This is a genomic window from Bradyrhizobium sp. USDA 3311 (assembly GCF_054062495.1).
The window spans coordinates 1,592,387-1,702,999 of record NZ_JBSSFI010000001.1 but is presented as its reverse complement, the minus strand read 5'-3'; the positions used below and the strand labels follow the sequence as shown (position 1 = coordinate 1,702,999).

General features: G+C 65.7%; 112 protein-coding genes and 2 tRNA genes (2 of these 114 only partly in view). 62 read left to right on the top strand and 52 right to left on the bottom strand.

The window, feature by feature from the left end; genetic code table 11:
* Positions 1-1,448 carry the 5' portion of an aconitate hydratase AcnA gene (gene acnA, locus ACVWW6_RS08095; RefSeq protein WP_011083297.1) on the bottom strand. The gene continues 1,273 nt to the left of window position 1, outside the view, so 1,448 of the gene's 2,721 nt are visible here — the first part of the coding sequence; the start codon lies at positions 1,446-1,448; its stop codon lies beyond the left edge, outside the window.
* 242 nt (positions 1,449-1,690) lie between these two features.
* Between acnA and ccmA the strand changes: the two genes are divergently transcribed.
* The 5 genes from ccmA to ACVWW6_RS08070 all read left to right on the top strand — a co-directional run bounded on the left by ccmA (position 1,691) and on the right by ACVWW6_RS08070 (position 4,918).
* Positions 1,691-2,293 carry a heme ABC exporter ATP-binding protein CcmA gene (gene ccmA / locus ACVWW6_RS08090; RefSeq protein WP_028174874.1) on the top strand — a complete coding sequence of 201 codons (603 nt, stop codon included), beginning with the start codon at positions 1,691-1,693 and terminating at the stop codon, positions 2,291-2,293.
* Between the two features lie 310 nt (positions 2,294-2,603).
* Positions 2,604-3,272 carry a heme exporter protein CcmB gene (gene ccmB, locus ACVWW6_RS08085; RefSeq protein ID WP_456680486.1) on the top strand — a complete coding sequence of 223 codons (669 nt, stop codon included), beginning with the start codon at positions 2,604-2,606 and terminating at the stop codon, positions 3,270-3,272.
* 91 nt (positions 3,273-3,363) lie between these two features.
* Positions 3,364-4,155, top strand: coding sequence for a heme ABC transporter permease (locus ACVWW6_RS08080; protein WP_011083300.1), 792 nt, complete (start codon positions 3,364-3,366; stop codon positions 4,153-4,155).
* Positions 4,152-4,337: a heme exporter protein CcmD gene (gene ccmD, locus ACVWW6_RS08075; protein WP_304549637.1), complete on the top strand. Its 186-nt coding sequence runs from the start codon at positions 4,152-4,154 to the stop codon at positions 4,335-4,337. Before ACVWW6_RS08080 ends, ccmD begins: the two co-directional genes overlap by 4 nt.
* Entirely contained in the window at positions 4,334-4,918 is a 585-nt protein-coding gene (locus ACVWW6_RS08070; protein ID WP_011083302.1) for a DsbE family thiol:disulfide interchange protein, read from the top strand. Before ccmD ends, ACVWW6_RS08070 begins: the two co-directional genes overlap by 4 nt.
* A 113-nt stretch (positions 4,919-5,031) precedes the next feature.
* On the opposite strand, the gene ACVWW6_RS08065 is transcribed toward ACVWW6_RS08070, so the two are convergent.
* The gene (locus tag ACVWW6_RS08065; protein WP_011083303.1) at positions 5,032-5,634 is read right to left on the bottom strand and encodes a septation protein A; all 603 of its coding nucleotides are present in this window, start codon (positions 5,632-5,634) and stop codon (positions 5,032-5,034) included.
* Positions 5,635-5,761: 127 nt separating this feature from the next.
* Entirely contained in the window at positions 5,762-6,709 is a 948-nt protein-coding gene (gene ftsY, locus ACVWW6_RS08060) for a signal recognition particle-docking protein FtsY (protein WP_011083304.1), read from the bottom strand.
* Positions 6,710-6,931: 222 nt separating this feature from the next.
* On the opposite strand from ftsY, the gene ACVWW6_RS08055 reads away from it, so the two are divergent.
* Both ACVWW6_RS08055 and ACVWW6_RS08050 read left to right on the top strand, forming a co-directional pair.
* Complete coding sequence (locus ACVWW6_RS08055) at positions 6,932-7,633, top strand: RluA family pseudouridine synthase (protein ID WP_028174878.1); 702 nt, start codon at positions 6,932-6,934, stop codon at positions 7,631-7,633.
* Between the two features lie 163 nt (positions 7,634-7,796).
* Complete coding sequence (locus ACVWW6_RS08050) at positions 7,797-8,906, top strand: DUF2336 domain-containing protein (RefSeq protein WP_161532729.1); 1,110 nt, start codon at positions 7,797-7,799, stop codon at positions 8,904-8,906.
* A 172-nt stretch (positions 8,907-9,078) separates the two neighbouring features.
* On the opposite strand, the gene mtaB is transcribed toward ACVWW6_RS08050, so the two are convergent.
* Complete coding sequence (mtaB, locus tag ACVWW6_RS08045; RefSeq protein ID WP_456680485.1) at positions 9,079-10,332, bottom strand: tRNA (N(6)-L-threonylcarbamoyladenosine(37)-C(2))-methylthiotransferase MtaB; 1,254 nt, start codon at positions 10,330-10,332, stop codon at positions 9,079-9,081.
* Entirely contained in the window at positions 10,332-11,207 is an 876-nt protein-coding gene (dapF, locus tag ACVWW6_RS08040; RefSeq protein WP_060909701.1) for a diaminopimelate epimerase, read from the bottom strand. The genes mtaB and dapF overlap by 1 nt, the downstream gene beginning before the upstream one ends.
* A 235-nt stretch (positions 11,208-11,442) precedes the next feature.
* Between dapF and ACVWW6_RS08035 the strand changes: the two genes are divergently transcribed.
* Positions 11,443-12,198, top strand: coding sequence for a GyrI-like domain-containing protein (locus tag ACVWW6_RS08035; protein ID WP_161532731.1), 756 nt, complete (start codon positions 11,443-11,445; stop codon positions 12,196-12,198).
* 5 nt (positions 12,199-12,203) lie between these two features.
* Positions 12,204-12,905 (top strand): SIMPL domain-containing protein, encoded by a 702-nt coding sequence (locus ACVWW6_RS08030; RefSeq protein WP_038965070.1) that lies wholly within the window; start codon positions 12,204-12,206, stop codon positions 12,903-12,905.
* 223 nt (positions 12,906-13,128) lie between these two features.
* Here the strand turns inward: ACVWW6_RS08030 and ACVWW6_RS08025 are convergent, their stop codons facing one another.
* The gene (locus ACVWW6_RS08025) at positions 13,129-14,193 is read right to left on the bottom strand and encodes an MBL fold metallo-hydrolase (RefSeq protein WP_456683133.1); all 1,065 of its coding nucleotides are present in this window, start codon (positions 14,191-14,193) and stop codon (positions 13,129-13,131) included.
* Positions 14,194-14,581: 388 nt separating this feature from the next.
* Here ACVWW6_RS08025 and ffh point away from each other — a divergent pair, with 388 nt between their 5' ends.
* From ffh to rimM, 3 genes are all read left to right on the top strand, one after another.
* The gene (gene ffh / locus ACVWW6_RS08020; protein WP_028174885.1) at positions 14,582-16,129 is read left to right on the top strand and encodes a signal recognition particle protein; all 1,548 of its coding nucleotides are present in this window, start codon (positions 14,582-14,584) and stop codon (positions 16,127-16,129) included.
* A gap of 85 nt (positions 16,130-16,214) precedes the next feature.
* Positions 16,215-16,547, top strand: coding sequence for a 30S ribosomal protein S16 (gene rpsP, locus ACVWW6_RS08015; protein ID WP_011083313.1), 333 nt, complete (start codon positions 16,215-16,217; stop codon positions 16,545-16,547).
* A 9-nt stretch (positions 16,548-16,556) separates the two neighbouring features.
* Positions 16,557-17,078: a ribosome maturation factor RimM gene (gene rimM, locus ACVWW6_RS08010; RefSeq protein WP_404524928.1), complete on the top strand. Its 522-nt coding sequence runs from the start codon at positions 16,557-16,559 to the stop codon at positions 17,076-17,078.
* Between the two features lie 6 nt (positions 17,079-17,084).
* Here the strand turns inward: rimM and ACVWW6_RS08005 are convergent, their stop codons facing one another.
* Entirely contained in the window at positions 17,085-17,996 is a 912-nt protein-coding gene (locus tag ACVWW6_RS08005; protein ID WP_456683132.1) for a LysR substrate-binding domain-containing protein, read from the bottom strand.
* Positions 17,997-18,124: 128 nt separating this feature from the next.
* On the opposite strand from ACVWW6_RS08005, the gene ACVWW6_RS08000 reads away from it, so the two are divergent.
* The 5 genes from ACVWW6_RS08000 (at position 18,125) to ACVWW6_RS07980 (ending at position 22,693) form a co-directional block, all read left to right on the top strand.
* Positions 18,125-19,348, top strand: a complete 1,224-nt coding sequence (locus ACVWW6_RS08000) for an MFS transporter (protein WP_456680484.1) — start codon at positions 18,125-18,127, stop codon at positions 19,346-19,348.
* Between the two features lie 48 nt (positions 19,349-19,396).
* The gene (trmD, locus tag ACVWW6_RS07995; RefSeq protein WP_011083317.1) at positions 19,397-20,164 is read left to right on the top strand and encodes a tRNA (guanosine(37)-N1)-methyltransferase TrmD; all 768 of its coding nucleotides are present in this window, start codon (positions 19,397-19,399) and stop codon (positions 20,162-20,164) included.
* 110 nt (positions 20,165-20,274) lie between these two features.
* Positions 20,275-20,655 carry a 50S ribosomal protein L19 gene (rplS, locus tag ACVWW6_RS07990; RefSeq protein WP_011083318.1) on the top strand — a complete coding sequence of 127 codons (381 nt, stop codon included), beginning with the start codon at positions 20,275-20,277 and terminating at the stop codon, positions 20,653-20,655.
* 327 nt (positions 20,656-20,982) lie between these two features.
* A complete protein-coding gene (gene leuC / locus ACVWW6_RS07985; RefSeq protein ID WP_011083319.1) occupies positions 20,983-22,389 on the top strand; it encodes a 3-isopropylmalate dehydratase large subunit in 1,407 nt (468 codons plus the stop codon).
* Between the two features lie 94 nt (positions 22,390-22,483).
* The gene (locus ACVWW6_RS07980) at positions 22,484-22,693 is read left to right on the top strand and encodes a hypothetical protein (RefSeq protein WP_028174890.1); all 210 of its coding nucleotides are present in this window, start codon (positions 22,484-22,486) and stop codon (positions 22,691-22,693) included.
* Between the two features lie 128 nt (positions 22,694-22,821).
* Here ACVWW6_RS07980 and ACVWW6_RS07975 read toward each other — a convergent pair whose 3' ends face one another.
* Positions 22,822-23,355, bottom strand: a complete 534-nt coding sequence (locus tag ACVWW6_RS07975) for a hypothetical protein (RefSeq protein ID WP_456680483.1) — start codon at positions 23,353-23,355, stop codon at positions 22,822-22,824.
* Between the two features lie 186 nt (positions 23,356-23,541).
* Here ACVWW6_RS07975 and ACVWW6_RS07970 point away from each other — a divergent pair, with 186 nt between their 5' ends.
* Positions 23,542-23,841, top strand: a complete 300-nt coding sequence (locus tag ACVWW6_RS07970) for a DUF1330 domain-containing protein (protein ID WP_038965080.1) — start codon at positions 23,542-23,544, stop codon at positions 23,839-23,841.
* A gap of 4 nt (positions 23,842-23,845) precedes the next feature.
* On the opposite strand, the gene ACVWW6_RS07965 is transcribed toward ACVWW6_RS07970, so the two are convergent.
* Positions 23,846-24,106: a hypothetical protein gene (locus ACVWW6_RS07965; RefSeq protein WP_456680482.1), complete on the bottom strand. Its 261-nt coding sequence runs from the start codon at positions 24,104-24,106 to the stop codon at positions 23,846-23,848.
* 249 nt (positions 24,107-24,355) lie between these two features.
* On the opposite strand from ACVWW6_RS07965, the gene ACVWW6_RS07960 reads away from it, so the two are divergent.
* Positions 24,356-24,565 (top strand): hypothetical protein, encoded by a 210-nt coding sequence (locus ACVWW6_RS07960; protein WP_456680481.1) that lies wholly within the window; start codon positions 24,356-24,358, stop codon positions 24,563-24,565.
* A gap of 8 nt (positions 24,566-24,573) precedes the next feature.
* Here the strand turns inward: ACVWW6_RS07960 and ACVWW6_RS07955 are convergent, their stop codons facing one another.
* A complete protein-coding gene (locus ACVWW6_RS07955; RefSeq protein WP_404526076.1) occupies positions 24,574-24,864 on the bottom strand; it encodes a hypothetical protein in 291 nt (96 codons plus the stop codon).
* Positions 24,865-25,026: 162 nt separating this feature from the next.
* On the opposite strand from ACVWW6_RS07955, the gene ACVWW6_RS07950 reads away from it, so the two are divergent.
* The 4 genes from ACVWW6_RS07950 (at position 25,027) to ACVWW6_RS07935 (ending at position 27,641) form a co-directional block, all read left to right on the top strand.
* Positions 25,027-25,425 (top strand): metallopeptidase family protein, encoded by a 399-nt coding sequence (locus ACVWW6_RS07950; RefSeq protein ID WP_456680480.1) that lies wholly within the window; start codon positions 25,027-25,029, stop codon positions 25,423-25,425.
* Between the two features lie 81 nt (positions 25,426-25,506).
* On the top strand, positions 25,507-26,112 hold the full coding sequence (gene leuD / locus ACVWW6_RS07945) for a 3-isopropylmalate dehydratase small subunit (protein ID WP_011083326.1): 606 nt from the start codon (positions 25,507-25,509) through the stop codon (positions 26,110-26,112).
* Between the two features lie 81 nt (positions 26,113-26,193).
* The gene (locus ACVWW6_RS07940) at positions 26,194-26,979 is read left to right on the top strand and encodes a hypothetical protein (RefSeq protein WP_456680479.1); all 786 of its coding nucleotides are present in this window, start codon (positions 26,194-26,196) and stop codon (positions 26,977-26,979) included.
* A gap of 242 nt (positions 26,980-27,221) precedes the next feature.
* Complete coding sequence (locus ACVWW6_RS07935; RefSeq protein ID WP_028174902.1) at positions 27,222-27,641, top strand: hypothetical protein; 420 nt, start codon at positions 27,222-27,224, stop codon at positions 27,639-27,641.
* A 49-nt stretch (positions 27,642-27,690) separates the two neighbouring features.
* Here ACVWW6_RS07935 and ACVWW6_RS07930 read toward each other — a convergent pair whose 3' ends face one another.
* The gene (locus tag ACVWW6_RS07930) at positions 27,691-29,406 is read right to left on the bottom strand and encodes a caspase family protein (RefSeq protein WP_456680478.1); all 1,716 of its coding nucleotides are present in this window, start codon (positions 29,404-29,406) and stop codon (positions 27,691-27,693) included.
* Positions 29,407-29,477: 71 nt separating this feature from the next.
* The gene (locus ACVWW6_RS07925; protein ID WP_028174903.1) at positions 29,478-30,359 is read right to left on the bottom strand and encodes an HpcH/HpaI aldolase/citrate lyase family protein; all 882 of its coding nucleotides are present in this window, start codon (positions 30,357-30,359) and stop codon (positions 29,478-29,480) included.
* Positions 30,360-30,470: 111 nt separating this feature from the next.
* Between ACVWW6_RS07925 and ACVWW6_RS07920 the strand changes: the two genes are divergently transcribed.
* Positions 30,471-31,115, top strand: a complete 645-nt coding sequence (locus tag ACVWW6_RS07920) for a carbonic anhydrase (protein WP_060909692.1) — start codon at positions 30,471-30,473, stop codon at positions 31,113-31,115.
* A gap of 239 nt (positions 31,116-31,354) precedes the next feature.
* On the opposite strand, the gene ACVWW6_RS07915 is transcribed toward ACVWW6_RS07920, so the two are convergent.
* Positions 31,355-32,389 (bottom strand): aspartate-semialdehyde dehydrogenase, encoded by a 1,035-nt coding sequence (locus ACVWW6_RS07915; protein WP_011083332.1) that lies wholly within the window; start codon positions 32,387-32,389, stop codon positions 31,355-31,357.
* Positions 32,390-32,505: 116 nt separating this feature from the next.
* Between ACVWW6_RS07915 and ACVWW6_RS07910 the strand changes: the two genes are divergently transcribed.
* Both ACVWW6_RS07910 and ACVWW6_RS07905 read left to right on the top strand, forming a co-directional pair.
* Entirely contained in the window at positions 32,506-33,285 is a 780-nt protein-coding gene (locus tag ACVWW6_RS07910) for a hypothetical protein (protein ID WP_456680477.1), read from the top strand.
* Positions 33,286-33,441: 156 nt separating this feature from the next.
* Positions 33,442-33,828, top strand: a complete 387-nt coding sequence (locus tag ACVWW6_RS07905; protein WP_028174905.1) for a hypothetical protein — start codon at positions 33,442-33,444, stop codon at positions 33,826-33,828.
* Positions 33,829-33,945: 117 nt separating this feature from the next.
* Here ACVWW6_RS07905 and leuB read toward each other — a convergent pair whose 3' ends face one another.
* Complete coding sequence (gene leuB, locus ACVWW6_RS07900) at positions 33,946-35,058, bottom strand: 3-isopropylmalate dehydrogenase (protein ID WP_011083334.1); 1,113 nt, start codon at positions 35,056-35,058, stop codon at positions 33,946-33,948.
* A 241-nt stretch (positions 35,059-35,299) separates the two neighbouring features.
* Here leuB and ACVWW6_RS07895 point away from each other — a divergent pair, with 241 nt between their 5' ends.
* Positions 35,300-36,541: an MFS transporter gene (locus tag ACVWW6_RS07895; RefSeq protein ID WP_456680476.1), complete on the top strand. Its 1,242-nt coding sequence runs from the start codon at positions 35,300-35,302 to the stop codon at positions 36,539-36,541.
* An 85-nt stretch (positions 36,542-36,626) separates the two neighbouring features.
* On the opposite strand, the gene ACVWW6_RS07890 is transcribed toward ACVWW6_RS07895, so the two are convergent.
* From ACVWW6_RS07890 to ACVWW6_RS07875, 4 genes are all read right to left on the bottom strand, one after another.
* Positions 36,627-37,409 (bottom strand): molybdopterin-binding protein, encoded by a 783-nt coding sequence (locus tag ACVWW6_RS07890; protein WP_028174907.1) that lies wholly within the window; start codon positions 37,407-37,409, stop codon positions 36,627-36,629.
* 12 nt (positions 37,410-37,421) lie between these two features.
* Complete coding sequence (locus ACVWW6_RS07885) at positions 37,422-38,051, bottom strand: cytochrome b/b6 domain-containing protein (protein WP_028174908.1); 630 nt, start codon at positions 38,049-38,051, stop codon at positions 37,422-37,424.
* A 182-nt stretch (positions 38,052-38,233) separates the two neighbouring features.
* Positions 38,234-38,788, bottom strand: coding sequence for a fasciclin domain-containing protein (locus ACVWW6_RS07880; protein WP_011083338.1), 555 nt, complete (start codon positions 38,786-38,788; stop codon positions 38,234-38,236).
* Between the two features lie 316 nt (positions 38,789-39,104).
* Positions 39,105-39,866 carry an SDR family oxidoreductase gene (locus ACVWW6_RS07875; protein WP_456680475.1) on the bottom strand — a complete coding sequence of 254 codons (762 nt, stop codon included), beginning with the start codon at positions 39,864-39,866 and terminating at the stop codon, positions 39,105-39,107.
* A 100-nt stretch (positions 39,867-39,966) separates the two neighbouring features.
* On the opposite strand from ACVWW6_RS07875, the gene ACVWW6_RS07870 reads away from it, so the two are divergent.
* Complete coding sequence (locus ACVWW6_RS07870; RefSeq protein WP_456680474.1) at positions 39,967-41,496, top strand: malonate--CoA ligase; 1,530 nt, start codon at positions 39,967-39,969, stop codon at positions 41,494-41,496.
* A gap of 291 nt (positions 41,497-41,787) precedes the next feature.
* Here the strand turns inward: ACVWW6_RS07870 and ACVWW6_RS07865 are convergent, their stop codons facing one another.
* Positions 41,788-42,648, bottom strand: a complete 861-nt coding sequence (locus ACVWW6_RS07865; protein ID WP_456683131.1) for a sulfite exporter TauE/SafE family protein — start codon at positions 42,646-42,648, stop codon at positions 41,788-41,790.
* A 102-nt stretch (positions 42,649-42,750) separates the two neighbouring features.
* Between ACVWW6_RS07865 and ACVWW6_RS07860 the strand changes: the two genes are divergently transcribed.
* The 11 genes from ACVWW6_RS07860 (at position 42,751) to ACVWW6_RS07810 (ending at position 56,157) form a co-directional block, all read left to right on the top strand.
* Positions 42,751-43,656, top strand: a complete 906-nt coding sequence (locus ACVWW6_RS07860) for a LysR family transcriptional regulator (RefSeq protein ID WP_161532743.1) — start codon at positions 42,751-42,753, stop codon at positions 43,654-43,656.
* 417 nt (positions 43,657-44,073) lie between these two features.
* The gene (gene sdhC / locus ACVWW6_RS07855; RefSeq protein ID WP_011083343.1) at positions 44,074-44,472 is read left to right on the top strand and encodes a succinate dehydrogenase, cytochrome b556 subunit; all 399 of its coding nucleotides are present in this window, start codon (positions 44,074-44,076) and stop codon (positions 44,470-44,472) included.
* Positions 44,469-44,873, top strand: coding sequence for a succinate dehydrogenase, hydrophobic membrane anchor protein (sdhD, locus tag ACVWW6_RS07850; RefSeq protein ID WP_404524911.1), 405 nt, complete (start codon positions 44,469-44,471; stop codon positions 44,871-44,873). Before sdhC ends, sdhD begins: the two co-directional genes overlap by 4 nt.
* A 3-nt stretch (positions 44,874-44,876) precedes the next feature.
* Positions 44,877-46,712 (top strand): succinate dehydrogenase flavoprotein subunit, encoded by a 1,836-nt coding sequence (gene sdhA, locus ACVWW6_RS07845; protein ID WP_011083345.1) that lies wholly within the window; start codon positions 44,877-44,879, stop codon positions 46,710-46,712.
* A gap of 107 nt (positions 46,713-46,819) precedes the next feature.
* On the top strand, positions 46,820-47,602 hold the full coding sequence (locus tag ACVWW6_RS07840) for a succinate dehydrogenase iron-sulfur subunit (protein ID WP_011083346.1): 783 nt from the start codon (positions 46,820-46,822) through the stop codon (positions 47,600-47,602).
* A gap of 191 nt (positions 47,603-47,793) precedes the next feature.
* Positions 47,794-49,947, top strand: coding sequence for a hybrid sensor histidine kinase/response regulator (locus tag ACVWW6_RS07835; protein ID WP_304549667.1), 2,154 nt, complete (start codon positions 47,794-47,796; stop codon positions 49,945-49,947).
* A 52-nt stretch (positions 49,948-49,999) separates the two neighbouring features.
* Positions 50,000-51,958, top strand: coding sequence for an ABC transporter ATP-binding protein/permease (locus tag ACVWW6_RS07830; RefSeq protein WP_028174915.1), 1,959 nt, complete (start codon positions 50,000-50,002; stop codon positions 51,956-51,958).
* Positions 51,959-52,198: 240 nt separating this feature from the next.
* Positions 52,199-53,023, top strand: coding sequence for an FkbM family methyltransferase (locus tag ACVWW6_RS07825; RefSeq protein ID WP_038965090.1), 825 nt, complete (start codon positions 52,199-52,201; stop codon positions 53,021-53,023).
* Positions 53,024-53,047: 24 nt separating this feature from the next.
* Positions 53,048-53,434 carry a VOC family protein gene (locus tag ACVWW6_RS07820; protein ID WP_011083350.1) on the top strand — a complete coding sequence of 129 codons (387 nt, stop codon included), beginning with the start codon at positions 53,048-53,050 and terminating at the stop codon, positions 53,432-53,434.
* A gap of 83 nt (positions 53,435-53,517) precedes the next feature.
* Positions 53,518-53,760, top strand: coding sequence for a hypothetical protein (locus ACVWW6_RS07815; protein ID WP_162494189.1), 243 nt, complete (start codon positions 53,518-53,520; stop codon positions 53,758-53,760).
* Positions 53,761-53,946: 186 nt separating this feature from the next.
* A complete protein-coding gene (locus tag ACVWW6_RS07810; protein ID WP_456680473.1) occupies positions 53,947-56,157 on the top strand; it encodes an OmpA family protein in 2,211 nt (736 codons plus the stop codon).
* 191 nt (positions 56,158-56,348) lie between these two features.
* Here the strand turns inward: ACVWW6_RS07810 and argG are convergent, their stop codons facing one another.
* The 6 genes from argG to ACVWW6_RS07780 all read right to left on the bottom strand — a co-directional run bounded on the left by argG (position 56,349) and on the right by ACVWW6_RS07780 (position 62,361).
* On the bottom strand, positions 56,349-57,686 hold the full coding sequence (gene argG / locus ACVWW6_RS07805) for an argininosuccinate synthase (RefSeq protein WP_028174919.1): 1,338 nt from the start codon (positions 57,684-57,686) through the stop codon (positions 56,349-56,351).
* 94 nt (positions 57,687-57,780) lie between these two features.
* A complete protein-coding gene (locus ACVWW6_RS07800) occupies positions 57,781-58,557 on the bottom strand; it encodes a phosphatase PAP2 family protein (protein ID WP_404524905.1) in 777 nt (258 codons plus the stop codon).
* A gap of 156 nt (positions 58,558-58,713) precedes the next feature.
* A complete protein-coding gene (locus tag ACVWW6_RS07795; RefSeq protein ID WP_161532749.1) occupies positions 58,714-59,208 on the bottom strand; it encodes a hypothetical protein in 495 nt (164 codons plus the stop codon).
* Between the two features lie 166 nt (positions 59,209-59,374).
* Positions 59,375-60,577, bottom strand: a complete 1,203-nt coding sequence (gene rlmN / locus ACVWW6_RS07790; protein ID WP_456680472.1) for a 23S rRNA (adenine(2503)-C(2))-methyltransferase RlmN — start codon at positions 60,575-60,577, stop codon at positions 59,375-59,377.
* A gap of 165 nt (positions 60,578-60,742) precedes the next feature.
* Entirely contained in the window at positions 60,743-61,405 is a 663-nt protein-coding gene (locus ACVWW6_RS07785) for an invasion associated locus B family protein (protein ID WP_011083357.1), read from the bottom strand.
* A 116-nt stretch (positions 61,406-61,521) separates the two neighbouring features.
* Positions 61,522-62,361, bottom strand: a complete 840-nt coding sequence (locus ACVWW6_RS07780) for an SDR family oxidoreductase (RefSeq protein WP_456680471.1) — start codon at positions 62,359-62,361, stop codon at positions 61,522-61,524.
* 241 nt (positions 62,362-62,602) lie between these two features.
* Between ACVWW6_RS07780 and ACVWW6_RS07775 the strand changes: the two genes are divergently transcribed.
* The 3 genes from ACVWW6_RS07775 (at position 62,603) to ACVWW6_RS07765 (ending at position 66,109) form a co-directional block, all read left to right on the top strand.
* Positions 62,603-63,577: an NADPH:quinone oxidoreductase family protein gene (locus ACVWW6_RS07775; protein ID WP_028174923.1), complete on the top strand. Its 975-nt coding sequence runs from the start codon at positions 62,603-62,605 to the stop codon at positions 63,575-63,577.
* A 630-nt stretch (positions 63,578-64,207) separates the two neighbouring features.
* Complete coding sequence (locus ACVWW6_RS07770) at positions 64,208-64,930, top strand: hypothetical protein (RefSeq protein WP_456680470.1); 723 nt, start codon at positions 64,208-64,210, stop codon at positions 64,928-64,930.
* A gap of 18 nt (positions 64,931-64,948) precedes the next feature.
* Positions 64,949-66,109 carry a TAXI family TRAP transporter solute-binding subunit gene (locus ACVWW6_RS07765; protein ID WP_011083361.1) on the top strand — a complete coding sequence of 387 codons (1,161 nt, stop codon included), beginning with the start codon at positions 64,949-64,951 and terminating at the stop codon, positions 66,107-66,109.
* A 69-nt stretch (positions 66,110-66,178) separates the two neighbouring features.
* Here the strand turns inward: ACVWW6_RS07765 and ACVWW6_RS07760 are convergent, their stop codons facing one another.
* Complete coding sequence (locus ACVWW6_RS07760) at positions 66,179-66,562, bottom strand: YkvA family protein (protein ID WP_456680469.1); 384 nt, start codon at positions 66,560-66,562, stop codon at positions 66,179-66,181.
* 96 nt (positions 66,563-66,658) lie between these two features.
* Positions 66,659-66,961: a 4a-hydroxytetrahydrobiopterin dehydratase gene (locus tag ACVWW6_RS07755; RefSeq protein ID WP_456680468.1), complete on the bottom strand. Its 303-nt coding sequence runs from the start codon at positions 66,959-66,961 to the stop codon at positions 66,659-66,661.
* 151 nt (positions 66,962-67,112) lie between these two features.
* Between ACVWW6_RS07755 and ACVWW6_RS07750 the strand changes: the two genes are divergently transcribed.
* Both ACVWW6_RS07750 and ACVWW6_RS07745 read left to right on the top strand, forming a co-directional pair.
* On the top strand, positions 67,113-68,558 hold the full coding sequence (locus tag ACVWW6_RS07750; protein WP_060909678.1) for a TAXI family TRAP transporter solute-binding subunit: 1,446 nt from the start codon (positions 67,113-67,115) through the stop codon (positions 68,556-68,558).
* A gap of 166 nt (positions 68,559-68,724) precedes the next feature.
* On the top strand, positions 68,725-70,266 hold the full coding sequence (locus ACVWW6_RS07745) for an alkaline phosphatase D family protein (RefSeq protein WP_456680467.1): 1,542 nt from the start codon (positions 68,725-68,727) through the stop codon (positions 70,264-70,266).
* 23 nt (positions 70,267-70,289) lie between these two features.
* Here ACVWW6_RS07745 and ACVWW6_RS07740 read toward each other — a convergent pair whose 3' ends face one another.
* Entirely contained in the window at positions 70,290-70,673 is a 384-nt protein-coding gene (locus tag ACVWW6_RS07740) for a response regulator (RefSeq protein ID WP_171901168.1), read from the bottom strand.
* A 186-nt stretch (positions 70,674-70,859) separates the two neighbouring features.
* Here ACVWW6_RS07740 and ACVWW6_RS07735 point away from each other — a divergent pair, with 186 nt between their 5' ends.
* The 7 genes from ACVWW6_RS07735 (at position 70,860) to ACVWW6_RS07705 (ending at position 78,229) form a co-directional block, all read left to right on the top strand.
* Entirely contained in the window at positions 70,860-71,627 is a 768-nt protein-coding gene (locus ACVWW6_RS07735; protein WP_051000234.1) for a Crp/Fnr family transcriptional regulator, read from the top strand.
* Positions 71,628-71,996: 369 nt separating this feature from the next.
* The gene (locus ACVWW6_RS07730) at positions 71,997-72,713 is read left to right on the top strand and encodes a prolipoprotein diacylglyceryl transferase (protein WP_060912813.1); all 717 of its coding nucleotides are present in this window, start codon (positions 71,997-71,999) and stop codon (positions 72,711-72,713) included.
* The gene (locus ACVWW6_RS07725; protein WP_060909676.1) at positions 72,694-74,139 is read left to right on the top strand and encodes a radical SAM protein; all 1,446 of its coding nucleotides are present in this window, start codon (positions 72,694-72,696) and stop codon (positions 74,137-74,139) included. Before ACVWW6_RS07730 ends, ACVWW6_RS07725 begins: the two co-directional genes overlap by 20 nt.
* Positions 74,136-74,381: a hypothetical protein gene (locus ACVWW6_RS07720; protein WP_162603458.1), complete on the top strand. Its 246-nt coding sequence runs from the start codon at positions 74,136-74,138 to the stop codon at positions 74,379-74,381. Before ACVWW6_RS07725 ends, ACVWW6_RS07720 begins: the two co-directional genes overlap by 4 nt.
* An 18-nt stretch (positions 74,382-74,399) precedes the next feature.
* Entirely contained in the window at positions 74,400-74,681 is a 282-nt protein-coding gene (locus tag ACVWW6_RS07715; RefSeq protein ID WP_011083370.1) for a hypothetical protein, read from the top strand.
* A gap of 237 nt (positions 74,682-74,918) precedes the next feature.
* Complete coding sequence (gene typA, locus ACVWW6_RS07710) at positions 74,919-76,745, top strand: translational GTPase TypA (RefSeq protein ID WP_028174933.1); 1,827 nt, start codon at positions 74,919-74,921, stop codon at positions 76,743-76,745.
* 236 nt (positions 76,746-76,981) lie between these two features.
* A complete protein-coding gene (locus ACVWW6_RS07705) occupies positions 76,982-78,229 on the top strand; it encodes a flavin monoamine oxidase family protein (RefSeq protein WP_304549700.1) in 1,248 nt (415 codons plus the stop codon).
* Between the two features lie 42 nt (positions 78,230-78,271).
* On the opposite strand, the gene ACVWW6_RS07700 is transcribed toward ACVWW6_RS07705, so the two are convergent.
* The 4 genes from ACVWW6_RS07700 to ACVWW6_RS07685 are packed head-to-tail and all read right to left on the bottom strand — an operon-like array spanning position 78,272 to position 81,348.
* A complete protein-coding gene (locus ACVWW6_RS07700; RefSeq protein ID WP_304549702.1) occupies positions 78,272-78,679 on the bottom strand; it encodes a thiol-disulfide oxidoreductase DCC family protein in 408 nt (135 codons plus the stop codon).
* Complete coding sequence (locus ACVWW6_RS07695) at positions 78,679-79,998, bottom strand: SDR family oxidoreductase (protein WP_304549704.1); 1,320 nt, start codon at positions 79,996-79,998, stop codon at positions 78,679-78,681. The genes ACVWW6_RS07700 and ACVWW6_RS07695 overlap by 1 nt, the downstream gene beginning before the upstream one ends.
* 7 nt (positions 79,999-80,005) lie before the next feature.
* Positions 80,006-80,473, bottom strand: coding sequence for a DUF2269 family protein (locus ACVWW6_RS07690; RefSeq protein WP_304549706.1), 468 nt, complete (start codon positions 80,471-80,473; stop codon positions 80,006-80,008).
* A complete protein-coding gene (locus ACVWW6_RS07685; protein WP_304549708.1) occupies positions 80,470-81,348 on the bottom strand; it encodes an alpha/beta hydrolase family protein in 879 nt (292 codons plus the stop codon). Before ACVWW6_RS07685 ends, ACVWW6_RS07690 begins: the two co-directional genes overlap by 4 nt.
* A 266-nt stretch (positions 81,349-81,614) precedes the next feature.
* Here ACVWW6_RS07685 and ACVWW6_RS07680 point away from each other — a divergent pair, with 266 nt between their 5' ends.
* Positions 81,615-82,124 (top strand): GNAT family N-acetyltransferase, encoded by a 510-nt coding sequence (locus ACVWW6_RS07680; RefSeq protein WP_008136728.1) that lies wholly within the window; start codon positions 81,615-81,617, stop codon positions 82,122-82,124.
* Between the two features lie 179 nt (positions 82,125-82,303).
* Positions 82,304-82,840 carry an inorganic diphosphatase gene (gene ppa / locus ACVWW6_RS07675; protein ID WP_011083378.1) on the top strand — a complete coding sequence of 179 codons (537 nt, stop codon included), beginning with the start codon at positions 82,304-82,306 and terminating at the stop codon, positions 82,838-82,840.
* A 133-nt stretch (positions 82,841-82,973) separates the two neighbouring features.
* Here the strand turns inward: ppa and ACVWW6_RS07670 are convergent, their stop codons facing one another.
* From ACVWW6_RS07670 to ACVWW6_RS07660, 3 genes are read right to left on the bottom strand one after another with little or no spacing between them, the layout of a single operon-like run.
* A complete protein-coding gene (locus ACVWW6_RS07670; RefSeq protein ID WP_011083379.1) occupies positions 82,974-83,858 on the bottom strand; it encodes a bifunctional methylenetetrahydrofolate dehydrogenase/methenyltetrahydrofolate cyclohydrolase in 885 nt (294 codons plus the stop codon).
* Between the two features lies 1 nt (position 83,859).
* Positions 83,860-84,213 (bottom strand): DUF167 domain-containing protein, encoded by a 354-nt coding sequence (locus ACVWW6_RS07665; RefSeq protein WP_060909667.1) that lies wholly within the window; start codon positions 84,211-84,213, stop codon positions 83,860-83,862.
* Between the two features lie 15 nt (positions 84,214-84,228).
* Positions 84,229-84,519, bottom strand: a complete 291-nt coding sequence (locus ACVWW6_RS07660; protein WP_007598721.1) for a YggT family protein — start codon at positions 84,517-84,519, stop codon at positions 84,229-84,231.
* Positions 84,520-84,725: 206 nt separating this feature from the next.
* On the opposite strand from ACVWW6_RS07660, the gene ACVWW6_RS07655 reads away from it, so the two are divergent.
* Positions 84,726-84,801: transfer RNA gene (locus ACVWW6_RS07655), tRNA-Ala, on the top strand.
* 108 nt (positions 84,802-84,909) lie between these two features.
* Here ACVWW6_RS07655 and ACVWW6_RS07650 read toward each other — a convergent pair.
* The 7 genes from ACVWW6_RS07650 to ACVWW6_RS07620 form a co-directional block, all read right to left on the bottom strand.
* Positions 84,910-85,722, bottom strand: a complete 813-nt coding sequence (locus ACVWW6_RS07650) for an enoyl-CoA hydratase (RefSeq protein WP_456680466.1) — start codon at positions 85,720-85,722, stop codon at positions 84,910-84,912.
* A 99-nt stretch (positions 85,723-85,821) separates the two neighbouring features.
* A complete protein-coding gene (locus ACVWW6_RS07645) occupies positions 85,822-86,625 on the bottom strand; it encodes a glutamine amidotransferase (protein WP_456680465.1) in 804 nt (267 codons plus the stop codon).
* 129 nt (positions 86,626-86,754) lie between these two features.
* Entirely contained in the window at positions 86,755-87,534 is a 780-nt protein-coding gene (locus ACVWW6_RS07640) for an SDR family NAD(P)-dependent oxidoreductase (RefSeq protein WP_011083383.1), read from the bottom strand.
* A 227-nt stretch (positions 87,535-87,761) separates the two neighbouring features.
* Complete coding sequence (locus ACVWW6_RS07635; protein ID WP_011083384.1) at positions 87,762-88,250, bottom strand: tellurite resistance TerB family protein; 489 nt, start codon at positions 88,248-88,250, stop codon at positions 87,762-87,764.
* A 224-nt stretch (positions 88,251-88,474) separates the two neighbouring features.
* Positions 88,475-89,884, bottom strand: coding sequence for an adenylate/guanylate cyclase domain-containing protein (locus tag ACVWW6_RS07630; protein WP_161532766.1), 1,410 nt, complete (start codon positions 89,882-89,884; stop codon positions 88,475-88,477).
* Between the two features lie 50 nt (positions 89,885-89,934).
* Entirely contained in the window at positions 89,935-91,302 is a 1,368-nt protein-coding gene (locus ACVWW6_RS07625; RefSeq protein ID WP_456680464.1) for a cytochrome P450, read from the bottom strand.
* Positions 91,303-91,336: 34 nt separating this feature from the next.
* Complete coding sequence (locus ACVWW6_RS07620) at positions 91,337-92,707, bottom strand: hydrolase (RefSeq protein WP_456680463.1); 1,371 nt, start codon at positions 92,705-92,707, stop codon at positions 91,337-91,339.
* A 137-nt stretch (positions 92,708-92,844) separates the two neighbouring features.
* Here ACVWW6_RS07620 and ACVWW6_RS07615 point away from each other — a divergent pair, with 137 nt between their 5' ends.
* The gene (locus ACVWW6_RS07615; protein ID WP_456680462.1) at positions 92,845-94,533 is read left to right on the top strand and encodes an MFS transporter; all 1,689 of its coding nucleotides are present in this window, start codon (positions 92,845-92,847) and stop codon (positions 94,531-94,533) included.
* A gap of 155 nt (positions 94,534-94,688) precedes the next feature.
* Here ACVWW6_RS07615 and ACVWW6_RS07610 read toward each other — a convergent pair whose 3' ends face one another.
* Both ACVWW6_RS07610 and ACVWW6_RS07605 read right to left on the bottom strand, forming a co-directional pair.
* A complete protein-coding gene (locus ACVWW6_RS07610; protein WP_011083389.1) occupies positions 94,689-94,904 on the bottom strand; it encodes a hypothetical protein in 216 nt (71 codons plus the stop codon).
* A gap of 165 nt (positions 94,905-95,069) precedes the next feature.
* The gene (locus ACVWW6_RS07605) at positions 95,070-95,393 is read right to left on the bottom strand and encodes a hypothetical protein (protein WP_456680461.1); all 324 of its coding nucleotides are present in this window, start codon (positions 95,391-95,393) and stop codon (positions 95,070-95,072) included.
* A 254-nt stretch (positions 95,394-95,647) separates the two neighbouring features.
* Between ACVWW6_RS07605 and ACVWW6_RS07600 the strand changes: the two genes are divergently transcribed.
* Entirely contained in the window at positions 95,648-96,703 is a 1,056-nt protein-coding gene (locus tag ACVWW6_RS07600; RefSeq protein WP_456680460.1) for a polysaccharide deacetylase family protein, read from the top strand.
* Positions 96,704-96,868: 165 nt separating this feature from the next.
* Here the strand turns inward: ACVWW6_RS07600 and ACVWW6_RS07595 are convergent, their stop codons facing one another.
* The 5 genes from ACVWW6_RS07595 to ACVWW6_RS07575 all read right to left on the bottom strand — a co-directional run bounded on the left by ACVWW6_RS07595 (position 96,869) and on the right by ACVWW6_RS07575 (position 101,396).
* Positions 96,869-97,237 carry a hypothetical protein gene (locus ACVWW6_RS07595; protein WP_011083392.1) on the bottom strand — a complete coding sequence of 123 codons (369 nt, stop codon included), beginning with the start codon at positions 97,235-97,237 and terminating at the stop codon, positions 96,869-96,871.
* Positions 97,238-97,406: 169 nt separating this feature from the next.
* Positions 97,407-97,482: transfer RNA gene (locus ACVWW6_RS07590), tRNA-Thr, on the bottom strand.
* A gap of 99 nt (positions 97,483-97,581) precedes the next feature.
* Positions 97,582-99,312: a heme biosynthesis HemY N-terminal domain-containing protein gene (locus ACVWW6_RS07585; protein WP_456680459.1), complete on the bottom strand. Its 1,731-nt coding sequence runs from the start codon at positions 99,310-99,312 to the stop codon at positions 97,582-97,584.
* Between the two features lie 36 nt (positions 99,313-99,348).
* Complete coding sequence (locus tag ACVWW6_RS07580; RefSeq protein WP_456680458.1) at positions 99,349-100,560, bottom strand: COG4223 family protein; 1,212 nt, start codon at positions 100,558-100,560, stop codon at positions 99,349-99,351.
* An 89-nt stretch (positions 100,561-100,649) separates the two neighbouring features.
* Complete coding sequence (locus tag ACVWW6_RS07575; protein ID WP_011083395.1) at positions 100,650-101,396, bottom strand: uroporphyrinogen-III synthase; 747 nt, start codon at positions 101,394-101,396, stop codon at positions 100,650-100,652.
* Between the two features lie 151 nt (positions 101,397-101,547).
* Here ACVWW6_RS07575 and tsaD point away from each other — a divergent pair, with 151 nt between their 5' ends.
* From tsaD to ACVWW6_RS07560, 3 genes are all read left to right on the top strand, one after another.
* Positions 101,548-102,621 carry a tRNA (adenosine(37)-N6)-threonylcarbamoyltransferase complex transferase subunit TsaD gene (tsaD, locus tag ACVWW6_RS07570; protein WP_028174948.1) on the top strand — a complete coding sequence of 358 codons (1,074 nt, stop codon included), beginning with the start codon at positions 101,548-101,550 and terminating at the stop codon, positions 102,619-102,621.
* Between the two features lie 188 nt (positions 102,622-102,809).
* Positions 102,810-103,790 (top strand): NAD(P)H-dependent glycerol-3-phosphate dehydrogenase, encoded by a 981-nt coding sequence (locus tag ACVWW6_RS07565; RefSeq protein WP_060909641.1) that lies wholly within the window; start codon positions 102,810-102,812, stop codon positions 103,788-103,790.
* A gap of 151 nt (positions 103,791-103,941) precedes the next feature.
* Positions 103,942-104,355 carry an EVE domain-containing protein gene (locus ACVWW6_RS07560; protein ID WP_028174950.1) on the top strand — a complete coding sequence of 138 codons (414 nt, stop codon included), beginning with the start codon at positions 103,942-103,944 and terminating at the stop codon, positions 104,353-104,355.
* A gap of 26 nt (positions 104,356-104,381) precedes the next feature.
* Here the strand turns inward: ACVWW6_RS07560 and ACVWW6_RS07555 are convergent, their stop codons facing one another.
* Positions 104,382-105,461 (bottom strand): adenylate/guanylate cyclase domain-containing protein, encoded by a 1,080-nt coding sequence (locus ACVWW6_RS07555; protein WP_456683130.1) that lies wholly within the window; start codon positions 105,459-105,461, stop codon positions 104,382-104,384.
* Positions 105,462-105,584: 123 nt separating this feature from the next.
* Here ACVWW6_RS07555 and ACVWW6_RS07550 point away from each other — a divergent pair, with 123 nt between their 5' ends.
* Complete coding sequence (locus ACVWW6_RS07550) at positions 105,585-106,040, top strand: SRPBCC family protein (protein WP_011083400.1); 456 nt, start codon at positions 105,585-105,587, stop codon at positions 106,038-106,040.
* Positions 106,041-106,054: 14 nt separating this feature from the next.
* Here ACVWW6_RS07550 and ACVWW6_RS07545 read toward each other — a convergent pair whose 3' ends face one another.
* Positions 106,055-107,224, bottom strand: a complete 1,170-nt coding sequence (locus ACVWW6_RS07545) for a DNA topoisomerase IB (RefSeq protein ID WP_011083401.1) — start codon at positions 107,222-107,224, stop codon at positions 106,055-106,057.
* A gap of 390 nt (positions 107,225-107,614) precedes the next feature.
* Here ACVWW6_RS07545 and acs point away from each other — a divergent pair, with 390 nt between their 5' ends.
* The gene (acs, locus tag ACVWW6_RS07540) at positions 107,615-109,561 is read left to right on the top strand and encodes an acetate--CoA ligase (RefSeq protein ID WP_060909639.1); all 1,947 of its coding nucleotides are present in this window, start codon (positions 107,615-107,617) and stop codon (positions 109,559-109,561) included.
* A gap of 433 nt (positions 109,562-109,994) precedes the next feature.
* Positions 109,995-110,510, top strand: coding sequence for a L,D-transpeptidase (locus ACVWW6_RS07535; protein WP_011083403.1), 516 nt, complete (start codon positions 109,995-109,997; stop codon positions 110,508-110,510).
* Between the two features lie 53 nt (positions 110,511-110,563).
* Here ACVWW6_RS07535 and ACVWW6_RS07530 read toward each other — a convergent pair whose 3' ends face one another.
* Positions 110,564-110,613, bottom strand: partial view of a thermonuclease family protein gene (locus ACVWW6_RS07530; protein ID WP_456680457.1) — the 3' portion only. The gene runs 529 nt beyond the window's last position; 50 of the gene's 579 nt are visible here — the last part of the coding sequence; its start codon lies off the right edge, out of view — the gene reads right to left on this strand; it ends in the stop codon at positions 110,564-110,566.

Genomic DNA, 110,613 nt, shown 5'->3' with positions numbered 1-110,613 from the left:
ACCTGGCTGCCCGGGGCAAGCGAGGTCTTCACCCACGGCTTGGCCTTGAGGCCCTTCGCCGCGGCATTGCGGGCCAGGAGCCCGGCGCCGATCAGCACGCTCGGGTTCGAGGTGTTGGTGCAGGAGGTGATCGCCGCGATCACGACGTCGCCATGGCCGATCTCGTACTTCTTGCCTTCGACGGCAAAGCGCTTCGCCGGCTCTTCGGTCTTCTTGTACTCATTGGCGAGCGCGACCGAGAAGCCTTCCGCGACCGACGGCAGCGCGATGCGGCCTTCGGGACGCTTCGGACCGGCCATCGACGGCACGACGTCGGCGAGGTCGAGCGTCAGCGTTTCCGTGAACACCGGATCGGCCGACTTGGCGGTGCGGAACAGCCCCTGCGCCTTGGCATAGGCCTGCACCAGCGCAACGCGCGGTGCGGCGCGGCCGGAGGTCTTGAGGTAGTCGATCGCCGCGGCGTCGACCGGGAAGAAGCCGCAGGTCGCGCCATATTCGGGCGCCATGTTGGCGATGGTCGCCTTGTCGGCGACGGAGAGATGATCGAGGCCGGGGCCGAAGAACTCGACGAACTTGCCGACGACGCCGAGCTTGCGCAGCATCTGCGTCACGGTCAGCACGAGGTCGGTCGCGGTGACGCCTTCCTTCATCGCGCCCTTCAGCTTGAAGCCGACGACGTTAGGCAGCAGCATCGACAGCGGCTGGCCGAGCATGCAGGCTTCCGCCTCGATGCCGCCGACGCCCCAGCCGAGCACGGCGAGACCGTTGACCATCGTGGTGTGGGAATCGGTGCCGACCAGCGAGTCGGGATAGGCGACCTCGAAGGTGCCGGTCTTCTTGCCGACCGTCATCTTCTCCTTCTTGGTCCAGACCGTCTGGGAGAGATATTCGAGATTGACCTGGTGGCAGATGCCGGTGCCGGGCGGCACGACGGAGAAGTTCGAGAACGCCGCCTGGCCCCACTTCAGGAACTCGTAGCGCTCCTGGTTCTGCTTGTATTCCTCGGTGACGTTCTTGGCGAAGGCCTTGTTGTCGCCGAAGAAGTTCACGATCACGGAATGGTCGATGACGAGATCGACCGGCACCAGCGGGTTGATCTTCTCGGCATCGCCGCCGAGCTTCTGCATCGCGTTGCGCATCGCGGCGAGATCGACCACCGCGGGCACGCCGGTGAAGTCCTGCATCAGCACGCGCGCCGGGCGGAACGCGATCTCGTGCTCCAGCGACTTCTTGCGCAGCCATTTGGACACCGCGACGATGTCCGCCTTCTTGACCGAGCGGCCGTCCTCATTGCGCAGGAGGTTCTCGAGCAGGACCTTCATCGAATAGGGGAGTTTCGAAATTCCCTTCAGACCATTCTTCTCGGCCGTGGGCAGGCTGTAATAGACATAGGTCTTGGCGCCGACCTTGAGGGTCTTTTTGCATTTGAAGCTGTCGAGCGAGGTCATGTAGGAAATCCCAATTGTTAGTTATACCCGGCAAGGGGTATTTTAACACCGTCAGCGAGTCCGGCTGGGTCGCTTGCAGGGGCAGGTTGAGTTGCTGCATCAAGTAGTTCCGGGCTTATAGAAGCTTTCTAACCGCGCCGCCACCGCCACAAACGTGCCGCAGCAATCCGCGAGCCAAAAATTCCCATGCGCTACCCCAAGTTTTCCTGAGGCCTGGTTTGAACGGGTTGATACGAGGCAAGATGCAGCTTTCCGGACGTGGGGTGATCTGTGTGCGGGGCGGCCGCGAGGTGTTTGCCGGACTCGATTTCGAGGCCGTCTCCGGCGAGGCCGTGGCGGTCGTCGGCCGCAACGGGTCGGGCAAGACATCGCTGCTGCGGCTGATCGCGGGGCTGCTCATTCCGGCTGGCGGGACGATCGCGCTCGATGGCGGCGATGCCGAGCTGACATTGCCTGAGCAATGCCACTATCTCGGCCATCGCGACGCCCTGAAGCCGGCGCTGAGCGTGGCGGAAAATCTGTCATTCTGGGCCGATTTTCTGGGCGGCGAGCGACTTGATGCCCATGAGAGCCTCGCCACGGTCGGGCTCGACCACGCCACCCACCTGCCGGCAGCTTTTCTGTCGGCCGGCCAGCGCCGCCGGCTCTCGCTGGCCCGGTTGCTGACGGTGCGCCGCCCGATCTGGCTCCTGGACGAGCCGACCACGGCGCTGGACGTCGCCGGCCAGGACATGTTCGGCGGCCTGATGCGCGACCATCTCGCCCGCGGCGGCCTGATCATCGCGGCCACCCACATGGCGCTGGGGATCGAATCACGCGAGCTGCGGATCGGGGGTGTGGCATGATTCCGACCGACCCTCAGCTTTTCGAGCGGCAAAGCTCCGCTCTACCCGTTCCCTCCCCCCCTGTGGGGGAGGGTCAGGGAGGGGGGTGCCACACAGGGACCCTCTCGATCTACCGAAGTCCTTCCCTGAACCCAAGCACACCTTTTCCGGGGCCACCCCTCTCCCATAGCCGAAGCTTCGCTTCGGCGTCTCTTAAGAGGACGGCCGCCGGAGGCGGCCTACGCCTCCCCCGCAAGGGGGGAGGGAGCGCAGATTGCCTGTGGCGCGAGTCGGGCTCTTACGATCGTCTCGAAGCCGAAAAGGCAGCCCCATGACCGCCCTGTCCGCCCTCATCCGCCGGGATATCAGGATCGCGCTCCGCGTTGGCGGCGGGGCGCTGATCGGCGTGCTGTTCTTCCTGACCGTGGTGGTGCTGATGCCGTTCGCGGTGGGGCCGGACCTGGCGCTGCTGTCGCGGCTGGGGCCAGCCATTCTCTGGCTGGGCGCGCTGCTGGCGAGCCTGCTGACGCTGGACCGGCTGTTCATGGCCGACCATGAGGACGGCTCGCTCGACCTGATCACGATGAGCCGGACGCCGCTGGAACTCGCCTGCGCGGCGAAAGCGCTGGCGCATTGGCTGGCGGCGGGCCTGCCGCTGATTGTCGCAACCCCCGTGCTCGGGCTCTTGCTCAACCTCGACTTGGTCGCGACCGGCGCGGTGGCCCTGACGCTGCTCGCGGGCACGCCGGCCCTGACCTTTACCGGCATGATCGGCGCCGCGCTGGCGGTGACGCTGCATCGCGGCGGGCTTTTGATGGCGGTTCTGGTGCTGCCGCTGTCGATCCCGGTGCTGATCTTCGGGGTCGCGGCCTCCCAGGCCGTGATCGTCGGTCCCATGTCGTTCGGCGCGCCGTTCTCGATCCTGTGCGCGCTGTCGCTGGTCAGCCTCGTGATCGGCCCCTTCGCCGCGGCGGCGAGCCTGCGGCATGGTCTCGACTGAGATGAGCTCGACTGACCTTGACCCCGATCAACTTTCGCTGCCCGCTTTTATGCTGATTGCGTGAGTGCTGACCTGTGATTATCAGAATACCATGACGCTGATCGACCTCGCCAACCCGACACGGTTCCTCGCGCTGACGGCGCGGGTGTTGCCGTGGCTTGCGGCCGCGACCGTCATCCTGCTCGCGATCGGCCTCTACCAATCCGCGCTAGCGCCCGACGACTACCAGCAGGGCGCGACCGTGAAGATCATGTTCATCCACGTGCCCAACGCCTGGCTGTCGATGTTCGTGTGGGGCGTGATGAGCATCGCCTCGTTGGGCACGCTGGTGTGGCGGCATCCGCTCGCCGACGTCGCCGCGAAGGCGGCAGCTCCCATCGGCGCCGCCTTCACCTTCCTCGCGCTGCTGACCGGCTCGCTGTGGGGCCGGCCGATGTGGGGCACCTATTGGGAATGGGACGCTCGCCTGACCTCGGTGCTGATTCTGTTCCTGATGTATCTCGGCCTGATGGCGCTGTGGCGCGCGGTCGACGATCCCTCGCGCGCGGCGCGCGCTGCCGCGGTGCTGACGCTGGTCGGCGCGATCAACCTGCCCATCATCAAGTTCTCGGTCGACTGGTGGAACACGCTGCACCAGCCGGCCTCGGTGATGCGCATGGGCGGTTCGTCGCTCGACAAATCGTTCCTGATTCCGCTGCTGGTGATGGCGATCGCGTTCACCCTGCTGTTCGTCACGCTGCACCTGGCGGCGATGCGCAACGAGATCCTGCGCCGCCGTGTCCGCTCGCTGCAGATGATGCAGGCGAGCCGCATGGCGTTTTCGAGCGAAATGGGCGCCGGTTCGCGTCAAAACAACGCGTCAAACGAAGTCGGGGCCGCATGATCATGTCGCTCGGTCCCTATGCCTCCTTCATCGTGACGTCCTATGCCGCAGCCGCGCTCGTGGTCGCGATCCTGATCGGCTGGATCGCGACCGACTATCACAGCCAGACCCGCCGCCTGCGCGACCTCGACCGCAGCGGCATCACCCGCCGCTCGGGGCGCAGCGCGATGGATCGGCCATGAGCGAGCAGTCGACTTCCGCGAACCCGCAGCGCCGCACCTTCCTGATGGTGCTGCCGCTGATCGCCTTCATCGGCCTGGCGCTGCTGTTTTGGTTCCGGCTCGGCAGCGGCGATCCTTCGCGGATTCCCTCCGCGCTGATCGGACGGCCGGCGCCGCAGACCGCCCTGCCGCCGCTCGAGGGATTGCAGGCCGACAACGTCCAGGTGCCGGGTCTCGATCCCGCCGCGTTCAAGGGCAAGGTCAGCCTTGTCAACGTCTGGGCCTCCTGGTGCGTACCCTGCCATGACGAGGCGCCGCTTCTGACCGAGCTGGGGAAAGACAAGCGCTTCCAGCTCGTCGGCATCAACTACAAGGACGCGGCCGACAACGCCCGCCGCTTCCTCGGCCGCTACGGCAACCCGTTCGGCCGCGTCGGCGTGGATGCCAACGGCCGCGCCTCGATCGAATGGGGCGTCTATGGCGTGCCGGAGACCTTCGTCGTCGGACGTGAGGGCACCATCGTCTACAAGCTGGTCGGCCCGATTACGCCGGATAATCTGCGGAGCGTGCTGCTGCCGCAGATGGAGAAGGCGCTGAAGTAGTTACTGTCATTCCGGGGCGGCTCGCAGAGCCGAACTATGGTGCGCACTTGCGCACCTGAGAATCTCGAGATTCCGGGTTCACGCTTCGCGTGCCCCGGAATGACATTAAACAGTCACCCCTTCCTCACATCCCCCGCATCCGCCTCGCTCGCTTCCAGCGAGACCGGCTCGAGGTGATAGCGCTTGGTCAGCGGCATCTGGGCGATGGCGAAGATCATCGTGATCGGCGTCACGCCGAACACCTTGAAGTTCACCCAGAAATCCGTGCTCTGGGTGCGCCAGACAATCTCGTTCAGCACCGCCATGCCGGCGAAGAACAGCGCCCAGCGCAGCGTCAGGATGCGCCAGCCCTGCGGCGTGAGGTTGAACATCTGGTCGAACATCACGGCGATGAAGGAGCGGCCGAACAGCAGGCCGCCGCCGAGGATGGCGGCGAACAGGCCGTAGATGATGGTCGGCTTGACCTTGATGAAGGTCTCGTCGTGCAGCACCAGCGTCAGCGTGCCGAACACCAGCACGATCACGCCCGTCACGATCGCCATGATCGGGATATGGCGCGTCACCACATAGGAGGCGATCATCGCCGCGACGATCGCGACCATGAAGGCGCCGGTCGCGGCGAACAGATTGAACTTCGCATTCACGAAGAAGAAGACGAGCAGCGGACCGAGTTCGGTCGCAAGCTTGAACAGCGGATGCGGCTGGGTCTTGTCCATTCCCTGACTTTCGTTGATGTCATCCCCCGCGAATGCGGGGGATCCAGTATTCCGTGGCACCTGTGATCGACAACCGGCGGCGCGGCGTACTGGATGCCCCGCCTGCGCGGGGCATGACGAAAGAAACCTATGACTCGATTCCGGCGATCGCACGGGCGAAATCGCGCGCGGTGAACGGCGCGAGATCGTCGACGCCTTCGCCGACGCCGATGAAATGCACCGGCAGTTTGAATTTCTCCGCGAGCGCCACCAGGATGCCGCCGCGCGCCGTGCCGTCGAGCTTGGTCATCACGAGGCCGGTGACGCCGGCGGTGCGATGGAAGGCCTCGACCTGCGACAGCGCGTTCTGGCCGACGGTGGCGTCGAGCACAAGCAGCACCGCATGCGGCGCAGTGTCGTCCACCTTGCGGATGACACGCACGACCTTTTCGAGCTCGTTCATCAGCTCGGCCTTGTTCTGAAGCCGCCCGGCGGTGTCGATCAGGAGCACGTCGGTTTTCTGCTCCTTCGCCGCCGTCAGCGCGTTGAAGGCGAGGCTCGCCGAGTCGGAGCCTTGCGTGCCCGCGATGACCGGTGTTTTCGTACGCTCACCCCAGACCTTGAGCTGCTCGATGGCTGCCGCGCGAAAAGTGTCGCCGGCGGCCAGCATCACCTTGCGGCCTTCGGAGGCGAATTTTTGCGAGAGCTTGCCGATGGTGGTGGTCTTGCCGGAGCCGTTGACGCCGACGACGAGGATGACGAACGGCTTCCTGGCCGCATCGATCTCGAGCGGCTTCGCCACCGGCGCCAGCACCTTCTCGACCTCGGTCGCAACGACGTCCTTGACCTCGTCGGCCGAGATCGCCTTGTCGTAGCGCCCGGTGCCGACGGCGTCCGCGATGCGCACCGCGACGGATGTGCCGAGGTCGGCGCGCAGCAGCACGTCCTCGATGTCGTCGAGCATGGCGCGGTCGAGCTTGCGCTTGGTGACGAGGTCGGCGACCGCGGTCCCGAGCGAGGACGAGGTGCGCTTCAGCCCGTTGGACAGGCGGCGCCACCAGCTCAGCTTGGGGGGATCTGACGTGGTATCGTTCATGATGCTCGTGCCGACGATTTGAAGTTCCTACTCTCTTGCCGCAAGTCCGGTTAGGAACTTCAAATCGAAGAGCGGCACGAGAAAATATTGTTGCCAGTGCGGCCCTGGATTTGGCATTCGCTTCACATTTCGCGGCAGCCGCTGAGCGAATGCCAAATCCACCGCACTGGTGTGTTAGCCGTTCCGGCTCCCAAACGAAAGTCTTGACCGAAAGTCCTGCCATTGCTCGATGTTCCCGAACTGACCGCCGACGAAATCCTGGGCCGCGTGCTCCATCGCGACGGATTGATGCTGGTCATCGACAAGCCGGCCGGTCTGCCGGTGCATCGCGGCCCCAAGGGCGGCGCCAATCTGGAGGCATCCTTCGACGCGCTCCGTTTCGGCCTGCCGCGGCCGCCGGTGCTGGCCCACCGGCTGGACAAGGACACCTCCGGTTGCCTCATCCTCGGCCGCCATCGCAAGGCGACCGCCTCGCTCGGCCTGCTGTTCAAGCACGGCAAGATCGGCAAGACCTACTGGACCGTGGTCGAAGGCGGGCCCGCCGAGGACGAAGGCACCATCGATATGCCGCTCGGCCGGCTCAATGCCGAGCGCGGCTGGTGGCAGAAGCCCGATCCCGAAGGCCAGAAGGCGATCACCAACTGGAAGGTGATGGGCCGGGGTGACGGTTTCACCTGGCTCGCCATGGAACCGGTGACGGGGCGGACCCATCAATTGCGGGTGCATTCGGCCGCGACCGGCTGGCCGATCTTCGGCGATAACATTTACGGCAACGGCCCGCGCTTCGGCGAGCCGAAGCTGCACCTGCACTCCCGCGAGATCGTAGTGCCGATCTCCCGGAACAAGGAGCCGGTCCGCGTGGTGGCCCCGGCCCCGCCGCACATGCACGAAAAACTGCGCGCCTGCGGGTGGAATGGGGAATAGGTGCCGTTCACCTCTCCCGCTTGCGGGAGAGGGAGCGCAGCGCCGCCGCGGCAGCACTTCGTTCTCCTCGGCCATGGTTTACGAAACGTTCAGGGCTCGCCTCTAATGATAGCGGTCGCTTAGAACAAGCTTCCGTCAATCCGCTCAGGACGAGCCGCGCGTCATGTCCAAGGCCGAGCTATCGATCATCGACGAGGTCGAATCCGCACTTCGGATTGGCTCGGCGGAAAAGGGCCTGGAGACGGCCCGCCGCGTCACCGACCTGTTCCTGTCCTCCGCCGGCAGTTTTGACGACGAGCAGATCGCGCTGTTCGACGAGGTGCTCGAGCGCCTGATCGGCACCATCGAGCTCCGCGCCATCGCCGACATGGGCGCACGCGTGGCGCTGGCCGAGATCAGCGCGCAGCTTGCGCCGATCGCACAGGCGCCGCCCTCCGTCATCCGCCGCCTCGCCAACAATGACGAGATCCGCATCGCCGGACCCGTGCTCCAGGAATCCGCGCGCCTCGACGACGGCGAGCTGGTGAAGATCGCATCATCCAAGGGCGAACCGCATCTGCTCGCAGTCGCCGGGCGCTGGTGGCTGAAGGAGATCGTCACCGACGCGCTGCTGGCGCGCCGCTATCCCAGTGTCAGCCGGCGGCTTGCCGCCAATCCGGGCGCACGCGTCTCCGGAAACGGATTTGCCGTCATCGTCGGACAGGCGGAGAGCGATCCGGAGCTCGCCGTCAGCGTCGGCGTCCGCGTCGATCTGCCATCGGAGCTGCGCCGCCAGTTGCTGCGCTCGGCGACGGACACGGTTCGCACCCGCCTGCTGTCGCGCGCGCCGCCGCATCTGTTCGAGGAAATCCAGAGCGCGATCGCCGCCGTTACCGCCGGCGTCACGCGCGAGATGTCCGGTGTCCGCGATTTCGAAGGCGCCAAGCGCGCCATCGCAGGTCTCAAGGCATCCGGCCAGCTCAACGAGGCGACGCTGTTCAGCTTTGCCAAGCAGCGGCGCTATGAAGAAACCGTCGCGGCGCTGGCGGTGTTGTCGCAATCCACCGTCGAGGTGATTCGCCCGTTGATGCAGAGCCTGCGCGAGGACGGCCTGCTGGTGCCGTGCAAGGCGGCGCAGCTCAGCTGGGAGACCACCGCCGCCGTGCTCGAAAGCCGCTTCGCCACCGGCGCGATGAAGCCGGCGGATCTTGCGAGAGCGCAGGGGCATTACGCACGAATGACGCCGGAGAACGCGCGGCGCACGCTGCGGTTCTGGCAGGTGCGGGCGTCGTAGCGGAGCGGGTTTGAGGCGCGCTGCGGGCCACGCCCTCCGCTGTCGTCCTGGCGAAAGCCAGGACCGATAACCACCGAATTCAATTTGGCGAAGACTGGTGGTTGGCAATCCCGTGCAGCAACTTCTCCCTGGGGTAATGGGTACTGGCTTTCGCCAGGACGACGACGGCAAATTACGTGGTCAACCGCTCACCATCGCTGCCGACGATCATCCGCGGCACGACGCTTCCCACACGCGCGCCCGCGATCGCCACCGGCAGATAGTGCTCCGTGCGGCCCTGGCTCTCACTTTCGATCAGCACATCGCGCGTTGCGCCAATTTCGGCTTGCAGCCTCTGACGCAATGCTGCCTCTCCAGCCGCACGCAGCCGCCGCGCGCGTCCCTTGATCTCAGGCCCCGCAATCTGCGGCATCCGTGCGGCGGGCGTGCCGGGGCGCGGGGAATAGGGGAAGACGTGCAGGAAGGTCAGGCCGCATTCCTCGACCAGATCGAGCGAGCGGGAAAACATCGCCTCGGTCTCGGTCGGGAAGCCCGCGATGATGTCGGCGCCGAAGGCGACGTCCGGGCGCAGGCGCCGCACCTGGTCGCAGAAGGCGATCGCATCGCCCCGCAAATGCCGCCGCTTCATGCGCTTCAAGATCATGTCGTCGCCCGACTGCAGCGACAGATGCAGATGCGGCATCAGCCGCGCATCGTCCGCGATCGCGTCGAGCAGATCGTTGTCGGCCTCGATCGAATCGATCGAGGAGATGCGCAGGCGCTTCAGCTCCGGCACATGCCGCAGGATCTGCTTCGTCAGCATGCCGAGCTTCGGCGCGCCCGGCAGGTCGGCGCCATAGCTGGTGAGATCCACCCCCGTCAGCACGATCTCGGCGTGTCCACGCTCCACGAGCGCCCGCACCTGCTCGACCACGCTGCCCATCGGCACCGAGCGCGAATTGCCGCGGCCATAGGGGATGATGCAGAAGGTGCAGCGATGGTCGCAGCCGTTCTGCACCTGCACGAACACGCGCGGCAGACCGCTTGCGAAGCCGTCGATGAGATGCGGCGCCATCTCCTTCACCGCCATGATGTCGCTGACGGCAATCTTCTCCCTGGCGCCGATGTCGAAGGCATCGCGCGCCTCGCGCCAGGCATCGCTGCGCATCTTGTCGTCATTGCCGACGACGCGATCGACCTCGGCCATATCGGCGAACATCCGGCTCTGCGTCTGTGCGGCGCAGCCGGTGACGACGATGCGCGCCCCCGGCCGCTCGCGCTTCAGCTTGCGGATCGACTGCCGCGCCTGCGCCACCGCCTCGTTGGTGACGGCGCAGCTGTTGATGACGATGGTGTCTACGAGACCTGCGCCTTCGGCTTTGCTGCGGATCACCTCGGCCTCGAAGGCGTTGAGGCGGCAGCCGAAGGTGACGATATCGACGGACATTATCCGACCGGCGCGAACAGCGCCGGATCGAAATTGCCCTCATATTCGAAGGTCGCGGTGCCCGTCATCAGCACGTGGTCGTCGCGCTCGCGCCATTCGATGCCGAGCTTGCCGCCGGGCAGCGTGATCTCGACGTTGCGATTGGCGCGCTTCAGGCGTGCTGCGGCGACGGCCGTCGCGCAGGCCGCCGACCCGCATGCCCTGGTGAGGCCGGCGCCACGCTCCCAGGTGCGGATCGTGATGTGGTCGCGGTCGACGATATGGGCGAGCGTGATGTTGGCGCGCTCGGGGAAGATCGGATGGTTTTCCAGCAGCGGACCAAAGCGCGCGAGGTCATAGGCGTTGACGTCGTCGACCCAGAAGATCGCGTGCGGGTTGCCCATGCTCACCACTGAGGGCGAATGCAGGATCGGATTGTCGATCGGCCCGATCTGCAATTCGATGTAGCGGGTGTCGCGAAACTCTTCCGCCAGCGGAATGTCCTGCCAGCCGAACTTGGGCACGCCCATGTCGACGGTATAGAGATCGGGCGCCGGGCCCTGCCAGGCATTGAGCAGGCCGGCGGCCGTCTCGAACGTCGCTGTTGCCTGCCCGGTCTTCTCGAAGATGCGCCGCACCACGCAGCGCATGCCGTTGCCGCAGGCGCCGGCTTCGGAGCCGTCATTGTTGTAGATGCTGATGAAGGCCTCGGTGCCGTCGAGCCGCGGCTTCTGAAGCACCATGAGCTGATCGTAGGGCACGCCGCCCTGCGCGGATGCCACCGCGCGGGCATCGTCCGGCGTCACCTTTGCCGTGGAATCGCGCATGTCGACAACGACGATCTCGTTGCCGATACCGTTCATCTTGGCAAATGCGTGGTTGGCCAGCGCGCTCATGAAATTTCCTGAATTTCGCCTGCCTTATATGGCGATCCTTGGCCGCTTGGCCAGTGATTTGCCGCCGGGCGCCAGGACGTTCGCCATGACGCATCTGTCATGGGACGAATTCGGCGCTCGCGTGTTAGAACGGCGCGGCTCGCGCGAACCGGGACGCGCGGCCGGGTTAGGGCCTTGGTGGGTAAGGTCTTGATGAATTAGGGCCTTGCTGGACCAAGGCCTTGGGGAGAATAAAATGAACACTTTTCGTCGCCTCGCTCTGGCCGCGCTGATCCCGGCAGCGGCCTTGTCGCTTGGGCTATCCGCCGCTCTGGCGCAGAGCCCGGCGCCGGCTGCCTCGGCGAGCCCCTCGCCGGCCCCGTCGGCCTCGCCCGCCCCGGCTGCAAGTGCCTCGCCCGCTCCCGTGGCAACGCCCTCGCCTGCGGCGAGCGCCTCACCGGCTCCCGCAGCATCGCCCGCGCCCGCAGCCAGCACCTCGCCCAGCCCGACGGCCCCGGCTGTCGCCGCCACCCCCGCCCCGGTCCAGACCGCCGATCCCTTTGGCCTCGAGACCACGCTCGAGTCCAGGAAGGTCGTGATGGTCAAGGGCACTGCCAATTGGGACTCGGCCTTCGACACGCTAGTCGACGCCTTCAAGGCGCTGAACACGCTCCTGGACAAGCAGGGCATCAAGCACGCCGGCAATTCGATGATCGTCTATACCTCGACCGACGACACCGGCTTCACCTTCCTCGCCGAGATTCCGGTCGAGCAGGATCCCAAAAACCTGCCCAAGGACATGAGCGTCGGCAAATCGCCTGAAGGCAAGGCGCTGAAATTCGTCCATCGCGGCTCCTACGACAACATGGACAACACCTACGAGGCGATCACCAATCACCTCGACGACAAGAGACTGGAAGCCAAGGACACCTTTATCGAGGAGTACCTCACCGATCCCCTGAAGACGGCGGAGGACAAGCTCGTGATCAATGTTTTCGTGCCACTGAAGTGAGACCGATGAAAAAGCCTGCCGTACTCGCCGCCGTTTTCGCTGCCACGCTGCTGGCAACGCCCGTGCTCGCCGACGATTTTCCCTCCGCGATCTCGGTGAGCGGCGAGGCCACCGTTTCCGTGGCGCCCGATCTTGCGCAGATCGACGCGGGCGTCGCCAATGACGCCAAGACGGCGAAGGAAGCCTCCGACGCCAACAACGCCGCGATGGGCAAGGTGCTTCTGGCGTTGAAGGGGGCCGGGATCGCCGAGAAGGATTACCAGACCTCACGGCTGTCGCTGCAGCCGCAATACGGCCAGAACAAATCCACCGGCGCCTCGCCCGTGGTCGGCTTCCGCGCCTCCAATCGCGTCACCGTCAAGATTCGCGATGTGACCAAGATCGCCGGCATCATCGACACGCTGGTCAGCGCCGGCGCCAACGATATCGGCAACATCTCGTTCGAGGTGACGCAGGCGTCAAAACTGCTCGACGACGCCCGCGAGCAGGCGGTGGCGGATGCCCGCCGCAAGGCCGAGATCTACGCCAAGGCCACCGGCGTCACGCTGGGTGCACCGCTCAGCGTCTCCGAAGGCGGCGCGCCGGTGCCGTTGTTCAAGGCGCGAATGGCCACGGCACCGATGGCCGCACCCGCCGCCGTCGCACCGGGCGAGGAGACGCTGTCGGTGACGGTGAATGTGAGCTGGGCGATCAAGCAGGGGCAGTAGACGTAGCGCCGTAAGAGGCACACTGCTCGCTACAAATACAACTGTCGTCCCGGCGAAGGCCGGGACCCATACCGCGTGATCTTTCGGTAGGCGCAGGTCGCCGTACCGCGGGAAGACTGAAAACGACGAGTCTTCGTCAAACGTCTTGCTGTGGGTATGGGTCCCGGGCTCGCGACTTCGTCGCGCCCCGGGACGACGAGCTGTATGGGTGGCGACAGCGGAGCTAAATCTCCACCACCTGCCCCGGCTTCATCGCGACGAACCGCTGCTGCGGAATCTGCGCGGCATCCAGCGCCTCGACCAGCGCCTTGGCCGGTGCGTCGATCGCCTCATCCGTCAGCTGGAAAGTGCCGTGATGATGCCCGAGCGCGTCCTGCGCGCCGCAATCGAGCAGCGCCTTCACGGCATCTTCCGGATTCATGTGCTGGTCGCGCATGAACCAGCGCGGCTCGTAGGCGCCGATCGGGAGGATCGCCAGGCGTAACGGCCCGTGCTTCTCCGCGACGCGGCGGAAATGTCTGCCATCGCCATAGCCGGAATCGCAGACGACGTAGATTTTCCCGGCCGGCGTCTCCAACACAAAACTCGCCCACAGCGCCTTGTTGCGATCGAACAGGCCGCGCGCCGTCCAGTGCCTCGTCGGGACCAGATGCACGGCGATGCCGCCGCCGAGCTCGACGCGGTCGTGCCAGTCGAACGCCTCGGCCTTGATCGACGAGTCGGTGCTGCGCATCGTCACGTCATTGCCGAGCGGCGTGACCACCCGCGGAGCAAAATTCTTGGCGAGCCGCGACAGCGTCGCGATGTCGAGATGATCGTAGTGCCCGTGCGAGACCAGCACGACGTCGATCTTCGGCAGCTTCTCGAAGGCGATGCCGGGATCGTTGTGCCGCTTCGGGCCGGCAAAGCCGACGGGCGACACCCGCGAGGACCAGACGGGATCAACGAGGATGTTGAGGCCACCGGCCTGGATCAGCCAGCTGGCGTGACCGACGAAGGAGAGCCGCGCCTTGCCGCCGTCGACGCGCTCCGGCGGGGTGTCGGCATGGGGGCTCGGAGCCCAATCCGGCCAGGCCGCCCGCTGCCGCTTGCCGCTGAACTGCCAGCGCAGCACCTCGCGAAGCGGTTTCGGCGGCGCGCCGTCGGGATCGAAGAAGTGCAGGCCGTTGAAATGGTCGGAGGCGGGACCGTCATAGGTCTTCATGCGGGACATCCAGAGGGAGGGGACGCCGACCAGCGCACCGGCTCCGGCAAGCAGTCCGAAAAGGCGGCGGCGGGCGACCGGCACCGGCGGGATTCTAGGGATGGACGGCAAGACATCACCGCCTATATGGGCGGGGCCCGCCAGAAAAGGAACCCATCGCCAAAAGGGTCATAATTTCAGAGCCTTGCCCTACCAGGAGCGTTACGGCGCCCTAACTTTCCTTGACTTTTGGGCGGGAGCGGCGTTTAACCCCGCCACTTTCTCGGAAAGGCTTTCTTTTCGACCCGCCGACTGGCCCTGGAGGCCAGAGGTCAACGCCCGACAGCGCTATGCGCCCTCGGGCGCAAAGGTGTTTGGAAGATCGCTTCCTGGCTTCAGGCCACGGACCGAGAACTGGTCATCCCCCGCGAAGGCGGGGCATGACAGTGGTGAATGCGGCAACCCTGCGCGAGCAGGACAAGGGACAACGGCATTGTTCGACAATCTGTCGGAACGGCTTGGCGGCATCCTCGATCGTCTGACGGGGCGCGGTGCGCTGACCGAAAAGGACGTCGACGCCGCGATGCGCGAGGTGCGCCGCGCGCTGCTGGAGGCCGACGTTGCGCTCGAAGTCGTGCGCAGCTTCACCGAACGCGTCCGCGAGCAGGCGATCGGCGCCACCGTCGTCAAGTCGGTGACCCCCGGCCAGATGGTGGTCAAGATCGTCCATGACGAGCTGATCAACACGCTCGGCGCCGAAGGCCAGACCATCGACATCAATTCCGTGCCGCCGGTGCCGATCATGATGGTCGGCCTGCAGGGCTCCGGTAAGACCACCACCACCGCGAAGCTCGCCCGCCGCATGGTCCAGCGCGACAAGCGCAAGGTGCTGATGGCCTCGCTCGACGTCTATCGCCCGGCGGCGATGGAGCAGCTGGCCGTGCTCGGCCGCGATCTCGACATTCCGACCCTGCCGATCGTGGCGGGACAGCAGCCGGCGCAGATCGCAAAGCGCGCGCTGGAAGCCGGCAAGCTCGGCGGCTACGACGTCGTGCTGCTCGACACCGCCGGCCGCACCACGCTCGACGAAGACATGATGGCGGAAGCCGCAGCCATCAAGGCTGCCGCGAATCCGCATGAAGTGCTGCTGGTCGCGGACTCGCTCACCGGCCAGGACGCCGTCAATCTTGCCCGCGCCTTCGACGAGCGCGTCGGCCTCACCGGCATCGTGCTGACCCGCGTGGACGGCGACGGCCGCGGCGGCGCCGCGCTGTCGATGCGTGCCGTCACCGGCAAGCCGATCAAGCTGATCGGCACCGGTGAAAAGACCGACGCGCTGGAGGACTTCCATCCCGACCGTATCGCCGGCCGCATCCTCGGCATGGGCGACGTGGTGTCGCTGGTCGAACGTGCCGCCGCCAACATCGACGCCGAAAAGGCCGCGCGCACCGCCGAGCGCATGCGCAAGGGTCAGTTCGACCTCAACGACATGCGCGAGCAGCTGTCGCAGATGGCCAATATGGGCGGCATCAGCGGCCTGATGGGCATGATGCCCGGCATCTCCAAGATGAAGAACCAGATCGCGGCCGCCGGGATCGACGACAAGATCTTGAAGCGCCAGGTCGCGATCATCGATTCCATGACGCGCGACGAGCGCCGTCATCCCGACCTGCTCAAGGCCAGCCGCAAGAAGCGCATCGCCGCAGGCAGCGGCCAGAGCGTCGAGCACGTCAACAAGCTGCTCAAGATGCACCGGAACATGGCCGACGTGATGAAGGCCATGGGCTCGGGCAAGCGCGGCCCGCTCGCTGGCATCGCCCAGGCGATGGGCTTTGGCGGCGGCATGAAGATGCCTTCGCCCGAAGAGATGAAGGCGATGCAGGAGAAGATGCAAAGCGGCGGCGGACAAGGCCTGCCGAATTTGCCGAAGGATTTGCCGCCCGGTCTTCGCACCGGCCTGCCGAACCTTCCTGGACTGACCGGGCTGAGCGGCAAGCCGACGCTGCCGGGCCTCGGCGGTTTCCCGGGCAAGAAGAAATGAGGAATTCGTCGCACGGGATCGCATCGGTCTCGCGCAACGCGGAATACCAATCAACCGAACAAAACGTACTTTGAAGGAGAACTGAATGTCCGTCGTTATCCGCCTCGCCCGCGCAGGCACCAAGAAGCGTCCCGTCTATCACGTCGTCGTCGCCGACTCGCGCTTTCCGCGCGATGGCCGCTTCATCGAGCGTCTCGGCTACTTCAACCCGCTGCTGCCGAAGGACAACGAGGCGCGCCTCAAGCTCGACATGGAGAAGGTGAAGGCCTGGGTCGCCAAGGGCGCGCAGCCGTCGGACCGCGTGTCGCGTTTCCTCGACGCCGCCGGCGTCAAGAAGCGCGAAGCGCGCAACAACCCGCAGAAGGCCGTGCCGCGCAAGGAGCGCAAGGCGCAGGCCGAAGCTGCCGCGAAGGGTTAAGGCCAGACCATGTCGGCGCTGGTCTGCGTCGCGCGGATCGGCGCCGCGCATGGTGTGCGCGGTGCGGTCAAATTGTGGACCTTCACCGAAGATCCCTTCGCCATCAAGCGCTACGGTCCGCTTCTGTCCAAGGACGGCAAGCGCCAGTTCGAGGTCGCGCAAGCGCGCGAGGCGAAGGATCATCTGGTCGCGACGTTCAAGGGCGTCACGACCCGCGATGAGGCCGAGCGCCTCAACGGCATCGAGCTCTACGTCGCGCGCGAAAAGCTGCCCGCGACCGACGAGGACGAATATTACCACACCGATCTGATCGGACTCGCCGCCGTCACCACGGACGGCGAGCCGCTCGGCCGCGTGCTCGCGATCCACAATTTCGGCGCCGGCGACATCATCGAGATCGCGCCGCCGAAGGGCACGTCCCTGCTGCTGCCGTTCTCCAACGCGGTGGTGCCGGAGGTCGATATAGCCGGCGGCCGCGTCGTGGTCGCCCTGCCGCAGGAGATCGCGGGCGAGGAGGCTGAAGAGCGCTAACCGCGCTCAGACTGTCTGGCGGCCCTGCTGCTCGAGCCAGTCGCAGAACACCGCGCGATGCGGATCGTCGTCGCGCCCTTCGGGAAAGTAAGCAAAATAGCTGCGGGCCGGCAGGCTGATGTTCGGAAACGGCGTCACCAGACGGCCGGCCGCGAGATCGTCGGCGATCAGTGCCGTCGGTCCCATGGCGACGCCGAGGCCGTCGAGCGCCGCCTGAAGCGTCAGATAGAAATGATCGAAGGTCAGCGACGCCGCGCCCTCCAGCGCGGACTCGCCTGCATCGGTCAGCCAGTCGCGCCACAGCCGCGGCATCGAGGTGACGTGCAGCAGCGTATGCCGGCTGAGATCCGCAACCTCGGTCAGCGGCAGCTTCGCGAGCAGAGCGGGACTGCACACCGGCAGCCGCTGCTCCGACAACAGGAAGCGCGACGCAAAGCCGTGAAAGGTGTCGGGGCCGCCGCGGATCACCAGGTCGAACAGCTCGGGCAAGGCATCCACGGGATCGTTCGACGTCGACAGCCGCACCTCGATATCGGGATGCTCGGCACGAAACCTTGTCATGCGCGGCAACAGCCAGCGCAGGCTGAATGTCGCTAGCGCGTTGACGCGCAGCACCGCGGCCGGCGCCTCGCCGCGACGCTTGCGATGCTGCTGCACGGCGGCCGAGACCCGATCGAGCGCGGGCGCGAACTCCGCGAGCAGCGCGGCGCCAGCCGGCGTCAGCACCACCCGCCGCACCGATCGCCGGAACAGCGCCGGCGGCCCGAGCCAGGTCTCGAGCAGGCGGATCTGCTGGCTGACCGCGCCATGGGTCACGCCAAGCTCGCCGGCCGCCTCCTTGAAGCTGCCAAGCCGGGCCGCCGCCTCGAAGGCACGGACAGCGTTCAGGGGCGGCAGGCTGCGGCGAGGAACGAACATGGCCATACAATAGAATTTCTAGCGCATGATCCGATTATTACTGGTTTGTGACGGATTCTTGAAGGCCGCATAGTGGAGGCCAAGGCACTTACACAGCTTCGTCTTTCGACTGCTCTTGGTTTGAGATCGTGGCAATTCTCCCCTCAGGTTTTCTATCGCAATCGCAAACGGCCCCTCCCGGCGAGGAGACGCTGAGCAAGCCGCGCCGCACCCTGGCGGCGACCGGCATCAACCACGCCCTGCACGATGGCTACACCGACCTGATCTATGTGCTGCTGCCGGTCTGGCAGGCCGAATTCGCGCTCAGCTACGGGCTACTGGCGGTGATGCGCGGGCTCTATTCCGGCGCCATGGCCGGGCTGCAAATCCCGGTCGGCCGCCTCGCCGAGCGGATCGACGGCAAGATCCTGCTCGCGCTCGGCACGCTGCTCGCCGCGCTCGGCTATGTCCTGGCCGGACTGTCCGGCGGCGTCATGGGACTGGGCCTTGCGCTCCTCATATCCGGCGCGGGTTCGAGCACGCAGCATCCGCTCGCCTCGGCCGCAGTGTCGCGCGCCTATGGCAACGCGGCGCGCGGACCGCTCGGCATCTATAATTTCAGCGGCGATCTCGGCAAGGCGGCACTCCCGGCCCTGACCGCGGTGCTGCTGGTGATCATGTCGTGGCGGCACGCGCTGCTTCTGGTCGCACTGATGGGCCTAGTCGTTGCGCTCTGCCTCGCGGTGCTGATGCCGGCTGTCGGCAAGGGGTTTGCGCACAAATCAGCGGTCACGACGCAAGGCACGCATGCCGGCCGCGGCGGCTTCTCCTGGCTGCTCGCGATCGGGATTCTCGACAGTGCGGTGCGGATGGGCTTCCTCACCTTCCTGCCGTTCCTGCTGCGCGACAAGGGCGCCTCGCTGCCGACGAGCGGCTTTGCGCTGGCGATGGTCTTCATCGGCGGCGCCGCCGGCAAATTCACCTGCGGCTGGCTCGGCGAACGCGTCGGCACGATCCGCACCGTGCTTCTCACCGAGGGCGGCACCGCCATGCTGATCCTCGCGGTGCTCGCATTGCCGCTGATCCCGGCGATCATCGTGCTGCCGCTGCTCGGCGTGATGCTCAACGGCACGTCCTCGGTTCTCTACGGCACGGTCCCCGAGCTCACATCGCCCCATCGCACCGAGCGCGCCTTCGCGCTGTTCTACACCGGCACGATCGGATCGGGCGCCATCGCGCCGGTGCTCTACGGCCTGCTCGGCGACGCCGTCGGTCCGACGCTGGCAACCGCGGCGACGGCCGTCACGGCGCTTGCGATCTGCCCGCTCGCGCTGGTGCTGGCATCGCATCTGCCGAATGACCGGCGAGCCTGAGGAATCCGAGGCCTCGACCTGTCGGCCGCAATGCCCTAACCAGCGGCGATGACGACTTCCTCACCCTGGCGCGCGACGGTGCTGACGCTGTTTCCGGAGATGTTTCCGGGACCGCTCGGCGTGAGCCTGGCCGGCCGCGCGCTGGCCTCCGGGCTCTGGCAGCTCGAGGCGCGGGACATCCGGGCCTCGGCGACCGACCGCCATCGCAGCGTCGACGACACCCCGGCCGGCGGCGGCCCGGGCATGGTGCTGCGGGCGGATGTTCTGGCGGCCGCCATCGACGCGGCGGAGATCGGCCAAGGTTCTTCAAAGGAACGCCCCCGCCTGCTGATGAGCCCGCGGGGTCGGCCATTGACCCAGGCTCGCGTCGTGGAGCTCGCACGGGGCCCCGGCCCCCTGATCGTCTGCGGGCGGTTCGAGGGGATCGACCAGCGGGTGATCGACGGGCGGGGCCTGGAGGAGGTCTCGATCGGCGATTACGTGCTCTCCGGGGGCGAAATCGCGGCCCTGGCGCTGATTGACGCCTGCGTCCGGCTGCTGCCGGGCGTGATGGGCAAGGAAGCCTCGGGAACCGAGGAAAGCTTCTCCGACGGCCTGCTCGAATACCCCCAATATACCCGCCCGCAGCTGTTCGAAGGGGTTCCGATCCCCGAGATCCTGACCTCCGGCGACCACGCCAAGGTCGCCGCCTGGCGGCGGGCCGAAGCCGAGGCCCTGACGGCGGCCCGGCGGCCCGATTTATGGGCCCAGATCCCGGTCAAGGCTCCGAATCGGGCCGGTCGCCAAAAAACGCCAAAAAACAAGACAGACGGGTGACAAACGCTCCGGCTTGCCTTATAGCAGCGGCCAAATCCGCAATGGCTGGATAGACGAATTTTGCGCAGCCCCCGTTTGAAAAGGCTGGGCGCGCCGATGGAGATTTACCCATGAACCTGATCAAGCAGCTCGAACAAGAGCAATTCGACAAGCTGTCCGCCGGCAAGGACATTCCGGAATTCGGTCCCGGCGACACCGTGATCGTCAACGTGAAGGTCGTCGAAGGCGACCGCACTCGCGTGCAGGCCTATGAAGGCGTCTGCATCGGCCGTTCCGGCGGTGGCCTCAACGAGAGCTTCACCGTGCGCAAGATTTCGTACGGCGAGGGCGTCGAGCGCGTGTTCCCGGTGATGTCGCCGATGATCGACTCGATCAAGGTCGTGCGCCGCGGCAAGGTGCGTCGTGCCAAGCTCTATTACCTCCGCAACCTTCGCGGCAAGTCGGCCCGCATCGTCGAGAAGCAGGACCGCCAGGCTGCCGTCGGCGAGTAAGCTCCGCCCACCAGGCAAGTTTCGAAGAGCGCGGGGCCGAACGCCCCGCGCTTTTTTGTTGCGTCAGCCGTGCACGTCAAAGCCCTCGCGCTTCCAAATCTCCCTGCTATATATTCTTGGAATGTTTCCAGATCTGACCAGTCTCGCCCCCGTCAAGCACATCGTCATCGACGATCGCTCGCGGCTGCCTGGCCGGTTCTTCGGACGCTTCGCGACCTCGGCAACCTCAGAGCTTACGCGCGCAGCCTAAAAGCTGCGCCGACGATTTTGTTGCCCGCGCGCCATCCGCGCATATCCGCTGACACAACATTCCCGGAGCTCAAGCTCATGTCCAAGCCGACCACCCTGTACGACAAGATCTGGAACGACCATCTGGTGCACGAGGCCGACGACGGCACCTGCCTGCTCTATATCGACCGCCATCTGGTGCACGAGGTGACCTCGCCGCAGGCGTTCGAAGGTCTGCGCGCGACCGGGCGCAAGGTCCACGCGCCCGAGAAGACGCTCGCCGTCGTCGACCACAACGTGCCGACCACCGACCGCACCAAGCCGAATCCGGATCCGGAGAGCATCGAGCAGATCAAGGCGCTGGCCGACAATGCCAGGGAATTCGGCATCGAATATTACAACGAGTTCGACAAGCGCCAGGGCATCGTCCACGTCATCGGCCCCGAGCAGGGCTTTACCCTGCCCGGCACCACCATCGTCTGCGGTGACAGCCACACCTCGACGCATGGCGCGTTCGGCGCGCTCGCGCACGGCATCGGCACCTCCGAGGTCGAGCACGTGCTGGCGACGCAGACGCTGATCCAGAAGAAGGCCAAGAACATGCGCGTCACCGTCGACGGCAAATTGCCTGACGGCGTGACCGGCAAGGACATCATCCTCGCCATCATCGGCGAGATCGGCACCGCGGGCGGCACCGGCTACGTGCTGGAATACGCCGGCGAGGCGATCCGCGCGCTCAGCATGGAAGGCCGCATGACGGTCTGCAACATGTCGATCGAAGGCGGCGCCCGCGCCGGCCTCGTCGCGCCCGACCAGAAAGCCTACGACTTCCTGCGTGACCGCCCCAAGGCGCCGAAGGGCGCGGCCTGGGACGCGGCGATGCGCTATTGGGAGAAGCTGCGCTCCGACGACGGCGCGCATTTCGACCACGAGCTGCGCCTCGACGCTGCAAAGCTGCCGCCGATCGTGACCTGGGGCACCTCGCCGGAGGACGTCATCTCGGTGACCGGTATCGTCCCCGACCCCGACAAGATCGCGGACGAGGCCAAGCGTCTCTCCAAGCACCGCGCCTTGAAGTACATGGGCCTGACGGCGGGGACGAAGATCACCGACATCAAGCTCGATCGCGTCTTCATCGGGTCCTGCACCAACGGCCGCATCGAGGATCTGCGCGCCGCCGCCAAGATCGCGGAAGGCAAGCAGGTCTCCGCCAGCGTCAACGCCATGGTGGTGCCGGGCTCCGGCATCGTGAAGGAGCAGGCCGAGGCCGAGGGTCTGGACAAGATCTTCATCAAGGCCGGCTTCGAATGGCGCGAGCCGGGCTGCTCGATGTGCCTTGCCATGAACCCGGACAAGCTGAAGCCGGAAGAGCGCTGCGCCTCGACCTCGAACCGCAATTTCGAGGGCCGCCAGGGCTTCAAGGGCCGCACGCATCTGGTGTCGCCGGCGATGGCGGCGGCAGCTGCGATCGCGGGTCACTTCGTCGACGTCAGGGAGTGGCGCTAAGCCGCTCACCGCAATTTGAGCTAAAGCGGCAAACCGCCGTTAATCGCCAGCGCCGACACTGCGTCCTCGCGACGACTTCGCGAGGACACGCCTGATGGCCAACAAGCCTGAATATGTCGATCTGATCAGCGAGGCGACCCGCCAGCACCGGCGGCGCGCGACACCCTTGCGCATCGTCGCCAAGCCGGAGGTCGAGGAGACCTCAAAGCTCAGCCGCTGGCCGCCGGCGATGTTCAAGCAGTGGAAGCTCGAGAACCTGATGCGGTGGAAAGCTTCGTCGTGGAAGCTGAAGGATTGGCTCTGAATCAAAGAGCGCCACTATCCGCAGTCATTCCGGGGCGCCCATAGGGCGAACCCGGAATCTCGAGATTCCGGGTCTGGCTCTAACGCGCCATCCCGGAATGACTGCGCTGATTTCAGGCGTAACTCACATCACCAATAGCGGTACGGATAGTGCCAGCGATGCCAATGGTGCCAGCGGCAGATGCGGCGCGGGCCGTAATAGGTCCAGATGATCCGGCAGCGGCGCGGATAGTGGTAGTAGGGATAGTAGCCGCCGTAATAATAGCGCCGGTGGAAGTGGCGATAGCCGTAGTGCGGGCGATAGATTCCGTAGCGATGATAGCCGCCATAGTGGTGGATTCCGCCGTAGCGAATGCCGCCGCCGTGAAAGGCCGGCGCGGCACGGAAGCCGCCGCCATGGAAGCCGCCAAAATGTCCTCCGCCACCGCGGAAGCCACCGCCGCCGCCGTGAAAATGTCCGCCACCACCATGTCCCCCGCCGCCGTGGCGAACCTGCGTAACGAGGTCGTCGCTTGCGGCCTTCGCTGCCGGCAACGCCGCCGGATTGATTGGAGTCATCGCCTCGGCGCGGCGCGCCGTCCCAGCCGACAGCATCAGCGTGGCAACGGCCGCCAGCCCGAGCAAGCGTATCGAGCCTGTCCCAACACCCAGAATCCTCAGCATCGAATTCTCCTGAACCTGGACAGCGGCATTGCGGCGCAGCGCCTCGCGCCACCGCTGCTCATTTGGCTGTTCATTCGCGGTCGCTCCCAAGATTAAATTAGGGACAGCGACGTGAACGCGTCATGAATGAACGATGTTGCGGGCAACGCGCCGCGGCGCAGTGCCGCGATGGGAGGAATTCTTGCAATGACTGTCTACGCGATCGCGCAATTGAAGATGACGGACCGCGCGGCCTATGACCGCTACCAGGCGCGGTTCTTCGATGTGTTCAGGAAGTACAGCGGGCGGCTTCTCGCGGCCGACGAACAGCCCCGCGTGCTCGAAGGCACTTGGCCCTATGACAAACTTGTCATGATGTCGTTTCCCGACGAAGCCGCGTTTGTTGCCTTCTCCAACTCAGCCGACTACGAGGACATCTCGCGCGATCGCAAGGCGGGCGCGCAGGCGACCGTGCTGCTGGTGAAGGGATTTGCGCCTGCCGGCTAGCGCGTCACCACCACGGTCCGAAACCGAGCACGAAGGGAGCGGGCACACCGTAGGGATAGGGACGGTAGTAGACAGGCCGCGCGTAGTAGCGCGGATCACGGGACGCAGAGTGCCGCGCAATGTCGTCATGTCGCGCGTGTCGTCGCGCATCAAAAACTGCGATCCCCGCCGAGGCATCCGGCTTCGTCATTCTCTGCACCGCGGAAGCGCGAGGCATGGCGGCGGCGAGCCCAACGATAACGGCCAATGCAATCCATCGCGTCATGACGACCTCCGCGCCCAGCATGCGGGCTTCGTTCTTGCGGTGCACGCGCTGACCAGGCGTTACGACACAAGGATTAGGGCCGGACCCTAGAGCCTTGAGACTGAATAGGCTATGGATGAACGCGCCCCGGACCTGAATGCAGAGGGCGCGCGACAAGTTCCTGAATCCCGGCGCAACATTTCAGGCGCTGCCAAAACCGGCCGTCAGCGACGAACGTATCTTCTGGTCGAGCGAATGCAGGAGATGGTCATGCCGAATTCCAGCGGATTGCGGATATCTCGCCTCGCGATCGCAGCGAGCCTTGCACTCGGCGCGAGCTCGGCGATTGCCGCACAGGGACCGGGCGTCGAGGCCGGCGCGGCAAGCCCGCTGACTCAGCTCGTGATGACGATCCTGGTCTATGGCGCGTCCGCAGCTGTCGTCGGCGCCGGCCTGATCGGCGCGCTCCGCGGGCATTGAAGGGGGCGTCAGCCTCGGCGCCAGTAGCAGCTCATATGCGGCACGATCACCGTGCCGCTGGGCCGGTATTCCTGCACATAGGTCGCGTTGCACTCGCGGACCGCATCGGGACCGGGATTGTACCGCGGATAGACGCCGTCCGGGCTGTAATAGGGCGTGACACGCAGGCGCGCCGCAGGGCGCCTGCGTGGCGGCGGCGCGTCGGGCGAGACGGCCTGGGCCAGTCGGATTTCAGGGGCGGCCGTCTGCGTCTGAGCATTGGCTCCGCCGCCGACAAAAAAAGTCGAAAACAACCCCATGCACAGTAGAACCAGAACTGCTGTTCCCGCCCGCATCGCACCACCACTGACCTGAGCCAACCCCTTGATGCGCCGTACGCTCCTCGTTTTCGCGCGCGGCGTCAACGCCCCGATCCTATAAAGCGGGATGCATCGCCGCGGAACCCACGCTAAGAGAGGTCCATGTGGACGGAATTGAAAGCGCCCTCGCTGGCCGAGATGGAAGCGATGGCCCATGACGTGTTCGAGCGCCTGCCGGCGGAGTTTCGCGGGCTGTGCGAGGGCGTGATCATCCGCGTCGACGACTTCCCCACCGAGGAGGTCCTGGACGAGATGGAATGCGAGAGCGAGTTCGACCTGCTCGGCCTGTTCCAGGGCATCGGCCTGCCCCAGCAGAGTTTTGGCGACGTGGCGCGGCTGCCCAACATGGTCTGGCTCTACCGCCGGCCGATCCTGGACTACTGGGCCGAGCACGACGAGAGCCTCGGCCATATCGTCCGCCACGTCCTGATCCACGAGATTGGCCATCATTTCGGCCTCTCGGACGACGATATGGCGGCGACCGAGGCCAAAGCAGACTAGATCTGCCGAATTCGGCCTAGGATTCGGCCCCCGATCGCGATAAATACCTGTTCCCCCAGAACCACCCGGGAAAGCGCAACCATGGACAAGTTCACCACGCTGGAAGGCGTCGCGGCGCCGCTGAAGATCATCAATGTCGACACCGACATGATCATTCCGAAGCAGTACCTCAAGACCATCAAGCGCACCGGCCTTGGCAAGGGGCTCTTCTCCGAGCAGCGCTACAAGGACGACGGCAGCGAGAACCCTGATTTCGTCCTCAACCAGCCCGCCTATCGCAACACCAAGGTGCTGGTCGCCGGCGACAATTTCGGCTGCGGCTCGAGCCGCGAGCACGCGCCGTGGGCGCTGCTCGACTTCGGCATCCGCTGCGTGATCTCGACCTCGTTCGGCGACATCTTCTACAACAACTGCTTCAAGAACGGCATTCTGCCGATCCGCGTGTCGCAGGAAGACCTCGACAAGCTGTTCGACGACGCCGAGCGCGGCGCCAACGCGACGCTGACGATCGACCTGCCGAACCAGGAGATCCGCGGCCCTGACGGCGGCAAGGTCAAGTTCGAGATCGACCCATTCCGCAAGCACTGCCTGATCAACGGCCTCGACGACATCGGTCTCACCATGGAGAAGAAGGCCTCGATCGACACCTACGAGGACAAGCTCAAGCGCGAACGCGCCTGGGCGTGATCTCGATATCCGGTTCAAGCCCCGGTGCGACAAGCGCCGGGGCTTTTTCTTTGCCCTGATTATCCCCTATAGCTTCCGCGCATGCTGCCCGACATCGTCACCTTCTGGCACGGCCCGATGGACGCCCTGCGCCAGACCTGTCTGCGCTCGCAGCTTGCGGCCGGCCACAAGGTCACGGTCTACAGTTTCGACACCATTCCCGGCCTGCCGGCAGGCATCGAGAATGCCGAGGCCGAAGCGATCCTCCCGCACGCATTCTCAGAGCGCTTGCGGCCGCCGCAACCCGACGGAAGCTGGCGCGACTGGACCACGCTTCAGTTCAGCGACTTCTTCCGCATGAAGCTGATGGCGAAGGGCCTCGGCCTCTGGCTCGACGCCGACGTGCTGCTCCTAAGGCCTGTCGAGATCGATCCGGCAAAGCCCTACTTCGCCTGGGAGCGGCCGCGCCAGCTCGGCAATTCCGTGATCTACCTGCCGCCCGGGCACGGCATCGTTGCCGCTTTCGAGGAGCTGATGGAGCAGGAGGAACTGACGCCGAACTGGCTGTCGGTGCGCCATCGCATCACCTTCATGATGCGCCGCCTGCGCGGCGGCTCGAACCGCCTCTCCGATATTCGCGTTGCGATCTTCGGGCCGGCCGCGCTGACCGCGCTGGCGCGTCGCACTGGAGAATTGCAGAACGCGCTGCCGAAGCAGTCGTTCTACGCCGTGCACGCCGAACCGAAATTGTTCTTCGATCCCTCGAGCTATCTCGGCCTCGTCACCAACCCCCAGATCATCGGCCTGCACATCTCGCCCAAGGGCCGCGGTAGCGAAAAACCGATCCCGGGCAGCCTGTATGCCTGGGCGGCGGAGCGGTTCGGCTAGCTGTCGCGCAGGAAGTGCGCTCCCTCTCCCGCTTGCGGGAGAGGGTTGGGGAGAGGGTGTCTCCGCAGGCGAGCCCCCCAAGAGGAGAAAGCCCTCACCCGGCGCTTCGCGCCGACCTCTCCCGCAAGCGGGAGAGGTTGACCACCTCGCAGCCCGCTCTTCCTGTTTGATCCAGCGCAACGCGCTCCTGCATCATTGTGCCTAATCTGGTTCCAATTTCACGACCCCAAGAGGAGCCTCGCATGAGCACCGCAAGCAGGCCTTATCCCATCGTTCAGGACCTCATCGACTCCTTTGCGAGCTGGCTGAAGCATCGCCGCGAGATGAACGAAATGCGGCAGCTCGATCGCGCCGATTTCGACCGGATCGCGAGCGATCTCAGGATCGCGCCTGATGATCTCGAAGAGCTGGTCCGCCATGGCAAGCACGCCGCCGATGAGCTGCCCAAGATGCTGGAGCAGCTCGGCATCAGTGCGGAAGGGCTCGGACGCGCGCAGCCGCTGCTGCTGCGCGACATGGAGCGGGTCTGCTCGCTCTGCGGTCACAAGGGACAGTGCGACCGCGATCTCGCCGACGGCACCGCCGCGGAGAACTACCACGGTTATTGCGGCAATGCCGCGACGCTGGAATCGCTCGAGCGCGCAGACGTGGAGACGCATTGAGCGGTCGTCCGCACCGATCGATGCCCTGGCGACGGACGCGTCGCCGGCGCTAGATCACACCGGTTCGCGCGCAAGCCTCGCGCCGGGCAAATCCCTTCACGAGCTTCCTGCAGGCGCGATAACGCTCTTCCATGCTCGCGCCGCCGACGCTCGCCGGAGCGTGCGGCTCGGCAGTGCTCTCCTTTCTGACGGGATGCGGCTGCGAGGTCTTTTCGCGCTTGGTTGAAGGCTCGACATCCTCCGGCACCGGCACAAGCTGCCAGACCGGACGAAGCTCTATGCTCGCCGTCTCGGATGGCTTCTCCTTCCTGAAGGAAGAGAGGGCCAGAACGTTCTTCTCCATCCTGACCGTAACTGGCGTCCCGGTGATCGAGAATTTGTTGTCCGTAATGTACTCTGCGAACGATTGATACCCGGCCTCGTCTTTGACCCACGATGCCTTTGTCGGCGGCCCCCAGAGATAGTACCCCTTGGCCAATCCCGTGGCGGACACCTCGGTAACGATCAGCATGGCATAGCGTCCCTTGCCATTCGTCCACCCACGCTTGTTGGACCACACGCCAACAAATTTGGAATCGGATTTGGGCTGGACGTCGTGACCGGACGAGATCGTGAAGCTCGGCAGCTTGAGCTGCTGCGCGGCCGCGATGGCAGCAACTTTCTGGTTATCCTCGGGCGCAAAAACGTTTCGGACGACGGCTTTCGTATCTGGTCCCTGGCGCCGGCTCGCATCCGATGCCGGAGAGGCGGTGAGGGACGGCACGGCCGCCACTTCGCTGGCCTTGAGATCCTTGATCCGCTGGCGAGCCTCTGCAGCATGGCCGCTGCGCGGATATCTTGCCAGAAACTCCTCAAACAGGCCCGCCACGGTCGACGTCTGGATCGCCAGCCAAAACTTCTCGTCCTCTGCGGGAGCCGCGGCCGCCGGCGGTGATGCGGCTGGCGCCTGAGCGCTCGCGGCAGGCGCCTTCAGGTAGATCTCCTCCTTCGACAGGGAGCCGTACACGAAGGGCTGCTGTTCGCGTTTGGTCGCCGCCATCACGTCGTCGCGGACCCGGCGAAACAGAAACGATATCTCGAGGCCCGGTGTTTCAATGTGGCGAAGCAACGACGCGGTAAAGGGGCTGTTCCGGCCATCGCCGTCACTCGCCGTGGTGCCGTCGCGGGCGGCGTAGGCAATCAGAACATTGTCGGAGGGCTCAGTCGGCGCGAGCCCACGAGCTACGGCCCGGGTGGCGATCGACCGCTTCATCTTCGCTGCGAACGGATTGTTGCGGCACGCGTCGAGAATGACTAGGCCCAGCTTCCGGGCCTTCGAGACCTGAAGGCTCACGGAGCGCAGGCTGATGGCCTCGCTCTCGATGTCGGTGTCGCTGCGCAGCTCTGCGCTAACCGGAATCAGCCAGTTCTCGCCGCTGACCTCCATGCCGTGCCCCGCGTAGAACACCACGGCGAGATCGGCTCCCTCAGCAGCCCGGCCGAACTCGACGACGGCCTTCCTCATCTCTTGCGCGTTGGCGTTCTTGACCTGAGTAATCTTGAAATCGAGACGCTCGAAGGCGCGGCCGATGTCGGCCGCATCGCGCGTCGGGTTCGGCAACTCAGGCACTTTCTCATAGGCGCCGTTGCCGATGACGAGCGCAACCCGGGCCTGCTGTGCAAGCGCTGGCGAGACGAAGGAGAGTGACGAGGCGAGGAGGACGGCGACCCAAAAAATGCGCATCAAATACTTGCCCGGATCAAATATCGGGCGCGAGCGTAGCATTGTCCGTCACCACCGCAACGGGAAAAGCTGCGGTCGCTTAGGGAATCACGACTTGAATGCGACCGGGTCGCTCAGCCCTTGCTCATCGCGGCGATCGCGTCCGCGATCTCGATGGTACGCTTGGCCATGTCGGCGTGCAGGCGTTCCACCATCGCCCCGTCGAGGCGGATCGCGCCGCGCGAGACGTTCTCGGGCAATTCGAACGCCGCGATGATTTTTCGCGCGCGCGCGACTTCCTCTTCCGGCGGCGTGAAGATCGCGTTGCAGGCTTCGATCTGCGAGGGGTGGATCAGCGTCTTGCCGTCGAAGCCGAGGTCGCGGCCCTGCGCACATTCGGTGGCGAAACCGTCGGAATTGTTGATGTCGCTGTAGGGGCCGTCGAGGATTTCGAGGCCGTGGGCGCGCGTCGCCAGGATGCAGTGGGTGATCATCGGGATCATCGCGGCGCGGCCGGGCAGCATCTTGATGCGCGTCTCGCGCGAGATGTCGTTCGGGCCGAACACGAAACCGGAGAGGCGGCTCGTTGGATTGCGCCCGGCGGCGGCCAGCTCCTCGGCATGGAGCACGGCGCGCGCAGTCTCGATCATGGCCCAGACCTTCACGGTCGGCGCGGCGCCGAGCTCGGCGAGGCGGCGGCCGATCGCGTCGAGATCTTCGACGCTTGAAACTTTTGGAACCAGGATGCCATCCGGCGATGCCTTGGCCGCCATCGCGACGTCATCGGCCCACCAGGGCGTATCGAGACCGTTGGTCCGGATCAGGATCTCGCGCTTGCCGAACCCCTTGGCCGCGATCGCGGCGGCGATTCCGTCGCGTGCCGCCGCCTTGGCGTCAGGGGCGACGGAATCCTCGAGATCGAGGATCAGGCCGTCGGCGGCCAGATTCCGCGCCTTCTCCAGCGCGCGGGGGTTAGAGCCGGGCATGAACAGATGGCTGCGGCGCGGGCGGGTCATGCGAATGGTCCTTCCGGTTTCCTCATATCTCTTCTGACCTGAGCCGATAGCATCTGGCATGCCTATTCGAAAGGCTTGTTCGCCCCTGCGGCATATGGTTAGGCATAGGCCATGGTCACATTCCCGAAGCATTTGCTGGAAGGCTACCAAGCCTTCGCCACCCAGCGGCTGCCGACCGAGCAGAGCCGCTACCGTGAACTGTCGGTGAAGGGGCAGTTCCCGGAAGTGATGGTGATCGGCTGCTGCGACAGCCGCGTCTCGCCCGAGGTGATCTTCGACGTCGGCCCGGGTGAATTGTTCGTCGTCCGCAACATCGCCAACCTGGTGCCGGTGTATCAGCCCGACGGCAACGCGCACGGCGTCTCGGCCGCGCTCGAATATGCCGTGACGGTGCTGAAGGTGAAGCACATCGTGGTGCTCGGGCACGCGCAATGCGGCGGCATCCGCGCCTTCGTCGACAAGATCGAGCCGCTCACCCCCGGCGACTTCATCGGCAAATGGATGCAGATGTTCATCAAGCCCGGCGAAGTGGTCGAGCAGCGCGACCACGAATCGATGGCGCAATTCGTCGAGCGCATCGAAAAGGCCGCGGTGTTCCGCAGCCTGGAAAACCTGATGACCTTCCCGTTCGTGCAGAAGGCGGTCGATGCCGGCCAGATGCAGACCCACGGCGCCTATTTCGGCGTCGCCGAGGGATCGCTGTTCGTGCTGGACAAGGTCGCGAAGGAATTCCGCAGCGTCAAGGACGCGGCGTAGCCGATCTCGTAAACTGGCGCATCAAACGAGATCGTCGTCCCGGACAAGCGGAGCTCTTGGCAACGCGCAGCGTTGTCCAGAGCGGAGCGCCGATCCGGGACCCATAGCCACAGGAAGTTGTTTGGCGAAGACTCGTTGTTGCCAGCTCGCGCAACAATGCGGGCCGGTGGTTATGGGTCCCGGATCTGCGCGCGCTTTTGGCGCGCTTGTCCGGGACGACGAGAGGCGTGGGCGAAGGCTTACGCCGCCTTCTTCTTCGCGCTGATCAGCTTTCGGTTGATCAGCACTTCGGCGATCTGGATCGCGTTGAGCGCGGCGCCCTTGCGTAAGTTGTCGGACACGCACCACAGTACGAGGCCGTTCTCCACTGTCGCGTCCTCGCGGATGCGGCTGATATAGGTGGCGTCCTCGCCGGCGGCTTCGTACGGCGTGGCGTAGCCGCCGGGTTCATGCTTGTCGATGACGAGGCAACCCGGCGCCGTGCGCAGGATGTTGCGCGCTTCGTCGGCGCTGATCGGATTCTCGAACTCGATGTTGACGGCCTCGGAGTGGCCGACGAAGACAGGCACGCGCACGCAGGTCGCGGAGAGCTTGATCTTGGGATCAAGAATCTTCTTGGTCTCCATCATCATCTTCCACTCTTCCTTGGTGTAGCCGTCCTCCATGAAGACGTCGATCTGGGGAATGATGTTGAAGGCGATGCGCGCGGGAAACTTCTTATTGACGATCTCGCTGTTGGTGTAGACGGCCTTGGTCTGCGAGAACAATTCGTCCATCGCATCCTTGCCGGCGCCCGACACCGATTGATAGGTGGAGACCACGACGCGCTTGATTGTCGCCTTGTCGTGCAGCGGCTTCAGCGCGACCACGAGCTGCGCCGTCGAGCAGTTCGGGTTGGCGATGATGTTCTTCGTCTTGAAGCCCGCGGCCGCATCCGCGTTCACCTCGGGCACGATCAGCGGCACGTCCGGGTCCATGCGCCAGGCCGAGGAATTGTCGATCACGACCGTGCCGGCGGCGCCGATCTTCGGCGACCATTCCTTCGACACCGAGCCGCCCGCCGACATCAGGCAGATGTCGACGTCGGAGAAGTCGTAATGCTCGAGCGCTTTGACCTTCAGGGTGCGGTCGCCATAGGAGACCTCGACGCCGACGCTGCGGCGTGACGCGAGGGCCACGACCTCGTCCGCGGGGAATTTGCGCTCATCGAGGATGTTGAGCATTTCCCGTCCGACATTGCCGGTCGCGCCGACGACTGCGACTTTGTAACCCATCGTTCACTCTCCGATGAAAAAGCCCGTTCCCGAAGCTGACGCTTAAACAGGAAGAGCAGCGCTTCTATGCGAGAACCGGCCTCAAGACAACGTTGGACCATGCCCGAAGGCCGTGGATGCAGTCGCCTGAGGCCAGCACGGCCGCAACTCCCACCCAGATCCATCTGGCGCTCGCCAATTTCGCCGACGAGGTCGTCGGCACGCTGGCGCGCCTGTTCGCCTATGTGGGGACGCTGGTGCTGTTTGCCATCCTGGGCCTTGCGGCCTTGGGTCAGCTCCCGAGCCTGCGCGACGACGATCCGGCGCTGAAGCCGGGCTGGAGCGTGGCCGACCACTCGCATCCGGCCTTCGCCATCAGCCGGCTCAATTCATCAGATAAAACAGCTGCTTATACCATCCTACGACATCCCGAAGGGGGCCGCCGGGACGTGATGCGCTGGACTGGCGAGGCGGACCGGTCCGTCGCCGAGCTCGATATTTACCGGGAAGGCGGCGAATTCGACGTGGCCCGCCCGGCCACGGCAGACCTGGCCGTCCAAATGGGACTTGGTGCGGCCGCCCCGCTCGAGCAGGCCGGCCTGATCGACACGAAATTCGGCCCGGTCGCCCTGTACCGGCCGACCGGCACGGCGCAGGCGTGCCTTGGCTATCTCAAGCGCAGCGAGGAGCCGGCGCTCCAGCTCTCCGGCTTCTCCTGCCAGGGCGATACGCTGCCCGCCCAGCGCGCGGCCATCGCCTGCACGCTGAACCGGCTGACGCTGCTCACCTCGGGCAACGAGCCTAAGCTGGCGGAATTGTTCGCCCGTGCCGAGCTCAAGCGCAGGGGTTGCGACCCCCAGGGCTCGCCGGACTGGCTGCTGGGCGCCGCGAACGCGCAATTGCGCGGGGCGCTTTGACCGGCATCAAGCTCAAGTGGCTGGTATTCATGCAACTTTTGCCGGCGCGCACGATTATTCCGCCCTGGTGTGACCCAATAGACCTAGTTGCGGCCACCCCGACCGGGCTAGTATGGGTCGAAATCGACTGGCGGCTTGCCGCCTGAAGGGGACGTGATGAGCTCGAAATTTTCTGCCGCGAACAAATTGGCGACGTTGCTTGCGGCGGGCGCCGCGATTGCCATGGTCTTCGCGGCACCGGCTTCGGCCGACACCAGGACCAAGCAGCGCTATGACGATCGCGGCCGGCCCGTTTACGGCCCGAGCGGCCCCAACACGGTCTATCAGCAGGGACGCACCCGCATCTATGTGAGCAAGCGCTCCTGGCTCGACGGCGGCACCGAGGTCAATCCGGGCGATCGCAAGTTCTCCGACTACGCCTTCCCGCCGGCGGTGGGCTATCCGTCCTTCGCCCGCGAGAACCTCAACCGCCCGATCGATCGCCAGCCGCTGTCCCCACCGTCCGATGTTGGCGGCTATCCGCAGAACTTCCCGCTGTACTGAGGCGGACGCAGGCACCGAATCAAATGGCCGGGCTCACGCCCGGCCATTTTTGTTTTCTCGCACCGTCATTCCGGGATGGTGCGCAAGCACCAGACCCGGAATGACGGCACTTGCCGCTTACGCGTGCAGCTTCTGCAATTCCTTCAGGATCGCTTCGCCCATCTGCGTGGTCGAGGCGGCCGTGGTGCCTTCCGACTTGATGTCGGCGGTGCGCAGGCCGCTGGCCAGCACGGCGGCGATCGCGGCATCGACCTTGTCGGCGAGCGCGCCCATGTCGAAGGAGTAGCGCAGCGCCATGCCGAACGACGAGATCATCGCGATCGGATTGGCGAGACCCTTGCCGGCGATGTCGGGCGCCGAGCCGTGCACGGGCTCGTACAGCGCCTTGCGCTTCTTGCTCTTGACGTCGACCTCGCCGAGCGAGGCCGAGGGCAGCATGCCGAGCGAGCCGGTCAGCATCGCCGCGATGTCGGACAGCATGTCGCCGAACAGGTTGTCCGTGACGATGACGTCGAACTGCTTCGGCCACTTCACCAGCATCATGCCGCCGGAATCGGCGAGCTGATGCTCGAGCGTGACGTCGGGATATTCGCGCTTGTGGACCTGGGTCACGACCTCGTTCCAGAGCACGCCCGATTTCATGACGTTGCGCTTCTCCATCGACGTCACCTTGTTCTTGCGCTTCTTGGCAAGGTCGAAGGCGACGCGGGCGATGCGCTCGATCTCATAGGTGTCGTAGACCTGGGTATCGATGGCGCGCTTCTGGCCGTTGCCGAGATCGGTGATGGTCTTGGGCTCGCCGAAATAGACGCCGCCGGTGAGCTCGCGCACGATCATGATGTCGAGGCCCTCGACCGCCTCGCGCTTCAGGCTCGAGGCATCGGCCAGCGCGGGGTAGCACACCGCGGGGCGGAGATTGGCGAACAGGCCGAGATCCTTGCGCAGGCGCAGCAGGCCGGCTTCGGGGCGCACCTCGTAGGGAACGGCATCCCACTTGGGACCACCGACCGCGCCGAAGATGATGGCGTCGGCGGCCAGCGCCTTGGCCATGTCGCCCTCGGAGATCGACACCTTGTGCGCGTCATAGGCGGAGCCGCCGACGAGGCCGGTGTCGGTCTCGAATTTGGCGATCCCGGCCGAATTGAGCCAGTCGATCAGCCGCTTCACCTCGCCCATCACCTCGGGGCCGATACCGTCGCCGGGGAGCAGCAGCAGTTTGTGGGTCGCCATGGTCGTTTCCTTCTCGATCCTCTCTCGTCATTCCGGGACGCGCCTCTTGGCGCGGGCGGGGGAATCCATAACCACCAGCCGGGATTATGGATTCCGGGCTCGCCCACTTCGCGTGCGCCCCGGAATGACGGCCGGCCGGAGTGCTAGAGCGGCGTTGCGCGCTTGGCAAGACACCATTGCCGCGCCGCGGCTGTGCAAGACCGGCAGGGCCTGCCACAGTGCGGGACGCCGGAGTACCCCCTTGCACGCGCCTGACCGCCCCCCGCCCGACGCGCACCCCGCGCGGCTGATCCTGATCCTGTCGCTGGCAGCGACCGTCGGGCTCGGCATCGGCCGCTTTGCCTATGCGCTGGTGCTGCCCGACATGCGGGAGACCCTCGGCTGGTCCTACTCGGCGGCCGGTTTCATGAACACCATCAACGCCGTCGGCTACCTCGTGGGCGCGCTGGTGGCGTCCCGGCTGATCCAGCGCGTCGGCTGGTCGGCGGCAATCCGCGGCGGAACCCTCGCCTGCGTCGCCGCGCTCGCCACCTGCGCACTGACCGGGAATTTCGTGGCGCTGAGCCTTGCACGCCTCGTGCTGGGCCTGGGTGCTGCGGCCGGCTTCGTCGCCGGCGGCGCGCTGGCCGCTTCGATCGCGCAGTCGCAGCCCGCGCGGGCGAATTTCCTGCTCAGCCTGTTCTATGCCGGCCCCGGCATCGGCATTCTCGCCTCGGGCCTGATCGCACCGTTCACGCTCCAGCATTTCGGGCCGGGCTCGTGGTGGCTGGTGTGGTGGGCGATGACGCTGCTCTCGGCCGCGATGACCGTCCCGCTGTTCCTGGTCCGCATCGAGAGCCGCGTGCGTTTCACCGAAGGCAGCCACGCCTCGTTCGCGATTCTCCCCGTTCTGATCTATCTCGCCGGCTACTTCCTGTTCGGCGCCGGCTACATCGCCTACATGACCTTCATGATCGCCTATGTGCGCGACGGCGGTGGCGGAGCCGCGGCGCAGGCGGCGTTCTGGAGCCTGATCGGCCTCAGTGCCTTCGTCACGCCGTGGGTCTGGCGCGGCGTCCTCGCGCTCGATCGCGGCGGGCTTGCCACCGCCATCATCCTCGGCACCAACGCGCTCGGCGCAGCCTTGCCGATGCTGGGGCATTCGCCGGCGTGGCTCGCGGTCTCGGCGGTCGTGTTCGGCGTCGCCTTCTTCGCGGTGGTCGGCTCGACCACGGCCTTCGTCCGCTTCAACTATCCGCCCGAGGTATGGCCGACCGCGATCGCGGCGATGACGATCTCGTTCGGCGTCGGCCAGACGCTGGGGCCGATCGTGGTCGGCGCCATCACGGATGCGCTGGGCAGCCTGAGTTACGCGCTGAACGTCTCGGCGGCGCTGCTGGCGTTGGGCGCGGTGGCGGCGCTGTGCCAGCGGAAGGTGGGGCCGGCCCGGCAATCGGTACCGCAGGGTGGGCAAAGCGAAGCGTGCCCACGATCTCTAAAATAACGGGAAGGTGGTGGGCACGGCGCGTTGCGCCTTTGCCCACCCTACGGCAGCACTCGCTTCGCGAGCCCCGGAATGACTGCCTCAATCAGCTCCCGCTGAACGAATTATACCCCTGGTCTTCCCAGTAACCGCCCTTGTAGTCGTTGGTGACTTCCATCGAGACCACGTATTTCGGGTTCTTGAAGCCGAGCTTTGTCGGCACGCGGATCTTCATCGGGAAGCCGTAGGCGCGCGGCAAAATCTCGTTGGCATATTTGAACGTCATCTGGGTCTGCGGATGCAGCGCGCTGCGCATGTCGAGCGGCGAATTGTAGCCGTCCTTGTCGGCGCACTGGAACCAGACATATTTGGCGCGCGTGTCGGCGCCGATCAGCTTGAGGAAATCGCGGAGCGGCGTGCCGGTCCAGCTGCCGATCGCGCTCCAGCCCTCGACGCAGATGTGACGCGTGATCTGCGTGACCTGCGGCAACTTGTAGAGCTCGTCCAGCGTCCAGGACTTCTTGTTGTCGACGAGGCCGCGCACTTCGAGCTTCCAGTCGGCGGCCGAAACCTCGGGCGCGTCGTCGAGATCGTAATAGGCGTTGAATGGAAACGGCTTCGTGATCGCGCTCTCGGGGAAGGTCGGCGCCAGCGCGTCGGGATTGAAGATGAAGGCCTGCACGGCGTCGTTGAACTTCGAGACCTGCGCCAGCAGCGTATCGGCCGAGGACGAGTCCACGACGTCGCAGCCGGTCAGCAGCGTCAGCGCGCCGAGGCTGGCGCCGCCCGCGATGAAGCGGCGACGGGTAAAATCCGGCATCGTCTTGATGGCGTCCTTGATGAGCAACCGCTTGTCGACGCCGGGGATCAGGAATGAACGCTTGGCCATCGCTATTCTCCCTTATCGCCCGATGATCATCGCGCGCAGGCTCTTCGGCACCAGCAGCGCGAGCAGGACGTGAATGACGAGGAAGGCGCAGATCGCGGCCATGCAGAAGAAGTGCACGTAGCGCGCGGTCGGATAGTCGCCGAACAGCATCACGAGATAATAGAGCTGCACCGGCTTCCACATTCCAAGGCCGGAGAGCACGATCAGCACGCCGACGACGATGATGCCGGCATAGAGCAGGCGCTGCACGTAATTGTAGACGGTGAGATCGTCATGGCCGAGCTTGAAGGTCAGCGCCGCCCTGACGTCGTGGAGCACGCCGGACGGGGTGATCGGCAGCAGCTTCTTGCGGAAGCGGCCGGTGGCGAAGCCGGTGACGAGATAGGCAAGGCCGTTGATCATCAACAGCCACATCGCCGCAAAATGCCAGAGCAGGCCGCCGCCGAGCCAACCACCAAGCGTGTACTCGCGCGGAAAACTGAAACCGAACAGCGGCGAGGCGTTGTAGATCTGCCAGCCCGACAGGATCATCAGGATCATGGCAAGAGCGTTGATCCAATGCATGAGGCGGACCCAGGCCGGCTGGATCACTTTGGCCGGGCTGGACCGGACCTGCTCGTCGGTGACTGTAAGGCTCGCCATGGTGGTTCCGTCCTGAACGTCGTGTGACACCGAATATACGCCGATGCGTCCGCTTTCGTTACGCCTGCGCACGACATCGAGTCGATGCCGGCAGGCTATGCTGGTCACAAAAATGCGAGCCGGGTGCCCCCGGCTCGCCGTCTCAAAGCACCCTGTCGGGGATGAAACAGGACGCCGCGGTGTTACGTCGCCGGCATCAGCACGGTGTCGACCACATGGATCACGCCGTTCGACTGGTTGACGTTGGAAATCGTCACCATCGAGGTGCCGCCCTTGGCGTCGACGATCCAGGTCTTGCCGTCCATCTTCTTCACCGTCAGCTCCTCGCCTTCGGCGGTCTTCAGCTTCTTGCCGTCGGTGAGGTCGGAGGCTTCGAGCTTGCCGGGCACGACATGGTAGGTGAGGATCTTGGTCAGCGTCGCCTTGTTCTCGGGCTTGACCAGATTGTCGACGGTGCCGGCCGGCAGCTTGCCGAAGGCCGCGTTGGTCGGCGCGAACACCGTGAACGGACCCTTGCTTTCCAGCGTCGGCACGAGACCGGCCGCCTTCACCGCCGCCACCAGCGTGGTGTGGTCCTTGGAGTTGACCGCGTTCTGGACGATGTTCTTGGACGGGAACATTGCGGCGCCGCCGACCATGACGGTCTTCTCCTCGGCGCGAGCGGGCGCGACGACGGTCGCGGTGATGGCGAGGGCGCTGAAGGCGGCGGCAGCGAGATAGGCAATACGCTTCGACATGGAGGGTCTCCCGATTGAATTGAGACCGGCAATGGCCGGTGCTTGAGTTGGGGCAACAACGGCGGCTGCGACAGTTTGGCGTGAAGCAGCAGCGCGTCGTTGGACCGAACTACGGGAGGGTTGGCGAAGTGGTTTCGAGGAAAAATTCTTTGTGATGCGTGAAACTATGTGGGGGCGTGTCCGTGTGATGCGCGAACGCGCCACACATCTCAGGAGCCGTAGGGTGGGCAAAGGCGCGCATGCGCCGTGCCCACCATCTCTCGCTCGATTGCGATAGGCATGGTGGGCACGCTTCGCTTTGCCCACCCTACAAGACTCAATCCCTGTTGTTCGGCGTCTGGATGAACCCGCGATTATGCGTCGGGCTGATCAGGAGCTCGTTGATGCAGACTCGCGCCGGCATCGATGCGATGAAGGCGATGGTGCGGCCGAGGTCTTCGGATTGCAGCATCCTGGCCTGCTCCTCCTCGCTCGGCACCACCGGGCGCAGCTTCAGGATCGGGGTCGCGACCTCACCCGGCATCAGGCAACAGGCGCGCAGGCCGTTGACGCATTCGTCCATGTTGAAGGAATGGGTCAGCGCCAGCACCGCGTGCTTGGTCGTGGTGTAGGCAGGGCCCGGCATCTTCGAAACGTGCCGGCCGGCCCAGGACGAGACGTTGATGATCGAGCCGTCCTTTTGCTTGCGCATCGTCGGCAGCACCGCGCGCATGCAATAGAGCACGCCGTTGAGGTTGACCTGGACCAGCTTGTCCCAGCCCTCCAGTTCCATGTCCTTCCAGCTTCGCTTCGGGACATTGATGCCGGCATTGTTGACCAGGAGATCGATACGGCCGTGCCTGGCGACGATCTGATCGGCCGCCTTCTGGGCCTCGGCCGCGTTGGACACGTCCAGTGCAATGGCCTCGGCCGCCCCGCCCGCCCCGGTGATCTTGGCAACTACGGTATCCAGGGCGTCCTTGCGGCGGCCCGAGACCACCACCGTCCAGCCGTCGGCAGCTAAAGCCTCGGCGCCGGCTTCCCCGATGCCGCTGCCGCCGCCCGTGACCCAGGCCACGCGTTTCCCATTTCTTGTCATGCAAACTGTCTCCGTTGCTTCATCGGGGCGGTTTTTGCTAATCCAGCCCTCGGTTTTGACCGACCTTGTCTTACAAGCCTTGCGGTCGAGGAAATCTTGCATGAACCGAGCTGCCAACGCCAACCTGTTTTCCCGCCTGTTCGACGGCCTGGACGATCCCAAACGCCTCGCGATCGAGACGCATGACGGCGCCCGTATCAGCTATGGCGATCTGATCGCGCGGGCCGGGCAAATGGCGAACGTGCTGGTCGCGCGCGGCGTGAAGCCGGGCGACCGCGTCGCGGTGCAGGTCGAGAAATCGGTCGCGAACATCGTGCTTTATCTCGCCACCGTGCGGGCCGGCGCGGTCTACCTGCCGCTCAACACGGCCTATACGCTGAACGAGCTCGATTACTTCATCGGCGACGCCGAGCCGTCGCTGGTGGTCTGCGATCCCTCCAAGGCCGAGGGCCTCGCCCCGATCGCCGCGAAGGTGAAGGCCGGGGTCGAGACGCTCGGGCCCGACGGCAAGGGCTCGCTGACGGAGGCCGCCGACAAGGCGAGCAGCGCGTTTACGACGGTGCCGCGCGAAAACGACGATCTCGCCGCGATCCTCTACACGTCGGGCACCACCGGCCGCTCCAAGGGGGCGATGCTCACCCACGACAATCTCGCGTCGAACTCGCTCTCGCTCGTCGGCTACTGGCGCTTCACCGACAAGGACGTGCTGATCCACGCGCTGCCGATCTACCATACGCACGGCCTGTTCGTGGCGACCAACGTGACGCTGTTTTCGCGGGCGTCGATGATCTTCCTGCCGAAGCTCGACCCTGACCTGATCATCAAGCTGATGGCGCGCGCCACCGTGCTGATGGGCGTGCCGACCTTCTACACCCGCCTCCTGCAAAATGCCGCGCTGTCGCGCGAGACCACCAGGCACATGCGGCTGTTCATTTCGGGCTCGGCGCCGCTGCTCGCCGAAACCCATCGCGAATGGTCGGCGCGCACCGGACATGCCGTGCTCGAGCGTTACGGCATGACCGAGACCAACATGAACACGTCGAACCCCTATGACGGCGAGCGCGTGCCCGGCGCGGTCGGCTTCCCGCTGCCCGGCGTCTCCCTGCGCGTGACCGACCCCGAGACCGGCAAGGAGCTGCCGCGCGAGGACATCGGCATGATCGAGGTCAAGGGCCCGAACGTGTTCAAGGGCTACTGGCGCATGCCGGAGAAGACCAAGGCGGAATTCCGGTCCGACGGCTTCTTCATCACCGGCGACCTCGGCAAGATCGACGGCAAGGGCTACGTCCACATCCTCGGCCGCGGCAAGGATCTCGTGATCTCCGGCGGCTTCAACGTCTATCCGAAGGAAATCGAGAGCGAGATCGACGCGATGCCCGGCGTGGTCGAGTCCGCCGTGATCGGCGTGCCGCATGCCGATTTCGGCGAGGGTGTCACCGCCGTGCTGGTCTGCAACAAGGGTGCCGAGGTCAGCGAAGCCTCGGTCCTGAAAGCGCTCGACGGCCGGCTCGCCAAATTCAAGATGCCCAAGCGCGTCTTCGTCGTCGACGAGCTGCCGCGCAACACCATGGGCAAGGTGCAGAAGAACGTGCTGCGGGATACCTACAAGGATATCTACGCGAAGAAGTAGGGAAAGACCGCACCGCACTCTCGCTGTCGTCCTGGCGAAAGCCAGGACCCATTACCCCAGGGAGAAGTTGCGGCACGAAGCTGGCAACCACGAGTCTTCGCCAAACCACTCCTTGGGGTAATGGGTCCCGGATCGGCGCTCGCTGCGCGAGCTTGTCCAAGACGACGCTGGAGTTCGCATAGCGCGCTCTCTCAACAACGTCATTGCGAGCGCAGCGAACCAATCCAGACTGCCGCCGCGGAGAGATTCTGGATTGCTTCGCTGCGCTCGCAATGACGGAGCTCGTGGCGTCTACTGCCCGCCCACCAAGCTCATCACAAACCGGCTGCCGACGATGAACAGGTAACACCCGAACGCTGTCTCCAGCGTGCGCTTCGACATCGCATGCGCGGCTCTCACGCCGAGCGGCGCGGTGACGAGGCTCATCGGCATTACCAGCACGGCACCGATCAGCGAGACATAGCCGAGCGCGAACGGGACTTGCAGCGCTGCGACGGCCGGATAGCTCGCCGCCGCCGGCCAGCCGGCATAGATGTAGCCGAGTGCGCCGGGGATCGAGATCAGCACCGCGAGCGCCGACGACGTCGCGACCGCCTGATGGATCGGCCGGCCGTAGAAGGTCATCAGCAGGTTCGAGAACAAGCCGCCGCCAATGCCCATCAGCGTCGACAGGATACCGACGCAGAAGCCGTAGATCCGCATCACCGGACCTTTCGGCAGATCGTCGCCGAGCTTCCAGGTTTCGCGCGCGAAGATCAGCCGCACGGCGGCCGACCAGGCGACGCAGACGAACACGATCTTGAACAGCCGCTCCGGCGCGTAGCGCGCGACTACGCTGCCGGCGACGACGCCGATCACGATCGGCAGCCACCAGACGCGCAGGATCGCCATGTCGACGGCGCCGCGCTTGTAATGCGCCTGGAACGAGCGGATCGAGGTCGGGATGATCACCGCAAGCGAGGTGCCGACGCAGAGCGGCATGCGCACCTCGAGCGGCACGCCGGCGATGCGGAAGCATTCGTAGAACACCGGCACGAGAATCGCGCCGCCGCCGATCCCGAACACACCGGCCAGAAATCCCGAGAGCGCACCCGTTGCGATCAGCAGCAACGCGAGCTCCACGATCTCCTTGATATCAAGTCCCGCCATCAGCACGTCCAAAGCCTGTTCTCAACGATAGGGATAGACCCTTTCGCATTGCGCTACTATCGGCGAAGCTGAATAGACTATCTTGCTGAAAACGGAAGGATGGCCATGGACCAGCTCGCGGCGATGGCGACCTTTGTCCGGGCTGTCGACAGCGGCAGCCTGTCCGCGGCGGCGCGGTCGTTGCCGAGCTCGCTGACGGCAGTGAGCCGACAGATTTCGGCGCTCGAACAGCATTTCGGCACGCGCCTGCTGGTGCGTACGACGCGGCAGCTGGCGCTCACGGACGACGGCCGCATGCTCTACGAGCGCGCCAAGTCGATCCTCGGCGAGGTCAAGGAGATCGAGGAGGCGCTGGCGGGAAGCCGCCGCGAGCCGTCGGGGCGCCTGCGCGTGAGTGCGCCGACATTGATGGGGCGCCTGCTGATCGCACCGCTGCTGGGCGACTTTCTGCGCGCCTGTCCCTCGCTGTCAGTCGATCTGCTGCTGGTCGATCGCAACGTCAACCTGATCGAGGAGGACGTCCATCTGGCGCTTCGCGTCGGGCGCGTTCCCGATTCCCAGCTCGTGACGCGGAAACTCGCGGAGGTGCAGATGATCCATTGCGCCTCGCCTGGCTACCTCGCGCGCCGCGGCGAACCGCAGAGCCCGTCCGATCTGCCGCGGCATGATTGCCTGGTGTTCTCCGATGCGCCGGGTGCAGCGACCTGGCGATTCGGCCGCGACGCGAAGGGCGGATCGCGAATCAGGATAGCGGGACGGCTCTGGGTCAACAGTCTCGACGCGCTCGCCAGCGCCGCGGAGAACGGCGCCGGCATCGTCCGCGTGCCGTCATGGCAGGTGGAAAGGCAACTTGCCGAGGGGCGCCTGCGTCGTCTGTTGCGTGAGCATGAACCTGCTCCGGCTCCGCTCCACGCGCTCTATCAGCCGTCGCGCCTGGGGTCGGCGAAGATTCGTGCATTCATCGATTTCCTGGTCGAGCGATGGCGCGGCAGCGATCCCCTCGGACGCTGATTCCTGCGGCGGGGTGGGATGCAGGCCGCGCATATCCACCCGTCAGACGAGAAATCGGTGCGCGCGGCGGAAATCGAAATTGCCTCGCCGGCGATTCGTGCCGACGTGGGCGTCATGAACTGACTGGTTCGAACTCTGGCTGGCCCGCGGCGGCTTAGAGCCGTTCCAATAGTAATTTCAATGTGCCTCGGCCGTCGCCACAAAAGATGAATATATATTCTATTCTTTGTCGGCACACCATTGCTCTGGTATACCAAGCCCCTGATTGGCCTTGTTTCATCAACGCTGTAGCGCTGAACCACGGTTCGATTTATGGCGATTTGGTGATTGCGCAGGCCAAATCGACTCCGTAAATAGAGCCGACCTTTCGCGATCCCCGCGCGCCCCCTGCTGGGCCGCTACACAACATCAAAGCCCATGACCGCACGGATCGAACGACCGCTTTCACCACACATGCAAGTCTACCGCTGGACGTTGACGATGGCGCTGTCCATCGTCCATCGCGCCACCGGAATCGCCCTCTATGCCGGAACCCTGCTGCTGGCCTGGTGGCTGATCGCGGCGGCCTCCGGCCCCGCCGCCTATTCCCACGTCCAGGCCTTCACCGGCAGCATCATCGGCCGGCTGATCGTGTTCGGCTACACCTGGGCGCTGATGCACCATATGCTGAGCGGCATCCGGCACTTCGTCTGGGACCTCGGCTACGGCTTCAAGGCCAATGAGCGCGAAGCGCTGACCTGGGGCGCGCTGATCGGCGGCATCGTGCTGACGGTGCTGATCTGGATCGTCGCCTACGCGATCGGAGGTGGACGATGAGCGCAACCGATACGCCGAAGCGCAGCATGCGCACCCCGCTCGGCCGCGTCCGCAATCTCGGCGCGGCGCATTCGGGCACGTCGGACTTCTGGCGCCAGCGCATCACCGGCGTCGCGATGGTGCTGATGATGATCCCGGTGATCGTGATCATCGTGATGCTGTTCGGCCGCAACCAGGCCTTCGTAGCGCAGACCATCGGCTCGCTGCCGATCGCCATCATCATGCTGCTCTTCATCCTCGCCAGCGCCTGGCACATGAAGATCGGCATGCAGGTGGTGATCGAGGACTACGTCCATAACGAGAAGCTGAAGCTCACGGCGATCATGCTCAACAACTTCTTCTCGATCGCCGTGGCACTCGCCTCGACCTACGCGATCCTGAAACTTTCATCCGGAGTGTAACCCATGGCCAACGAGACGAATGGCAAGGGCAACGGCGCTCCCGCCACCAACGGAAAAGCCTATCCCATCGAAGACCACACCTATGACGTCGTCGTGGTCGGCGCCGGCGGCGCGGGACTGCGCGCCGTGGTCGGCTGCAGCGAGGCGGGCCTGCGTACGGCCTGCATCACAAAGGTGTTTCCGACCCGCTCGCACACGGTCGCGGCGCAAGGCGGCATCTCCGCCTCGCTCGGCAACATGCACAAGGACGACTGGCGCTGGCACATGTACGACACCGTGAAGGGGTCGGACTGGCTGGGCGACCAGGACGCGATCGAATACATGGTGCGCAACGCGCCCGACGCGGTCTACGAGCTCGAACATTGGGGCGTGCCGTTCTCGCGCACCGAGGACGGCAAGATCTACCAGCGCCCGTTCGGCGGCATGACGTTGGACTTCGGCAAGGGTCAGGCGCAGCGCACCTGCGCCGCCGCGGACCGCACCGGCCATGCCATGCTACACACGATGTACGGCCAGTCGCTGCGTCACGCGGCCGAATTCTTCATCGAGTTCTTCGCCATCGACCTGATCATGGACGACCAGGGCACCTGCCGCGGCGTCATCGCGCTCAAGCTCGATGACGGCACGCTGCATCGCTTCCGCGCCCAGACCGTGATTCTCGCGACCGGCGGCTACGGCCGCGCCTATGCCTCCTGCACCTCGGCGCACACCTGCACCGGCGACGGCGGCGGCATGGTGCTGCGCGCCGGCCTGCCGATGCAGGACATGGAGTTTGTGCAGTTCCATCCGACCGGCATCTACGGCTCGGGCTGTCTCGTCACCGAAGGCGCGCGCGGCGAAGGCGGCTATCTCGTCAACTCCGAGGGCGAGCGCTTCATGGAGCGCTATGCGCCGTCGGCCAAGGACCTCGCATCGCGCGACGTCGTCTCGCGCGCAATGACCATCGAGATCCGTGAAGGGCGCGGCGTCGGCAAGAAGAAGGACCACATCTTCCTTCATCTCGACCATCTCGATCCCGCGGTGCTGGCCGAGCGCCTGCCGGGCATCTCCGAATCCGCGAAGATCTTCGCCAATGTCGACGTGACGCGCGAGCCGATCCCGATCGTGCCGACCGTGCACTACAACATGGGCGGCATCCCGACGAACTATCACGGCGAAGTGCTGACCAAGAAGGACGGCGACGACAACGCCGTCATCCCCGGCCTGATGGCGATCGGCGAAGCGGCCTGCGTCTCCGTGCACGGCGCCAACCGTCTCGGCTCCAACTCGCTGATCGACCTCGTGGTGTTCGGCCGCGCCGCCGCGCTGCGGCTGGCCGAGAAGCTCACGCCCAACGCCAAGCAGCCCGAGCTGCCGGCGAACTCCGCCGAGCTCGCGCTCGGCCGCCTCGATCATTACCGCTACGCCTCCGGCGGCACGCCGACCGCAAAGCTGCGCGAAGGCATGCAGCACGTGATGCAGAGCAACTGCGCCGTGTTCCGCACCGGCGAAGTCCTGAGCGAAGGCCAGAACCTGATCGAGAAGGTCCACAGCGGCATCACCGACATCGCCGTGTCCGACCGCTCGCTGGTGTGGAATTCGGACCTCGTCGAGACGCTGGAGTTCGACAATCTGATCGCGCAGGCGGTGGTGACGATGAACTCGGCCGCCAACCGCACCGAGAGCCGCGGCGCCCACGCCCGCGAGGATTTTTCCGAGCGCGACGACAAGAACTGGATGAAGCACACGCTGGCCTGGCTGGACGATGCCGGCAAGGTCAAGATCGAGTATCGCCCGGTTCACGACTACACCATGACCAACGACGTGCAGTACATCCCGCCCAAGGCGCGCGTGTACTGATCGAACAGCAGCCGTCATTCCGGGGCGATGCGCAGCATCGACCCCGGAATCTCGAGATTCCGGGTCTGGTCCTTCGGACCATCCCGGAATGACGAAAGGTTAGAGCAATGGTTGAATTCGCACTTCCGAAGAACTCCAAGATCACCGGCGGCAAGACCTGGCCGAAGCCCGCGGGCGCGACTGACGTTCGCGAATTCCGCGTCTATCGCTGGAATCCGGACGACGGCAAGAATCCGAGCGTCGACACCTACTACGTCGACACCAATGATTGCGGTCCGATGGTGCTGGACGGCCTGATCTGGATCAAGAACAACATCGACCCGTCGCTGACCTTCCGCCGCTCCTGCCGCGAAGGCGTCTGCGGCTCCTGCGCCATGAACATCGACGGCCAGAACACGCTGGCCTGCACCCGCTCGATGCACGACGTGAAGGACGGCGCGGTGAAGATCAATCCGCTGCCGCACCAGCCGGTCGTGAAGGACCTGGTTCCCGACCTCACCAATTTCTACGCGCAGTATGCCTCCGTCGAGCCGTGGCTGAAGACGACCTCGCCGACGCCGCAGAAGGAATGGCGCCAGAGCCACGAGGACCGCGAGAAGCTCGACGGCCTCTACGAGTGCATCCTCTGCGCCTGCTGCTCGACCTCATGCCCGAGCTATTGGTGGAACAGCGACCGCTATCTCGGCCCCGCCGCGCTGCTCCAGGCCAACCGCTGGGTCTCCGATTCGCGGGACGAGGCGACCGGCGAGCGGCTCGACAATCTCGAGGACCCGTTCCGGCTCTACCGCTGCCACACCATCATGAACTGCGCCAAGGCCTGCCCGAAGGGCCTCAACCCGGCGGAAGCCATCGCCGAGCTCAAGCTCAAGATGGTCGAGCGGCAGATCTAGACCTGATCCATGCTTCGATCCCCGGCCGAGATGGCCGGGGCCTGCTACGGCCAGCGTCAATTTGAGTAGATTTTTCCGCCAACCCGCGCCGCGGGCGATTATCTGGAATTGCAACCACCGGTTCCGGTCATAAGCGGCTTCCTTCCCAGCGGGAAATTCAGTTAAGCTCGGGTCCAGGGACCGGAGCGACTGTGCAGGGTGCGCAACGCAATTCGCTGAAGCTGTTGCAGTGGATGATGGCGGCATCCCTGGCATTGCCGATTGCCCTGTTCGCGATCGCCGCCACGATCTCCTACACATCGACCAAAGATATCGCCGACCGCGAGATCGAGCGCACCCTCGACGTCGCGCATGAGCACGCGCTCAAGGTGTTCGAGACCATCGACCGCAGCCTTGCCGAGCTCAACGAGGTCGTGCGCGGCCTCCCCGACGACCTCATCCGCGCGCGCGAACCGGCGCTGCACCGCCGCCTGAAGCGGCTGGCCGATTCGCTGCCGCAGCTCAAATCGGCCTGGATCTTCGATGCGAACGGAAAGGCGCTGGTCAACAGCCTCGCCTCGCCGCCGCCGGAGCTGAGCTTCGCGGACCGCGACTACTTCTACGCCCATGTCGACCAGGCCATCGGCACGTTCATCGGCATGCCCCTGACGCCGCGTCCGCCCTATCAGGGTGCGCGCTTCTTCGGGATGAGCCGCCGCCGCGACTCCGACGACGGCAGCTTCATCGGCGTGATCCAGGCCTCCGTCCTGCCGGAATATTTCGAGAGCTTCTACGCCAGGATCGGCTCCGATCCCGGCAGCTTCTTCGCGATGGGTCGCGCCGACGGCGTGGTGCTGGCGCATTTTCCGCGGCTCGACCGCGACCTCCGGCTCGATCCAGGCGGGCCGGTCGGCCGCCAGATCGCCGCGCGCCCCGCGCACGGGCTCATGACCATCGCCTGGCCGTCAGACGGGATCGAGCGCCGGCTCGGCTACAGGCGCATCGCCGAGTATCCGATCTATGTCAGCGCGGGGCTCGAGACCTCGGCGATCCGCGCGCGCTGGCTCGCCACAATGGGCCAGCATCTGGTGTTCGGCGTTCCCGCGACCGCACTGCTGTTCCTGCTGCTCGCGTTCGCCTTCCGGCGCACCCAGCATCTCCAGACCGAAGCCGCAAAGCGGCGCGAGGCCGAGGAGGCGCTCAAGCACAGCCAGCGCCTGGAGGCGCTGGGCCAGCTCACCGGCGGCGTCGCACACGACTTCAACAATCTGCTGACCGTGATCCGCGCCTCCGTCGACCTCTTGAACCGGCCGCAACTGACGGAGGAGCGGCGGCAGCGCTACATGACCGCGATCGCGGATGCGGTCGCGCGCGCCGCCAGGCTGACGTCGCAGCTCCTCGCCTTCGCGCGGCGCCAGACCCTGAAACCGGAGGTGTTCGACGTCGGCGAGCGGATGCAGTCGCTGCACGACATGCTCGCTACCCTGCTGGGACCCGCGATCGAGATCGCGACACAGCTGCCGGCCGAGCCGTGCCTCGTCAATGCCGATGCCAGCCAGTTCGAGACGGCGCTGATCAACATGGCGACCAATGCGCGCGATGCCATGCAGGGCAAGGGCCGGATCAGCTTCAAGGTCGAGGTGGCGACGACCGTTCCGGACACGCTGGCGCATCTTCCGGGCGGTCATATCCCTGACAGCAATGGCTTCGTCTGCGTCGTCGTCAGCGATACCGGAATCGGCATTCCGGCCGCGCGCCTCGGGCGCATCTTCGAGCCGTTCTTCACCACCAAGCAGGTCGGCCACGGCACGGGTCTTGGCCTTTCCCAGGTGTTTGGCTTTGCCCGGCAATCCGGCGGCGAGGTGACGGTCACGAGCGAAGTCGGCCAGGGCAGCACCTTCTCGCTCTATTTGCCGCGCGTGCCGGCGGACCTGCTGCCGCAGCAGCAGGCGCCCAACACGGCGCCGGCGCAGCCGGGCAGCGGCATGTCGGTGCTGGTGGTCGAGGACAATATCGAGCTCGCCAATTTCGCCGCCGATGGGCTGACCGAGCTCGGCTACAGCATCACCCTGGTCGACAACGCCGCCGACGCGCTCGCCGAGCTGGTCGTGGACACGGATCGTTTCGACGTCGTGTTCTCGGATGTGGTCATGCCCGGCATGACCGGGCTCGAACTGGCGCGGGCGATCCGCGATCGCGGCATCGGCGCACCGGTCGTGCTGACCACCGGCTACAGCGAGGCGCTGGCGCAGGACGGCAGCGACGGTTTCGAACTCGTGCAAAAGCCCTATTCGATCGAGGAGCTGTCGCAGATCCTCCACAGAGCCGCGCGGCTGCGGCGGGTACGCGGTGGCGCGGCCGAATAGCCCGGCCTCGGAACCGCAGGGAACCGACTGATTTCCCTTGCGTTGTCCGGCCATGCAAAAACCGGCCGGGAAGCGCGAACAGGGCAAGAAGCCGCCCATCATCGAAATCGAGGGCGAGACTGGCGAGGACGTGGCTCCGCCCCCGCCCGAGGAGCTCGAACCCGATCCCGAGCTGTCACCTGAGGAGGCCGAGCAGGCGCGCAAGGATTATCTGCTGACCCGCTTCTGGATCAGCGCGCGCGGCTTCTGGGGCCGCAACGGCGATCGCCTCGCCTGGCCGTTCTCGATCGGCCTCGGCATGCTGATCGTCCTCACCGTCGCCTTCCAGTACGGCATCAATGTCTGGAATCGCGCGATCTTCGACGCCATCGAGAAGCGCGATGCGACCAGCGTGTTTCATCTCACCGCGGTGTTCGTGCCGCTCGCGATCGGCAGCATCGTGCTCGGCGTGGCCCAGGTGTTCGCGCGGATGGGCATCCAGCGGCGCTGGCGCGCCTGGCTCACGGCGAGCGTGCTGACGCGGTGGCTCGCCAACGGGCGTTACTACCAGCTCAACCTCGTCGGCGGCGACCACAAGAATCCCGAATACCGGATCGCGGAGGATCTGCGCATCGCGACCGATTCGCCGGTCGATTTCCTCGCCGGCGTCACCTCGGCACTGCTGTCGGCGGTGACCTTCATCGTCGTGCTCTGGACCATCGGCGGCGCGCTCACGATCGCGCTGGGTGGATCGACCATCACCATTCCCGGCTTCCTCGTGATCGCCGCGATCCTCTACGCCGCGATCGCATCGAGCTCGATCGTGGTGATCGGCCGCCGCTTCGTGCAGATCTCCGAAGACAAGAACCAGGCCGAGGCCGATTTCCGCTACACCCTGACGCGGGTGCGCGAGAACGGCGAGAGCATCGCGCTGCTCGGCGGCGAGGAGGAGGAGCGCGGCGGCATCGACCGCAATTTCACCAACGTGCTGCGGCAATGGGCGCGGCTCGCCGGCCAGCACATGCGCACCACGCTGGTGTCACAGGGATCGAACCTCGTTGCACCGGTGGTGCCTCTGCTGCTCTGCGCACCCAAATTCCTCGACGGCAGCATGACGCTCGGACAGGTGATGCAGGCGGCCTCCGCCTTCACCATCGTGCAGGGCGCGTTCGGCTGGCTGGTCGACAATTATCCGCGGCTGGCCGACTGGAACGCCTGCGCGCGCCGCATCGCCTCGCTGATGATGTCGCTGGACGGCCTCGAGCGCGCCGAGCAGGGCGACGGCATCGGCCGCATCAAGCGCGGCGAGACCAGCAACGAGGCGATGCTGGAGCTGAACGACCTCTCGGTCACGCTCGACGACGGCACCGCCGTGGTCGGCGAGACCGAGGTGGTGATCGAGCCCGGCGAGCGCCTGCTGGTCGCCGGCGAATCCGGCACCGGCAAGAGCACGCTGGTGCGCGCCATTGCGGGGCTGTGGCCGTGGGGCGGCGGCAGCGTCAATTTCCATCCCGACCGGCGGCTGTTCATGCTGCCGCAGCGGCCTTACGTGCCCTCCGGATCCCTGCGCCGCGCGGTCGCCTATCCCGGGGCCGAAGACGACTGGACCGTCGACGAAATCGGAGAAGCCCTGCACAAGGTCGGCCTCGACCATCTCAAGGAGAAGATCGAGGAGGAAGGACCGTGGGATCAGACGCTGTCCGGCGGCGAGAAGCAGCGCCTCGCCTTCGCTCGGCTCCTGCTGCACAACCCCGACATCGTCGTCCTTGACGAGGCGACCTCGGCGCTCGACGAGAAGAGTCAGGACAAGATGATGAAGATGGTCACCGACGCGCTGCCGAAGGCGACCATCGTCAGCGTCGCGCACCGCGTCGAGCTGGAGGCCTTCCACAGCCGCAAGATCGTGCTGGAGCGGCGCAAGGGCGGCGCCAAGCTCGTCAGCGACATCGACCTGATCCCACGCAAGGGCCGGCGCAGGCTGCTCGGCCGCTTCCTCCGCCCGCGCAAGCCAGCGCCGACAAGGGCGGCGTGAAGCACTTCTCTCTCCCTCGTCGTCCCGGACAAGCGCAGCGAAGCGGAGCGCCGATCCGGGACCCATACCCACAGGGAGAGACTTGGCGAAGACTCGGAGTGGGAGTTTGGCGTCACGACTCCTCCCTGGGGTTACGGGTCCCGGGCTCGCTTCGCGCCCCGGGACGACACCGGTGATCGAGCGTTGGAGTCCCCGGCAAAACCGGCTATGCATGCGCCGCTTGCAACGAGGACCACCTGCTTGACGACCGACAACGCCCCTTCGTCCGCGCCGTTCGGCACGTTTGCGCCGAATGCGGCGCAGGCCGCGATCATTCGCCTCGCGACGCAATCGGGGCTGAAGCGCGGCGCGTTCCGGCCCTGGCTGTCGCGGCTGGTCAATCTGCTGCGCGGCGGTCCGGTCGACGTGCAGTATCAGGGCGCCTCGTTCCGCTTCTACCACCAGGGCAGCGCGACCGAGCGCGGCGCGCTGTTCAACCCCGACTACAATCTCGACGAGCTCGACTTCCTGCGCCAGCATACCCCGGCGGGCGGCGTGTTCGTGGACGTCGGCGCCAATGTCGGCACGTTTGCCCTGGTGATGGCGCGGCAGGTCGGGCCCGCAGGCAAGGTGATCGCGATCGAGCCGCATCCGCTGACCTTCGGACGTCTCTCCTTCAACCACGCCGCCTCGAAAGCGACGCAGGTCCGCCTGGTGCAGGCCGCAGCAGGCGACAGCGACGGCGAGCTGATGATCGAGAGCGGCGGCGGCAATCTCGGTGCCACCCACGTCGTCACCGGCACGGCCAGCGCCGATGCGATCAAGGTCCCGTCGCTGCGCTTGATGCGCATTCTCGACGAGGCCGGCGTCACGCAGGTCGACGCGCTCAAGATCGACGTCGAAGGCTTCGAGGACCGCGTGCTGACCGGCTTCTTCCGCGACGCGCCGCAAGCGCTGTGGCCACGCGCGGTGGTGATCGAGCATCTGTCACAAAAGGAATGGCAGCAGGATTGTATTGCCGACATGGTCGCGCGCGGCTTTGCGATCGCACGCAAGACACGAAGCAATACGTTCCTGTCACGCTGACAGGGGCGAACAACGGAGGTTGCGATGATCGACCATTTGGGTTTCTCCGTCTCCGACTATGAGCGCGCGAAAGCGTTCTATGCCAAGGCGCTGGCGCCGCTCGGCTACAGCCTCATCATGGAGGTCACGGCGGAGCAGACCGGCCACGATCCGGCCGCCGGCTTCGGTGCCGACGGCAAGCCGGATTTCTGGATTGGCGGCGAAGGCGCCATGAACAAGCCGGTGCATGTCGCGATCGCGGCAAAGGACCGCGCCACGGTCGACGCCTTCTACAAGGCGGCAATCGCGGCCGGTGGTCGCGACAACGGACCGCCCGGCATCCGTCCGCACTATCATCCGAACTATTACGGCGCCTTCGTGCGGGACCCCGACGGCCATAACATCGAAGCCGTCTGTCACGCGCCCGAATAGGCGCGCCCCGCGACGACGCGGCAAGGAACATCGGCGCGGCATCGCCGTTGTTGTCCTCTGGACAACCGAACTCGATGATGCCGATGCCGATCGAACCGCCCGAGATTCCACCGGCAACACCGGGGACTCCCACCGAGCCGCCGCCTGGAATTCCGCCGGGCAATCCTCAGCCCGAAATCACGCCGCCGGTGCACGAGCCCGGCGAATCACCGCGGCCCGACGAATTGCCGGGCCGCATGCCTGAAGAGATTCCAACGCGCGGGCCGAACGGGCCGCTCACTCCCGGTCCTGCGACGGACGCAACTCCGCGGCGGGATCACATATGAGGCGAACCATCGCATGTGAGGCGATTGCAACCCACGCCTGAATGCGCAATGAACGTCGGCATAATGAGGTGATTTGCGTGCAGAAATAAATCGGGCCGCGCCCGCTTTGCTCGCCACAATGCGGCCTAACGCGTAGCTGTTCATCCCACCACTTCGTCAAAGAACCTTCCGGGGAAGTTCACCACTATGACCAATCTTCGTTTCGTGCTGCTTGCCACCACGGCTCTGACCGCGATGCAATTGGCAAACACCGCATCGCATGCGCAAGGCGCTTCGCCGCTCGTGGTCGCGCAGGCCCAGCCTCAAGAGACGGGCCCTGACGGAAAACCGAAGCAGCCGCCAAAGGGACCGCCAGGGGCTGCGCCGCCTGCTGCGCCCGCGCGCCCGGCCGCTCCGCCGCCCGCCGCTGCGCCGCCGCACCCGCCCGCTGCGCCTCCGCCGGCCGCCGCGCCGCCGCGCCCCGCGGCGCCTCCGCCTCCGCCTCCGCCTGCGGCACGTCCGGCTCCGCCGCCCCCGCCACCGCCGCCTGCCGCTCCGAAGCAGCCTTCGCCGCCTCCGGCCGCGGCCCCGCAGCAGCACGCCCCGACACCGCCGCCTCCGGCTCCGCCCGCAGCACGTCCGGCGCCCACGCCACCCGCGCCGCCGCCCGCCGCAGCTCCACAGCACGCGCCGCCGCCTCCGCCTCCTCCCGCGGCACGTCCGACTCCGACACCTCCGCCGCCGCCTCCTGCAGGCCCCGCGGCGCGGCCCACGCCTGCGCCCACGGCGACGCCCGCGGCTCCTCCGCCCGCAGCGCCGACGGCCCGCCCCGGCTCGCCTGCGCCGGCAGCCACTCCCGCTCCGACGCCGACACCCGCACCGACAGCAACACCTGCGCCGACCGCGACGCCGGCTCCGGGCAGCACGCCCGGCGCTCCGCCGGCCGGACGCCCCGGTGCACCGCCGCCCGGCGTACGGCCCGGTTCGCCCCCGGCTGCAGGATCACCGCCCGCTCCAACGACCACGCCGGCACCCGGCGGCACCGCGACGCCGCCATCCGGACGTCCGGGTCCTGCACCGACGCCCGCGCCCGGCACGGCGACCCCGGCTCCGACGGCAACGCCGGCCCCCGGCGGCGCTCTGACGCCGCCGCCCGGACGTCCCGGTGCGGGACCGACGCCAGGACCTCAGGGTGGAACGCCGCCCGCCGGCGCGCCTGCTGCCGGAACTCCGGCTGCGACGCCCCAGGCCGGCGGCCTCCCGGCCCGGCCCGCGGCTCCTGCCGGTGCCGCAGCGCCGAGCACAGTCCCGGGCTCGGCGGCCGCAACGCCGCCACCCAACAGGGCGCAATTCGCTCCGCCGACGGTTACGCCTGCCTTCCAGGCCGCGCCGACAGTCGTCGCACCGCTGCCACCTCCGCCGCGTCCGCCGCAGCGTGACCTGACGCCGCTCGCGATCGGTGCGGGCGTCGTGGCCGGCGCCGTGATCGGTGCGACCATCGCCGACCTGCACAACCAGCGACGCGAGTCCATCGAAGGCGGCCGCACCGTCTACACCGAGCCGGATCGCATCATCATCCGCGATCCCGGCGGGCAGGCCTACGTCCGCGGCAACGATCTCTATCGCTTCCGCTATGGCGCCCGCGACATCCGCACCGACACCGTCGGCGGCGATACTCGCACCGTCGTGATCCGTCCCGACGGCAGCGAGATCATCACCGTGGTCGCTCCCGACGGTCGGTTGCTGCGGCGAATTCGCAGGGACCCCGGCGGGCGCGAGCTCATCATCATCGACAACAGCTACCGCGATCCGCAGTCGGTCGGCGGCTTCTATGTCGACGCGCCGCCGCCGGTCGTGAACATTCCCTACGATCGCTACATCGTCGACGCGGAGGAGGCGTCGCCGGACGTGATCTACCAGACCATGGAGGCACCGCCGGTGCAGCGGATCAATCGGCGCTACACGCTCGACGAGATCCGCTACAGCCCGAATATTCGCATGCAGATGCCGAGCATCGACGTCAACACGATCACCTTCGAGACGGGTTCGTGGACGATCCCACCGGATCAGGCGGCGAAGCTGCAAGTGATCGCCGACGGCCTCAACCGTGCGATCCAGGCCAACCCGCGCGTGGTGTTCCTGATCGAGGGACATACCGACGCGGTCGGCAACGAGGTCGACAATCTGTCGCTGTCGGACCGCCGCGCGCAGTCCGCGGCCGAATTGCTGACCCAGCAGTTCGGTGTGCCTGCGGAGAACCTGACGTCGCAGGGCTATGGCGAGCAGTACCTGAAGGAGCAGACGCAGGGGCCGAGCGCGATCAACCGGCGCGTCACCGTCCGCAACATCACGCCGCTGCTCAACGGCGGTCAGGCCTCGCTGCCACCGCCCCCGCCCGGCACCGCGCCGCCGCGGTAACGGCACGCACAAACGCAAAATGGCCGGGAGAAATCCCGGCCATTTTTGTTTTCGTGGTTGCGCGCGACGTTGCGGCACATCGCGCAATCGTAGGGTGGGCAAAGGCGCGCGAGCGCCGTGCCCACCACTATCTCGGACGTGGAAGGATGGTGGGCACGCTTCGCTTCGCCCACCCTACGGCTACGAAAATCTCAGCCCTTGTCGTTCTCCAGCCGGAAGATCTGCGAGCCTTCGCTGCCTGAAAGCAGGCCGGTGTCCGTATAGAGCTTCAGCTTGGTGCGCGTGTCGGCGATGTCGAGGTTGCGCATGGTGAGCTGACCGATGCGATCGGCCGGCGTGAACGCCGCGTCCTCGACCTTCTCCATGCTGAGCCGCTCCGGCGCATAGGTGAGGTTCGGGCTTTCCGTGTTCAAAATCGAATAATCGTTGCCGCGGCGCAGCTCGAGCGTCACCTCGCCGGTGACGGCTCGCGCGACCCAGCGCTGCGCGGTCTCGCGCAGCATCAGGGCCTGCGAATCGAACCAGCGGCCCTGATAGAGCAGGCGGCCGAGACGCATGCCGCTGATGCGGTACTGCTCGATGGTGTCCTCGTTGTGGATGCCGGTGACGAGACGCTCATAGGCGATGTGCAAGAGCGCCATGCCGGGCGCCTCGTAGATGCCGCGGCTCTTCGCCTCGATGATGCGGTTCTCGATCTGGTCGCTCATGCCGAGGCCGTGGCGGCCGCCGATCGCATTGGCTTCGAGGAACAGCGCGACGGGATCGGTGAAGGTCTGGCCGTTCAGCGCGGTGGGCTGGCCTTCCTCGAAACGCACCACGACCTTCTCGGCCTTGACGCTGCAGTCCTCGCGCCAGAACGGCACGCCCATGATCGGGTTGACGATCTTGATGCCGCTGTCGAGGCTCTCGAGATCCTTGGCTTCATGCGTGGCGCCGAGCAGGTTGCTGTCGGTCGAGTACGCCTTCTCGGCGCTCATCTTGTACGCGAAACCCTGGGCAGTCATGAACGCTGACATCTCGGCGCGGCCGCCGAGCTCGTCGATGAACTGCTGGTCGAGCCAGGGCTTGTAGATGCGCAGGCTCGGATTGGTGAGCAGGCCGTAGCGATAGAAACGCTCGATGTCGTTGCCCTTGAAGGTCGAACCGTCGCCCCAGATGTTGACGCCGTCCTCCTTCATCGCCGCGACCAGCATCGTGCCGGTGACGGCACGGCCGAGCGGGGTGGTGTTGAAATAGGTGATGCCGCCGGTCGAGATGTGGAAGGCGCCGGACTGGATCGCGGCGATGCCTTCGTGGACGAGCTGCGTGCGGCAATCGACCAGCACGGCCTTCTCGGCACCGAATTCCTGCGCCTTGCGCGGGATCTCGTTGTAGTCGGCTTCATCGGGCTGGCCGAGATTGGCGGTATAGGCGTAGCAGCGCGCGCCCTTCTGCTTCATCCAGAGCAGCGCCGCGCTGGTGTCGAGCCCGCCCGAAAACGCGATGCCGACTTTCTCGCCCTTGGGCAGGCTTTTCAGGATCGTGGTCATGGGGCTTCCAATCGGGTCTCAAAGGGTCTGATTTCGGGGCGAACTTGACCGCGCGAATATCAAATTTCGCACGCCTCGGCACGCATTTAATGGCTCAAACCGACGGTTCGGCGCCCGTCTTGCGGCCGAACAGGCGCTGGCGGAGCCGGTAGGCGGGCATGTTCAGCCGGGTCAGGGCGGCGTCGACCGCCTGGTCCGAAAACCGCGTCCGCGGCCAGCGGTAAATCATCGCGTAGGCGAACCAGATCACGACGAAGGTGACGAGGCCGGCGATCGACACGTCGGTGAAGAAGTGCCCGCCGAAGGCCATGCGGAGCCCGCTGGTCACAAGGCCGAAGACGACCGCGCCGGCATAGGCGAGCGGGCGCCACGCCGGCGGCGCCAGCGCAGCCGGCGCCAGCGTCCAGAACGCAGTCGCGCCCTCGCCCGAGAAGAACGAGCAGTTGCGCACGCAGCCGCCGCGCGGATCCCACCACGGCACGAACTGCTGGTCGCCGGCAAACTGCGTCACCACCACCGGGCGCGGCCGGCCCCAATAGGTCTTGAAGGTGAGGTTGGTGAGGATTCCGGCCGACAGGATGATCGTCACCAGCAGGAACACGATCGCGCGCCCCGACACCATCAGCGGCCGATCGGGCCGGATCATCTTGACCACAAGCGCCACCAGCGAGGGCAGCACGAACGCCCAGGCGATCCACATCGCCGCATCACGCGCGACGCCGGCCCAGCCGCTCGATTTGAGCGGAAACGTCTTCGTCTCAGGATCGAAGAACAGCGCGGCGAGCTTGAGATCGAGTTCGGGATAGAGGCCGAAAACGACGCCGATCACGAGCCACAGCGCCAGGGCGATGATGAGTCCAGTCCGGTTCATGCCGCGCGGTTTAGCGGAGTGGGGAGGGGATGAAAACCCTTTCACCGTCATTCCGGGGCGGCTCGCAGAGCCGAACCCGGAATCTCGAGATTCCCCGGTGCGCAATTGCGCACCTGAGGTCTGGTCCTTCGGACCATCCCGGAATGACAGCGCCAGTCACCGCGCATCGGGCCTCGACTGCGACGGCAGCGGCGGGGGCGGCTTGCGCGGGGGTGGCGGATTGCGCCAGGCGCCGGCGTTGCGGCCGGCGATCAGCCAGTAGACCACGCCGGCCACGATGCCGGCGCCGGTCATGATCTCGAGGTGACGCCGCACGACGCCTTCGAACTGCAACGTGTCGGAGTGAAAGGGAACGAGGCCGAGGTAGCAGGCGAGCCCCACAACGCCGCCGCCGACGGCGTAGGCCAGTGCGCTGCGGATGTAGAGCGCTTCAGTGATCGCGACGATCACCGCCGCCGGCACCAGCGCAAAGCCGGAGACGAAGATGAAACCGAATCCGAGCAGGATGTCGATCGCGCCTTCATCGACGGGGCCTGCGCCGAGATCGGCGAATTCCGGAAACAGCAGCGCGACGACGACGATCATGCCGCCGACGAAGCAGGCGGCGAGAAAGCCGATGAAGATGACGACGAGGCGGCCGATCAGGGACATCTGATGGCCCTGTTGAGTGTCATCGTCATTCCGGAGCGGTGCGCAGCACCGAATCCGGAATCTCGAGATTCCGGGTTCGCGCTACGCGCGCCCCGGAATGACGGCTCATAAACGCAGATGGTCGGATCAAGCCCAGGCATGACGAGAGTGCACGAGGCACGCATCCTCAATCCGTCATCGCCATGGCGCGCAGCGTCTGGCGTTCGCGGGCCGAGAGCTTTTCGGTCTCCGACTTGAGCTGGCCGCAGGCGGCGAGGATGTCGCGGCCGCGCGGGGTGCGCACCGGCGAGGAATAGCCGGCGTCGAAGATGTATTCGGAGAATTTCTCGATCTGGTCCCAGTCCGAGCATTCATAGGCGGTGCCGGGCCAGGGATTGAACGGGATCAGGTTGATCTTGGCGTGAATGCCCTTGAGCAGCTTCACCAGCAGCTTCGCATCGTCGAGCGAATCGTTGACGCCCTTGAGCATCACATATTCGAAGGTGATGCGGCGCGCGTTCGAGGCGCCGGGATAGTCACGGCAGGCCTGCAGCAGCTCCTTGATCGGATATTTGCGGTTGAGCGGCACCAGCTCGTTGCGCAATTCGTCGCGCACGGCGTGCAGCGAGATCGCGAGCATCACACCGATCTCCTCGCCCGCGCGCACGATGTTCGGCACAACGCCCGAAGTCGACAGCGTGATGCGGCGGCGGGAGATGCCGATGCCTTCGTTGTCGCCGACGATGAGCAGCGCATCACGCACCGCGTCGAAATTGTAGAGCGGCTCGCCCATGCCCATCATCACGATGTTGGTGACGCGGCGCGTGCCGTCCTCGCGATCGGCCCAATCGTTGAGGCGATCGCGTGCGACCATCACCTGCCCCACGATCTCGCCGGCGGTGAGGTTGCGCACCAGGCGCTGCGTGCCGGTGTGGCAGAACGAGCAATTCAGGGTGCAGCCGACCTGGGAGGAGACGCAGAGCGTGCCGCGATCGGTCTCGGGGATGTAGACGCACTCGACTTCATGCGCCTTCTCGACATTGTCGCCGCTCGGCAGACGCAGCAGCCATTTGCGGGTGCCGTCGTTGGATATCTGCTCGGCCACGACTTCGGGCCGGTCAACGGTGAAATGCTGCGCGAGCTCGGCGCGAATGCCTTTCGAGATCGACGTCATCTCGTCGAAATTCTGGGCGCCACGGAAATACATCCAGTGCCACAGCTGCTGCACGCGCATCTTGCGCTGCGCGGGTGCGACGCCGATCTCGCCGAGGCGGTCGGCAAGCTCGGTGCGCGTCAGGCCGATGAGCGACGGCTTGGCCGGCGGCACATAGGTTTCGAGCGGAGTCTTCTCCACCAATGTTGCGTTGTGCGGCTCGGTCGTCGGTTGCATGGAATGGACCTAATGGCTTGGTCGTTCCGGGATGGTCCGAAGGACCAGACCTGGAACCTCGAGATTCCGGGTTCGCGCTTCGCGCGCCCCGGAATGACGGAAAAACTTGGAACCGCCCCTATATAGCAACCGGAACCGCCGATTGCGACCTTATCGCCCGCAGCCTTAACGCCGGCAGTCCTGGGCGATCTTGTCGAGCGCCTGGGCGAGGCCCTTCAGCGAAAACGTGTCGGTCGTCTCCGTCCCCTTGGCCGAGATGCCCTTGACCACGAGATCGGCGGATTTGCGCATGGCTTCGACCATCCGCTCCTCCTCGGCCGCGTTCTTGATCCAGAGGCCGTCGCCCTGCGTGTACATGGCGAAGGCGGCGCCGCCGACCTCGACCGAGGATTCCGATCCCGGCTTCAGCGCGTAGCCGATCATGACGGAGACTTCGTTGTTCACCTTCTCGGCCGGCCGGGTCGAGACGAAGGCATAGGCGGGATCACGCGGCCGGTTCGGCGGATTGGTCTTCGACGACGACGGTTTGGCCAGCGCAAAGCAGACCTTCTTGCCGTTGGGCGTGGCCGAATAGGCGCCCCAGGTGCCGAACTGGCCGATCAGGGTCGGCTCCGCGCCGCCCGCAACCGCCGCAGCCGGGCCCGCCGGCTTGCTCTCGGGCTTCGCTGCCGTCTTTGCGGTCGTATTGGCCGCCGGCGCAGCCGCTTTCGGTGCGGCCTCTTTGGGTGCGGACTTGGGCGCCGGTTGCGCCGTCTGAGCCCGCGCGGAATCAGTGATTCCCCACGCCGTCACGCCGGCCGTCAAAGCCAAAAATAGCACCCGCCACATGCTGGAGTGGTTCCCTCAATATTGTGACTGGAAGATGGCCCGGCCGCGCTTTGTCCCCGCGGCAGGGATAACCGGGAAAGTTCAATTTGGGAAGGCAGTTAGCGGGTTGGCAACAGCTAACCCCGGGATCGCGCGGCACGCTGGTCGGCCCATTGCGCGTCGGTCCAGCCAAGCAGGTCTTCGGCGCCGGAACTGCGCAAATGCGCGCCGCCGTCAATCACCACCATCTCGCCGTTGATGTAGCCGGCGCGATCGGAGACCAGGAAGCTGGCGAGATCGGCAAGCTCGCTGTGGTCCCCGGTCCGGCCGAGCGGGTTGCGCGCGGTCCAGCCGTCGTCGCGGCCTTCGAGGCGGAGCTGCCCCGATGCGCCGGCGGTCGGGAACGGACCTGGCGCGATCGCGACGGTACGGATGCCCTTCGGACCCCACTCCACTGCAAGGCTTTTGGTCATCGCCAGCAGCGCCGACTTCGCCATCGCCGACGGCACGGTGAAGGCGCGGCCGGTGATGGTCGAGGTCGAGAGGATCGAGAGCACGACGCCGGCATGCTTGCCGTCGATCCAGCGTTTGCCGGCGGCGAGCGTGCAATACATCGCGCCATGCAGCGTCGGCGCCAGGATCGCATCCGCGGCGCGGAAGGACAGATGCTCGCTCTGGGCAATGAAGGTCGCCGCGGCATTGTTGACGAGAATGTCGAGCGGCGCCTCGCGCCAGATCGCGTCCATCATGCTCTCGACGGCGGCGCCGTCGCGGATATCGCAGGCGATCGTGGTGACCTTGCCGCCGCTCTGCGCGCGCATCTCGGCTGCAGTCGTTTCAAGCCGGTCGAACTTGCGGCCGCAGATCACGAGCTCGGCGCCGAGCGCGAGGAAACGTCGCCCCATCGCGGCGCCGAGACCCGAGCCGCCACCGGTAACGAGAATGCGCTTGCCCCTCAGCAGACCCGTTTCAAACATCGTTTGAATCCTTCATTTCCTTCTTGTTCCGTCATTGCGAGCGCAGCGAAGCAATCCAGACAATTTCCGCGGGACGGATTCTGGATTGCTTCGCTGCGCTCGCAATGACGCAAGGATAGGCCTGCGCGCTCCCTTAGACAAAGAATCCGGATTGTAGGGCCGCGCTAAATCCGGCAGAAACGGGCCAACTATAATTCCACCTCGAAACGCCCAAGACTTCGCTTCTCAAGAAGGTGTCGCCATGAAAGCCATTCTCTGCACGCAATATTGCCAGCCCGACGATCTCGTGCTCGCCGAGGTGCCGGATCCGGTGGCAGGTCCCGGCGAGGCCGTGATCGCGATCAAGGCGGCGGCGCTGAACTTCTTCGACATCCTGATGATCCAGGGCAAGTACCAGATCAAGCCGCCGTTCCCGTTCTCGCCGGCCGCCGAAGTCGCGGGCGTAATCGAGAGCATCGGCCCCGGCGTGACCGACCTGAAGGTCGGCGATCGCGTGGTCGCCTCCTGCGGCCACAACGGCGCGCGCGAGAAGATCGCGCTGCCGGCGGCGTCGATCGTGAAGATCCCTGACAATCTCGACTATGACCGCGCGGCCGGCATCATCATCATCTATGGCACCGCGCTGCATGCGCTGGAAGATCGCGCCAGCCCCAAGCCCGGTGAGACGCTCGCGGTGCTCGGCGCGGCCGGCGGCACGGGCCTCGCCGCCTGCGAGCTCGGCAAGCTGATGGGCCTGAAGGTGATCGCCTGCGCCTCGTCGGACGAGAAGCTCGAATTCGCGAAAGCCCATGGTGCCGAGCTCACGCTGAACTACGGCAAGGAAGATTTGAAGGAAGGCCTGCGCAAGCTCACCGGCGGCAAGGGCGTCGACATCATCTTCGATCCGGTTGGCGGCGCCTATGCCGAGCAGGCACTGCGCTCGATCGCCTGGGAAGGCCGCTTCCTCGTGATCGGCTTTGCCGCCGGCGACATTCCGAAGATGCCGCTGAACCTCGCGCTACTGAAAGGCTGCGACATCCGCGGCGTGTTCTGGGGCGCCTGGACCCGGCTCAATCCCGCCAAGAACCGCGCCAATCTCGAGAAGCTCGTGAAGTGGACCGCGGAAGGCAAGATCTCATCGCACGTCGATCGCACCTTCCCGCTGGCACAGACCGCGGACGCGCTGAAGGTGCTCGCGGGACGCCAGGCCATGGGCAAGGTGATCTTGCATCCGTGACGGTGCAGGCGACGGCGCGACGCCGTCGCTACGCACACACCTGTCATCGCATGTGAATTTCACGAGGATTGTCCGCGGGCTTGCTCCGCCTCTCCCGCTTGCGGGAAAGGCCGACGCGCCCCGGGCGATGCGAAGCATCGTCCCGAGCGCGGCGGGTGAGGGCTCTCGCCACGCAGGGACGTTCTCCGCAATCCCTGGCAATCCCGACGCGGAGACACCCCACCCCAGCCCTCCCCCGCAAGCGGGAGAGGGAGCCCAGCGCCGATGCCGCCGCACGGTAGCGCCTTCTCAACCACCATCGCCAAAATTGCGGTGCACTCCGCCGCGCCGCCCGAATCAAACCTAAATTTTTCCCGATTCGCCCCAACCGTTGTCGCTTTTTGGGCTGATTCAAATTGCGATTTACCGGTTCCAGTCTGCAGGGCGCTCCTGGACAAAAACAAGAAAACTAAAACCGGCACTGCCCCGCGTTGTGTCAGTATTGGGGGAAGCATCACCATGGAGACGACGGCATTCCGTCCGTCCTGGGGGTCGAGAGCGCTCGACTCCGAACAAGCGGCATCACATTCGTCCACCGCATCTTACATTCGTGCGCGCGCTGAACGGACCGATCCTTCATCGCACGATCCTATGCCACTGTTCTTGTCCGATCCGCTCAGCGCGCCGGATCCACGGGAATTCGCGCCATTGGCCGTGCGCACCAGGACCAGAATCGTCCGGCGCATTCTCGCTGCCGTCCTGGCCGCGTCGGTCATCGCGGTCCCGATTGCGCTGTTTTGGTCCGACATCAACCGGCTGCTCACCGTCAACGGCGCGTCGTGGATCGGCGCGGCCGCGAACGAGGCCGCGGCTCCCGCCAATCCGCCCGCCGCACGGCAGGGTCCGGTCGAGGATGCCGCGCGTGTGACCAACACGATGCTGGCGAGCGGAGACGCACAGGACGTTGCTGCACCGGCGACGCCGAGCCGCGAGGCGATCGCAACCGCCTATCAGAGCGCGCTACAGGCTCAGGCACCCGCGCCCGTACCGACACAAGTCGCCGCACAGCCCGCGCCACCGCCGCCAGCCAAGAGCCTCGACGCCGACACGTTGGCCGGCTTGATGGCGCGCGCCAAGAGCCTGATGACCATCGGCGACATCGCCGCGGCGCGTCTGCTGCTCGAGCGCGCGGCGAATGCGCAGGATGCGACGGCGGCGTTCCTGCTGGCGCAGACCTACGATCCAGCCGTCCTGGGCACCAAGGACACGCGGAGCATCACCGCCGACGCCGGCGCCGCACGCGACTGGTACCAGCGGGCCGCCAGCCTCGGATCGGCAGAGGCGCGACGGCGGCTCACCCAGCTCTCGAACTAGAACTCTTCAGGGGACATCATGCGTAACGTTTTGGGAATGGCGCTTGCCGCCATCATGACCATCTGTGCCTTCGCAGCGCGCGCCGATCAGACCGAATACGATCCGGCCAAGGTCTCGGACAGTCTGAAGGCCATCTTCCAGTTCGGCTCGACCTCGACCAAGCAGGCGCTCAACGCCAACACCGTCACGCTGATAACAGGCACGATCGGCGGCACCTATGTGCAGTTCGGCGCCGACCTCGCCTCCGTGCTCGACGACGGCAACAAGATCCGCGTGCTGCCGATCGTCGGCCGCGGCTCGGTGCAGAGCGTCGCCGACATCCTGTTCCTGCAAGGCGTCGATCTCGGCGTCGTGCGGGCCGACACGCTCGACTATCTCGAGCGCAAGGGCTTTGCCAAGGACATCAAGAAGCAGTTCACGTATGTCACCAAGCTCTACAATGAAGAGATGCAGGTGATCGCGCCGCGGTCGATCGCAACGCTGAAGGACCTCGAGGGCAAGAAGGTCAGCGTCGACCTGCCCAATGGCGGCACCTTCGTCACCGCGCTCACCGTGTTCGAACGGCTCGGGATCAAGGCGAACTTCGTCTATGTCGAGCAGCGCATCGCGATGGAAAAGCTGAAGGCCGGCGAGATCGACGCCGTGATCGTGGTCGGCGGCAAGCCTTACAAATCGGTCTCGACCTTCGGCAATGACGGCCGCTTCCATCTCGCGAAGGTCGACTATGCAAAGCCGCTCCAGAGCGACTATCTGCCGGCGACGCTGACCGCGAAGGACTATCCGAACCTGATCAAGGAGGGCGAGAGCGTGGACACGATCGCCGTGCCTGCGGTGCTCGCGGCCTACAACTGGGCGCCCAACACCGAGCGTTATCGCAAGCTCGCACTGTTCGTGGACGCGTTCTTCACGAAATTCCCCTCGCTCCAGAACCCACCCTTCCACCCCAAGTGGAAGGAGGTCTCGCTCGCCGCACCCCTGTCAGGCTGGAGCAGGCTGCCGGTGGCGCAGCAATGGCTCGACAAGCACGGCGTCGAGCCGGTGACGCGCCAGCGCTTCGAGGCGTTCCTGAAGCAGAGCCCCGCGGCCGCACAGGTGTCCGACGCGGACAAGGAGACCTTGTTCAAGCAATTCCAGGCGTGGGATGCGGAGAAGGCGCGGGCGCAGGCGGAGAAGAAGTAGCTCTCTCGGCGTCGTCCTGGCGAAAGCCAGGACGACACGGAGGATGTGGCGACGAGGCGTTGCCAGCAACTACTCTCCGGCCTTCGCCTCGTCCACGCCCCGCTTCAGCGCGGCGCGGGCGGCTTCGCGGTGCTCCGTCGTGATGTGGCTGGCGACCATGCGGATGGCGGTGGCGAGCACGGCGGCGTCGTCGGTGAAGCCGAGGATCGGCATCACGTCGGGGACGAAATCGAACGGCAGGATGAAATAGGCGATCGCCCCCAGCAGCGACGCCTGGACATGGCGCGGCGTCTGCCGGTCGAACGCGCAGTAGTAGGCGGCGAGCAGGTCTTCGGCGAACGGCAGATGCGCGGCGACGCGCTTCAGCTTGCGCCAGAAGCGGCGGCGAACGCTTTCACGATCTTCCGCGAGCCGATCGGCCGGCTCGAAGCCGACGCTGTGTTCGGCAGCCATGCTCCAAAACTCCCCGTTCAGCCCGGAGCGGCGGATCGCCGCATCCCCTGCTGATCACAATCACAAGATGGGGATGCAGCCGGTCGCTGCAAGACGTCAGCCCGGTGTAAGCTTGGCGATGGCGTTCATCGCCCTGGCGAGCTCGATGTCGAGCGCTGTGACGCCGCCGGCGTCATGGGTCGACAGCACCACCTCCACGGTCTTGTAGACATTGCGCCATTCGGGGTGATGATCCATCTTCTCGGCAACCAGCGCTGCACGGGTCATGAAGCCGAAGGCTTCGTTGAAATCCTCGAAGACAAAGGTTTTCCCGATGGCGTCGCGGCCCGAAACCTCGGTCCAGTCAGGGATTCCGCCCAGCGCCTGCTTGCGCGCCTCCGTCGTCAGCCGTTCTGCCATGATCGTCTCCGTGCTTCAGGGGAACTTTACCCTAACACCGTGCTTACGCCCGGGTTCACGCGGGATATGCCCCATCCGCTAACCATGACGGAGATGTAACCCCGCCGGACAAGAAATTTGCTACAATTGCGGGCGTAAATCGCCGGCGAAGATGAAACTGAGCCTCAAGCGCCTGTTCGGGAGATCGATGACCGGGGGATTGGACCTGGCCGAAACGCCCTCTCCGCCTTCGCCGCGATCAGCGGCGCGGAAGACGGCGCTCGTGTCTCTGGCGCTGGTGCTCGCAATCGTCGGCGCGCTTGCCGGCGGCTATTATTTCGCGATGCGGCCGGTGGCGCTGAAGATCGCGGTCGGTCCCCCCAATAGCGACGACATCAAGGTCGTGCAGGCGCTGACGCAGGCCTTCTCGCAAAACAAGAGCTATGTGCGGCTACGTCCGATCCAGACCGACGGCGCCACGGCCAGCGCCGAAGCGCTTGCGGAGGGCAAGGTCGATCTTGCCATCGTACGCGGCGATGTCGACGTGCCGAAGAACGCGCAAGCGGTCGCGACCCTGCGCAAGAACGTCGTGGTGCTGTGGTCCGTCCCCGGCAAGGGCAAGAAGAAGGGTGCCAAGATCACCAAGATCGCGCAGCTCGCCGGCCATCGCGTCGGCGTGGTCGGCCGCACGCAGGCCAACGTCAACCTGCTCAAGGTGATCCTCCAGCAATACGGCGTCGATCCCGCCAAGGTCGAGATCATACAATTCCCGGCCAATGAGGCCGCCGAGGCAATCAAGGCCCAGAAGGCCGATGCCTATCTCGCGGCCGGCCCCGTCAACAGCAAGATCACGTCGGATGCGATCGCCGCCTCCACCAAGGATTTCGGCGCGCCGACTTTCCTCGCGATCGATTCGGCGGATGCGATCGCGCAGAATCATCCGGTCTATGAAGCGGCGGAGATTCCCGCCGGCACCTATGGCGGCTCGCCTGACCGACCGGAGGACGAAGTCAAGACCATCAGCTTCGCGCACCACATCGTGGCGCGCAAAGGCGTGTCCGAAACCACCATCGCGGCGTTCACGCGTCAGCTCTTCGCCGTGCGCCAGCAACTGGTGACGGAATTCCCGCTCGCCGCCAAGATCGAAACGCCCGACACCGACAAGGATGCCGTGATCCCCGTGCATCCCGGTGCCGCGGCCTTCGTCGACGGCGAGGAAAAGACCTTCCTCGACAGATACAGCGATTACATCTGGTGGACCCTGATGGCGCTCTCCGCCATGGGTTCGATCGGCGCGTGGTTTGCGGGCTATCTGAAGAAGGACGAGCGCGACAACAACAGCCATCTGCGCGATCGCCTCCTCGACATGATCGCGGCGGCGCGCAAGAGCGAGACCATGGACGAGCTCGACCAGATGCAGACCGAGGCCGACGAGATCCTGCGTGACACGCTGCACTGCTACGACCACGGGGCGATCGAGGAAGGTGCGCTCACCGCGTTCAACATCGTGCTCGACCAGTTCCACGCCGCGATTGCCGACCGCAAGGCCGTGCTGTTCAGCATGCCGCAAAACCCACCGCGCGCCGGCGCGCAATTCCGGGCCGCCGGCAACGCGTAAACGGTTGCGCGCGTAATCGCTGCGTCACATTGTCTCAATATAGACTTTACCGTCATTCCGGAGCGCGCGAAGCGCGAATCCGGAATCTCGAGATTCCGGGTCCGGTCCTTCGGACCGTCCCGGAATGACAGCGCCAGATGCGCCTAAGACAACCAGCGAATCCACCATGAACATCAAATTCTCCCGCCGCCATTTCCTCGCCACCAGCACCGGTGCGCTTGGCGCAATCGCAATGCCCTATCTGTCGCGCGCGGCCGACCGGCCGGCGGTCACCCATGGCGTGCAGTCGGGCGACGTCACGGTCGACGGCGGCGTGGTCTGGGCGCGCGCCGATCGCCCCTCGCAGATGCTGGTCGAGGTGGCGACGACGGAGTCGTTCAAGGACGCGCGCGCGCTGCCGCCGATCGCGGCGCTGCCCGAGAGCGACTTCACCGCGAAGATGCTGATCGAAAATCTGCCGGGCGGGCAGGACATCTTCTATCGCGTCCGCTTCCGCGATCTCTCGCACGGCGCGATCGAGGGCGAGCCGGTGGTCGGCCGCTTCCGCACCGCGCCGGCCGACCGCCGCGACGTCAGCTTCGTCTGGGGCGGCGACGTCGCCGGACAGGGCTGGGGCATCAATCCCGATGACGGCGGCATGTTCACCTTCTCGGCGATGCGCAAGCATCGTCCGGATTTCTTCCTGCACTCGGGCGACACGATCTATGCCGACGGCCCGATCGAATCCGAGGTGAAGCTCGCCGACGGCAAGACCTGGAAGAACGTCACCATTCCCGAGAAGGCCAAGGTGGCCGAGACGCTGGACGAGTACCGCGCCGCGCACAAATACAATCTCACCGACGCGAACCTCCGCGCCTTCAATGCCGAAGTGCCGATCTTCGTGCAATGGGACGACCACGAGGTGACCAACAACTGGTCGCTGTCAAAGGAGCTCCCGGCGACCTACAAGGTGCGCGACATCGCGCTGCTCGCAGCGCGCGCGGGCCGCGCCTTCCACGAGATGTATCCGATGCGCGAGAGCATCAATGAGCCGGGCCGCGTCTATCGGCAGATCTCCTACGGCCCGCATCTCGACGTGTTCGTGCTCGACGAGCGCAGCTATCGCGGCCCCAACGGCGCCAATCTCGAAACCGCATACGGCCCCGCCAGCTATTTCCTCGGCCCGGACCAGATCGCCTGGCTCAAGCGCGGCCTCCTCAACTCGCGTGCGACCTGGAAGGTGATCGCCTCCGACATGCCGCTCAGCCTCGTCGTCTCGGACACGCCGAAGGGCGGATCGGAAGCGATCGCTCAGGGCGACGGCCCGGTGCGTGGCCGCGAGTTCGAGATCGCCGACATCCTGCGCTTCATCAAGATTGCGCCGATCAGCAACACGGTGTGGCTGACCGCGGACGTACATTACGCCGCCGCGCATTACTACGACCCGAACAAGGCGCAATTCCAGGATTTCGAGCCGTTCTGGGAATTCGTCTCCGGCCCGCTGCACGCAGGCACCTTCGGTCCGAACGCGCTCGACAACACGTTTGGGCCTGAGGTGCGCTTCGTCAAGGCGCCGGGCAAGGACAGCCAGAACCTGCCGCCGTCGGCCGGCATGCAGTTCTTCGGTCACGTCAAGATCGACGGCGCCTCCGGCCAGATGACGGTGACCCTGCGCGACCGCACCGACGTCGCGCTGTGGTCGACGACGCTGGATCCGAAGCTCGCTTGAGTCGCTTCAGCCAGAGCGGAGCGTCATGAGCCGCGCGACCGTAGCGCGGCCTCGAGCGCATCGCTCGAGCACGGCTTTTGCAAACGCGGCCGGTTGACGAAATCCGAAGCGATCCGTGTCTCGGCGCCATAGCCGGTGACGAAGACGAAGGGAATCTTCAGGGCCGCCAGCCGCTCGGCGACGGCAAAGCTGTTCTCGCGGCTGAGCTCGACGTCGAGCAGCGCGAAGTCGGGCGCGCGCGCCGCGATCGCGGCCAGCGCCTGCGCCACCGAACCCACGGTGCGCACGCTCGTCACGCCAAATCCGAGCAGGCGGTCCTCGAAGTCGATCGCGATGATCGGATCGTCCTCGACGATCAGGACATCGGCGGGGACGTCGGACGAACCGTCCGGGGAAGCAGGTATCATGATCCTGGCTATCGAGGGCTGCATGTTCTTACCGATCAAGGACAGCCGCATTCCGACGCCTGCGCCCAGCGCATCGGAGGGTTCCCGGAACGAAACTCACCACAGAACAGTTTTGACGTCTGTCCACTTGTGCACACGGCCAGCGATCGAGACTCGCTCGTGCTGAAAGGAGAGCAGGGATTTACGATGGACGCGCGTATCGGGAAGGCGACGGAGGTCGGCAGCCGGCCGGCCAACAATCTGCTGCGACGCTTGAGTCCGGCCGACTATGCGCTGCTCGCGCCACACGTCATCGTTGACGATGCCGCGGCCAACGAGCTGCTCTACAGTCCCGGCGACGATGTCCAGGTCGTGCACTTTCCGTGCGGGCCGTCGCTTGCGACCTTTCTCGTTCCCAACGAAGACGGCCGCGACGTCGAGACCATCCTGGTCGGCCGCGAAGGCGCGGTCGGCGGCATCGTCAGCGAGGGATTTCTGCCGGCCTACACCCGCATCTGCGTGAAATTCGGCGGGCCGTTTGCGCGCATCCACGTCGGCAAATTGGAGGCGGCCAAGCTGCGCTCGCCCACGCTGCGCAACATCTTCGCCCGCTACGCCGATTGCATGCTAGCGCAGATCTTCCAGTCCACCGCCTGCAACGCCATCCACTCGATCGAGCAGCGCACGGCGAAATGGATCCTGGCGGCGATGGAGCGCACCGGCGACGAGAGCAGCGTGCCGCTGACGCATGAGCAGCTTGCGACGCTGCTCGGGGTGGGGCGCAGCTATGCGAGCCGCGTGCTCCAGTCGTTCAGGGCCGACGGCATCCTCGACACGCGGCGCGGCTCGATCCTGGTCCGCGACCGCGACCGCCTGCGCCTGCGCGCCTGCCTCTGCAACGAGGCGGTGAAGAACCATTTCGAGGAAGTGCTGCGCGGCGTCTACCCGACGGAGGAGGCGAGCAGCACGGGCTGACCCTCTCCGGCGCGCTCCCGATCCCCCTGACCTCCCGCTCCATGCAGAGCAATCGCATGTGGATTTCACGAGGATTGTCCGCGGGCTTGCTTCGCCTCTCCCGCTTGCGGGAGAGGCCGACGCGCCCCGGGCGATGCGAAGCATCGTCCCGAGCGCGGCGGGTGAGGGCTCTCACCACGCAGGGACGTCCTCCGCAATCCCAGGCAATCCCGACGCGGAGACACCCCACCCCAGCCCTCCCCCGCAAGCGGGAGAGGGAGCCGAGCGCCGGTGCCGCCGCATCGTGCACACCACATGCGATAGCCCTGCGCTCCATGAAAGGATGCCGACGTGCGACACCGCACGTCCGCCGTGCTATACCCGCTCCGCATGAGCGGGGCGTTCCTTCACACTGTCTTCGATGTTGCGGCGTGGCTGGCGGCGGGGGCGGCGGTTTACTGGCTGTCGCGACAAGGCTTGCGGTTTCCGGCGCAATCCTTCGAGCTGCCCTACATCGCCGCGCTGGTGTTCGGCGCCGGCATTGGCGCCTATCTGTTCGGGTCCGCCAATCTGTGGCTGTCGGGCGAGAGCGGCATTGCGCGCTCGGTCGAGGGCGCGCTTGCCGGCGGCATCGTGGCGGTCGAGCTCTACAAAAGGACCGCAGGCATCGCCCTGCGCACGGGCGCGCGGTTTGCGCTGCCGCTGGCCCTCGGCATCGCGATCGGGCGGCTCGGCTGCTATTTCGCGGGCCTCGACGATTTCACCTACGGCACGCCGACGGCATTGCCCTGGGGCCATGATTTCGGCGACGGCATTCTCCGCCATCCCGTGCAGCTCTACGAGAGCGCCGCGATGGGCGTGTTCGCGCTGCTCTATGTGCTGGCGGTCTTGAACCGGAACGCATTCGCGATCACCAATGGTTTCTACCTGGTTCTGCTCTACTATGGAGCGCAGCGCTTCCTGTGGGAATTCCTCAAGCCCTACGGCACGCTGATCGGCCCCCTCACGCTGTTTCACCTGCTGTCGCTGTCCATCCTCCTCTACGCCGCAATCATGCTGGCGACGGCGCCCAAAGCGAGACCTGTGCATGAACGCGCCGTTGCGTAAGTCGCGTCCCTACATCTTCTGGGGCCAGACCCAGTCCCTCTGCGAGACCTGCCTGAAGCTGGTGCCGACCAAGATCCAGATCCTCGACAACGAGGTCTGGTACGAAAAGCGGTGCAAGGAGCATGGTGTTCAGTCGACGCTCGTGTCCACCGACGCGGCCTATTGGCGTCTGTGCAAGGATTTCATCAAGCCGGGCGACCGCCCGCTGCAATTCCAGCACCGCACCGAATTCGGCTGCCCCTATGATTGCGGCCTCTGCCCGGATCACGAGCAGCATTCCTGCCTCGCGCTGATCGAGATCACCGAGCACTGCAATCTCACCTGCCCGGTCTGCTTCGCCGAATCCGCGCCAACGCGGACCAAATTCACCCCGCTCGCGACGGTGGAGAAGATGCTCGACGCGCTGGTTGCCAGCGAGGGCGAACCCGACCTCGTGCAGATCTCCGGCGGCGAGCCGACATTGCACCCGGACTTCTTCGCGATCCTGGACGCCGTGCGCGCCCGCCCGATCCGCCATGTCATGATCAACACCAACGGCCTGCGCATTGCCCGCGAAAAGGATTTCGTGGCGCGGCTCGCCGAGAACAAGCGCGGGCTGGAGGTCTATCTCCAGTTCGATTCGCTGCAGCGCGATCCACTGATCAATCTGCGCGGCGCGGATTTGCGCAAGATCCGCCAGCAGGCGCTGGAGAACCTCGAGCATTACGGCGTGTCGACCACGCTGGTGGCGACCATCAAGCGCGGCGTCAATGATGCCGAGATCGGCGACATCGTGCGTCACGCGCTGACCTGGAAATGCGTGCGCGGCGTCACGCTCCAGCCGGTGCAGGATGCCGGCCGCAACGAGAACTTCGACAAGAATACCGACCGCATCATGCTGTCGGAGATTCGCAACCGCGTGGTCGAGACCGGCGTGTTCGGCGACAAGGACATGATCCCGCTGCCCTGTAACCCCGAGAGCATCTCGATCGGCTACGGTCTGCGCAACGGCGAGAAGGTGCTGCCGCTGACCTCGCTGATCCCGCAGGAGCAGCTGGTTGCGGTGATGCCCAACACCATCAGCCCGGAGAAATATCCGATGCTGCGGGAGAAATTCGTCGATTTGTTCTCACTGTCGTCGGGCCCGCTCAACACCTCCGAGCGCGTTTGCGAGCTCTTGTGCTGCCTGCCGAGCTTCGAGGTGCCGGAAGGACTTTCTTACGAGAACGTGTTCCGCGTCACCATCGTGCAGTTTCTCGACCGCTTCAATTTCTGCGTCGGCAACGTCAAGCGGTCCTGCATCCATTTCGTCACGGAGCAGGGCGCGATCATTCCGTTCGACACCTACAATCTGTTCTATCGCAACGGAAAGATCGACGGCATCCGCGCTGCACTGGCTGGCGAGACGTATCGCGAGGCACGCCAAAGCGAGGAGGTGCCGCGATGAGCGACACCGGCACGCCTCCTCCGACTCCGACGCCGCAAGGGGACGCGCCTCCGATGGCGCCGCCACGGCGCGACGGGCGCCTGACCGCTTTCATGGTGATCGCCGGCGTGGTGCTGCTTTTCCCCGGCCTGTGCTTCCTGGCATTCGGCGGCCAAGGTGCCCCCTTCGTCCTGATTGGATTGGTCCTGGTCGGAATTGCGATCTTCCTGTTCATCCGCGCGGCGAGCCCGCCTAAGCCCTGACAACAGCGTCGCATCCTCATGAGCAACATCGCCCCCCCGCCCCCGCCTCCTCCGGCCGCCCCGCCGCAGCGCGGCGGCTGCCTGACCGCGCTCATGGCGATCTCCGGGGTCATCCTGCTGCTTCCGGGTCTCTGCGCGCTCCTGTTCGGCGGAATCTCCATATCCGAGGGGGGCAAGATCGATTCCGACATCGCCCCGCTGGTCTTCCTGGGGCTAGTCGTCGGCATCGGGGGCGTCGTCCTGATCTGGGCGGCGATCAAGGGGCGAAAGGCCCCCGCCCATCCCGGAACCCAGCCCTAAGCCCCGGGAATTCCCGGACAAAATTCAGTCAACCAACCGGCAAAGAACACATTGTTTTTTGGCGGTTTTTGCATATATTGCGCCGCAACGCGCAGGGTGCCCGGTCGATAGACCGGGCTTCCCTTTTTGGGCGGAAAGCGCCCGTTTCCAGTCTTCCAGCGTTGTTTCGAGAAGAGGTCCCGGTCTGGCCGGCGAGATCGCGCTTAACCCATTGTTCGAACGCAAAGAAGCTCACTCATGAACCTCCGCAACGTCGCCATCATCGCCCACGTCGACCACGGCAAGACGACCCTCGTCGACAAACTCCTCCAGCAGTCCGGCACGTTCCGCGAGAACCAGAAGGTGACCGATCGCGCCATGGACTCCAACGACCTGGAGCGTGAGCGCGGCATCACCATTCTGGCCAAGGCGGCCTCGGTGCAGTGGAAGGACACCCGGGTCAACATCGTCGACACCCCCGGCCACGCCGATTTCGGCGGCGAGGTCGAGCGCATCCTCAACATGGTGGACGGCGCGCTGGTGCTGGTGGACGCCGCAGAAGGCCCGCTGCCGCAGACCAAGTTCGTGGTCTCCAAGGCGCTGAAGGTCGGCCTCAAGCCGATCGTCGTCATCAACAAGGTCGACCGCCCCGACGCGCGCCCGACCGAAGTCATCAACGAGGTGTTCGACCTGTTCGCGGCGCTCGACGCCAGCGAGGAGCAGCTCGACTTCCCGATCCTCTACGGATCGGCCAAGCAGGGCTGGATGGCCGAAAGCCCCGAGGGTCCGCAGGACAAGGGCATGGAGCCGCTGTTCGACCTGATCCTGCGCCACGTCGCGCCGCCGACGGTCGAGGAAGGTCCGTTCAGGATGATCGGCACCATCCTGGAGGCCAACCCCTATCTCGGCCGCATCATCACCGGCCGCATCTCCTCCGGCGTGCTCAAACCGAACCAGCAGGTCAAGGTGCTGCATGCCGACGGCAAGCTGGTCGAGACCGGGCGCATCACCAAGATCCTGGCGTTTCGCGGCCTTGAGCGCACGCCGCTCGATGAAGCCGAAGCCGGCGACATCGTCGCCATCGCGGGCCTGACCAAGGGCACCGTCGCCGACACCTTCTGCGATCCGACCGTCGAGGTGCCGCTGCCGGCACAGCCGATCGATCCGCCGACCGTGTCGATGTCGTTCATCGTCAACAATTCCCCGCTCGCCGGCACCGAAGGCGACAAGGTGACGAGCCGCATGATCCGCGACCGTCTGCTCCGTGAAGCCGAAGGCAACGTCGCGCTGCGCGTCGTCGAGGCCGCCGACAAGGACGCGATGGAAGTCTCGGGCCGCGGCGAATTGCAGCTCGCGATCCTGATCGAGACCATGCGCCGTGAGGGCTTCGAGCTCTCGGTGTCGCGCCCGCGCGTCGTGTACCAGAAGGACGAAGCCACCGGCGCCACCATGGAGCCGATCGAGGAGGTCGTGATCGACGTCGACGAGGAGCATTCCGGCGTCGTCGTGCAGAAGATGAGCGAGCGCAAGTCCGAGCTGGTCGAGATGAAGCCGTCCGGCGGCAACCGCCTGCGCCTGGTGTTCTACGCGCCGACCCGCGGCCTGATCGGCTACCAGGGCGAGCTGCTCACCGACACCCGCGGCACCGCGATCATGAACCGCCTGTTCCACGGCTACGCCCCGTACAAGGGCGAGATCCAGGGCCGCCGCAACGGCGTGCTGATCTCCAACGACCAGGGCGAGGCCGTGGCCTACGCCATGTTCAAGCTGGAAGACCGCGGCCCGATGATGATCGAGCCGGGCTGGAAGGTCTACAAGGGCATGATCGTCGGCGAGCACACCCGCGACAACGATCTCGAGATCAACGTGCTCAAGGGCAAGCAGCTCACCAACATCCGCACGACGTCGAAGGACGAAGCCGTGCGCCTGACCCCGCCGATCCGCATGACCCTGGAAAAGGCGCTCGCCTATATCGAGGACGACGAGCTCGTCGAGGTCACCCCGAAGTCGATCCGCCTGCGCAAGAAGCACCTCGACCCGAACGAGCGCAAGCGCGCGGAGAAGTCCAAGGAAGCGGTGGCGTAAGCTACCGCACGCCGTTGTGCCGTAGGGTGGGCAAAGCGTAGCGTGCCCACCACTTGAAGTCCCGGTCGGCAATGGTGGGCACGGCGCAAGAGCGCCTTTGTCCACCCTACGGAGCGTCACTCCCGTCTCTGGAATACTGGATCACCCGCTCCAGTGCGCAAGCGCGCACAGGGCGGGTGATGACAGCTGACTTGTGGCGGCTTCAGCACATCCAGCGAACGTGCTAGAGCCCGCCCATGAGCTCCCTTCCCTCCTCCGTTGATGTCGCGATCATCGGCGCCGGTGCTGCCGGGCTCGGCGCAGCGCACGCGCTGGCGGGCTCCGGCCTCTCCGCCATCGTGCTGGAGGCCCGCGACCGGCTCGGCGGCCGGGCGTGGACCGTGCAGGCCTCGCCCGAGGTGACGTTCGACGTCGGCTGCGGCTGGCTGCATTCGGCGGACCAAAACTCCTTCGTCGCAATCGCAAGGCAGCTCGATTTCGAGGTCAACAAGGACCTGCCGCCCTGGCGCGAGCGCGCCTTCGGCAACGCGTTTCCGCAAAGCCAGCGCGACGAGTTCATGCAGGCGATGGACGCGTTCTACGAGCGCCTCTGGCAGGCCGCGCAAAAGGGCAAGGACGAGCCCGCGAGCCTGAGCCTCGAGCCCGGCAATCGCTGGAATCCCATGATCGACGCGATCTCGACCTATATCAACGGCTGCGAACTCAAGGACATGTCAACGCTGGACTGGGACGCCTATGAGGACACCAACCTCAACTGGCGCGTCCGCCGCGGCTATGGCGCCCTGGTTGTGGCGTATGGCGCGCCCTGCCCGGTGGCACTGAACTGCATGGTCACGCTGATCGATCATTCCGGCCCGCGCATCCGCCTCGAGACGTCGCGGGGCACGCTGACCGCCGGCAAGGTGATCGTGACCGTGCCGACCAATCTGATCGCCGATGAGGCGATCCGCTTCTCGCCACTGCTCCCGGCCAAGGTCGATGCCGCCGCCGGCCTGCCGCTCGGCGTCGACGACAAGGTGACGCTGGCGCTTGGCGATGCCGAAGCGTTCCCTAGGGAAGGCAACCTGCGCGGCGCCACCATGCGCACCGCGATGGGCACCTACCACATCCGCCCGTTCGGCCAGCCCTGCATCGAAGGCTTTTTCGGCGGCAGCTTTGCGAGAGAACTGGAAGACGCCGGCGAAGGCGCCATCGCCGCGCAGAGCATCGACGAGATCGCCAGCTTCCTCGGCAACGACATCCGCCACAAGCTGAAGCCGCTGTGCGAATCGCGCTGGGCGCATGATCCGTTCGCGCGGGGATCGTATTCGCACGCGCTGCCCGGACATGCAGGTGACCGCGCGGTGCTGGCCGCGCCGGTGGATGGCCGGTTGTTCTTCGCCGGAGAGGCGACGTCGCCGACTTTCTTCACCACGGCGCATGGGGCGCGGGACGGCGGGGAACGGGCGGCGAAGGAAGTGCTGGCGGCTCTGCGCAAGCCATAACCGCAAACTCCGTCATTGCGAGCGCAGCGAAGCAATGACGAATTACTCAATCACCCGTGCTCGCAAATCTGCATCCGGCACAAAGCACGCCTCATACTTCCCAAAAATGCGGTAGCGGTTGCGCGCGATGAGGCTGTAGACGGGATCCCGCAGCGGCTTCGGTACCGCGAACAACGCGCGTACCCAGCCCCAATCGGGAAGCTGCGACAGCACCGTCAGCGCTGCATCCGACTTCATGAACACCTCGCCGCCGTGGATCACGGCGTTGGTGTCGGGATCCCCAGGGTCGATGCCGAACGTGCGCGCCAAGCGCGCCCCATAGTCCGACTGGATCGGCGTGAAACGAAACCTCTTCGCCGTGTCGCGCTTGGCGACGAAGCGCACCCAGCGCGAGCAGAAGATGCAGACGCCGTCGAACAGGATCACATCGTCGTCGGGCCATTTTGGCATCAGCGGTTATCCAGCATCAGCAGTGCGACGAGCATCAGCACGATCGCCGGCCCCGTCTTCACAAGCGCACCGAGCGGCTCGATCCAGAGATCTGGCGTCAGGATCGCGGCACCGAACATATAGCCGAGCGAGGCGACGATGCCCGCGACCAACCCGACCGCAGCCGTACGTCGGAACGCGATCAGCACGCCGATGCTCATGTCCATCAGGCTGGTGCCGATGGTGATGGGATCGACCAGCGCAGGCGCAAAATTGTGCGCGCTCAGGATGCCGGCGGCGGCGCGGTAGGAGACGAACAGCGCGATGAAGCCGGAGACGACCCAGAACGCGACCAGGCTCGCGAAGATCAGCGCCTTGATCAGAAACAGCCGCGCGAACCATTTGTCCTGGATGGTGGCGGGATGACGTCCGATCACTTCAGCCAGCGTTTTCGGCACGATGCCCGTGGCGGCGATCCAGGCCGAGGGATCGCCTCGCACGCCGCGGCGCAGCTCGGCTATGGCGGTGGAGCGCATCGGCGGCATCCAGCCGAGATAATTGGCGAGATCGCCGATTTTCGCGCCGAGATCGAGCATCAAGGTCGGCATCGCGACCCGCGGCCAACCGGCCGTGCCGAACGCGATCCGAAACTGCTTGATGATTCCGGCCATGGTGACCGGCTCCGATAGCATCAGGTCCCAGCACACTGATATCACGGATGCATCGTCGATATCACGCGCGGCGAGCCAGGCGATGGTGGCAGCGATATCCTCGACGGCGACGGGCTGGAACGGCGTCGCCATCTCCGCACCCGGCAAGTCGAGCGGGAAGGCGGCGAGCGCGCGCAGCATGGCGCTGCCGCCATAGGCTGACGGCGCGACCACGAAGCCGGGCCGCAGGATGGCATGGGCGATGCCGGAGGCCGCGATCAATCGCTCGGCCTCGCGCTTGGTTGTCGCGAAAGCGGTGCGGTCGGCTTCGGCCATTCCCGGAATCGAGATGTGCACCAGCCGGATCGCGCGGCCGCTGTCGCCGATCGCCTGAAGCAGACGCGCGACGAAATCCCGGTGCACGGCGCTTGTGTCGCTGCCGGGCCCATCCTGGAGCACGCCGAGGCAATTCACGACGACATCCGCCGCATGCTCGCGCAGCAGGCGCGTCAGCGCGGCCGCATCGAGCGATAGGATCGGAAGCTCGATATCGAGCGCGCCCATCTTCTGCGCCGGCGACAGGCTGCGCGCCACGCCGACGGCGCGAAAGCCCCGCGCGCGCAGATCGTCGGTGACGAAGCGGCCGATCAGGCCGGAGGCGCCGAGCACCAGGATGGTTCGCTGGTTCATCATTCCCTCAAAACGGCTTGGCGACCATCAGCCAGAGGATCAGCATCGTCGCGCCGAAGCCGGGGAAGCCGAACGCGAACCAGCGGCGGAACAGGACGAAGTAACGCTCCGGCAGCGCGGCGTGCTGCTCGGAAGCCTTGCGCGCGAGATCGCGCATCTCGATCTGCATGAAGACGACAGGGATCCAGAACAGGCCCGCGATGGCATAGAGTGCGAGCGACGCGAGCAGCCAACGCTCCGTGAACGACGTCGCCGAGAGCATCATCAGCAGGCCACCGCTGACCGGCTGCAGGATCACGGCCGACAGCGTGAAGATCGCGTCGGCAATCACCACCACCGAGGCGGTGCGCGCAATGAAGTCTGCGTCGTGCGTTCGATGCGCCATCAGCATGAAGAAGGCGATGCCGGTTCCGGTGCCGAGGATGACGATGGCGCCGAGCACGTGCAGGTATTTGACCAGGAAATACAACGTCATGGTTTCGTCTTCAGCGCATGCTCGAGCTCGCCGCCGGCGGCTTTGACGCCGGCTTCGGTCTCGATCATCCAGTGCCCCTCGCCGCCCACCGCGGGCAGTGCGCGGAAATCGACCTTGCCGCCACCGCCGCGAAATGCATCTGCCAGCGACTTCGAAAATACCGGCGGAAAATAGCTGTCATTGCTCGCAACGAGCCATGTGACGGGAATGCGCGCCGCCTTGCCGAATTCAGCGGCGGCCGCGAGAAGCGCATGGGGCGCACAGATCCGGTTCGGTTCGTCATTGGCATGGCCGCCGCGCCCCGGCGCAATCACTGTGATCGCCGAGATCGTCTTGGGCTCGGCATTGGCGAGCGCCAGCGCGCCCCAGCCGCCGGCGGAATGGCCGATCACGATCGCGGCATCCTTGCGAATGAAATCCTGCTTCCGCAAATGGTCCAGTGCCAGCGAAATTTCTTCGGCGGTCGCACGACCCGCGCGCGCGTAATCCGCTTCGTCACAGCCACCCTGGTCTTCGACATAGCGGCCACCGGTCGCACCATGGCCGAGCCGTTCCGGCACCAGCACGGCAAAGCCGCGCGCGACGAGGAACGCTGCGAGCGCGCGGTATTCCGGCTGCGGCATTTGTGCACGACGCAAGCCGTTCTGCGTCGAAGCATGCGCGACGACCGCGAGTCGAAATGGACCGGCACCGAACGGGCGAAACAGCAGCGCATGCGCGGCGATGCCGGCATCCGGCGAGGGTACACGCCATTCCTGCCGGCGAAACGGCTCGCCTTCCTCGCCCGACGCACCGAACGTGACCTGGGCGCACAGAGGCGGCGCGGTCAGCAAAGCCAGCAGAGGCAGGAGCGCAAGGATGTTGAAGAGCCGCATGAATTGCCGGAGGCGAGCACGGACAACGAAGGCCAGACTAACGGGAACGAATCATCCTGGGCGGACTTTCTGCGTTGCCATCGCCGTTCATTGGTTGCCGCAACCGAGTTTTGCACCGACGCTTGGCACTCCGTTGCCGTTCAGGGCAGCGCCTTGTCCTCTTTCGGTACAACACAGTTGAAATACTGATGCAGAAAGTCCACAGGTTAACCGATAATTAACGATAGGTCTTGCCGCCGACGCGGCGACTTGGTTTGATCGTGTCCATGAGCACAACCCTGATCGAGGTCCGGCCGGCCAAAGCTGCAGATGCAACTGCGGTGGCGTCAACCCATGACGAAGCTTGGCGCTCGGCCTATCAGGGCATCATTCCCGGCGCCGAGCTGGAGAAGCTGATCAACCGCCGCGGTCCGCAGTGGTGGGACAGCGCGATCCGCAAGGGCAGCCGCGTCAGCGTACTGGTGTTCGGCGACAAGATCGCAGGCTATGCCAATTACGGCCGTAACCGTGCCCGCAGCCTGCACTTCGACGGCGAGATCTACGAGCTCTATCTGCGCCCCGAATTCCAGGGCCTCGGCTTTGGCCGTCGCCTGTTCGCCGCCGCTCGCCGCGACCTGATGCAGAGCGGGCTGAAGAGCATGGTCGTGTGGGCGCTCTCGGACAACGATCCGGCGACCGAGTTCTACCGGGCCCTGGGCGGCCGCATGGTGGCGCGTTCTTCGGAACGATTCGGGCCGAAGTCGCTCGACAAGGTTGCCTTCGCTTGGACCAATTGAGCTGCTGAAAGCCTAGCCGGCAGCGTTTCCCATCCGTCGATACCGTTTGCCGCTTGAGCCGGTGTTCGCCGGATTCATTATTTCAAAAAAACACGATGGATTGGGGGGCCAAGCCCGCGTATGACAGCGCCAAAATCGCTGCCGGGCGCGATTTAACCTCGGCAACAACGGAGCCTTGAATGCGTATCGATGCTATCTCGATCGGGAAAAACGTCCCACAGGACGTCAATGTCATCATCGAAGTCCCCGTGGGCGGCGAACCGATCAAATACGAGATGGACAAGGAGGCCGGCACGCTGGTGGTCGACCGCTTCCTGTACACGCCGATGCGTTACCCCGGTAACTACGGCTTCATCCCGCACACGTTGTCGGACGACGGCGACCCCTGCGACGTGCTGATCATCAACACCCGCGCCATCATCCCCGGCGCCGTCATGAGCGTACGCCCGGTCGGCGTGCTGTTCATGGAAGACGAAGCCGGCGGCGACGAGAAGATCCTGGCGGTGCCGTCGTCGAAGCTGACGCAGCGCTACGACAAGGTGAAGTCGTACTCCGACCTGCCCGACATCACGCTGCAGCAGATCCAGCACTTCTTCGAGCACTACAAGGATCTCGAGAAGGGCAAGTGGGTGAAGATCCTGCGCTGGGGCGGCCCGGAGGACGCGCACAAGCTGATCCTCGAGGGCATCGAGCGCGAGAAGAAGAAGAAGGGCTGAGCTTCTGTGTCCCGGACGCGGCGCGGCATGAAATGACGCGACGCTGAGCCGGGACCCATGCCGCCACTGGGCCCCGGCTCAGCAGCGCACCGCTGAAGAAGCGCTGCGCTGCGTCCGGGGCACGAGAGTTTACCTACACCGCCGGCTTCGGCAGCCCGGCGATTGCGCAGGCCGCGCGCAGCGTGTTCACGAGCAGGCACGCCACCGTCATCTGGCCGACGCCGCCGGGCACCGGCGTGATGGCACCGGCAACGCCGAGCGCTTCCTGATAGGCGACGTCGCCGACAAGGCGCGTCTTGCCGTCCTCCTTCGGAATCCGGCTGATGCCGATGTCGATCACGGTCGCGCCGGGCTTCAGCCAGTCGCCGCGCACCATCTCCGGCTTGCCGACGGCGGCGTAGACGAGATCGGCGCGCTTCACGAGGCCCGGCAAATCGCGCGAGCGCGAATGCGCGATGGTCACCGTGGCGTTCTCGTTCAGCAGCAATTGCACCAGCGGCCGGCCGACCAGGTTGGAGCGGCCGATGACGATGGCGTTCAAGCCCTCGAGCGAGGGATGGACGCTCTTGGTCAAAATGATGGAGCCGAGCGGCGTGCAGGGCGACAGCGCTTCGAAACCGCCAGCGAGACGACCGGCATTGTTCGGATGCAGGCCGTCGACATCCTTGGCGGGATCGATGGCGTTGATGACGGCCTCGGTGTTGAGGCCCTTCGGCAGCGGCAGCTGGACAAGAATACCGTGCACGGCGGGATCGCGGTTGAGCTTTGCGACGACGGCCAGCAAGTCCGCTTGCGAGACGTCAGCCGGCAGCTTGTGCTCGAACGAGGCCATGCCGGCCGCCTGCGTCTGGGTGCCCTTGGAGCGGACATAGACCTCGCTCGCCGGGTCGTTGCCGACCAGGACCACCGCAAGGCCCGGCACCAGATTGTGCTCGCGCTTGACGCGGGCAACCTCGTCGGCCACGCGCGCCCGGAGGTCCGCGGCAATGACTTTTCCATCGATGATCTTGGCCGTCATGTCAGTTCCCTTGGTCTTTCGATTTGGCGGATGCGAGTTGGCGCAAGGTCTCGCCGAGCCGCGCCGGATCGCCGTCGACCGCGATCTGCTTCAGCCGCGAGGTTGCTCCGGACAGGAGTCTTACGCTGGCCTTGGGGACACCAAGCGATTTCGCCAGCAGGACCAAAACGGCCTTGTTGGCCTCGCCGCCATCGGCGATCGCGCGCACCCGCACCTTGAGCACGCTGCGGCCATCGGCCAGCTGCTCGATCCCGTCGATGTCGTCGCGGCCGCCGCGCGGCGTCACCCGCAGCGCGATGCTGATTCCTGCAGCCGAGTAACGCCAGGGTTCCTTGAAGGCCTCTTTCGCGACCAAGGCGCTCCTGCCTGCTTAGATGACGTTCGGGTAGATGTAATACAGGATCACCCGCTCGATGAACATGATGAGCAGGATCAGGATGATCGGCGAGATGTCGAGGCCGCCGAGGCTGGGCAGGAAATTGCGAATCGGCGCCAGCACCGGCTCGGTGATCCGGTAGAGGAACTCCGCAACCGCCGAAACGAACTGGTTGCGGGTGTTCACCACGTTGAAAGCGATCAGCCAGGACAGGATCGCGGAGGCGATCAGCAGCCAGACGTAGAGGTCGAGCACGATGATGACGATGTCGAGAACGGCACGCATGGCTTTTGAAGACTCTGGCTTTTGAAAACTCTGGCTGCGGTCGGGATTGACGCCTTTTGCTAGATATCGGTTCCCCCCGGCCCAAACAAGGGAAGTTCGGACGCAGGAATGGCTAAAACCGGGTTACGCCCGTCCTTGACTTGACCTTGGCAGGGACTTAAATGGCGCCCGGTTGTCGGCCGCGTTTACCAGGGCGGCCAACAAACGGGGCCATAGCTCAGCTGGGAGAGCGCGTCGTTCGCAATGACGAGGTCGGCGGTTCGATCCCGCCTGGCTCCACCAGCCTTCGCAGGCTGCGCCTGCTTCGGCTCGGCAAGCCCGCTCGTAGCGAAGGCTGCCACGCCATAGCCCACGGGGCGACGGCGGGCTCCATCCGAAGACCTCTCCCCCCTACCTCCCCGTAAACCTCGGCGGCCGCTTCTCGATGAAGCTTGCCACGCCCTCCCGGAAATCGCTGCCGCCGAGCGCCACCATCATCTCCCGGTTGGCCTCGATCGTTGCCTCGGCCAGCGTCTGGAACGGCACCTCGTAGAGCTGGCGCTTGATCACGGCCATCGCGCTCGGCGAGACGAAGTCGGCGAGGTCGCGCGCATAGGCGTAGGTTTCCTCGCGCAGCTTCTCCGGCGAGCACAGACGGTTGACCAGCCCGATCCGCAGCGCCTCGTCGCTCGAAACACGGCGCGCCGAGAGCAACAGATCCATCGCGTTGGCATGGCCGACGATGCGCGGCATCATCCAGCTGATGCCGTGCTCGGCGATGAGCCCGCGCCGCGCGAAGGCGGTGGTGAACACGGTGTTGTCGGCGGCAAAGCGCAGGTCGCAATAGAGCGCGTGGACGAGGCCGATGCCCGCGGTCGCGCCGTTGAGCATGGCGATGACGGGCTTGCCGATCGACGGATAGAAGCCGTAGCGCGTCTGCCAGTCGGGCCGGCGATTCATGTCGAAGGGCGGCAGGCTCGATGCGCGCCTGACGTCATCGGGGTCGAGCCCTTTCAGCGCATCCATGTCGGCGCCGGCGCAGAAGGCGCGGCCCGCGCCGGTGAGCACGATGACGCGGACATTGTCGTCGGCGCTTGATGCTTCCATCGCATGGCGCACGTCGCGCTCCATTGTCGGCGTCCAGGCGTTCATGCGGTCCGGGCGATTGAGCGTGATGGTCGCGACCTTGTCGCTCACCTCATAGAGAATGTGTTCATAGGCCATGACGCTCTCCCTTTGTCTGCCGGCACGCGTTCGCGCGCGCTCGTTGTCAGCGAGCCTAGCATATCCAGGGATGAGGCAAGGGCTTGCGCGAAGGCGCGATCACTCGGCGGCTTGCGCCAGCAGCGGCCGGCGCGCCAGCCAGCCATTGATGAAGTGATCGAGCCAGGCGCGTTCCGCGGCATCGTACACGGCACGGTCCGCGAAATGATGATGCCGCTCGCGCGCACCGGGCGCGCTGAACCCGTCATAGCCGCGCGTGGTCCAGCGATGCATCATGGCGTAGGTCACGTCAGGATGAAACTGCACGCCGAAGGCATGGCCCGCACGGAACGCCTGCACCGGAAAATCGTCGCCTTCCGCAAGCAGCTCAGTGCCGGCCGGCAGCTCGAACCCCTCGCGGTGCCAGTGATAGACCTGCGCCGGCCAGGCCGGACAGAGCGCGTGGCCCGCGGCCGTCGGGCGGATCGGGTAGTAGCCGATCTGGGTCAGCGCCTCCGCGTGCGGCGCGACGCGGGCCCCGAGCTGCATCGCCAGCATCTGCGCACCTAAGCAGATGCCGAGGAACGGCCGCTGTTCGCGAAGCGGAATTTCGATCCAGTCGATCTCGCGGCGGATGTAGTCGTCGGGATCGTTGGCGCTCATGGGGCCGCCGAAGACCACGGCGCCGGCATGCTGATCGAGCGTCTCCGGAAGCGGATCGCCAAAGCGGGGACGGCGGATGTCGAGACGATGGCCGAGCGCGCGCAGCGCATTGCCGACCCGGCCGGGCGTCGAGGATTCCTGGTGCAGGACAATCAGAACCGGCAACCGGGCTTCGGGACGAGCAGCAGATGCACCAGGGACCCTTCTCTTCGGGAAGGGCACCAATTCCGCGCCACCAAACCTGTCCGTCCGGAACGACATTGCCTTTCCAAATGCTATCGGTTCAGACCGCCAGCATAGCTAAGCGATGGTTAACATCGTGTGAGTTTGCGCACACGTGACACCGATCAGGAAAGCAAGCTCCGGGCCACGACAGGCTTCGAGCGTTCTTCAGCGTCTCTGCCGCTGGAATCGGCTGGTGGCGGACAGGATGAAGCCGCGCGGGAAGAAACGCAGCGCGAACGGCACAATCTTGATGCCGAGACCCGGCAGCACTGCCCGTTTATTTGCCATCAGCCCACGATAGGCCTCCCGTGCAACATCGGAGGCAGGAACATTGAGAAGGGCCGTGTTGTGTCCGGATCCGACACCGGCACGCGCCTGGAATTCGGTAGGCACCGGACCCGGGCAAAGTACGGTGACGCGGACGCCGCGCGGCGCGAGCTCCGCCCGCAAGGCCTCGGTGAGAGAAATCACATAGGCCTTGGACGCGTAATAGACCGCCATGCCGGGGCCGGGCAGAAAGCCGGCGACCGAGCCGACATTGAGAAGACCGCCCTTGTTCCTGATGAGCTGATCGGCAAATCGCAGCGACAGATCGGTCAGGGCCCGGACGTTGACGTCGACGATGCCAACCTGCTCGTCGCGATCGCACTCGATGGCATCGCCGAACACGCCGAAGCCGGCATTGTTGACGAGATGGTCGAGCTCGACATCTTCGGCGGCGAGCGCGGCCGCGATCTTCTCGCCGGCATCAGCTTCCTGGAGGTCGCAGGCGATTACGATCGGCTTCTTGCCGCCCTTGGCGGCGAGCTCGTTCGCGAGCGCCTCGAGCCGGTCCGCACGCCGCGCCGTCAGCGCCAGACGGTGTCCATTCGCGGCGAACACCCGCGCCAGCTCCGTGCCGATGCCCGCCGAGGCACCGGTGATCAACGTTACCCGCTCAGTCACGATCGAAGTCTCTTGAATTGAAGTTTTTAGTCCCGCAATGGCGGAACGAGAGCATAGGCCGTACGCGACAGGCAAGCGGCGCTGACAGCATGGCCGCCTGAGCGGACATCAGGGAGAGCAGAAAACCCGGGGATTTACGGATGAATCCGGGATAACCGCAGCCGGGTGCTACATTAAAGTTTCGTCATGTAGCCTGTACAACCGGCAATCCGCCGTGTTGGACGAAATCAGCCGCCTACGGCGCCGTCCTTCACCTGGTTACCGGCACGGTCCGCCACGGCATGCTTCAGGTCGATCCGGTCGCGCTGGGAAATCCCGAGCAGGTCGGAGGCGCGCCAGACCACGTTGTCCTCGAACTCGGAGACCTGGCCGTCGGCATAGACCAGCTCCCACATCATCTGGACGATGCGCTTGCGGCCCGCTTCGTCGAGCGAGCGCATGATGACGCTGGTGAAGTGATAGAGGTCGACCGCCTCGCCCTCGACCTGGGTCGCATCGGCGATCAAACGATCGGCAGTGCCGCGATCGAGCCCAAAATGGCTTTCGATCAGGCTGTGCAGCTTGCGCTGCTCGGTCGCCGTCGGCTGGCCGTCCAGCGAGACCACGTGAACCAGCAACGCGGTCGCCGCCAGCCGATAATCGCTGTCGCCGAATGCGCGATCCCCGGCATGGGGAGCAACAATGTCGGCGATGAATTGACGCAGGCCGTCGAGCATGGAGTCCTACCGAAAACGATGACGCCGCGGGGGCGCGGCGTTACCAGCATTATATGTGCGGGAAACTCAACCGGCGCAACGTGCGTCAGTTCCCCGCGCTGCATTACGTTTCGGCAATCTGTTCGCTGTCATTCCGGGGCGCGCGAAGCGCGACCCCGGAATCTCGCGCTACAATCTCGAGATTCCGGGTCTGGCCCTTCGGGCCATCTCGGAATGACGGTGGCTCACGGTATCTCGTACACCACCATCTTGTCGGCGATGCCGCGCAATGCGGCCTGCTTCTGGATCGGCCTGATCTCACGCTGCTTCAGCACTTCGGCCACGGCCGGCGCGTCCAGCACTGACCCCGTGATGTGCATCTCCTGCGCGGTCGACAGGCTCTGCACGCGCGCGGCGATGTTGACGGTCTGGCCGAAATAATCCTGCCGCTCGTTGAGCATCACCGCGAGGCACGGACCTTCATGGATGCCGATCTTGACGATGAGATCGGCGGTGCCGCGCTGCTTGTTGAGCACGTCCATCGCCGCGCGCATCCGCAGGCCCGCGACGATCGCGTGCTCGGGACGGACGAAGGTCGCCATCACGGCGTCGCCGATGGTCTTCACCACCGCGCCCTTCTCGGAGGAGATGATCTCGAGCAGCGCATGGAAATGCGCGCGCACGAGATCGAAGGCGGCGAGATCGCCGACTCGCTCGTAGAGCGCGGTCGATCCCTTCAGATCCGTGAACAGAAATGTCAGGGACGTGATCTGGAGCCGCTGGTCGACACTGAGATTGTCCGCCTTGAACACATCGCGGAACGTCTGGTTCGACAGCATCCGCTTGGCAGTGAGGAACGGCTTGCGCTTGCCGATGAGGTGATGAAGCGCCTCGGCCGCGATGAACACCGACGGCAGCACGCGTACGCCCGCCTGGTTCTCCAGCGACAGCCGCAGCGGACCCGGCCGCATGGTCGTGGTGCCCGTCGGCGCCTGCACCCTGTTGTACATGATGGCGAGCTGCTGGCGGTCCTTGGTCGGCTCGCCCTGGACGTCGATGAAATGAGCGGCGTGCGTCACCGGCTCGAAGATGATGATGAAGTCGTTCGGCAGCTGCAGCGACATGGTCGCCTTCTCGCCGGCCGGCAGCTCCATCGTATCCAGTGTGACCTCGTTGGCCAGCGTCGCAAACGATTCCTTGTTGAAGTCGACGCCGGAGCTCCAGAACACCTGCTTGAAATACTCCCATACCGGAAGCGTATCCGGGTCGTGCGCCGCGATGCGCCGGACGCGCGGGTTCACGGTGAAGGAGACCTCGACCTGGTCGTCGACGGAGGCCTTGTAACCGCAGGCACAGAGCGCACAGTGATAGTCGTCGGGCTTGAGCGCCTTCAGCGTCGCGTGAGCGCCAAGCACACCGCCGCAGCCCGGACACAGCACGTTCCAGCCGAGATCGAACAGCCCGAGCCGCGCCGAATGCAGGAAGGCGGAGATCGCGCGCTCTTCGTCGACACCATGCTGCCTGGCGAAATCGAGGACATTGACGCGGTTGAGCTCGTGATCCTCGCCGTCCTCGATGAGGCGCGCAATCTCATCGACCGCCTTCGGATCGGCGGTCTGCTTCAGAACGGAAAACTGGGCCTGGATGTCGCTCATGGCGTAACTCTATCTAGGGTGGATCACGCCGTCGGCCAGGCGAGCGCCTGTCACCGACGCGTGATTCGGAACATGGGTGAGCGGTCCGGCTGGGTCGTGACGACGCCATGCGGGATCACGGGAACCGTATCGACCAGCTCGACGCGAAACGCACCGATCAGCCGGGCCAGCGCCAGCACGGATTCGGCTTGCGCAAACGGTGCGCCGACGCACACGCGCGGACCCGCGCCGAACGGCAAATAGGCAAAACGGTCGGGTGCTTCGGTCGACATGAAACGCTTTGGAACGAACGCGTTCGGCTGATCCCACAGCTTCTCGTGCCGGTGCAGCAGCCAGGGTGCGATCATGATGATGTCGCCCCTGCCGATCTCGATTCCGGCCGCATTGTCCTTCGCGCGCGCGGCACGCGCGATCAGGAAGGCGGGCGGATAGAGCCGCATGGTTTCTTCGATCACCGCGCGGGTGAATTTCTGGCGATCGATGTCGGCCATGCTGTCGAGATGTTCGCCGCGGGTCTCGGAGGCCACCTCCTCCTGCGTATCAGGATCGAGCGCGAGCAGATAGAGCGCCCAGAACAGCGCGGTCGCCGTGGTCTCGTGGCCGGCGAGAATCATGGTCGCGACTTCGTCGATGAGCTGCTCGTCGGAAAAGCCCTTGCCCGTTTCAGGATCGCGCGCCTCGTCCATGAGATCGAACAGGTCGCGCGGCGGCGCGCCGTCCTTTTTCCCGGCGGCGCGCCGCTCGGCGATCAGCATCGCGACGAATTCGGTCCAGCGCTTGCGGAAACGGGCGCGGGCAAAATCCATCGGGCTCGGCCAGGACACCGGCAGCAGCATGTCGAGGAAATAGGGCCGTCCCAGCCGCTCGCCATATTCCATGACGAAGTTGCGCAAGGTGGCGCCATGCCGGTCCATGCCGAACGAGAACATCGTGCGCCCGGCGATCTCGAGCGTCATGCGCTGCATGGTCTCGCGCAGATCGACGGTCTCGCCGCTGCGCGCATCCAGCTTCGCGATGGTCTCGTCGAGCACCGCAGTCATGTGCGGAACGAGATTTGCGGTGGCGCGCGGCGTGAAGGCCGGCGCGAGCGTGCGGCGCTGAAACGTCCAGGCATGACCTTCCGCAATCAGGAGGCCTTCGCCGAGCACGGGACGCAGCATGCGAATGCCGGCCGGCGTGCGCGTGTAGTTCTCGTAATTGCTGAGCAGGACATGCCGGATCGCGTCCGGGCGGTTCAGGATGAAGCTCTTATGGAGGAAGAAGCGGCCCTCGAGAACGTCTTCCTCATAGGCGCGCTGTCCCCACGTTGCGATCATGTTCTGCCTGATCACAGCGACCCGTCCGAGGAACGACATGTCGTCGGGGGCACGCGGCGGCGTCGGGGGGACGATGGGCCGCCGCACGCTGGCGATGTTCATGGCTCTCTCCCGCAGATGTGACGCAGGCAAATAGCTAGTAAGTCAGCTCGGCAACCGCAATCCTGTTCTCGGCGGCAGGCCAGAGGCGTGCCACGATCCGTTCTTCGCCGAACTGGGCCACGATGTTACGCCCGATCTCGCCGGCCGGAAGCCGCAATGTTGCTGTCGCATCCGTGGGTACGCCCGGTTTGACGTCGGCCGGCTCCTTGCCGTCGAGCAGAACCACGTCCCGCGGCAGGCCGAAATAGCCGCGCGGACGTGACATGATCACGACTGCGCCGGCATCCTTGTCCGCCGGCCCGAGCGGGCGCGCGGCACGCAGGTGGACGACGTCGGACGAGCGCGGGAAGGGCGAGCGATAGATATGCGTGGTCGGCGCATCCGGCGACGCGAGGACGAATTCGAGCGGCCAGGAGGGTTCGACCTGCGCCGGCCCCCAGCGGCCGTCAGCACCGGTCTTCGCGCTGTGCACGGCATTGCCGTTGCGCTCACCGGTATCAGGATCGACGCGGAAGATATCGACGGTTGCGCCCGCCACCGGCCGATTGGTGGACACGCCGCCCGGCGTTCCCGTGACGAGGCCACTCAGCCTGACGCTCGGTTCCGGCACGATCGCGATGCGCGCGGGCTCGCGGCCGGCGATGAATTTGTAGATCTCGCGGAAGGCGCGCGGGTGAAACGCCACCTCGCGATGATCGAGCGCACCGAGCACGAGATTGGTGGCCCCCCGCAGTTCAGGCCCCTCGGCGGTGACACCGGTCGGCGTGCCGGGCTTGCCGATGAAGCGGCCGTCGGCTTGCGCGTATTTGTCCATGCCATCGCTCCGCAGGGTGAGGAAAGCCGTGCCCGGCGTCACCTCGCTCTCGCCCCCGTTCAGCCCGCGCAGGAAAACGCCGCGGCCGTTGAACTCGTTGTTGGGCTGGTCGTCGCTCGCGAACACGCCGTGATTGGGCGTGCCGCACAGGACGGCGTGGCTGACGTCAGCCACACCGCCGTTCCTGATGACATTGCGGATCGCATAGCCGCCGCGAGAGCTGCCGACCAGTGCCACGCGCGCCGCACCGGTACGGCGCTTCAGCTCGGCGATGGCGGCGGCAAGCTCACGGCGCTGGTCCTCGGTCGAGGAGCGGTTCGCCTGCTCGACCGTGTCGTCGCTCCGCGCATTGGGATCGGTGAAGTTGATCGCCAGCATGCGATCGCGCGCGATGCCATTGGATTCCATCCGCCACATCGTGGTCATCCAGAGCGCGTCGTAGTCGCCATTGCCGTGGACGAACAGGATCGGCGGCACCTCGGCGCCCTGCGCCGCAGGCGCGGTTTGAGCGAAAGCATCCATCCGGACGCTCGCAAGCGCAAAAGGCAATGTGCCGGCACCTTGCAGGATCGTCCGTCGCGACAGCTTCATCTGTTCCTCCCCGGCAAAACCGCCTCTTTGCACCGCTTATAGCGTCCTAACCACTGGACAGCGAAGGACTTTCGCGGGCATCACTGAATCCGCCGGAATCGCCAGGACCACTTCTGCCAGCCCATATGGAAGGGGATATGACCGAGCAGCCGAACCGTCAGAGAATCGCAGCCGACGGCATCGCCGCGCCGCTGCGATACACCGTGTTCCGGCGCATCTGGCTCGCCAGCCTGCTCTCCAATCTCGGCCTGCTGATCCAGGGCGTCGGCGCCGCCTGGGCGATGACGCAGATGGCGGCCTCGGCCGACAAGGTGGCGCTGGTGCAGACCGCGCTGATGCTGCCGATCATGCTGATCTCGATGCCGGCTGGCGCCATCGCCGACATGTATGACCGCCGCATCGTCACCCTGGTCTCGCTCATGATCGCGCTGACCGGCGCGACTGCGCTCACGATCCTGGCCGGGCTCAAGCTGATCACGCCGGAAGCGCTGCTCGCCTTCTGCTTCGTCGTGGGCAGCGGCAACGCGCTGTTCGGCCCGGCCTGGCAATCCTCGGTCAGCGAGCAGGTGCCGCCCGAAGCACTGCCGTCGGCCGTCGCGCTGAACGGCATCAGCTACAACATCGCGCGCAGCTTCGGTCCCGCGGTCGGCGGTGTCATCGTCGCCGCGCTCGGCGCGGTGGCGGCGTTTGCCTGCAACGCGATCCTCTATCTGCCGCTGCTGGTCGTGCTGCTGCTGTGGCGGCGCAGCACCGAGCCCTCGCGCCTGCCCCGCGAGAAGCTCAACCGCGCCATGGTTTCGGGCTTCCGCTACATCACCAATTCGCCGCCGATCAAGATCGTCCTGCTGCGCACGCTGGTGATGGGCCTGATCGGCGGCGCCATCATGGCGCTGATGCCGCTGGTCGCGCGCGACCTCTTGCATGGCGGCGCGCAGACCTACGGCATCATGCTCGGCGCCTTCGGCATGGGCGCGGTCATCGGCGCGCTCAACATCCACGAATTGCGCAAGCGCATGAGCGGCGAGTCCGCGATCCGCGCCTGCACCATCTCGATGGCCTTTGCGATGGCCGCCCTTGCCGTGAGCACCGAACCGGTGCTCACGGCGACCGCGCTGGTGCTGGCCGGCGCGGTCTGGATGGCCGCCGTCGCGCTGTTCAATATCGGCGTGCAGCTCTCGGCACCGCGCTGGGTCGCGGGCCGGTCGCTGGCAGCGTTCCAGGCCTCGATCTCCGGCGGCATCGCGATCGGCGCCTGGGGCTGGGGCCATCTCACCGACTATGCCGGCGTCGAGGTCGCGCTTCTGGTCGCGGCAGGCCTGATGCTGATCTCGCCGCTGCTCGGGATCTGGCTCACGATGCCGCGCGTCGGCGCCCGCAACGAGGACGCCGAGGTGCTGGCCGATCCCGAAGTCAGGCTGTCGCTCACCGGCCGCAGCGGACCGCTGGTGGTCGAGATCGAATACCGGGTGTCTCAGGAGAACGCGCGCGCCTTCCACAATGTGATGCAGGACGTGCAGCTCTCAAGGCAGCGCAACGGCGCCTATGGCTGGTCGATCGCGCGCGACATCGCCGACCCTGAATTGTGGACCGAGCGCTATCACTGCCCGACCTGGTTCGACTATCTGCGCCAGCGCAACCGCTCGACCCTATCCGAACGCGCGCTGCATCAGCAGGCGATCGACTTCCACATCGGCCCCGAGCCGGTGCGCGTCCGCCGCATGCTAGAGCGTCCGTTCGGCTCGGTGCGCTGGAGGGAAGAGACGCCGGACCAGGGAGCAAGTGAGGTGCTGCCCGTGGTCGCGACCGCGGCGGGGAGCAGCACGTAGGTTCTGCCGTCGTCCCGGCGAAGGCCGGGACCCATAACCACAGGCAAAAGTTTGGCGAAGACTCGGAGTTGCGACCGAGTCCTGTACAGCTAGTCGCGCTCTATCGATAGATCACGCGGTATGGGTCCCGGCCTTCGCCGGGACGACAATCACGATTACTGCCCGTGCTCCGTCAGCACCTTGTCGCAGCCCTTGCTCAGCCGCGTGCGGTTCTGCTTCAGGCAGGCGAGCACAGCCTGGTCGCCATTGTTCATCACGGGGCGGCAGAAGCGCGTGACGTCGCGCGCGCAGGCGTCGTGTCCGGGCTGTTGTTGCGCGGAGGCGCCAGATGCGCACAGGAGCAAGGAAATAACGAAAAGAAATCTGGTCATCGCGTAATGCCTCTTACCCGGAAGATGTGCGGGCGAAGCTAGTGCGACGATCCCGGAGCCGCAACGGCTTTATTGACAGGCTGCATCGCGCCACAGCGTGGCCCCGGCTTGACGCCGGGGCACAACGCGAGGGGAGCTAACCGACGCAACGATCGCTGTGTGCTCTTACTGGTTGCCCTGAGCGTCAGCGACCTTGCGTGACGCGCCCCTGGCGAGGTCCTTGTCCATCACCGCGCGGCAGCCGGCGCTCAGATCCGAGCGATGCTTCATCATGCACGCGGTGATCTTCGGGATGTTGGGGATCTCCGACGAGCACAGGCGGAAGGCATCGCCGGTGCACTGCTGCTGCGCCTCGGCCGAGAAGGCGAAGCTCGAAGTCGTCGAGACGATCGAGACGATGGCGGCGAAGCCCAGAGCCAGGCTGGTGTCGCGGATCTTGCTGCTCAAGGACTTGGAGGTGAGCGACTTGGCAGTAAACGACTTGGTCATTTGAAGCTCCCATTGGCGCCGCTGCAAGCGGAGCCCGTTGTTGATGGGAACTACGATGCTCCAGCAAAACAGTTTCCACTGTGATGACGGTCACGGGGCGCACCCAAACTGTGACATCGGTCACATTGGCGCACCTCGCTGAAAATCCGGCGCAAACGCCGTCGCGTTGGTGTCACGTTAACTGTTCCTTCGCATTAATGGCTCGTCGCGCGGGAAATTCCGCAGGTTTGGTTGCGTAATTGGAAAGAGTAGCGATGCGTAATGCGTTGGGCCTGATGCTGGCCAGTGTAGTTGCGGCGGTCGTGATCGCCGCCGGCGGTTGGTTCTATTATTCCGCGAGCGCCGATCCGGGCGCCCCCAAGACAGTTGCCGCCCGTGCCGCCGACCCGTTGCCGGCACAGACGAAAATCGCCGCCAAGGACGACGTCGCGACCACCGCGGCGATCGCGGCGAAGCCGACGGCCGTTGCCCAGGCATCCGCGCCTACGCCCGCCCCGGTCGCGCCAGTTCAACCGAAGCAGGCCTGCGCCAATCCAAACGCCCTCGGCGTCGCCCGCGTGGTCGAGATCGACACCACCGGCGGTCCCGGCTTCGGCTTCGAGCACTTCAAGCAGTTCGATTTCCTCACCGACAAGGAGGTCGTGCTGACCTTCGACGACGGTCCGTGGCCGGTCAACACACCCGCGGTGCTGAAGGCGCTCGCGGATGAATGCACCAAGGGCCTGTTCTTCTCGGTCGGCAAGCACGCGACCTACCACCCGGAGATCCTGCGCCAGGTTCTGGCCCAGGGCCACACGGTCGGCACGCACACCTGGTCGCATGTCAACCTGAACAGCAAGAAGATGACGGAGCAACAGGTCAAGGACGAGGTCGAGAAGGGCTTCAGCGCAGTGAGGTTCGCGCTCGGCACCAATCCGGCGCCGTTCTTCCGCTTCCCGCAGCTTCAGCACAATCCGGCGATGGTGACCTATTTCGGCACCCGCAACGTCGCGATGTTCTCGACCGACATCGATTCCTTCGACTTCAGGAAGGGCGCGACGCCGGAGAAGATCGTCGAGACCGTGATGGGCAGGCTCGACAAGCTCGGCAAGGGCATCATCCTGATGCACGACTTCCAGAAGCACACCGGCGAAGCCATGCCGGCGCTGCTCGCGCGGCTCAAGGCCGGCGGCTACAAGATCGTGCAGATGAAGGCCAAGACCAGCTTCCAGACGCTGCCGGAATATGACGAGGCGCTGCTGAAGGACCTGAAGGTGCCGACCTCGAGCGCGCGTCCGATCGGAAGCGTGGTACAGACGGTTTCGCAGTAACGCGTTCGACCGGATCGAAAACTCTTGCGTGATGGCCGGGCTTGTCCCGGCCATCAACGTTCTTGGGCCTGCGTGGAAAGGTCATGGATGCCCGGGACATCTGGCGCGAACGCGCGCCTCGCGTTTGCCCGGGGCGTGACGGCGAGGGTGGGGCGCAAAGACCGCTTACCAATAGATGCCGTGGCGATGCAGCTCGCTGATGATGCGGCCTTCGGTCCAGGTACGCTTGTGCTTCGGCTTGTTGACTTTCGCCGTGGTCTTCGTTGCGGTCGCGGCGGGCGCTGAAGTCGTCGTGGCTACGGCGGGTGCCGCGGCAGGCGCAGGGGCCGAGATCGCCGGCGGACGGTCGACATATTTCGGAGCTTCGGTGACGGGTGCGGCTTCACTCACTTGCGTCGTCACGGCGATTGTCGCCGTCGCTTGCGGCGCCGAGGCCTGTTCGCTCGCCGTGGCCAGCGAGAGGCTGCGTGGACCGGCCGCCTGAGCAGATGCTGAAGCCAGGACCATGGCGGCCACCAGAATGATCTTGCGCATGTGAAATCTCCCCGTGTTGGCGTGACCGGAACGCTATGGGAGAGACGCGCGACATTATGTGATCGCGATCACGCAGGCGACCGAACGATCTTGAACCCGCGCACGCTCATGCCGGCTGGATGCGTCGGTTGAGACGCTTGTCTGTGATAACAGGATGAATTCGGGGCGCTGGTGCCGCAAGAGGGATTCGAACCCCCGACCCCGTCATTACGAATGACGTGCTCTACCGACTGAGCTATTGCGGCGAACCCTGCCGGGCTCGGACGATGCCGGTCCCGATACGCGCGCTCCTGATATCGGGCATGGCCCGAATTGGCAAGAACAAGCCGGGTGCGAAATGCGGCTTAGGCGCCCCAGCGGGACCAGAATCCGCGCCAGCCGCCGGCCTGGGCCTTGGGCGTGCCGATTTGTTCCGTAAATTCATCGCTCGGGCCCTCGTCATCGATCCCGGGATCATCCGGGGCGCGGACGATCGGGATGACGGCGGGGATCGGGAGAGGTGCGGGCTTGCCGAGGTCGGCGCGGGTCCGGAACACCGGCGTTGCCGCCGCCGGCGATGATTCGGCCGGCTCGGGGGCCGGTCTGACCGGCTCCGCAGACGTCATCGCAGGCTCTTCCTTGGCCGCCGGAGGTGAATTGTCCTGCTCCGCCGGGACCGATGCAGCCGGAGCCGGTTCCAACAGGGTGTCATTCGCGGGCGCCATCACCCGTTTCGGCGGCGGGGCCGCCAGCATGGCTTCCTCGAAGGCCGAGGATTCGATCAAGTCCCCCTTGTCGGAAGGAAGGCTCGCGACCGGCGTCTGCCATTGGAAGGCGTCGAGGCGGCCGGTGACCGGGGAGACCGGGCGCCAGCGATCGCTGACATAGCCGTCGGCGGTCCAGGCCGGATCGTGCCGAGCACGCACCGCGCGCAAGGTCCAGGCGCGGGCGCGGCCGCCGTCGCCGTGCTCGGTGCGCTCGATCTCGGCCATCAGCAGTGCGACCCGCTGGGTCGGATCGTTGACATAAGGCGCCAGCACCGCCCGTGCGCGGCTGAATTCGGAGGCATCGATCGCGGCGCGTGCGAGCGCGAGCTGGCCTTCAATATGGCCGGCCTTGTCGGCAGGCGTCTTGGCTGCAAGCGTCTCGACCCGCTGCAAGCGCTGCCGCGCGGAATCGCCGAGCTTCACATGTGCATAGGCCTCGGCGAGATCCGGATGCGGATTGGCGAGCCAGGCGGCCTCGACCAGCTTCATGGCGCGGCGCACCTGATGCGCCTCGCTCTCGAACTTTGCGGCGAGCACCGCGGCCGGCACCAGGGTCGGTGCAAGCTTGATCGCCTCCATCACGCTCTCGCGTGCGACGTCGCGATCCATCGTTTGCAATTCCAGCGCGCGTGCGGTGAGCAGCACGCCGCGCTGGCGACGATAGGCCGGCTTGTCGATCAGGCCCGCGGACAGGTTCGAATCGAGGATCGCCAGCGCGCCGCTCCAGTCGCCGCGCGCGCAGCGGAAGCCGAGCACCGCATGCGAGGCCCAGGTCGACGACGGCGACAGCTTGATCGCTTCCTCCGCGATCATGACGGCGCCGACCGCATCGTCGGCGCGCTGCGCCTCGATGAACAGGCCGCGCAGGCCGAGCAGCCGCGTATCCTCGCGCTCGGCCATGGCACGGAAGGCGCGCTGCGCCTCGTCGCGATTGCCTTCGAGCTGCGCCGACTGCGCATGCAAGAGAAGCGCGAGCGGATCGTTCGGCGCATGCCGCCGCGCCGTCTCGGCGTGACGGCGGGCGAGCGCGGTATCGCCATGGCCGATCGCGAGCAGGCCGTGGGTGATGGCATGGCGGCCGCGCGCGTGGCGCTTTTCGTGACTGCGGCGGCGCAAACGCCCCGGCGTCCGCCAGATCGTCGTCAGGATGCTCCAGACCAGCACGACTGCCGCGGCAAAGAGGCCAAGCAAGAACACGAATCTGGGCAACGTCGTTGAGGCGCGGAAGCCGCCCGCCGTCAGGACGAGATCGCCGGGCTGATCGGCAACCCAGGCCGCGCCGGCCGCCGCCAGCGCAATCAAGACGAGGAAAAGGACGATGCGAAGCATGGCGATCCCTATACGCGCTGATTGTTGCGCGAAGCTTTATTGAGCAGGCTTGACGAGATCCGCCATGGCATCGTCGGCGAATTTGCGGGAGGCGGCGAGCGCGGCATCGCGGGCATTGGCCTTGTCGAGCCAGGCCTGCGCCGGCGCGCGATCGGCATCGGGCAGCGTCTTCAACTCGCGCCGCGCCTCGACGAAATCATTGCGGAGCGCAGCAGCCGTCACCCGCGCCACGATGGCGCCGCGATCATTGCCGACCCCGTCGGTCCGTTCGATGCGGACGAGCTTTGACGCTCCGGCCTGGAGGCGCTCGACGATGCCGCCGCCGCTGGACTGGGCATCCGCCGGCGGCGACAGCTTTGACACGATGTTGAGGAGCTCGCGGCTCAGCGCGACGGGGGTCGGGATGCCCGACGATGCAAAGGTGTCGAGTGGCTTCAGCATCTCGGGCTTGGCCGCCAGCGACCGCGCCGCGGCGAGCTGCGCCTCATAGGGATCGCCATGGCGCACGGCGACGTCGAGCAGGGCCGCCGCCACCACATGGCGCAGCGGCTTGTCGTCCATCGTCCTGGCGTCGGCGATCTTCTCGCCCTGCTGCGCGAGCTCCGCCCGCTCCGTCTTGCCGGCGCGCTCGAGCTGCGCGATGCGGTCGTTGAGAGCGGCAAGATCAGGCGAAGCGGAGCCCGGCGCAGATTTCGCATCGTTCAGAGCGCTCGCGGTCTTGTCGGACTGTGCGCGCAGATTGGCTATGTCGCTGCGCAGGCTGCCCACGGATTTTTCCAGCGCATCGATCCGCGCCACCATGGCCGGATCGGCGGCGGGCTTGCCGGCCTTGGCCTCAACCGCGGCAACGCGACCGCCCAGAGCATCGACCGTCGCGCTCGTCACTTGTGGCGCGGCAGGCGGCGCCTGCACGGCGGGCCAGCCCAGCATCCAGCCGACCGCGATCACGACGGCCGCCGCCACCGCACCGGAGAGCGGTGCAATGACCCAGGGCGAAACCGGAGGCGACGCGGGAGCGGGCGCAACCGCGGCCTGCGCCTCGGCGCGCTCCGGCTCGGCGTCAGCCTGCTCGGATTTTGCCTGCTCGGGCTCGGTGTGCTCGCTCACCGGCGGAGCCTCGGGCTCGCCCGCCACCTCCTGCGGCTGGGTCGAGACATCGGTCGCCTCGAGGTCGATGGTCGGCGGGGGGCGCTTGGCACGACCGGACTCGGGGGCCAATCCTGCGTCTTCAGGCTTGTCGTCGGCCATCGTGACGGTTCCTCACACTTCCATACCTTGCACAGATCCCTGGCGTAGATCTTGGGCAGACCCGATCGCGTCGGATTCGGCCCGACCTCTTACGCCAAACGGGTCTGCAAAGCACGCTCCAAGGTGTCAAATAAGGCATTTTCGTCCGGTTTCGCGGCCACCAGAACCTGCGACGCACCGGCATCGCGCAGCACGCTTGCGACCGTCTCGGACAGGCAGCATTGCGGGATCGCCAGCGCCGAGATTTCGACGCCTTCGTCCCGCGCTGCATCCAGGAAGGCTCGCGCGCTGCGCCGGGAGTAATGAAGCACCGCCTCGATCCCATGCGCGGCAAAACCCTCGCAGACATCGCGCGGGAGAACCTTGACCGGCGCCATGCGATAGGTGGTCTGCGTCACCACGTTGAAGCCTTCGGTGCCGAGTTCGCCGCCGAGATCGCGCGACAGATCCGCGCCGGCGAGATAAAGCAGCGTGCTTTTCTTTTTCAGCACCTTGTCGCGCGCACTCCGGACGACCGTGTCGCGCAGGGCCGCGGAATCGCCGCCGGCGATAATCACCTCGGCAAAGCCGGCGTCTCGCGCGGCAGTCGCGGTGTGCTCGCCGACCGCGAACAGCGGCAGCTTCAACAGGCCGAGATCCTGCAATTGCGGCGCGACGGCACGGATCGCATTGGCCGATGTGACGATGATGGCGCTATAGTTCGCCTCGCTCTCGTCGTGGAAAGCGACCGGCTCGAATTTGAGCACCGGCGCGAGCAGCACCACGTGTCCCCGCGCGCGCAAATTGTCCGCCGTCGCCTCATTGTCGGGATGCGGCCGTGTGACAAGAATGGACATCGCTCGTGTTCCCGAACCGCGTGACGGTGACGCATTCGCAAAGACGGCCGCGCGTGACGATTGCGCAAGCCGACCCCGGAATGCTACCGGACGTACCAGAACTCTGCTTTCCGGATGAGCGCAAGGGCGCAAATTGGATAACAATTCGCCAATGCTGGTATTGGGCATCGAGACCACCTGCGACGAGACCGCCGCGGCCGTGATCGAGCGCGCGCCTGACGGCAGCGGCAAGATCCTGTCCAACATCGTGCGGTCGCAGGTCGATGAGCATGCCCCGTTCGGCGGCGTGGTGCCGGAGATTGCCGCCCGCGCGCATGTCGACCTGCTCGACGGCATCATCGACCGCGCCATGCGCGAGGCCGGCATCGGCTTCGCCCAGCTCAATGGCGTCGCGGCGGCCGCGGGACCCGGCCTGATCGGCGGCGTCATCGTCGGGCTCACCACCGCGAAGGCGATCGCGTTGGTGCACGACACGCCACTGGTCGCGGTGAACCATCTGGAGGCGCATGCGCTGACGCCGCGGCTGACCGACGGAATCGAATTCCCGTACTGCCTGTTCCTCGCCTCCGGGGGCCACACCCAGATCGTCGCGGTCACCGGCGTCGGCCAATATGTGCGGCTCGGCACCACCGTCGACGACGCCATCGGCGAAGCCTTCGACAAGGTCGCGAAGATGCTGGGCCTGCCCTATCCCGGTGGCCCGCAGGTCGAGCGCGCGGCGGCCGGCGGCGATGCCGCGCGCTTCGCCTTTCCGCGGCCGATGCAGGGCAGGCCGGACGCCAACTTCTCCCTGTCGGGATTGAAGACCGCGGTGCGCAACGAAGCGAGTCGGATCGCCGAGATCACGCCGCAGGACATCAGCGATCTCTGCGCAAGCTTCCAGGCCGCCGTGCTGGATTCGACGGCCGACCGGCTGAATGTCGGCTTGAGACTTTTCCGCGAACAGTTCGGCGCGCCGCGCGCGCTCGTGGCCGCCGGCGGCGTCGCCGCCAATCAGGCGATCCGCGGCGCGCTGCATGACGTCGCTCGGCAGGCCAAGACGCAACTGATCATGCCGCCGCCTGCGCTCTGCACCGACAACGGCGCGATGATCGCCTGGGCCGGCGCCGAGCGCCTCGCGCTGGGAATGACCGACACGATGGAAGCCCAGCCCCGCGCCCGCTGGCTGCTCGACGCGAATGCGACAGCGCCCGCGGGCTACGGCAAGACGCGAGCGGGATTCTAAATGGAGAGGCGTCTCCACGAGCTCCACTTCACCTCGCCCCGCTTGCGGGGAGAGGTCGGATTGCATCGTAGATGCAATCCGGGTGAGGGGGACTCTCCGCGAATCCAGCTGCCACCTCCCTTGCGGAGACTCCCCCTCACCCCAACCCTCTCCCCGCAAGCGGGGAGAGGGAGCGGAGGGAGCTAGCGATGACCGCGTTCCACTCCGTTGCGGTGATCGGAGCGGGCGCCTGGGGCACGGCGCTGGCGATGGTGGCAGCGCGGGCCGGGCGGAGCGTCACGCTCTGGGCGCGCAATGCCGAGCATGCGACGCGCATCGCTTCGACCCGCGACAATCCGCGGCTGCCCGGCGTGCGGCTTGCGCCGGAAATCGTCGTGACGAGCGAGCTGGCGCTCGCCGCGCGCGCGGACATGCTGCTGATCGCAACGCCGGCGCAGCATCTGCGCGGCGCCGTCAACATGCTGGCCTCGCACATCGCGCGACCGACACCGGTCGTCGCCTGCGCCAAGGGCATCGAGCACGGCACCCACAAATTCATGACCGAGGTGATCGCCGAAGCCGCGCAGCACGCGCAGCCGGCGATCCTGTCGGGCCCGAGCTTTGCCGACGACGTCGCGCGCGGCCTGCCGACGGCGGTGACGCTGGCGGCGAAGGAGGAAGAGCTGGCCAGCAGCCTCGTGCAGGCGTTGGGCTCGCCGACGTTCCGGCCCTATCACTCCACCGACGTCCGCGGCGTCGAGATCGGTGGCGCCGCCAAGAACGTGCTGGCGATCGCCGCCGGCATCGTGGTCGGCCGCAACCTCGGGGCCTCCGCGCTCGCCGCGCTGACCACGCGCGGCTTCAGCGAGCTGGCACGGCTCGGCCGCGCCTGCGGTGCGCGCCCGGAAACGCTCTCGGGCCTCTCCGGCCTTGGAGACCTTCTCCTGAGTTGTTCAACTGCACAATCGCGCAATTTCGCGCTCGGCATTGCGCTCGGCCGCGGTGAGGCGGCGCCGGCGGGCAAGCTTGCGGAAGGCGCATTCACCGCGCCGGTGCTGGTCGAGCTCGCGGCCGCACGGAACGTCGACATGCCGGTCTCGCAGGCCGTCGCTGCCATCCTCGACAACAAATTGACGATCGACGCAGCGATCGAGGGGCTGCTGACGCGGCCGTTCAAGGCAGAAGAATGACATCTTCCGTCATGCCCGCGCTTGTCGCGGGCATCGACGTCTTGGTATTGAACACGGAAGCAGAGACGTGGATGGTCGGGCATAGGCGAGCGAAAGCGACGCCGTCCTTCGGACGGCTATGCCCGGCCATGACGAACGGATAGGGCGCACGATGAACTACTGGCTGGTGAAATCCGAACCGTCGGTGTGGTCCTGGGACCAGCAGGTGGCGAAGGGCGCCAAGGGCGAAGCCTGGACGGGGGTGCGCAATTACACCGCGCGCCAGAATCTCGTCGCCATGAAGAAGGGCGACAAGGCGTTCTTCTATCATTCCAACGAGGGCAAGGAGATCGTCGGCATCGCGGAGATCGTCAAGGAGGCCTATCCGGATCCGACCGACAAGACCGAAAAATTCGTCTGCGTCGACATCAAGGCCGACAAGCCCTTGAAGACGCCGGTGACGATGGCCGCGATCAAGGCCGAGAAGAAGCTCGCCGACATGGCGCTGGTGAAATATTCGCGCCTGTCGGTGCAGCCGGTGACGGCGGAGGAGTGGAAGCTCGTCTGCAAGATGGGCGGGATGTAGGAGTTATCCCATCTACGCTGTCCGACTTACGTCTCCGGCAGCGCAAAGACCTCGCATGGCGCGGCAATGCCGCGCAGCGGATGCGATCCGAGCGCAACGAGAGCCATGTCCGTCTCGGCGGCGAGCGCGCCCGACACCAGCACGGTCTCGCGAAGCGGCTTGCACAATCCCTCGAGCCGGCTGGCGAGATTGACGGCGGGACCGATCGCCGTGAAATCGAGCCGGTTGGCGGCGCCGATATTGCCCCACAGCATCTCGCCGAGATGGAGCGCCGCGCCAAACGAGAGCGGCGGCAGGCCCTGGTTGCGGCGCTCGTCGTTGAGGTGGGCCATCCCCGCCCGGGCCGCGCCTGCGGCGCGCAAGGCCGCATCGCAGGCGCGGCGCGGTGATGCCTCGACCACCGGAAAGATCGCGAGCACGCCGTCGCCGATGAATTTCAGCACCTCGCCGCCAAAGGCGTGAACGGCACCGGCGATGCGGTCGAACCAGGCGTCGAGCGCCGCGATCACCTGGGCCGGCGGCGTGGTTTCCGACAGGATCGTGAAATTGCGCAAGTCCGCATAGAGTAGCGCGGCCTGAATGGTTTCGCCGAGATCGCGCCGCAGCGGTGCCGCCAGCACCCGTTCCGCGCTGCGTTTGCCGAGATAGGCATCCAGCGTCGCCCGCAACGTGGCGCGCGCGGCGAGCACGGCAAGGGGCGTCGCGGCAAATCGCGCGGCCTGGCGCAGTTGTTCGATTTCATCCGCCGTGAACGGACGCGGCCCGATCCAGCCGAGCACCGGTCCATCGGGCCGACCGACGATGTCTTCGTGCACCTCGCCGTCCGCAATGCCGCGGAGCCACCGGCGACCGGCATCGTTGGGCGGGTCGGGCGCCAATCCGCCTGGTGCAAAGCCGAGCGCTTCGATTACCGTGCCGGTCCCGGCGCGCCACAGCCAGGTCCGCTTCGCGATCAGCGGGTGCGGCACCTCCAGCGTCAGGGCGCCTGCCGCAAGCGGCACGCCGTCGGCGACCAGATGCGCGCCGAGGTCCGCAAGCAGGCGATCGGCCCCCTGACTATCGGAGGCGGCATCGACGAGCCAGGCGAGGGTCGGGGCGAGGTGCATGGCCCGATGATGACGAAGCAGGCCCGTCTTTGTCACGGGCAATCCTTGACGGAGCGCAGGGCCGCCGCCATGTCCCGAGGGCAGCCCAAGGGCAGCTCAAGGCAAGACGAGGGATGATCGCCGATGACCGAACCGTTCATAGTGCGACGCGAGACCCAGATCGCAGCCCCGCGTGCCACCGTCTTCGCCTATTTGACCGATCCCGAGAAGATCTTGAGCTGGATGGGTTCCGACGCGACGACGGAACCGCATCCCGGCGGGCTCTATCTGCTCAAGGGTATCGGCCCGCGCGGCGCCGCCGCCCGTGGCGCCTTCCGCGAGGTCGTGCCGGTGCATCGTCTGGCCTACACGTTTGGCTGGGAGGGCGGCCAGGAAGTGCCACCCGGATCGAGCCTGATCGAGATCGACCTGATCGAGCGCGACGGCGGCACGCTGCTGCGCATGACCCATAGCGGGCTGCCGACCGAGGAACAGGCCGCCGCACACGCGAAGGGCTGGGCGCACTATCTGGAACGACTCACCACCGCAGCCGCGGGCAACGATCCCGGTCCGGATAACGGCGTCTCGACCAAGTCGTAGCTCTTGTGGGGTCGTTACACCGCCGCGGTCGCGACCACCTGCGCCAGAAGCTGCTCGCGCCTCGCCTGCGAGCGCTGGCCCTTCATGGTCGCGGCGAAACGCTCGAGAATGCCGTCCTCGAAGGCGGTGACGATGGTGTCGTGGACATAGCTCTTGCGGCAGATCGCCGGCGTGTTGGAGAGCTTGTCGGCCGCGGCACGGATCGCGTCCAGCACCTGCTTCTTGCGGCCGCGCTGGCTGGTCGCCGGCGTGATCCGCGACAGCGATTCCACCACGACGGCGGAGGCCATCAGGGTGCGAAAATCCTTCAGCGAAATCTTGATGCCGGCGATCTCGCGCAAAAATGCGTTCACCTGCGTGGTGTTGACCGCGCGCACGATGCCGTAGGCATCGCGATACTGGAACATGCGCTTGCCGGGAACGCCGCGCAGGATGCCGATGGCGCGCACCAGCTTGGCCGCGTCGCACTCCTTCCGCACCGCCTTGCCGCCCTTCGCCTTGAAGGTCAGCACGAAGCAATCGTCTTCCAGCGTCACGTTCGACTTCAGCAACGTGGTCGCGCCGCGGGTTCCGTTGAGGCGGGCATAGGATTCGTTGCCGGGACGGATCGCGGTGCGCGCGATCAGCTCGATCACGGCCGAGAGCGCGAATTCGCGCGTCGGCTCGTCACCCGACAGGAACGCCGACACCTTGCGCCGGATCTTTGGCAGCGCGCCGACGAGCTTCTCCAGGCGATGCGCCTTGCGGTGCTCGCGGACCTTCTCCCAGTCGGCGTGATAGCGGTATTGCAGCCGGCCCGCGGCATCGCGTCCCACGGCCTGGAGATGCGTGCTCGGATCGGCCGAGTAGCGCACCTCGCGATAGGCCGGCGGCACCGCCATGGCGTGCAGCCGGCGGATGGTGCGGGCGTCGCGGATATGCGCGCCGTTGGGACGGACGAAGGAATAGCCCTTGCCGCGCTTGATGCGGCGGATGGTCAGCTCGTTCTGGTCGCCGAGCCGCAGGCCCAGCTCCCTGGCCAGCGCCTCGACCGTCGCCGCGGGCGCCGTGTCGAAGACCTTTTTCGGGCTGAGACGCCCCGAAACGGCCGGTTTCGGCCATTGTCCCAGGGCTTTGGCCAGCGCAACAGCTGCAGGATCGGCTGAAGCGGGCCGCATCGTCCCGAGATTCTGCTGATCCATCATAGTGTTACGCCTTAGCCCTGCCTGTTACCGGTCAATGCCGCTGTTCTGATTTTTGTTCCTGGGGGTCTCTTTGGACCCGGGTTGGCCATTTAGGGTGTTCCGAACCGTATTGCGAGTCCCGAATCAGTGAGAGACGGTTCCCAAATACCTCCGAACGGCGCATGGGGCTCTGCGCAGGCCTGTTCCGGGGATCTGGGTAAAGAGCCGAAAGGCGCCGCCCGGCCTGTTTCAGATTTGCGACAGCCGGCCCGCGCACCTTGATCCTCCGCATGGCAGGCCGCTCGCCGAAGGTCCAGCTTGTGCACCTTGTCGGGTCCGGTTAGCCCGACGCATAATCAGCCCAATGATTGATGTCGGCATTGCCTGAGCTTGCCGCATGTGGAGGGAAATATGTCCGAGAAGATTTACGACGTGCCGGCGGAATGGGCAAAGCGCGCCTGGGTCGACCAAGCCAAGTACAAGGAAATGTACGCCCGCTCGATCTCGGACCCGAACGGTTTCTGGGCCGAACAGGCCAAGCGCATCGACTGGATGAAGGCGCCGACGAAAATCGAGAACGTCTCCTTCGCGCCGGGCAACGTCTCGATCAAATGGTTCGAGGACGGCGTCCTCAACGTCGCCCATAACTGCATCGACCGTCATCTGCACAAGCGCGCCAACCAGACCGCAATCATCTGGGAAGGTGACGATCCCTCGCAGTCCCGCCACATCACCTACAAAGAACTCCACGACGAGGTCTGCCGGATGGCCAACATCCTGCGTACCCGCAACGTCAAGAAGGGCGACCGCGTCACCATCTACCTGCCGATGATTCCGGAAGCGGCCTACGCGATGCTGGCCTGCGCGCGGATCGGCGCGATCCACTCCGTGGTGTTCGCGGGCTTCTCGCCCGACAGCCTCGCCCAGCGGATCAACGACTGCCAGTCCAAGGTGATCATCACCGCCGACGAAGGCCTGCGCGGCGGCAAGAAGGTGCCGCTGAAGGCCAATGTCGACGCAGCGCTCGCCAAGGCCGACGCCGTCGACTGGGTCGTCGTGGTCAAGCGCACCGGCGGCAAGATCGACATGAACCCGACCCGCGACCTCTGGTATCACGAGGCGGCGGCGATGGTGACGACGGAATGCCCGGTCGAGCACATGCACGCCGAGGATCCGCTGTTCATCCTCTATACCTCAGGCTCGACCGGCCAGCCCAAGGGCGTGCTGCACACCTCCGCCGGCTATCTCGTCTATGCCGCGATGACGCATCAATACGTCTTCGACTATCACGACGGCGACATCTACTGGTGCACCGCCGACGTCGGCTGGGTCACGGGCCACAGCTACATTCTCTACGGGCCGCTCGCCAACGGCGCGACCACGCTGATGTTCGAGGGCGTGCCGAATTATCCGGACAATTCCCGCTTCTGGAACGTCATCGACAAGCACAAGGTCAATACCTTCTACACGGCGCCGACCGCGATCCGCGCGCTGATGCAGGGTGGCGACGAGCCGGTGAAGAAGACCTCGCGCGCCTCGCTGCGCCTGCTCGGCTCGGTCGGTGAGCCCATCAATCCGGAAGCCTGGGAGTGGTATCACCGCGTCGTCGGCGAGGACCGCTGCCCGATCGTCGATACCTGGTGGCAGACCGAGACCGGCGGCATCCTGATCACGCCGCTGCCGGGCGCCACTAAGCTCAAGCCGGGCTCGGCGACGCAGCCCTTCTTCGGCGTGGTGCCGGAGATCGTCGATGCCGACGGCAAGGTTCTGGAAGGCGAGACCACCGGCAATCTCTGTCTCACCCGGGCATGGCCGGGCATGATGCGCACGGTCTATGGCGATCACGCGCGGTTCGAGCAGACCTATTTCTCGACCTACAAGGGCAAGTATTTTACGGGCGACGGCTGCCGGCGCGACGCCGACGGCTATTACTGGATCACCGGCCGCGTCGACGACGTCATCAACGTCTCCGGCCACCGCATGGGCACCGCGGAGGTCGAGAGCGCGCTGGTTGCGCATGAGAAGGTGTCGGAAGCTGCCGTCGTCGGCTTCCCGCACGACATCAAGGGCCAGGGCATCTACGCCTATGTCACCCTGATGGCCGGCGTCCAGCCGACCGAGGATCTGCGCAAGGAGCTCGTGACCTGGGTGCGCAAGGAGATCGGCCCGATCGCCTCGCCCGACCAGATCCAGTTCGCGCCGGGCCTGCCCAAGACCCGGTCCGGCAAGATCATGCGCCGCATCCTGCGCAAGATCGCCGAGGACGAGCCGGGCAGCCTGGGCGACACCTCGACCCTGGCCGATCCCGCCGTGGTCGACGACCTCGTCAAGAACCGGCAGAACAAGAAGTCGGCGTAAGCCAAGGTCTCGTGCCCCGGACGCAGCGCAGCGCGCACTTCAGCGGTGCGGCTGCAGAGCCGGGGCCCGACTGTCCACACGCAAAGAACTGGGTCCCGGCTCTGCGCCTCGTCACTTCGCGCCGCGCCTTGTCCGGGACACGCGACCAAACCTCGCTCCGCACTCTGTCGCCCCCCGAAACAACAGCGGTTCACACCCTCACGCTCTTGTCAGGGCGCTTGCCGGCATGGCCGTATCTTTCCCGCCGAGTGTTGTTTTCCGGTCATTTACTTTATTTCGAACATTTCCTTTGTTCCCCCTGCTGGCTGGCCCTCGGCGGCCGCGCGTAGAAACCATCCGGTTAACAGGCGCGGTTAAGAATGTCCGGGCAAGGCAGCGATTGCCGGGTTCTGCGTAGATTTGGACGACCCGTACGGGGCAAGGGGAAGCATTGATGGCGATGAGGATTGCTGTGGCGCTGGCCGCCACCATCGGGGCAGGGATATTGATGTCAACGGCGGCGGAGGCGCGGCCGGAAATGGTGGGGACGCACCTGGCCGACTATTCGCCGGGCACCATCGTGGTCAAGACCAACGAGCGGCGGCTCTATCTCATTCTCGATGACGGCCACGCCGTGCGCTATCCGGTCGGCGTCGGCAAGTCCGGCAAGCAGTGGGCCGGCACGACCCGTATCGACGGCAAATACCGCAATCCGGCCTGGTCGCCGCCCGCCGAGGTGAAGCGCGACAAGCCTCAGCTTCCCGACGTCATTCCCGGCGGCTCGCCGCGCAACCCGATGGGCGTTGCGGCGATGACGCTCGCCGGCGGCGAATATGCGATCCACGGCACCAACGTGCCGGGCTCGGTCGGCGGCTTCGTCTCCTATGGCTGCATCCGCATGCTCAACGACGACATCACCGATCTCTACAGCCGCGTCTCTGTCGGCACGACGGTGGTCGTGACACGCTGATCACCGGGATCGGAGAGAATTGAAAGAGCCGCGTCCTCGACGCGGCTTTTTTGTTACCAGAAGCGCCACCCCCGCGCGCACCAGCCGTCGCGATGGCCGCCAT

Excerpts from the sequence above, each read along its gene's own strand:
- ccmA (WP_028174874.1), top strand. The coding sequence starts at position 1,691 with ATGCAGCTTTCCGGACGTGGGGTGATCTGTGTGCGGGGCGGCCGCGAG.
- ccmB (WP_456680486.1), top strand. The coding sequence starts at position 2,604 with ATGACCGCCCTGTCCGCCCTCATCCGCCGGGATATCAGGATCGCGCTC.
- ACVWW6_RS08080 (WP_011083300.1), top strand. The coding sequence starts at position 3,364 with ATGACGCTGATCGACCTCGCCAACCCGACACGGTTCCTCGCGCTGACG.
- ccmD (WP_304549637.1), top strand. The coding sequence starts at position 4,152 with ATGATCATGTCGCTCGGTCCCTATGCCTCCTTCATCGTGACGTCCTAT.
- ACVWW6_RS08070 (WP_011083302.1), top strand. The coding sequence starts at position 4,334 with ATGAGCGAGCAGTCGACTTCCGCGAACCCGCAGCGCCGCACCTTCCTG.
- ACVWW6_RS08065 (WP_011083303.1), bottom strand. The coding sequence starts at position 5,634 with ATGGACAAGACCCAGCCGCATCCGCTGTTCAAGCTTGCGACCGAACTC.
- ftsY (WP_011083304.1), bottom strand. The coding sequence starts at position 6,709 with ATGAACGATACCACGTCAGATCCCCCCAAGCTGAGCTGGTGGCGCCGC.
- ACVWW6_RS08050 (WP_161532729.1), top strand. The coding sequence starts at position 7,797 with ATGTCCAAGGCCGAGCTATCGATCATCGACGAGGTCGAATCCGCACTT.
- mtaB (WP_456680485.1), bottom strand. The coding sequence starts at position 10,332 with ATGTCCGTCGATATCGTCACCTTCGGCTGCCGCCTCAACGCCTTCGAG.
- dapF (WP_060909701.1), bottom strand. The coding sequence starts at position 11,207 with ATGAGCGCGCTGGCCAACCACGCATTTGCCAAGATGAACGGTATCGGC.
- ACVWW6_RS08035 (WP_161532731.1), top strand. The coding sequence starts at position 11,443 with ATGAACACTTTTCGTCGCCTCGCTCTGGCCGCGCTGATCCCGGCAGCG.
- ACVWW6_RS08030 (WP_038965070.1), top strand. The coding sequence starts at position 12,204 with ATGAAAAAGCCTGCCGTACTCGCCGCCGTTTTCGCTGCCACGCTGCTG.
- rpsP (WP_011083313.1), top strand. The coding sequence starts at position 16,215 with ATGTCCGTCGTTATCCGCCTCGCCCGCGCAGGCACCAAGAAGCGTCCC.
- rimM (WP_404524928.1), top strand. The coding sequence starts at position 16,557 with ATGTCGGCGCTGGTCTGCGTCGCGCGGATCGGCGCCGCGCATGGTGTG.
- ACVWW6_RS08005 (WP_456683132.1), bottom strand. The coding sequence starts at position 17,996 with ATGTTCGTTCCTCGCCGCAGCCTGCCGCCCCTGAACGCTGTCCGTGCC.
- trmD (WP_011083317.1), top strand. The coding sequence starts at position 19,397 with ATGACGACTTCCTCACCCTGGCGCGCGACGGTGCTGACGCTGTTTCCG.
- rplS (WP_011083318.1), top strand. The coding sequence starts at position 20,275 with ATGAACCTGATCAAGCAGCTCGAACAAGAGCAATTCGACAAGCTGTCC.
- leuC (WP_011083319.1), top strand. The coding sequence starts at position 20,983 with ATGTCCAAGCCGACCACCCTGTACGACAAGATCTGGAACGACCATCTG.
- ACVWW6_RS07980 (WP_028174890.1), top strand. The coding sequence starts at position 22,484 with ATGGCCAACAAGCCTGAATATGTCGATCTGATCAGCGAGGCGACCCGC.
- ACVWW6_RS07975 (WP_456680483.1), bottom strand. The coding sequence starts at position 23,355 with ATGCTGAGGATTCTGGGTGTTGGGACAGGCTCGATACGCTTGCTCGGG.
- ACVWW6_RS07970 (WP_038965080.1), top strand. The coding sequence starts at position 23,542 with ATGACTGTCTACGCGATCGCGCAATTGAAGATGACGGACCGCGCGGCC.
- ACVWW6_RS07965 (WP_456680482.1), bottom strand. The coding sequence starts at position 24,106 with ATGACGCGATGGATTGCATTGGCCGTTATCGTTGGGCTCGCCGCCGCC.
- ACVWW6_RS07960 (WP_456680481.1), top strand. The coding sequence starts at position 24,356 with ATGCCGAATTCCAGCGGATTGCGGATATCTCGCCTCGCGATCGCAGCG.
- ACVWW6_RS07955 (WP_404526076.1), bottom strand. The coding sequence starts at position 24,864 with ATGGGGTTGTTTTCGACTTTTTTTGTCGGCGGCGGAGCCAATGCTCAG.
- ACVWW6_RS07950 (WP_456680480.1), top strand. The coding sequence starts at position 25,027 with ATGTGGACGGAATTGAAAGCGCCCTCGCTGGCCGAGATGGAAGCGATG.
- leuD (WP_011083326.1), top strand. The coding sequence starts at position 25,507 with ATGGACAAGTTCACCACGCTGGAAGGCGTCGCGGCGCCGCTGAAGATC.
- ACVWW6_RS07940 (WP_456680479.1), top strand. The coding sequence starts at position 26,194 with ATGCTGCCCGACATCGTCACCTTCTGGCACGGCCCGATGGACGCCCTG.
- ACVWW6_RS07935 (WP_028174902.1), top strand. The coding sequence starts at position 27,222 with ATGAGCACCGCAAGCAGGCCTTATCCCATCGTTCAGGACCTCATCGAC.
- ACVWW6_RS07930 (WP_456680478.1), bottom strand. The coding sequence starts at position 29,406 with ATGCTACGCTCGCGCCCGATATTTGATCCGGGCAAGTATTTGATGCGC.
- ACVWW6_RS07925 (WP_028174903.1), bottom strand. The coding sequence starts at position 30,359 with ATGACCCGCCCGCGCCGCAGCCATCTGTTCATGCCCGGCTCTAACCCC.
- ACVWW6_RS07920 (WP_060909692.1), top strand. The coding sequence starts at position 30,471 with ATGGTCACATTCCCGAAGCATTTGCTGGAAGGCTACCAAGCCTTCGCC.
- ACVWW6_RS07915 (WP_011083332.1), bottom strand. The coding sequence starts at position 32,389 with ATGGGTTACAAAGTCGCAGTCGTCGGCGCGACCGGCAATGTCGGACGG.
- ACVWW6_RS07910 (WP_456680477.1), top strand. The coding sequence starts at position 32,506 with ATGCAGTCGCCTGAGGCCAGCACGGCCGCAACTCCCACCCAGATCCAT.
- ACVWW6_RS07905 (WP_028174905.1), top strand. The coding sequence starts at position 33,442 with ATGAGCTCGAAATTTTCTGCCGCGAACAAATTGGCGACGTTGCTTGCG.
- leuB (WP_011083334.1), bottom strand. The coding sequence starts at position 35,058 with ATGGCGACCCACAAACTGCTGCTGCTCCCCGGCGACGGTATCGGCCCC.
- ACVWW6_RS07890 (WP_028174907.1), bottom strand. The coding sequence starts at position 37,409 with ATGGCCAAGCGTTCATTCCTGATCCCCGGCGTCGACAAGCGGTTGCTC.
- ACVWW6_RS07885 (WP_028174908.1), bottom strand. The coding sequence starts at position 38,051 with ATGGCGAGCCTTACAGTCACCGACGAGCAGGTCCGGTCCAGCCCGGCC.
- ACVWW6_RS07880 (WP_011083338.1), bottom strand. The coding sequence starts at position 38,788 with ATGTCGAAGCGTATTGCCTATCTCGCTGCCGCCGCCTTCAGCGCCCTC.
- ACVWW6_RS07875 (WP_456680475.1), bottom strand. The coding sequence starts at position 39,866 with ATGACAAGAAATGGGAAACGCGTGGCCTGGGTCACGGGCGGCGGCAGC.
- ACVWW6_RS07870 (WP_456680474.1), top strand. The coding sequence starts at position 39,967 with ATGAACCGAGCTGCCAACGCCAACCTGTTTTCCCGCCTGTTCGACGGC.
- ACVWW6_RS07860 (WP_161532743.1), top strand. The coding sequence starts at position 42,751 with ATGGACCAGCTCGCGGCGATGGCGACCTTTGTCCGGGCTGTCGACAGC.
- sdhC (WP_011083343.1), top strand. The coding sequence starts at position 44,074 with ATGACCGCACGGATCGAACGACCGCTTTCACCACACATGCAAGTCTAC.
- sdhD (WP_404524911.1), top strand. The coding sequence starts at position 44,469 with ATGAGCGCAACCGATACGCCGAAGCGCAGCATGCGCACCCCGCTCGGC.
- sdhA (WP_011083345.1), top strand. The coding sequence starts at position 44,877 with ATGGCCAACGAGACGAATGGCAAGGGCAACGGCGCTCCCGCCACCAAC.
- ACVWW6_RS07840 (WP_011083346.1), top strand. The coding sequence starts at position 46,820 with ATGGTTGAATTCGCACTTCCGAAGAACTCCAAGATCACCGGCGGCAAG.
- ACVWW6_RS07830 (WP_028174915.1), top strand. The coding sequence starts at position 50,000 with ATGCAAAAACCGGCCGGGAAGCGCGAACAGGGCAAGAAGCCGCCCATC.
- ACVWW6_RS07820 (WP_011083350.1), top strand. The coding sequence starts at position 53,048 with ATGATCGACCATTTGGGTTTCTCCGTCTCCGACTATGAGCGCGCGAAA.
- ACVWW6_RS07815 (WP_162494189.1), top strand. The coding sequence starts at position 53,518 with ATGCCGATCGAACCGCCCGAGATTCCACCGGCAACACCGGGGACTCCC.
- ACVWW6_RS07810 (WP_456680473.1), top strand. The coding sequence starts at position 53,947 with ATGACCAATCTTCGTTTCGTGCTGCTTGCCACCACGGCTCTGACCGCG.
- argG (WP_028174919.1), bottom strand. The coding sequence starts at position 57,686 with ATGACCACGATCCTGAAAAGCCTGCCCAAGGGCGAGAAAGTCGGCATC.
- ACVWW6_RS07800 (WP_404524905.1), bottom strand. The coding sequence starts at position 58,557 with ATGAACCGGACTGGACTCATCATCGCCCTGGCGCTGTGGCTCGTGATC.
- ACVWW6_RS07795 (WP_161532749.1), bottom strand. The coding sequence starts at position 59,208 with ATGTCCCTGATCGGCCGCCTCGTCGTCATCTTCATCGGCTTTCTCGCC.
- rlmN (WP_456680472.1), bottom strand. The coding sequence starts at position 60,577 with ATGCAACCGACGACCGAGCCGCACAACGCAACATTGGTGGAGAAGACT.
- ACVWW6_RS07785 (WP_011083357.1), bottom strand. The coding sequence starts at position 61,405 with ATGTGGCGGGTGCTATTTTTGGCTTTGACGGCCGGCGTGACGGCGTGG.
- ACVWW6_RS07780 (WP_456680471.1), bottom strand. The coding sequence starts at position 62,361 with ATGTTTGAAACGGGTCTGCTGAGGGGCAAGCGCATTCTCGTTACCGGT.
- ACVWW6_RS07775 (WP_028174923.1), top strand. The coding sequence starts at position 62,603 with ATGAAAGCCATTCTCTGCACGCAATATTGCCAGCCCGACGATCTCGTG.
- ACVWW6_RS07770 (WP_456680470.1), top strand. The coding sequence starts at position 64,208 with ATGCCACTGTTCTTGTCCGATCCGCTCAGCGCGCCGGATCCACGGGAA.
- ACVWW6_RS07765 (WP_011083361.1), top strand. The coding sequence starts at position 64,949 with ATGCGTAACGTTTTGGGAATGGCGCTTGCCGCCATCATGACCATCTGT.
- ACVWW6_RS07760 (WP_456680469.1), bottom strand. The coding sequence starts at position 66,562 with ATGGCTGCCGAACACAGCGTCGGCTTCGAGCCGGCCGATCGGCTCGCG.
- ACVWW6_RS07755 (WP_456680468.1), bottom strand. The coding sequence starts at position 66,961 with ATGGCAGAACGGCTGACGACGGAGGCGCGCAAGCAGGCGCTGGGCGGA.
- ACVWW6_RS07750 (WP_060909678.1), top strand. The coding sequence starts at position 67,113 with ATGAAACTGAGCCTCAAGCGCCTGTTCGGGAGATCGATGACCGGGGGA.
- ACVWW6_RS07745 (WP_456680467.1), top strand. The coding sequence starts at position 68,725 with ATGAACATCAAATTCTCCCGCCGCCATTTCCTCGCCACCAGCACCGGT.
- ACVWW6_RS07740 (WP_171901168.1), bottom strand. The coding sequence starts at position 70,673 with ATGATACCTGCTTCCCCGGACGGTTCGTCCGACGTCCCCGCCGATGTC.
- ACVWW6_RS07735 (WP_051000234.1), top strand. The coding sequence starts at position 70,860 with ATGGACGCGCGTATCGGGAAGGCGACGGAGGTCGGCAGCCGGCCGGCC.
- ACVWW6_RS07730 (WP_060912813.1), top strand. The coding sequence starts at position 71,997 with ATGAGCGGGGCGTTCCTTCACACTGTCTTCGATGTTGCGGCGTGGCTG.
- ACVWW6_RS07725 (WP_060909676.1), top strand. The coding sequence starts at position 72,694 with ATGAACGCGCCGTTGCGTAAGTCGCGTCCCTACATCTTCTGGGGCCAG.
- ACVWW6_RS07720 (WP_162603458.1), top strand. The coding sequence starts at position 74,136 with ATGAGCGACACCGGCACGCCTCCTCCGACTCCGACGCCGCAAGGGGAC.
- ACVWW6_RS07715 (WP_011083370.1), top strand. The coding sequence starts at position 74,400 with ATGAGCAACATCGCCCCCCCGCCCCCGCCTCCTCCGGCCGCCCCGCCG.
- typA (WP_028174933.1), top strand. The coding sequence starts at position 74,919 with ATGAACCTCCGCAACGTCGCCATCATCGCCCACGTCGACCACGGCAAG.
- ACVWW6_RS07705 (WP_304549700.1), top strand. The coding sequence starts at position 76,982 with ATGAGCTCCCTTCCCTCCTCCGTTGATGTCGCGATCATCGGCGCCGGT.
- ACVWW6_RS07700 (WP_304549702.1), bottom strand. The coding sequence starts at position 78,679 with ATGCCAAAATGGCCCGACGACGATGTGATCCTGTTCGACGGCGTCTGC.
- ACVWW6_RS07695 (WP_304549704.1), bottom strand. The coding sequence starts at position 79,998 with ATGAACCAGCGAACCATCCTGGTGCTCGGCGCCTCCGGCCTGATCGGC.
- ACVWW6_RS07690 (WP_304549706.1), bottom strand. The coding sequence starts at position 80,473 with ATGACGTTGTATTTCCTGGTCAAATACCTGCACGTGCTCGGCGCCATC.
- ACVWW6_RS07685 (WP_304549708.1), bottom strand. The coding sequence starts at position 81,348 with ATGCGGCTCTTCAACATCCTTGCGCTCCTGCCTCTGCTGGCTTTGCTG.
- ACVWW6_RS07680 (WP_008136728.1), top strand. The coding sequence starts at position 81,615 with ATGAGCACAACCCTGATCGAGGTCCGGCCGGCCAAAGCTGCAGATGCA.
- ppa (WP_011083378.1), top strand. The coding sequence starts at position 82,304 with ATGCGTATCGATGCTATCTCGATCGGGAAAAACGTCCCACAGGACGTC.
- ACVWW6_RS07670 (WP_011083379.1), bottom strand. The coding sequence starts at position 83,858 with ATGACGGCCAAGATCATCGATGGAAAAGTCATTGCCGCGGACCTCCGG.
- ACVWW6_RS07660 (WP_007598721.1), bottom strand. The coding sequence starts at position 84,519 with ATGCGTGCCGTTCTCGACATCGTCATCATCGTGCTCGACCTCTACGTC.
- ACVWW6_RS07650 (WP_456680466.1), bottom strand. The coding sequence starts at position 85,722 with ATGGCCTATGAACACATTCTCTATGAGGTGAGCGACAAGGTCGCGACC.
- ACVWW6_RS07645 (WP_456680465.1), bottom strand. The coding sequence starts at position 86,625 with ATGTCGTTCCGGACGGACAGGTTTGGTGGCGCGGAATTGGTGCCCTTC.
- ACVWW6_RS07635 (WP_011083384.1), bottom strand. The coding sequence starts at position 88,250 with ATGCTCGACGGCCTGCGTCAATTCATCGCCGACATTGTTGCTCCCCAT.
- ACVWW6_RS07630 (WP_161532766.1), bottom strand. The coding sequence starts at position 89,884 with ATGAGCGACATCCAGGCCCAGTTTTCCGTTCTGAAGCAGACCGCCGAT.
- ACVWW6_RS07625 (WP_456680464.1), bottom strand. The coding sequence starts at position 91,302 with ATGAACATCGCCAGCGTGCGGCGGCCCATCGTCCCCCCGACGCCGCCG.
- ACVWW6_RS07620 (WP_456680463.1), bottom strand. The coding sequence starts at position 92,707 with ATGAAGCTGTCGCGACGGACGATCCTGCAAGGTGCCGGCACATTGCCT.
- ACVWW6_RS07615 (WP_456680462.1), top strand. The coding sequence starts at position 92,845 with ATGACCGAGCAGCCGAACCGTCAGAGAATCGCAGCCGACGGCATCGCC.
- ACVWW6_RS07610 (WP_011083389.1), bottom strand. The coding sequence starts at position 94,904 with ATGACCAGATTTCTTTTCGTTATTTCCTTGCTCCTGTGCGCATCTGGC.
- ACVWW6_RS07605 (WP_456680461.1), bottom strand. The coding sequence starts at position 95,393 with ATGACCAAGTCGTTTACTGCCAAGTCGCTCACCTCCAAGTCCTTGAGC.
- ACVWW6_RS07600 (WP_456680460.1), top strand. The coding sequence starts at position 95,648 with ATGCGTAATGCGTTGGGCCTGATGCTGGCCAGTGTAGTTGCGGCGGTC.
- ACVWW6_RS07595 (WP_011083392.1), bottom strand. The coding sequence starts at position 97,237 with ATGCGCAAGATCATTCTGGTGGCCGCCATGGTCCTGGCTTCAGCATCT.
- ACVWW6_RS07585 (WP_456680459.1), bottom strand. The coding sequence starts at position 99,312 with ATGCTTCGCATCGTCCTTTTCCTCGTCTTGATTGCGCTGGCGGCGGCC.
- ACVWW6_RS07580 (WP_456680458.1), bottom strand. The coding sequence starts at position 100,560 with ATGGCCGACGACAAGCCTGAAGACGCAGGATTGGCCCCCGAGTCCGGT.
- ACVWW6_RS07575 (WP_011083395.1), bottom strand. The coding sequence starts at position 101,396 with ATGTCCATTCTTGTCACACGGCCGCATCCCGACAATGAGGCGACGGCG.
- tsaD (WP_028174948.1), top strand. The coding sequence starts at position 101,548 with ATGCTGGTATTGGGCATCGAGACCACCTGCGACGAGACCGCCGCGGCC.
- ACVWW6_RS07565 (WP_060909641.1), top strand. The coding sequence starts at position 102,810 with ATGACCGCGTTCCACTCCGTTGCGGTGATCGGAGCGGGCGCCTGGGGC.
- ACVWW6_RS07560 (WP_028174950.1), top strand. The coding sequence starts at position 103,942 with ATGAACTACTGGCTGGTGAAATCCGAACCGTCGGTGTGGTCCTGGGAC.
- ACVWW6_RS07555 (WP_456683130.1), bottom strand. The coding sequence starts at position 105,461 with ATGCACCTCGCCCCGACCCTCGCCTGGCTCGTCGATGCCGCCTCCGAT.
- ACVWW6_RS07550 (WP_011083400.1), top strand. The coding sequence starts at position 105,585 with ATGACCGAACCGTTCATAGTGCGACGCGAGACCCAGATCGCAGCCCCG.
- ACVWW6_RS07545 (WP_011083401.1), bottom strand. The coding sequence starts at position 107,224 with ATGATGGATCAGCAGAATCTCGGGACGATGCGGCCCGCTTCAGCCGAT.
- acs (WP_060909639.1), top strand. The coding sequence starts at position 107,615 with ATGTCCGAGAAGATTTACGACGTGCCGGCGGAATGGGCAAAGCGCGCC.
- ACVWW6_RS07535 (WP_011083403.1), top strand. The coding sequence starts at position 109,995 with ATGGCGATGAGGATTGCTGTGGCGCTGGCCGCCACCATCGGGGCAGGG.